The sequence below is a fragment of the Pseudomonas sp. SK genome (assembly GCF_012975065.1).
GTDB lineage: Bacteria > Pseudomonadota > Gammaproteobacteria > Pseudomonadales > Pseudomonadaceae > Aquipseudomonas > Aquipseudomonas anuradhapurensis.
This window is the reverse complement of record NZ_CP051857.1, coordinates 4,154,794-4,267,114: the sequence shown is the minus strand read 5'-3', so window position 1 is coordinate 4,267,114 and position 112,321 is coordinate 4,154,794. Positions and strand designations below refer to the sequence as shown.

Annotated in this window: 104 protein-coding genes and 5 tRNA genes (2 of these 109 running past the window's edge); 65 read left to right on the top strand and 44 right to left on the bottom strand. The window is 64.6% G+C overall.

The genetic code is table 11. The features are described from left to right. The 13 genes from tssK to HG549_RS19465 form a co-directional block, all read left to right on the top strand. Positions 1-1,273, top strand: the 3' portion of a protein-coding gene (gene tssK, locus HG549_RS19525) for a type VI secretion system baseplate subunit TssK (protein WP_170031672.1). It extends 62 nt beyond the left edge of the window; only the last 1,273 of its 1,335 coding nucleotides appear in the window; the start codon falls outside the window, past its left edge; it ends in the stop codon at positions 1,271-1,273. A gap of 6 nt (positions 1,274-1,279) precedes the next feature. Continuing rightward, on the top strand, positions 1,280-2,587 hold the full coding sequence (locus tag HG549_RS19520) for a DotU family type VI secretion system protein (protein WP_170031668.1): 1,308 nt from the start codon (positions 1,280-1,282) through the stop codon (positions 2,585-2,587). Continuing rightward, entirely contained in the window at positions 2,584-6,093 is a 3,510-nt protein-coding gene (gene tssM, locus HG549_RS19515) for a type VI secretion system membrane subunit TssM (RefSeq protein WP_170031665.1), read from the top strand. The genes HG549_RS19520 and tssM overlap by 4 nt, the downstream gene beginning before the upstream one ends. Beyond that, the gene (gene tagF, locus HG549_RS19510) at positions 6,090-6,746 is read left to right on the top strand and encodes a type VI secretion system-associated protein TagF (RefSeq protein ID WP_170031662.1); all 657 of its coding nucleotides are present in this window, start codon (positions 6,090-6,092) and stop codon (positions 6,744-6,746) included. Before tssM ends, tagF begins: the two co-directional genes overlap by 4 nt. Further along, positions 6,743-7,462, top strand: a complete 720-nt coding sequence (locus tag HG549_RS19505) for a PP2C family serine/threonine-protein phosphatase (protein ID WP_170031659.1) — start codon at positions 6,743-6,745, stop codon at positions 7,460-7,462. The genes tagF and HG549_RS19505 overlap by 4 nt, the downstream gene beginning before the upstream one ends. 8 nt (positions 7,463-7,470) lie before the next feature. Continuing rightward, positions 7,471-10,482 (top strand): serine/threonine-protein kinase, encoded by a 3,012-nt coding sequence (locus HG549_RS19500; RefSeq protein ID WP_170034261.1) that lies wholly within the window; start codon positions 7,471-7,473, stop codon positions 10,480-10,482. Further along, positions 10,482-11,186: an ATP-binding cassette domain-containing protein gene (locus HG549_RS19495; protein ID WP_170031656.1), complete on the top strand. Its 705-nt coding sequence runs from the start codon at positions 10,482-10,484 to the stop codon at positions 11,184-11,186. Before HG549_RS19500 ends, HG549_RS19495 begins: the two co-directional genes overlap by 1 nt. Then, positions 11,186-12,388 (top strand): ABC transporter permease, encoded by a 1,203-nt coding sequence (locus HG549_RS19490; protein ID WP_170031653.1) that lies wholly within the window; start codon positions 11,186-11,188, stop codon positions 12,386-12,388. Before HG549_RS19495 ends, HG549_RS19490 begins: the two co-directional genes overlap by 1 nt. After that, entirely contained in the window at positions 12,381-14,177 is a 1,797-nt protein-coding gene (locus HG549_RS19485) for an SUMF1/EgtB/PvdO family nonheme iron enzyme (protein ID WP_170031650.1), read from the top strand. Before HG549_RS19490 ends, HG549_RS19485 begins: the two co-directional genes overlap by 8 nt. A gap of 71 nt (positions 14,178-14,248) precedes the next feature. Continuing rightward, positions 14,249-15,154, top strand: coding sequence for a type VI secretion system-associated lipoprotein TagQ (gene tagQ, locus HG549_RS19480; protein WP_170031647.1), 906 nt, complete (start codon positions 14,249-14,251; stop codon positions 15,152-15,154). A gap of 125 nt (positions 15,155-15,279) precedes the next feature. After that, a complete protein-coding gene (locus tag HG549_RS19475; RefSeq protein ID WP_170034259.1) occupies positions 15,280-16,173 on the top strand; it encodes an NAD synthetase in 894 nt (297 codons plus the stop codon). Beyond that, positions 16,170-16,610: a hypothetical protein gene (locus HG549_RS19470; protein ID WP_170031644.1), complete on the top strand. Its 441-nt coding sequence runs from the start codon at positions 16,170-16,172 to the stop codon at positions 16,608-16,610. Before HG549_RS19475 ends, HG549_RS19470 begins: the two co-directional genes overlap by 4 nt. 31 nt (positions 16,611-16,641) lie before the next feature. After that, positions 16,642-17,103, top strand: a complete 462-nt coding sequence (locus tag HG549_RS19465; RefSeq protein ID WP_085600971.1) for a hypothetical protein — start codon at positions 16,642-16,644, stop codon at positions 17,101-17,103. Between the two features lie 745 nt (positions 17,104-17,848). Here the strand turns inward: HG549_RS19465 and HG549_RS19460 are convergent. The 3 genes from HG549_RS19460 to HG549_RS19455 form a co-directional block, all read right to left on the bottom strand. Further along, a complete protein-coding gene (locus tag HG549_RS19460; RefSeq protein WP_170031641.1) occupies positions 17,849-19,099 on the bottom strand; it encodes a ribonucleotide-diphosphate reductase subunit beta in 1,251 nt (416 codons plus the stop codon). 519 nt (positions 19,100-19,618) lie between these two features. Beyond that, a complete protein-coding gene (locus HG549_RS26085; protein WP_256665967.1) occupies positions 19,619-19,750 on the bottom strand; it encodes a hypothetical protein in 132 nt (43 codons plus the stop codon). 137 nt (positions 19,751-19,887) lie between these two features. After that, positions 19,888-22,767 carry a ribonucleoside-diphosphate reductase subunit alpha gene (locus HG549_RS19455; protein WP_170031639.1) on the bottom strand — a complete coding sequence of 960 codons (2,880 nt, stop codon included), beginning with the start codon at positions 22,765-22,767 and terminating at the stop codon, positions 19,888-19,890. 831 nt (positions 22,768-23,598) lie between these two features. Between HG549_RS19455 and HG549_RS19450 the strand changes: the two genes are divergently transcribed. Both HG549_RS19450 and HG549_RS19445 read left to right on the top strand, forming a co-directional pair. Next, positions 23,599-24,297, top strand: coding sequence for a response regulator transcription factor (locus HG549_RS19450; protein WP_170031636.1), 699 nt, complete (start codon positions 23,599-23,601; stop codon positions 24,295-24,297). Next, a complete protein-coding gene (locus HG549_RS19445; RefSeq protein ID WP_170031633.1) occupies positions 24,294-25,901 on the top strand; it encodes an ATP-binding protein in 1,608 nt (535 codons plus the stop codon). Before HG549_RS19450 ends, HG549_RS19445 begins: the two co-directional genes overlap by 4 nt. A gap of 3 nt (positions 25,902-25,904) precedes the next feature. Here the strand turns inward: HG549_RS19445 and HG549_RS19440 are convergent, their stop codons facing one another. Together HG549_RS19440 and HG549_RS19435 are read right to left on the bottom strand one after the other, a co-directional pair. After that, the gene (locus tag HG549_RS19440; RefSeq protein WP_170031630.1) at positions 25,905-26,606 is read right to left on the bottom strand and encodes a 4'-phosphopantetheinyl transferase; all 702 of its coding nucleotides are present in this window, start codon (positions 26,604-26,606) and stop codon (positions 25,905-25,907) included. Between the two features lie 66 nt (positions 26,607-26,672). Then, positions 26,673-27,464, bottom strand: coding sequence for a dienelactone hydrolase family protein (locus tag HG549_RS19435; protein ID WP_170031627.1), 792 nt, complete (start codon positions 27,462-27,464; stop codon positions 26,673-26,675). 130 nt (positions 27,465-27,594) lie between these two features. On the opposite strand from HG549_RS19435, the gene HG549_RS19430 reads away from it, so the two are divergent. From HG549_RS19430 to HG549_RS19415, 4 genes are all read left to right on the top strand, one after another. After that, positions 27,595-28,200: an outer membrane beta-barrel protein gene (locus HG549_RS19430; protein WP_170031625.1), complete on the top strand. Its 606-nt coding sequence runs from the start codon at positions 27,595-27,597 to the stop codon at positions 28,198-28,200. Positions 28,201-28,350: 150 nt separating this feature from the next. Beyond that, the gene (locus tag HG549_RS19425; protein ID WP_170031623.1) at positions 28,351-29,028 is read left to right on the top strand and encodes a response regulator; all 678 of its coding nucleotides are present in this window, start codon (positions 28,351-28,353) and stop codon (positions 29,026-29,028) included. Continuing rightward, a complete protein-coding gene (locus HG549_RS19420; protein ID WP_170031620.1) occupies positions 29,025-30,371 on the top strand; it encodes an ATP-binding protein in 1,347 nt (448 codons plus the stop codon). Before HG549_RS19425 ends, HG549_RS19420 begins: the two co-directional genes overlap by 4 nt. 549 nt (positions 30,372-30,920) lie before the next feature. Beyond that, entirely contained in the window at positions 30,921-32,243 is a 1,323-nt protein-coding gene (locus HG549_RS19415; protein WP_170031617.1) for a dicarboxylate/amino acid:cation symporter, read from the top strand. 202 nt (positions 32,244-32,445) lie between these two features. On the opposite strand, the gene tsaA is transcribed toward HG549_RS19415, so the two are convergent. From tsaA to rimO, 5 genes are all read right to left on the bottom strand, one after another. Next, positions 32,446-33,138 (bottom strand): tRNA (N6-threonylcarbamoyladenosine(37)-N6)-methyltransferase TrmO, encoded by a 693-nt coding sequence (gene tsaA, locus HG549_RS19410; protein ID WP_170031614.1) that lies wholly within the window; start codon positions 33,136-33,138, stop codon positions 32,446-32,448. A gap of 6 nt (positions 33,139-33,144) precedes the next feature. Next, on the bottom strand, positions 33,145-33,606 hold the full coding sequence (locus tag HG549_RS19405) for a DUF1456 family protein (RefSeq protein WP_170031611.1): 462 nt from the start codon (positions 33,604-33,606) through the stop codon (positions 33,145-33,147). Between the two features lie 48 nt (positions 33,607-33,654). Beyond that, positions 33,655-34,365, bottom strand: a complete 711-nt coding sequence (locus HG549_RS19400; protein WP_170031608.1) for an rRNA pseudouridine synthase — start codon at positions 34,363-34,365, stop codon at positions 33,655-33,657. 78 nt (positions 34,366-34,443) lie between these two features. After that, entirely contained in the window at positions 34,444-34,896 is a 453-nt protein-coding gene (locus HG549_RS19395; RefSeq protein ID WP_170031605.1) for a GNAT family N-acetyltransferase, read from the bottom strand. Positions 34,897-35,026: 130 nt separating this feature from the next. Beyond that, a complete protein-coding gene (gene rimO, locus HG549_RS19390; protein WP_170031602.1) occupies positions 35,027-36,358 on the bottom strand; it encodes a 30S ribosomal protein S12 methylthiotransferase RimO in 1,332 nt (443 codons plus the stop codon). Positions 36,359-36,592: 234 nt separating this feature from the next. Between rimO and HG549_RS19385 the strand changes: the two genes are divergently transcribed. Then, positions 36,593-38,503 carry a potassium transporter Kup gene (locus HG549_RS19385; protein WP_170031600.1) on the top strand — a complete coding sequence of 637 codons (1,911 nt, stop codon included), beginning with the start codon at positions 36,593-36,595 and terminating at the stop codon, positions 38,501-38,503. A gap of 445 nt (positions 38,504-38,948) precedes the next feature. Here HG549_RS19385 and HG549_RS19380 read toward each other — a convergent pair whose 3' ends face one another. The 5 genes from HG549_RS19380 to HG549_RS19360 form a co-directional block, all read right to left on the bottom strand. Further along, on the bottom strand, positions 38,949-40,241 hold the full coding sequence (locus tag HG549_RS19380) for a virulence factor family protein (protein WP_170031597.1): 1,293 nt from the start codon (positions 40,239-40,241) through the stop codon (positions 38,949-38,951). After that, entirely contained in the window at positions 40,241-42,883 is a 2,643-nt protein-coding gene (gene mprF, locus HG549_RS19375; RefSeq protein ID WP_170031594.1) for a bifunctional lysylphosphatidylglycerol flippase/synthetase MprF, read from the bottom strand. Before mprF ends, HG549_RS19380 begins: the two co-directional genes overlap by 1 nt. 261 nt (positions 42,884-43,144) lie before the next feature. Further along, a tRNA-Met gene (locus HG549_RS19370) sits at positions 43,145-43,221 on the bottom strand. A 124-nt stretch (positions 43,222-43,345) separates the two neighbouring features. Beyond that, positions 43,346-43,422: transfer RNA gene (locus HG549_RS19365), tRNA-Met, on the bottom strand. A gap of 136 nt (positions 43,423-43,558) precedes the next feature. Next, positions 43,559-43,635, bottom strand: a tRNA-Met gene (locus HG549_RS19360). Positions 43,636-43,855: 220 nt separating this feature from the next. Between HG549_RS19360 and dinB the strand changes: the two genes are divergently transcribed. Next, entirely contained in the window at positions 43,856-44,914 is a 1,059-nt protein-coding gene (gene dinB, locus HG549_RS19355) for a DNA polymerase IV (protein WP_170034257.1), read from the top strand. 160 nt (positions 44,915-45,074) lie between these two features. On the opposite strand, the gene HG549_RS19350 is transcribed toward dinB, so the two are convergent. The 3 genes from HG549_RS19350 to HG549_RS19340 form a co-directional block, all read right to left on the bottom strand. Then, positions 45,075-46,028 carry a hypothetical protein gene (locus HG549_RS19350; RefSeq protein WP_170031591.1) on the bottom strand — a complete coding sequence of 318 codons (954 nt, stop codon included), beginning with the start codon at positions 46,026-46,028 and terminating at the stop codon, positions 45,075-45,077. A gap of 20 nt (positions 46,029-46,048) precedes the next feature. Further along, positions 46,049-47,764: a proline--tRNA ligase gene (locus tag HG549_RS19345; protein ID WP_170031588.1), complete on the bottom strand. Its 1,716-nt coding sequence runs from the start codon at positions 47,762-47,764 to the stop codon at positions 46,049-46,051. 160 nt (positions 47,765-47,924) lie between these two features. Then, positions 47,925-49,208, bottom strand: coding sequence for an OprD family porin (locus tag HG549_RS19340; RefSeq protein WP_170031585.1), 1,284 nt, complete (start codon positions 49,206-49,208; stop codon positions 47,925-47,927). Between the two features lie 678 nt (positions 49,209-49,886). On the opposite strand from HG549_RS19340, the gene HG549_RS19335 reads away from it, so the two are divergent. Together HG549_RS19335 and HG549_RS19330 are read left to right on the top strand one after the other, a co-directional pair. Further along, complete coding sequence (locus HG549_RS19335; protein ID WP_170031582.1) at positions 49,887-50,306, top strand: HIT domain-containing protein; 420 nt, start codon at positions 49,887-49,889, stop codon at positions 50,304-50,306. Position 50,307: 1 nt separating this feature from the next. Further along, positions 50,308-50,514 carry a SlyX family protein gene (locus tag HG549_RS19330; RefSeq protein WP_170031579.1) on the top strand — a complete coding sequence of 69 codons (207 nt, stop codon included), beginning with the start codon at positions 50,308-50,310 and terminating at the stop codon, positions 50,512-50,514. Positions 50,515-50,589: 75 nt separating this feature from the next. On the opposite strand, the gene HG549_RS26145 is transcribed toward HG549_RS19330, so the two are convergent. Continuing rightward, the gene (locus HG549_RS26145; RefSeq protein WP_170031576.1) at positions 50,590-51,183 is read right to left on the bottom strand and encodes a cold-shock protein; all 594 of its coding nucleotides are present in this window, start codon (positions 51,181-51,183) and stop codon (positions 50,590-50,592) included. A 276-nt stretch (positions 51,184-51,459) separates the two neighbouring features. On the opposite strand from HG549_RS26145, the gene HG549_RS19320 reads away from it, so the two are divergent. From HG549_RS19320 to HG549_RS19235, 18 genes are all read left to right on the top strand, one after another. Then, positions 51,460-51,933: a Dps family protein gene (locus HG549_RS19320; protein ID WP_170031573.1), complete on the top strand. Its 474-nt coding sequence runs from the start codon at positions 51,460-51,462 to the stop codon at positions 51,931-51,933. Between the two features lie 236 nt (positions 51,934-52,169). Then, complete coding sequence (locus HG549_RS19315) at positions 52,170-52,499, top strand: ribbon-helix-helix domain-containing protein (RefSeq protein WP_170031570.1); 330 nt, start codon at positions 52,170-52,172, stop codon at positions 52,497-52,499. Between the two features lie 92 nt (positions 52,500-52,591). After that, positions 52,592-52,813 (top strand): FmdB family zinc ribbon protein, encoded by a 222-nt coding sequence (locus tag HG549_RS19310; protein WP_003254776.1) that lies wholly within the window; start codon positions 52,592-52,594, stop codon positions 52,811-52,813. 93 nt (positions 52,814-52,906) lie between these two features. Then, positions 52,907-54,682: an aspartate--tRNA ligase gene (gene aspS / locus HG549_RS19305; RefSeq protein ID WP_015271474.1), complete on the top strand. Its 1,776-nt coding sequence runs from the start codon at positions 52,907-52,909 to the stop codon at positions 54,680-54,682. A gap of 114 nt (positions 54,683-54,796) precedes the next feature. Continuing rightward, positions 54,797-55,543 (top strand): YebC/PmpR family DNA-binding transcriptional regulator, encoded by a 747-nt coding sequence (locus HG549_RS19300; RefSeq protein ID WP_170031567.1) that lies wholly within the window; start codon positions 54,797-54,799, stop codon positions 55,541-55,543. A gap of 138 nt (positions 55,544-55,681) precedes the next feature. Beyond that, positions 55,682-56,206 (top strand): crossover junction endodeoxyribonuclease RuvC, encoded by a 525-nt coding sequence (gene ruvC / locus HG549_RS19295; protein WP_004375291.1) that lies wholly within the window; start codon positions 55,682-55,684, stop codon positions 56,204-56,206. Between the two features lie 109 nt (positions 56,207-56,315). Further along, positions 56,316-56,933, top strand: a complete 618-nt coding sequence (ruvA, locus tag HG549_RS19290) for a Holliday junction branch migration protein RuvA (RefSeq protein WP_170031565.1) — start codon at positions 56,316-56,318, stop codon at positions 56,931-56,933. Next, complete coding sequence (gene ruvB, locus HG549_RS19285) at positions 56,930-57,976, top strand: Holliday junction branch migration DNA helicase RuvB (protein ID WP_170031562.1); 1,047 nt, start codon at positions 56,930-56,932, stop codon at positions 57,974-57,976. The genes ruvA and ruvB overlap by 4 nt, the downstream gene beginning before the upstream one ends. Positions 57,977-58,101: 125 nt before the next feature. Next, entirely contained in the window at positions 58,102-58,554 is a 453-nt protein-coding gene (gene ybgC, locus HG549_RS19280) for a tol-pal system-associated acyl-CoA thioesterase (protein WP_170031559.1), read from the top strand. A 2-nt stretch (positions 58,555-58,556) separates the two neighbouring features. Beyond that, the gene (gene tolQ / locus HG549_RS19275) at positions 58,557-59,252 is read left to right on the top strand and encodes a protein TolQ (RefSeq protein ID WP_170031555.1); all 696 of its coding nucleotides are present in this window, start codon (positions 58,557-58,559) and stop codon (positions 59,250-59,252) included. A 14-nt stretch (positions 59,253-59,266) separates the two neighbouring features. Then, positions 59,267-59,719: a protein TolR gene (gene tolR, locus HG549_RS19270; RefSeq protein WP_003254760.1), complete on the top strand. Its 453-nt coding sequence runs from the start codon at positions 59,267-59,269 to the stop codon at positions 59,717-59,719. Next, on the top strand, positions 59,719-60,828 hold the full coding sequence (gene tolA, locus HG549_RS19265) for a cell envelope integrity protein TolA (RefSeq protein WP_170031552.1): 1,110 nt from the start codon (positions 59,719-59,721) through the stop codon (positions 60,826-60,828). The genes tolR and tolA overlap by 1 nt, the downstream gene beginning before the upstream one ends. Before the next feature lie 26 nt (positions 60,829-60,854). Beyond that, complete coding sequence (gene tolB / locus HG549_RS19260; protein WP_189665511.1) at positions 60,855-62,126, top strand: Tol-Pal system beta propeller repeat protein TolB; 1,272 nt, start codon at positions 60,855-60,857, stop codon at positions 62,124-62,126. A gap of 53 nt (positions 62,127-62,179) precedes the next feature. Further along, positions 62,180-62,680 carry a peptidoglycan-associated lipoprotein Pal gene (pal, locus tag HG549_RS19255; protein WP_015271469.1) on the top strand — a complete coding sequence of 167 codons (501 nt, stop codon included), beginning with the start codon at positions 62,180-62,182 and terminating at the stop codon, positions 62,678-62,680. A gap of 6 nt (positions 62,681-62,686) precedes the next feature. Then, positions 62,687-63,493 (top strand): tol-pal system protein YbgF, encoded by an 807-nt coding sequence (gene ybgF, locus HG549_RS19250; protein WP_170031546.1) that lies wholly within the window; start codon positions 62,687-62,689, stop codon positions 63,491-63,493. 160 nt (positions 63,494-63,653) lie between these two features. Further along, a complete protein-coding gene (gene queE / locus HG549_RS19245; protein WP_170031543.1) occupies positions 63,654-64,301 on the top strand; it encodes a 7-carboxy-7-deazaguanine synthase QueE in 648 nt (215 codons plus the stop codon). A gap of 13 nt (positions 64,302-64,314) precedes the next feature. Next, complete coding sequence (gene queC, locus HG549_RS19240; protein WP_170031540.1) at positions 64,315-64,989, top strand: 7-cyano-7-deazaguanine synthase QueC; 675 nt, start codon at positions 64,315-64,317, stop codon at positions 64,987-64,989. 61 nt (positions 64,990-65,050) lie between these two features. After that, positions 65,051-65,126 (top strand) — tRNA-Lys (locus HG549_RS19235). A 231-nt stretch (positions 65,127-65,357) separates the two neighbouring features. Here HG549_RS19235 and HG549_RS19230 read toward each other — a convergent pair. The 3 genes from HG549_RS19230 to HG549_RS19220 all read right to left on the bottom strand — a co-directional run bounded on the left by HG549_RS19230 (position 65,358) and on the right by HG549_RS19220 (position 69,953). Further along, positions 65,358-66,317: a cation diffusion facilitator family transporter gene (locus HG549_RS19230; RefSeq protein WP_170031536.1), complete on the bottom strand. Its 960-nt coding sequence runs from the start codon at positions 66,315-66,317 to the stop codon at positions 65,358-65,360. Between the two features lie 153 nt (positions 66,318-66,470). After that, a complete protein-coding gene (locus tag HG549_RS19225) occupies positions 66,471-68,534 on the bottom strand; it encodes a methyl-accepting chemotaxis protein (RefSeq protein WP_170031533.1) in 2,064 nt (687 codons plus the stop codon). Between the two features lie 66 nt (positions 68,535-68,600). Continuing rightward, entirely contained in the window at positions 68,601-69,953 is a 1,353-nt protein-coding gene (locus HG549_RS19220) for an APC family permease (RefSeq protein WP_170031531.1), read from the bottom strand. Between the two features lie 445 nt (positions 69,954-70,398). Between HG549_RS19220 and HG549_RS19215 the strand changes: the two genes are divergently transcribed. Together HG549_RS19215 and nadA are read left to right on the top strand one after the other, a co-directional pair. Next, positions 70,399-71,907, top strand: a complete 1,509-nt coding sequence (locus tag HG549_RS19215) for a YdgA family protein (RefSeq protein WP_170031528.1) — start codon at positions 70,399-70,401, stop codon at positions 71,905-71,907. Between the two features lie 214 nt (positions 71,908-72,121). Continuing rightward, positions 72,122-73,180, top strand: coding sequence for a quinolinate synthase NadA (gene nadA / locus HG549_RS19210; protein ID WP_170031525.1), 1,059 nt, complete (start codon positions 72,122-72,124; stop codon positions 73,178-73,180). A gap of 108 nt (positions 73,181-73,288) precedes the next feature. Here nadA and HG549_RS19205 read toward each other — a convergent pair whose 3' ends face one another. Continuing rightward, entirely contained in the window at positions 73,289-74,725 is a 1,437-nt protein-coding gene (locus tag HG549_RS19205; RefSeq protein WP_170031522.1) for a M48 family metalloprotease, read from the bottom strand. Positions 74,726-74,847: 122 nt separating this feature from the next. On the opposite strand from HG549_RS19205, the gene HG549_RS19200 reads away from it, so the two are divergent. Continuing rightward, positions 74,848-75,087 (top strand): sulfurtransferase TusA family protein, encoded by a 240-nt coding sequence (locus tag HG549_RS19200; RefSeq protein WP_012273752.1) that lies wholly within the window; start codon positions 74,848-74,850, stop codon positions 75,085-75,087. A 19-nt stretch (positions 75,088-75,106) separates the two neighbouring features. After that, positions 75,107-76,177, top strand: a complete 1,071-nt coding sequence (locus tag HG549_RS19195) for an AI-2E family transporter (protein ID WP_170031519.1) — start codon at positions 75,107-75,109, stop codon at positions 76,175-76,177. Between the two features lie 116 nt (positions 76,178-76,293). Here the strand turns inward: HG549_RS19195 and HG549_RS19190 are convergent, their stop codons facing one another. Further along, positions 76,294-76,767 (bottom strand): peroxiredoxin, encoded by a 474-nt coding sequence (locus HG549_RS19190; protein WP_170031516.1) that lies wholly within the window; start codon positions 76,765-76,767, stop codon positions 76,294-76,296. 9 nt (positions 76,768-76,776) lie between these two features. After that, complete coding sequence (locus HG549_RS19185) at positions 76,777-77,337, bottom strand: glycine cleavage system protein R (protein WP_013973793.1); 561 nt, start codon at positions 77,335-77,337, stop codon at positions 76,777-76,779. Between the two features lie 259 nt (positions 77,338-77,596). Here HG549_RS19185 and dapA point away from each other — a divergent pair, with 259 nt between their 5' ends. From dapA to HG549_RS19160, 5 genes are all read left to right on the top strand, one after another. Continuing rightward, complete coding sequence (gene dapA / locus HG549_RS19180; RefSeq protein WP_170031514.1) at positions 77,597-78,484, top strand: 4-hydroxy-tetrahydrodipicolinate synthase; 888 nt, start codon at positions 77,597-77,599, stop codon at positions 78,482-78,484. A 15-nt stretch (positions 78,485-78,499) separates the two neighbouring features. After that, positions 78,500-79,621 carry an outer membrane protein assembly factor BamC gene (bamC, locus tag HG549_RS19175; protein WP_170031511.1) on the top strand — a complete coding sequence of 374 codons (1,122 nt, stop codon included), beginning with the start codon at positions 78,500-78,502 and terminating at the stop codon, positions 79,619-79,621. Beyond that, on the top strand, positions 79,622-80,380 hold the full coding sequence (locus tag HG549_RS19170) for an MBL fold metallo-hydrolase (protein WP_170031508.1): 759 nt from the start codon (positions 79,622-79,624) through the stop codon (positions 80,378-80,380). A gap of 30 nt (positions 80,381-80,410) precedes the next feature. Then, the gene (purC, locus tag HG549_RS19165) at positions 80,411-81,121 is read left to right on the top strand and encodes a phosphoribosylaminoimidazolesuccinocarboxamide synthase (protein ID WP_004375217.1); all 711 of its coding nucleotides are present in this window, start codon (positions 80,411-80,413) and stop codon (positions 81,119-81,121) included. 91 nt (positions 81,122-81,212) lie between these two features. Further along, a tRNA-Ser gene (locus HG549_RS19160) sits at positions 81,213-81,302 on the top strand. A 53-nt stretch (positions 81,303-81,355) separates the two neighbouring features. Here the strand turns inward: HG549_RS19160 and HG549_RS19155 are convergent. Further along, a complete protein-coding gene (locus HG549_RS19155; protein ID WP_170031505.1) occupies positions 81,356-81,628 on the bottom strand; it encodes a DUF3077 domain-containing protein in 273 nt (90 codons plus the stop codon). A gap of 138 nt (positions 81,629-81,766) precedes the next feature. Continuing rightward, positions 81,767-82,030, bottom strand: coding sequence for a hypothetical protein (locus HG549_RS19150; RefSeq protein ID WP_170031502.1), 264 nt, complete (start codon positions 82,028-82,030; stop codon positions 81,767-81,769). A gap of 457 nt (positions 82,031-82,487) precedes the next feature. On the opposite strand from HG549_RS19150, the gene HG549_RS19145 reads away from it, so the two are divergent. Further along, entirely contained in the window at positions 82,488-82,679 is a 192-nt protein-coding gene (locus HG549_RS19145; protein WP_046616491.1) for a YhfL family protein, read from the top strand. Positions 82,680-82,775: 96 nt separating this feature from the next. Here the strand turns inward: HG549_RS19145 and HG549_RS19140 are convergent, their stop codons facing one another. Then, a complete protein-coding gene (locus tag HG549_RS19140; RefSeq protein WP_170031499.1) occupies positions 82,776-83,015 on the bottom strand; it encodes a hypothetical protein in 240 nt (79 codons plus the stop codon). Here HG549_RS19140 and mqo point away from each other — a divergent pair. Continuing rightward, on the top strand, positions 83,008-84,645 hold the full coding sequence (gene mqo / locus HG549_RS19135; protein WP_170031496.1) for a malate dehydrogenase (quinone): 1,638 nt from the start codon (positions 83,008-83,010) through the stop codon (positions 84,643-84,645). The genes HG549_RS19140 and mqo overlap by 8 nt on opposite strands. 202 nt (positions 84,646-84,847) lie before the next feature. Here mqo and HG549_RS19130 read toward each other — a convergent pair whose 3' ends face one another. Beyond that, a complete protein-coding gene (locus HG549_RS19130) occupies positions 84,848-85,183 on the bottom strand; it encodes a helix-turn-helix transcriptional regulator (RefSeq protein ID WP_170031493.1) in 336 nt (111 codons plus the stop codon). Positions 85,184-85,233: 50 nt separating this feature from the next. On the opposite strand from HG549_RS19130, the gene xenA reads away from it, so the two are divergent. Further along, a complete protein-coding gene (xenA, locus tag HG549_RS19125; RefSeq protein WP_170031490.1) occupies positions 85,234-86,325 on the top strand; it encodes a xenobiotic reductase XenA in 1,092 nt (363 codons plus the stop codon). Positions 86,326-86,448: 123 nt separating this feature from the next. Here xenA and HG549_RS19120 read toward each other — a convergent pair whose 3' ends face one another. From HG549_RS19120 to HG549_RS19100, 5 genes are all read right to left on the bottom strand, one after another. Beyond that, on the bottom strand, positions 86,449-87,696 hold the full coding sequence (locus HG549_RS19120; protein ID WP_170031487.1) for an FAD-binding oxidoreductase: 1,248 nt from the start codon (positions 87,694-87,696) through the stop codon (positions 86,449-86,451). Between the two features lie 2 nt (positions 87,697-87,698). Then, on the bottom strand, positions 87,699-89,276 hold the full coding sequence (locus tag HG549_RS19115) for an aldehyde dehydrogenase (NADP(+)) (protein ID WP_170031484.1): 1,578 nt from the start codon (positions 89,274-89,276) through the stop codon (positions 87,699-87,701). 151 nt (positions 89,277-89,427) lie between these two features. After that, positions 89,428-90,375 carry a dihydrodipicolinate synthase family protein gene (locus HG549_RS19110; RefSeq protein WP_170031481.1) on the bottom strand — a complete coding sequence of 316 codons (948 nt, stop codon included), beginning with the start codon at positions 90,373-90,375 and terminating at the stop codon, positions 89,428-89,430. Between the two features lie 43 nt (positions 90,376-90,418). Further along, positions 90,419-91,345 (bottom strand): 4-hydroxyproline epimerase, encoded by a 927-nt coding sequence (locus HG549_RS19105; RefSeq protein ID WP_170031479.1) that lies wholly within the window; start codon positions 91,343-91,345, stop codon positions 90,419-90,421. 23 nt (positions 91,346-91,368) lie between these two features. Beyond that, positions 91,369-92,979: an APC family permease gene (locus HG549_RS19100; protein WP_170031476.1), complete on the bottom strand. Its 1,611-nt coding sequence runs from the start codon at positions 92,977-92,979 to the stop codon at positions 91,369-91,371. A 342-nt stretch (positions 92,980-93,321) separates the two neighbouring features. Here HG549_RS19100 and HG549_RS19095 point away from each other — a divergent pair, with 342 nt between their 5' ends. Next, positions 93,322-94,104 (top strand): AraC family transcriptional regulator, encoded by a 783-nt coding sequence (locus HG549_RS19095; protein ID WP_170031474.1) that lies wholly within the window; start codon positions 93,322-93,324, stop codon positions 94,102-94,104. Here the strand turns inward: HG549_RS19095 and HG549_RS19090 are convergent. Further along, positions 94,092-94,979, bottom strand: a complete 888-nt coding sequence (locus HG549_RS19090) for a LysR family transcriptional regulator (protein WP_170031471.1) — start codon at positions 94,977-94,979, stop codon at positions 94,092-94,094. The two genes, HG549_RS19095 and HG549_RS19090, sit on opposite strands and share 13 nt — an antisense overlap. A 140-nt stretch (positions 94,980-95,119) precedes the next feature. Here HG549_RS19090 and moaB point away from each other — a divergent pair, with 140 nt between their 5' ends. Next, positions 95,120-95,659: a molybdenum cofactor biosynthesis protein B gene (gene moaB / locus HG549_RS19085; protein WP_170031469.1), complete on the top strand. Its 540-nt coding sequence runs from the start codon at positions 95,120-95,122 to the stop codon at positions 95,657-95,659. A gap of 160 nt (positions 95,660-95,819) precedes the next feature. Here moaB and HG549_RS19080 read toward each other — a convergent pair whose 3' ends face one another. Together HG549_RS19080 and moaA are read right to left on the bottom strand one after the other, a co-directional pair. Further along, positions 95,820-96,719, bottom strand: a complete 900-nt coding sequence (locus HG549_RS19080; protein ID WP_170031466.1) for a bestrophin family protein — start codon at positions 96,717-96,719, stop codon at positions 95,820-95,822. Positions 96,720-96,739: 20 nt separating this feature from the next. Further along, positions 96,740-97,744 carry a GTP 3',8-cyclase MoaA gene (gene moaA / locus HG549_RS19075; protein WP_170031463.1) on the bottom strand — a complete coding sequence of 335 codons (1,005 nt, stop codon included), beginning with the start codon at positions 97,742-97,744 and terminating at the stop codon, positions 96,740-96,742. A gap of 215 nt (positions 97,745-97,959) precedes the next feature. Between moaA and HG549_RS19070 the strand changes: the two genes are divergently transcribed. Next, positions 97,960-100,290 carry an FdhF/YdeP family oxidoreductase gene (locus HG549_RS19070; protein WP_170031460.1) on the top strand — a complete coding sequence of 777 codons (2,331 nt, stop codon included), beginning with the start codon at positions 97,960-97,962 and terminating at the stop codon, positions 100,288-100,290. An 89-nt stretch (positions 100,291-100,379) separates the two neighbouring features. Here the strand turns inward: HG549_RS19070 and HG549_RS19065 are convergent, their stop codons facing one another. Next, positions 100,380-100,838: an Lrp/AsnC family transcriptional regulator gene (locus tag HG549_RS19065; RefSeq protein ID WP_170034253.1), complete on the bottom strand. Its 459-nt coding sequence runs from the start codon at positions 100,836-100,838 to the stop codon at positions 100,380-100,382. Positions 100,839-100,930: 92 nt separating this feature from the next. Here HG549_RS19065 and HG549_RS19060 point away from each other — a divergent pair, with 92 nt between their 5' ends. After that, positions 100,931-102,115 (top strand): PLP-dependent aspartate aminotransferase family protein, encoded by a 1,185-nt coding sequence (locus HG549_RS19060; protein WP_170034255.1) that lies wholly within the window; start codon positions 100,931-100,933, stop codon positions 102,113-102,115. A gap of 139 nt (positions 102,116-102,254) precedes the next feature. Here HG549_RS19060 and HG549_RS19055 read toward each other — a convergent pair whose 3' ends face one another. Further along, positions 102,255-102,491, bottom strand: coding sequence for a YdcH family protein (locus HG549_RS19055; protein ID WP_170031457.1), 237 nt, complete (start codon positions 102,489-102,491; stop codon positions 102,255-102,257). 115 nt (positions 102,492-102,606) lie between these two features. Between HG549_RS19055 and HG549_RS19050 the strand changes: the two genes are divergently transcribed. The 5 genes from HG549_RS19050 (at position 102,607) to HG549_RS19030 (ending at position 107,360) form a co-directional block, all read left to right on the top strand. Then, positions 102,607-102,972 (top strand): 5-carboxymethyl-2-hydroxymuconate Delta-isomerase, encoded by a 366-nt coding sequence (locus tag HG549_RS19050; protein ID WP_170031454.1) that lies wholly within the window; start codon positions 102,607-102,609, stop codon positions 102,970-102,972. 163 nt (positions 102,973-103,135) lie between these two features. Further along, positions 103,136-104,773: a phosphoethanolamine transferase gene (locus HG549_RS19045; RefSeq protein WP_170031451.1), complete on the top strand. Its 1,638-nt coding sequence runs from the start codon at positions 103,136-103,138 to the stop codon at positions 104,771-104,773. A 228-nt stretch (positions 104,774-105,001) separates the two neighbouring features. Continuing rightward, positions 105,002-106,135, top strand: a complete 1,134-nt coding sequence (gene rnd, locus HG549_RS19040) for a ribonuclease D (protein ID WP_170031448.1) — start codon at positions 105,002-105,004, stop codon at positions 106,133-106,135. Continuing rightward, complete coding sequence (locus HG549_RS19035) at positions 106,132-106,425, top strand: YcgL domain-containing protein (RefSeq protein WP_170031445.1); 294 nt, start codon at positions 106,132-106,134, stop codon at positions 106,423-106,425. The genes rnd and HG549_RS19035 overlap by 4 nt, the downstream gene beginning before the upstream one ends. Before the next feature lie 2 nt (positions 106,426-106,427). Continuing rightward, positions 106,428-107,360, top strand: a complete 933-nt coding sequence (locus tag HG549_RS19030; RefSeq protein WP_170031442.1) for a D-2-hydroxyacid dehydrogenase — start codon at positions 106,428-106,430, stop codon at positions 107,358-107,360. Between the two features lie 68 nt (positions 107,361-107,428). On the opposite strand, the gene HG549_RS19025 is transcribed toward HG549_RS19030, so the two are convergent. Continuing rightward, on the bottom strand, positions 107,429-108,022 hold the full coding sequence (locus HG549_RS19025) for a nitroreductase family protein (RefSeq protein WP_170031439.1): 594 nt from the start codon (positions 108,020-108,022) through the stop codon (positions 107,429-107,431). Between the two features lie 144 nt (positions 108,023-108,166). Here HG549_RS19025 and HG549_RS19020 point away from each other — a divergent pair, with 144 nt between their 5' ends. Both HG549_RS19020 and HG549_RS19015 read left to right on the top strand, forming a co-directional pair. Then, the gene (locus HG549_RS19020) at positions 108,167-108,616 is read left to right on the top strand and encodes a YcgN family cysteine cluster protein (RefSeq protein WP_170031436.1); all 450 of its coding nucleotides are present in this window, start codon (positions 108,167-108,169) and stop codon (positions 108,614-108,616) included. A gap of 39 nt (positions 108,617-108,655) precedes the next feature. Next, positions 108,656-109,861, top strand: a complete 1,206-nt coding sequence (locus HG549_RS19015; RefSeq protein WP_170031433.1) for a hypothetical protein — start codon at positions 108,656-108,658, stop codon at positions 109,859-109,861. Between the two features lie 131 nt (positions 109,862-109,992). Here the strand turns inward: HG549_RS19015 and HG549_RS19010 are convergent, their stop codons facing one another. The 3 genes from HG549_RS19010 to HG549_RS19000 all read right to left on the bottom strand — a co-directional run bounded on the left by HG549_RS19010 (position 109,993) and on the right by HG549_RS19000 (position 111,309). Beyond that, complete coding sequence (locus tag HG549_RS19010) at positions 109,993-110,334, bottom strand: DUF2892 domain-containing protein (protein ID WP_170031429.1); 342 nt, start codon at positions 110,332-110,334, stop codon at positions 109,993-109,995. Between the two features lie 62 nt (positions 110,335-110,396). After that, complete coding sequence (locus HG549_RS19005) at positions 110,397-110,867, bottom strand: RNA methyltransferase (protein WP_028693028.1); 471 nt, start codon at positions 110,865-110,867, stop codon at positions 110,397-110,399. A 70-nt stretch (positions 110,868-110,937) separates the two neighbouring features. Continuing rightward, on the bottom strand, positions 110,938-111,309 hold the full coding sequence (locus tag HG549_RS19000; RefSeq protein ID WP_003259546.1) for a YajD family HNH nuclease: 372 nt from the start codon (positions 111,307-111,309) through the stop codon (positions 110,938-110,940). 132 nt (positions 111,310-111,441) lie between these two features. On the opposite strand from HG549_RS19000, the gene HG549_RS18995 reads away from it, so the two are divergent. Then, positions 111,442-111,720 (top strand): hypothetical protein, encoded by a 279-nt coding sequence (locus tag HG549_RS18995; RefSeq protein WP_170031426.1) that lies wholly within the window; start codon positions 111,442-111,444, stop codon positions 111,718-111,720. A gap of 94 nt (positions 111,721-111,814) precedes the next feature. Here the strand turns inward: HG549_RS18995 and HG549_RS18990 are convergent, their stop codons facing one another. Next, positions 111,815-112,321: the 3' end of a S9 family peptidase gene (locus HG549_RS18990; protein ID WP_170031423.1), read on the bottom strand. Its footprint extends 1,536 nt past the window's final position; the window shows 507 of its 2,043 coding nt (coding positions 1,537-2,043); the start codon falls outside the window, past its right edge — the gene reads right to left on this strand; it ends in the stop codon at positions 111,815-111,817.

Genomic DNA, 112,321 nt, shown 5'->3' with positions numbered 1-112,321 from the left:
ACAGCATGATCGCTACCTCGAACACTTGGTCGATACCCGCAGCCGCCCGTTGAACGTAGCCGCCTGGGGCTTTTCCGAGCTGCTGCTCGACCAGGGCCTGCTGGCCCAGGGCAAGGTGGCGATTCTCAGCGCCCGCGGCTTGCTGCCCGACGGCACGCCGTTCGACATCCCCCGCGACGACCTGCCGCCGGCACCGCTGGATGTGCCCGACGAACTGCGCGACGGCGTGCTTTACCTGGGGCTGCCGCTCAAGCGGGCCGGGGCCCGCGACACCGTCGACGAAGGCGAGGCCGTGGCCGGCGCCCGCTACATCAGCCGGGTCAGCGAAGTGCGTGACGACAACGCGCCGTTCGAGAACCGTGCCCCGCTGGCCCTCGGCAGCCGCGCCCTGCGCCTGTTGCGCAGCGAGGACGGCCTGAGCGACTACGCCGCCCTCGGCATGCTGCGCATTCGCGAAAAACGCGCCGACCGCGCGCTGGTGGTGGATGACAGCTACATCCCGCCGGTACTCGACGTGGCGGCCAGCCAGCAGCTGTCCGGTTTCTGTGGCGAGTTGCTGGGCCTGTTGCACCAGCGTGGCGAAGCACTGGCTGGCAGGGTGGTCGCCTCGGCCAATGGCGGCGCGTCGGAGATTGCCGATTTCATGCTGCTGCAATTGGTCAACCGCGCCCAGCCGCTGGTCGAACACCTCAACCAGCTGAGCCCGCTGCACCCCGAGCGGCTGTACAGCGAGCTGGTGGCGCTGGCCGGCGAGTTCGCCACCTTCACCCGCGATGGCCGGCGCCCGCACAGCTTCCCGGTCTATCAGCACGACGACCTGGCGGCGACCTTCGCGCCGGTGATGGGCGCCTTGCGCGAAGCCTTGTCGACACTGATCGACAGCAAGGCGGTGGCTATTCCCATCGTCGAGAAGGCCTACGGCATCCACGTCGGCATGCTCGCCGACCGCAGCCTGCTCGATAGCGCCAGCTTCATCCTGGTGGTGCGCGCCGACGTCCCCAGCGAGACCCTGCGCAGCCGCTTCGGCCAACAGAGCAAGGTCGGTTCGGTGGAGCACATCCGCGACCTGGTCAACCTGCAGCTGCCGGGCATCGGCCTGCTGCCGTTGCCGGTGGCGCCACGGCAGATTCCGTTCCATGCCGGCTCCACCTACTTCGAGCTCGACCGGGGCAGCGAGCACTGGAAGCAGTTGCAGCACTCGGGTGGCTTTGCCTTCTACGTCGCCGGTGAGTTCCCCGGCCTGAGCCTGGCCTTCTGGGCCATTCGAGGATAACCCGCGATGCACCCGGACGATCCGCAGGCCAACGACCGTACCCAGTTCATGCCGCGCCCCGGTGGCCGCGCAGCGCCGCAGCCTGCCGCGGCAGCGCCGCAGCAGCCGCCATTGCAGGTGCCAGCCGAGCCCCTGGCGCCTGGCCAGGGCGTCGGCCTCAACCCGCTGGAGCAGGCGGCCGGGCCGTTGCTGGCCTTGCTTACCCGCCTGCGCAACACCATCGCGCACTCGGCGCCGGCCAGCCTGCGCGCGCAGTTGCTGGCCTACCTGCGCCAGTTCGAAACCCGCGCCGAAGCTGCCGGGGTGGTGCGCAACGAGGTGCTGCTGGCGCGCTATGCGCTGTGTACCGCGCTGGACGAGGCGGTGCTCAGCACGCCGTGGGGCAGTGCCAGCGACTGGAGCCGGCAGAGCTTGCTGATCACCGTGCACAACGAGGCCTGGGGCGGCGAGAAGGTGTTCCAGCTGATGGAGCACTGCCTGCAAAGCCCGCGCGAACGCCTCAACCTGCTGGAGCTGTTGTACCTGTGCACCAGCCTCGGCTTCGAAGGCCGCTACCGGGTCATGAACGATGGCCGTGCCCAGCTCGAAGCGCTGCGCGAGCGCACTGCGGCGGCGATCCGCAGCGCCCGAGGCGAGCGTGAGCGTGAACTCTCGCCACACTGGCGCGGGGTGGCGGTCAGCCGTGACCGCCTGGCCCAGTTCGTGCCGCCCTGGGTGGGCCTGGCGGTGGCCGTGGCGCTGCTGTTGCTGTTGTTGTTCGGCCTGCGCCTGAAGCTGGCCGCCGATGCCGAGCCGGTGTTCCGCGGTATCCACGCGCTGGGTGAAATCCCGGTGCAGGCCATGGACCGCCCGGTGCTGCAGCCCAAGCCGGTGGAGCGCCCGCGCCTGGCCGGGTTCCTCGCCGAGGACATCAAGGCCGGCCGGGTCGCCGTCGAAGACGCGGTCGACCGCTCGGTGGTGACCATTCGCGGCGACGAACTGTTCGCCAGCGCCAGCGCCAGCATCAAGGGCGATTTCCAGCCGCTGATGCTGCGCATTGCCGAGGCGCTGGCCAAGGTCAAGGGCAACGTCCGGGTCACCGGGCACAGCGACAACCAGCGCATCGCCACGCTGCGCTTCCCGTCCAACTGGGCGTTGTCGCAGGCGCGCGCCGAAGAGGTCAAGGCCATCCTCGCCGCGCGCACCGGGCAACCCGAGCGCTTCAGTGCCCAAGGGTTGAGCGACACCGAGCCGCTGGCGTCGAACGACACCGCGCAGGGCCGGGCGAAGAATCGCCGGGTTGAAATCACCGTTCTGGCGGAGGGCGTCGAGTGAAGGCGTTTTTCAGTTTTGTCATTCGCTGGGTAATCCCGCTGCTGGGCCTGATCGCCCTCAGCCTGATCATCTGGTTCGTCGGGCCGTTGCTGGAAATGCTGGCGCCGCCGACGCCACGCTGGTTGCTGATCATCCTGCTGTTCGCCCTGTGGGGCGGCTACCGCGCCTGGCGCATTGTGCAGGCACGCCGACAGGCGGCCAAGGTCATGCAGAGCCTGGCCGCAGAGACCGCCCCGGACCCTGCCAGTGTGGCCACCAGCGAAGAGCTGGCGGCGCTGCGCCAGCGCATGGACGAGGCCCTGGCCCTGCTGAAGAAAGCTCGCCTGGGCGGTGACGAACGGCGCAACCTGTACCAGCTGCCGTGGTACGTGATCATCGGCCCGCCCGGCTCGGGCAAGACCACCGCGCTGGTCAATTCGGGCCTGCACTTCCCGCTGGCCGCGCAACTGGGCGAGGGTGCCATCCGTGGTGTCGGCGGCACGCGCAACTGCGACTGGTGGTTCACCGACCAGGCCGTGCTGCTCGACACCGCCGGCCGCTACACCACCCAGGACAGCCACGCCCAGGTCGACAAGGCGGCCTGGCTGGGCTTTCTCGACCTGCTCAAGACCCAGCGCTCGCGCCGCCCGATCGACGGCGCGTTCATCGCCATCAGCCTGTCCGACCTGCTGCTGGGCAGCGATGCCGAGCGCGCCGCGCATGCCGCGGCGATCCGTGCGCGCATCCAGGAACTGTACAGCCAGCTGGGTGTGCGCTTCCCCGTGTACCTGATGCTGACCAAGCTCGACCTGGTGCCGGGCTTCATGGAGTTCTTCGACAACCTGGGCAAGGACGAGCGTGCCCAGGTGTGGGGCATGACGTTCCCGCTGGACACCCTCGAACAGGGCGGTGACGGCCCGTTGGCACAGTTCGACAACGAGTTCGGGTTGCTCGAACAGCGCCTCGGCGAGCGCCTGGTCGAACGCCTGCAACAGGAACGCGACCCGGCCCGGCGCGACCTGATCTACGGCTTCGTGCAGCAGTTCGCCGCCCTGCGTGGCAACCTCAAGCTGTTCCTCGACGGCATCTTCAAGCCCAACGCCTTCGAGGCGCGGGCGTTGCTGCGCGGTGTGTACTTCACCAGCGGCACCCAGGAAGGCAGCCCGATCGACCGGTTGATCGGCAGCATGGCCCAGAGCATGGGCCTGGACCGTGCGCACCTGGCACGCCAGAGCGGTAGCGGGCGCAGCTATTTCATCGAGCGGCTGTTCACCGCGGTGGCCTTCGCCGAGCGCGGCCTGGTTGGCAGCAACCCCAAGGTGGAGCAGCGGCGCCGCTGGATCGCCCGGGGCGCGCTGGCCCTGAGCGTGGCTCTGGTGCTGTTGGTCGGCACCTTGTGGACCCTCAGTTACCGCGCCAACCAGCAATACATCGCCGAGGTCGACAGCCGCCTGCAGCCGCTGGGCAAAAGCGTGCAAGGCCTGAGCCCCGCGCAGCGCAACGTGGTCGACGTGCTGCCGTTGCTCAACGCCGTGCGCCACCTGGCCGACGACCCACCCAGCTGGGCCGAGGGCCTGGGCCTGTACCAGGGCGACATGCTCGAAAGCGAATCGCAGAGCCTGTACCGCAAGCTGCTCATCGCCATCTTCGCCCCGCGCCTGGTCACCCGCATCGAGGAGCAGCTGTATGCCGGCGGGCCCTCCGATTACCTTTACGAAGGCCTCAAGGCCTACCTGATGCTGGCCGATGCCGAGCACTACGACCCGGACTTCATCAAGGCCTGGATCACCCTCGACTGGGAGCGCCAGTTGCCTCGCGACCTGGCGCCTGACCTGCGTCAGGCCCTGGAGCAGCACCTGGCGGCGCTGTTCGAGAAACGCCCGCCGAATGCACGCCTGGACCAGCGCCTGATCGACGATACCCGTCGCCAGTTGCAGCAACTGCCGGTAGCCCAGCGGGTGTACGACCGGGTCAAGCGCCAGAAGCTGCCCAGCGGGGTCGACGACTTCCGCGTCAGCGACGCTGCCGGGCGCGATGCCGCCCTGGTGTTTCGCTTCAAGAGCGGCAAGCCGCTGAGCGAGCCGCTGCCGGGGCTGTTCACCGTGCAGGGCTACCGCCAGGTATTCCTCGCCGCCAGCCTGGCGCAGAGCACCACCCTGGCCGAGGAACGCTGGGTACTGGGCCGCGCGCCGGGCGAGGCGGGCGATGCCCGACGCCTGGCCGACGATGTGCAGCAGCTCTACTACCAGGATTACATCCGTCATTGGGATGCCCTGCTCGACGACCTGGACTTCGTGCCGATCACCAGTGTCGGCCAGGCTGCTGACGTGTTGCGCGTGTTGTCCGGGCCGACCTCGCCGATGAAGCAGTTGCTGCAGGCGGCGGCCCGTGAAACCAACCTGGCGCAGCCGACCACCCTCGACAAGGCCCAGGACAAGGCCCAGCAGGCCGGTGTCGACCAGCTGCGCCAGCGCCTTGGCGGGCTGCTCGGCGACGCGCCGCTGCCGGTCGACAGCCCCGCTGCACGCACGCAGGACCCGGTGACCGCGCACTTCGCCGAGCTGGCCACGCTGGTCGGCAGCGGCGAAGGCCAGCCCGCCGCCATCGACGGCTTGCTCACCGACCTCAATGCGCTCTACGTGCAGGTCAGCGCCATGGTCGGGGCCAGCGGCGACGCCTTGCTCGGCGAGGCCAAGAACCAGGCCCAGGCCGCGGCGCAACGGGTGGCCCTGGGCGCGGCACGCCAGCCCAAGGTGGTGCAGAACCTGGTCAGCTCGGTACTTGGCTCGACCCACGGTATCGTCATGGGCGGGGTGCGCAACCAGCTCAATGCCGCCTGGGCCAGCGAAGTGCTGAATGTCTACCGCCAGTCGCTCAGTGGCCGCTACCCGCTGGTGGCCGGCAGTGCGCGTGACGCCACGCTGGAAGACTTCGGCCAGTTCTTCGGCGTCGGCGGGGTGATGGACAACTACTTCCGCAAGTACCTGCAACCCTACGTCAATACCTCCAGCACACCGTGGAGCTGGCAGCCGGGCGCGGCGCAGAAGCTGGGCATCGGCAGCAACGTGCTGTACACCTTCCAGCGCGCGGCGACCATCCGCGATGCCTTCTTCCGCAGCGGCAACGGCCTGCAGCCAAGCGTGCGGTTCGAACTCAAGCCGGTGGCGATGGACGCGAGCATCACCCAGTTCCTGCTCGACCTCGACGGCCAGCAAGTCAGTTACGACCACGGCCCGAGCCGCCCGGTGGCGCTGCAGTGGCCCAACCCCAACAGCATCGGCGTGGTCCGCCTGTCGATCGCGCCGCCCGCGGCCAGCGGCCGTTCGGGGCTGACGGTGGAAGGCCCATGGGCGTGGTTCCGCCTGCTCGACCAGTCCGACCTGGTGGCCGGCAGCTCGCCAGAGCGCTTCAACCTGCGCTTGCGCGTGGATGGCGCCAGCGTGTCCTACGAGCTGCGCGCCAGCAGTGCCTTCAACCCGTTCCGCAGCCGAGTGGTCAGCGGTTTCAGCCTGCCGGAGCATCTGTGAACGACGTCGGTTTCTACGGAAAACTGGCCTGCCGCGGCGACTTCGTCAGCCGCGGCTTGCCGCAGACCTTCATCCAGCCCTGGGACCAGTGGCTGGCCGCCGGTATCCAGGCCAGCCAGCAGGCGCTTGGCGAGGGCTGGCTACAGGCCTACCTGGTCAGCCCGTTGTGGCGCTTTGCCCTGGCACCCGGGGTGTGTGGCCCGGAGGCGGTGGTCGGCGTACTGATGCCGAGCATCGACCGGGTCGGGCGCTATTTTCCGCTGAGCGTGGCGCAGGTACTGGAACCCGGCGTGGCGCTCGCAGGCATCGTCGGCGGTGCCGATGACTGGTTCGAAGCGGTCGAGGCGGCGTTGCTGGGCACGCTTGACGCGGATGCGTCGTTCGAGCGTTTCGAGGCGGCCTTGCAGCCGTTCAGCCAGGCCAGGCCGCTGTTGCAGGGGCCCCGGGTGACCGTGGGCGGGTTGCAGCGGCTGGACGGCGTTACCCCGCAGGGCCGGGCACTGGCCCTGGCCGAATGCGCCTGCCAAGGCATGAGCCTGTGGTGGGGGCAGGGCAGCGAGCGAATCGCCCCTGGCCTGCTGCGTAGCCAGGGCCTGCCGCGCAGCGACCAGTTCGCCGCGTTCCTGCTCGGCAGCGAGGCGCAACCCGCATGAACCGTGTGCACTACAGCGCGGCCAGCTACAGCCATGTGGGCATGGTTCGCAAGATCAACGAAGACGCCTGCCTGGAGTTGACCTGGGATGGCCTGTGGGCCGTTGCCGATGGCATGGGCGGGCACGCCGCCGGTGACTACGTGAGCAGCCTGGCGGTGGACAGCCTGCGCCAGTTGCCGCTCATCGATGGGCTGGAGGATTTCGCCCAGGCCTTGCGCGACACCCTGGCCCGGGTCAACCGCGTGGTGCGTGAGGAAACCCTGCGCCGGGGCGTGGCGATGATGGGCAGCACGGTGGTGCTGCTGGCCGCACGCGGCGACCGGGCCGTGGGCTTGTGGGCCGGTGACAGCCGCCTGTATCGCCTGCGCGATGGCCGCATCGAACGCCTGTCGCATGACCACAGCTATGTCCAGGAATTGCAGGACAGCGGCCTGCTCAACGAGGCCGAAGCGCGGGTGCACCCGCGCGGCAACATCGTCACCCGCGCCATCGGCGTGGAGGACCAGCTCGAACTGCAGGCGGTGAACGTGCAGGTACAGCCCGGCGATACCTACCTGCTGTGCAGCGACGGCTTGAACAAGACTGCCGAAGACCACGAGATCGCCGACGTGCTCGGCCACGCCGACCCCTACCAGGTGGTCCGCAGCCTGGTGCACCTGGGGCTGACCCGTGGCGCCCCCGACAACATTACCGCCGTGGTGGTGAAGGCGAATTGAAGAGCACCCTGAACATGCAGATCCCCGGATTCGACATCGACAGCGAGATTGGCCAGGGCGCCATGGCCAGTGTCTACCTGGCGACCCAGCGCTCGCTGCAGCGCAAGGTGGCGCTGAAGGTGATGGCCGCGAGCCTTGCCGCCGACCCTACCTTCTGCGAGCGCTTCCTGCGCGAAGGGCGCACCCTGGCGCGGTTGGCGCATCCGCACATTGCCACCATCCACGACATCGGTAATGTCGGCGAGCTGTACTACATGGCCATGGAGTACCTGCCCAGCGGGACCCTCAAGGAGCGCATCGCTGCCGGGCTTACCCCTGAGCAGGGCTTGCTGTACGTGCGGCAGATCGCCCAGGCGCTGGGCTATGCCCACGCCCAGGGGCTGGTGCACCGCGACGTGAAACCGGCCAACATCCTGTTCCGTGCCGACGGCACGGCGGTGCTCTCCGACTTCGGCATCGCCAAGTCGCTGGATGACCGCACCCAGTTCACCCAGGCCGGCTTCGCCGTCGGCACCCCCAGCTACATGAGCCCGGAGCAGGCGCGGGGCATGGACATCGATGGCCGCGCCGACCTCTATGCGCTCGGGGTGGTGCTGTACGAGATCCTCGTCGGCGAGCTGCCCTACCGGGGCACCGATGCCTTGTCGACTGCGCTGGCCCACCTGACCGAGCCGTTGCCGGAACTGCCCATCGAGCATGGGCGCTATCAGGACATCCTGCGCGGGCTGCTGGCCAAGGACCCTGAGCAACGCTTCGCCGATGCCGCGGCGTTGCTGGCTGCACTCGACCGCCTGCCAGCCGACAGCGCGGACAGCACGGTGATCCGGCCATTGCCGGTCGCGCTGCCGGGCAAGGCCGAGCTGGGTGGGCTGACACCGGTGTCCATCGATATCCCGCAGGCCACGGCCAAGCCGGTCGCCGCACCTGCACCTGCACCTGCGCCAAAGCCGCAGCCGACCCGGCCCGCTGCGCCGCCGCAACCCGCCTCGGGCAAGCCGGCCAAGGCCATACTGGCCGTGGCCATTGCCGCAGCGCTGGGCCTGGGCGCGACCTTCTTCTGGTTGCGCTCTGGCAATGAGCAACCGGTTGCGCAACCACCGCTGGCGCAAACCGCGAGCGACCCGCTGGCGCCGACCGCGCCGCCACCAACTGCCAGCGAAGACGGCCGGCCGTTGTTGATGCCAGGCAAGAAGACCCTGTTCCAACGCGTGCTGAGCAAGCCCGAAGCGCAATTGCTGGCCCAGCCCGGCGACGGCGCGGGTGAGCCGCTGCCGGCGTTCTCGGTGCTGTACGTGTACCAGCGCAAGGACATCGACGGCCAGCTCTGGCTGGAAGTGGGTGCCTCCAGCAGCGGCCAGCGCGACGGCTGGTTGCCGGCGGCACAAACCAGCGACTGGAAGCAAAGCCTGGTGCTGAAATTCACCGAGCGTTCCGGCCGTTCGCCAGTGATGTTCATGCGCCAGGCCGAAGACCTGCAGCAACTGCTCGACGACACCGGCAAGGCCCGCGCCGACCTGCTCAAGGCGCAGAACCAGCCCGACCAGGTACCCCAGGTGCTGGCCCTGGAGCCGGCCGCCAGCGCGGTGCCACAGAACCAGTTCTACCTGATGCCGATCTTCGACTACCGGGAAAGCTTCGGCGCCGACGGCCAGCCGGTGCAGTTGCTCAATGTCGCTTCCATCGACCCTGGCGGCAGCGCCCGCAGCCAGGCGGCCACGGCCGCCGGCGCGGCGGTGGCGACGGACAACCGCTTCCGTACCGGCATCGTCCTGGTGGTTGACACTTCGGTATCGATGCAACCCTACATCGACCGCGTGCGCCAGGTGGTCAGCGAACTGCAGGCGCAACTGGCCGCACGCGGCGAACTGGACAACGTCAGCTTCGGCCTGGTGGGCTTTCGCAACAGCGTCAAGCGCACACCGGGCCTGGACTACCTGAGCAAGACCCTGGTCAGCCTGGAGGAGGGCCGCGACCCGGCGCGCTTCCTCAAGGCCGCGTCGCAGGTCAAGGCCACCAGTGTTTCCAGCCACTCGTTCAATGAGGATGCCTTTGCCGGGGTGATGCAGGCCGTGGAAGGCATGGACTGGTCGGGCTATGGCGGGCGCATCGTCCTGCTGGTCAGCGATGCTGGCGCGCTGCGCAAGAACGACCCGTACAGCAGCACCCAGATGAACGAGGCCGAAGTTCGCCAGGCCGCGCTGAGCAAGCAGATCAAGATCTACGCCCTGCACCTGCGCACCCCCGCCGGGGTGAACAACCATGGCTCGGCCGAAAGCCAGTACCGCGTGCTCACCGCCGACAGCAACCCGCAGATCGGCGACCTGTACGTGGGCGTGCCGGGCGGCGATGTGGGCGCGTTTGGCGAGCGCGTGCGCGAGATCGGCTCGACCTTCGCCGAGCTGGCGCACCAGGTGCGTGAACAACAGCCACAGCCAGTACCGCAGTTGGCCACGGGCGCGAGCCTGGCGGCCAAGTCGCAGGCGATCGGCTACGCCATGCACATGGACTTCCTCGGCCGGCACGCTGCCAGCCAGGCGCCGCAGCTGGTCAGCGCCTGGGCCGCCGACCGCGACCTGACCAACCCGGCACTGCCGAGCCTGCAGGTGTGCGTGATGCTGACCAAGTTGCAGCTCAATGACCTGCAGCAGTCGCTGAAGCTGATCGTCGACGCCGCACGCAAGACCCGCAGTTCGCCCGGTGATTTCTTCAACGAGATCGCCAGCGCCAGTGCCTACATGAGCCGCGATCCGGGGGCCTTGCGCAAAGGCGCCAACCTGGCCCAGGGCGGGGTGCTGGGCGAATACCTCGAAGGCCTGCCATACCGCAGCAAGTCGCTGAGCATGACCGAGGACCTGTGGTTGTCGCTGTCGGTGGCCGAACAAGAGGACTTCATCGACGAACTGGACTCGAAGATCCGCCTGTACGAAACCTTCCACAACGACATGGCCAACTGGGTGCGCTTCGGCAAGGCCGAGCCGGGCGACGCCCTGTACCGTGTACCACTGTCGACGCTGCCGTGATGATCAGCCTGCACGGGGTGCGCAAGACGCGCGGGCAGGGTGCCCAGCGCTACAGCCTGCAGATCGACCGGCTGCAGTTGGCGGCTGGGGCACGGGTGGCGCTGGTCGGCCCCAGCGGCTGTGGCAAGAGTACCTTGCTCGACCTGCTGGCGCTGGTGCTGGCGCCGGATGCCGCCGAGGGTTTCGTCTTTGCTGGCGCCGATGTGGCTGGCCTGTGGCGCCAGCGCCGTCTCGACCAGCTGGCGGCGCTGCGCAGCCGCCAGCTGGGCTATGTGCTGCAGGCCGGCGGCTTGCTCGGCTTCCTCGATGTGCGTGGCAATATCCGCCTGCCGCGGCAGCTGTTGGGGTTGGGCGAGGACGGCAGCGTCGAACGCCTGGCCGAGGCGCTGGATGTGCATGACCAGCTGGCCAAGAAGCCTGCCGCGTTGTCGCTGGGGCAACGCCAGCGGGTCAGCTGCGCCCGGGCCTTGGCGCATGCGCCGGCGTTGCTGCTGGCCGACGAGCCTACCGCGGCGCTGGACCCGGTGAACGCCGAGCGGGTCATGCAGTTGCTGCTGCGCGAGGCCCAGGCGCGCCAGGTAACCTGCGTGCTTGCCACCCATGACGAAGCGCTGGCGCGCCGGGCCGGGCTGGACGTGCTGCGCATGGCCTGCCGGCGCGATGCCGACGGCGGCGTCACCGCCAGCTTGGTGCAGGCCGTCTGATGCGCCCGTGGCTGATCGCCGGCCTGGCCTGGCAGGATTACCGCAACGATGCGCGGCTGTCGGCGTGCAGCGTGCTGGCGCTGGTTGCGGTGATCGCCCCCTTGCTGGTGCTGTTCGGGCTCAAGTTCGGCCTGGTCGGCAGCCTGACCGAGCGGCTGCAACGCGACCCGAGTGTGCGCGAAATCATTCCCCTGGGCGGTGGCCGTTTCCATGCCGATTTCATCCAGGCCCTGGCCCAGCGACCGGACGTTGCCTTCGCCATTGCGCGCACCCGGCAGATCGCTGCCACCGCCGAGCTGTTGCTGCCTGCCCAAGGGCGCGCGGTGACCGTCGAGATGCTGCCAACCGCTGCCGGTGACCCGTTGCTGCAACAGGTGCCGCCACCGCAGGGCCTGCAACAGGTGGTATTGAGTTTTACCGCTGCCGAAAAGCTCGGTGCCGCTGCCGGTGATGAGTTGCAGGCCAGCTTCAGCCGCCAGCAGGCCGGCCAGCTGCAGTGGCGCCAGACGCGCCTGCAGGTGGCCGCGGTGCTGCCGCTGGCGGCGTTCGAGCGCGATGGCCTGTTCGCTTCGCTGGCCCTGCTCGAAGCGGTCGAGGATTACCGCGACGGGCGCGCTGTGCCGGCGCTGGGCTGGCCGGGCGAGGCCGCAGGCAGCGATGCTGGGCGGATCTACCCGGCGTTTCGCCTGTATGCCCGGGGGCTGGCCGATGTCGAACCGCTACGCGCCTATTTTGCCGAACGCAAATGGCTGGTATCGACCCAGGCGGCGCAGATCGCCCAGGTGCAGGCCCTCAGCCGCAACCTCGACCTGGTGTTCTGGATCATCACCAGCCTGGCCGTGGCCGGCGCCGTGGCTGCCATCGCCGCTGGCGCAGTGGCGGCAGTCCAGCGCAAGCAGCGCGAGCTGGCGGTGCTGCGCCTGCTGGGGTTCGGTACGGCCGCGCTGCTGCTGTTCGTGGTGCTGCAGGCGCTGTACAGCGGCTTGCTGGCGGCGGCCGTTGCCGGCGGCCTGTACCTGCTGGCCGAGCAGGGCCTCAACCGGATCTTCACCCAGGTGCCCGGCGAGTACGCCAGCCACCTGTTGCCGATGCATTACTTCGTTGCGTTGTCTGCGGTGCTGCTGGCCAGCGCCGCCGCTGCTGCCGTGGGCGGCTGGCGGGTGACGCGCATCGATGCCAGCCAAGGAATCCGTGATGTCTGAACTTCGCCTCGGGGCTGCGGCCCTGCTTCTGACCACGCTGGGCCTGGCGGCCTGTTCGCCGGGCGCCGAGGAGCTGCCGGCCAAGCCGGCCAAGCCAGTCGACACCGCTGCGGCCAGCGCCCCGGCAGCGGCGGTGGATACCAGCAAGCTGGACAACCCCAAGCCCTTGCCCGGTGACGTCAGCCTGCCGCTGCCGTGCGGCGGCGAGCTGGTGCTGCGCAGCGTCTACGTACTGGCCCAGGGCAGCCTGGACGACCGCGAGATCAACCTTGGCTACCCGTTCAGCGAAGGCGAGGCCGGCTACCAGCAGTCGTTCATTTCCGGTTACCGGCGTGACTTCATCAATGGCCAGTTCAGCCTTCAGGACCTGTCGCCCGAGTGGCAGAAGGCGGTCGCCCCCAGCCTGCCCAAGCTCGACCAGGCCGGCCCGCTCAAGCCAATGATGTATTTCATTGGCAAGTACGAGGTCAGCGTCCGCCAGTATGCCCAGGTAATGGCCCAGGCCCAGTCGCTGGCCAGCGGCGAGGCGGCGCCGGCCTGCCAGCCCGAGACCTCGGCGGCCGGGCGCCTGCCCAAGGTCAAGCTGTCGCGCTTCGAGGCCGAACGCTTTGTCGCGGTCTACAGTGCCTGGCTGCTCAAGTATCACCGCGACCTGCTGCCGGTCAGTGGCCGGGGCAGCAAGGCCGAGGACGGCGGGATCGGTTTCGTGCGCCTGCCCACTGAAGTGGAGTGGGAGTTCGCTGCCCGTGGCGGTTCTGCGGTAAGCCGCCAGGAACTCGAAGGGCGGCTGTTCCCGCGCAAGGTCCAGGGCAGTGACAGCGACGGGCCGCTCAGCGACTGGGCGGTGTACAACCAGGTGGCTGGCGGCAGCGGCCAGGCGGCACGGCTGATGCCGATCGGCACCCGGCTGCCGAACCCGCTGGGGCTGTTCGATGTGATCGGCAATGCTGCGGAAATGGTCCAGGAGTCGTTCCAGCTGGTGCACGCTGGGCGCCTGCAGGGCGCCTATGGCGGCTTCGTGGTCAAGGGCGGCAACTACCTGGAAGGCGAGGGCACGCTGTTCACCGGCATGCGCCGCGAGTACCCGCTGTTTGGTGCTGACGGTACCGAGCAGCGCAACGAGACCACCGGCTTCCGGGTCGCCATCGGGGCCCTGTCGGCGCCCCGTTCGCGTTACCAGGAACTGTTCGAGCAGTGGCAGAAGCAAGGGCGCCTGGCCAGCCTGACCGACGACATCGATGCCGCCGAGGACCCGACCAAGCGCCTGGACAGCCTCATCGCCGCCACCACCGACCCGCGCCAGCAGGCCGAGCTGGGGCTGGTCAACGAAGAGCTCAAGCGCAGCGTGTCGCTGATCGGCCGCCAGCGCGAAGAGGCGGCCGGCAACCTGATCCAGTCCGCCGCCCTGGTGGCCGAGACCATCAACAACTACAACATCCGCCTGACCAACCTGCGCAACACCCAGGCCGAGGCCCAGGCGCGTGGCGACCAGACCAGCGTGCGCATGTATGCCGCGGCCATCAGCAACGGCCGCGCTGCGCTCGATGGCGCGGTGGCGATCTACATCGACAACCTGGCCAGCGGCACGCGCTACACCGATGCGGTGATCCAGGCGCAGTTCCAGCGGGTCAAGGAAGAACTCAATCGCAAGCCGGTCCTGGGCCAGAGCCTGGTGAGCCGCGCGACCCTGTTCGTTCGCCACGTTGGGGAGTACCGCCAGAACCGGCGGGCCGACCCGGCGACGATCCTCAAGGAGCTCCTGGCATCGGCCGCCGCGCGGCCTTCGTAGTGGCTTCTGCCTGACGCAAGCGCGGGGTGGCATGAGGCCCCCCGTTTTAACCACCCACGTGAGAGAGTGACATGTTCAAGACCATCTTCACGGCTTCCCATGCCCGTTCCGCCCTGCTGCTCGCCGCAGGTTTCAGCACTGTCCTGATGGCGGGCTGCTCCAGCTCACCCGTGTCCAAGGTGGGTGCCACGACCAAGGTCGAGTACTACCCGAGCTGCTACGAGCCCGTGCAGCACCTGCGTGCCACCGACGGCGACATGACCCGCTCGGTAGCGACCGGCGCCGTCATCGGTGCCCTCGGCGGTGCCCTGACCGGTGCCTTGGTCGACGGCGACAACCGCGGCCGCAACGCCGCCATCGGTGCGGCGGGCGGTGCCCTGGTGGGCGGCGCGGCCGGTTACTACACCGAGCGCCAGAAGCAGATCAGCGACGACAAGCAGCGCATTGCCTCGTACGCCACCGACATCGACAAGAGCGCTGCCGACCTGGACCGCACCACGGCCTATGCCAAGGCTTCGCAGAGCTGCTACCAGCGTGAATTCACCAGCCTGATCGAAGGCCGCAAGGCCAACCGCATCAACGACACCGAAGGGCGCAAGCGCCTGGCCGAGATCGTCTCCGGCCTGCAGGAGTCGAACAAGCTGCTGGCCACCGTCAACGGCCGCGTCGCGGAAAACCTCGACAACTACACCCAGGCCTACGAGCAGGACCTCAAGCAGGTGGGTGTGGCCCGTACTGACGTAGCGACCGTGGCTGAACCGCCGAAGACCACCACTGGCAAGAAGAAGACCCAGGCCGTCAAGGTGAACCAGAACGTGCCGCAAGAGGCGGTCGCCACCGAGAAGACCCTGCAGAAGGCCACGACCAAGAAAGCCGAGGCCCAGCAGGTGGCCAATGCTGGCGTCGACCAGGTCAACAAGATGTGCCGCAGCCCCGACATGGGTGACTGGGCGCCGGTGCCTTGCCCGAACGTGTAACCCACGCTCCGTTGCGCTTGCGCCGGTGCACGTGCCGCCCCAGGCAGGTCGCCTGACCTGCACGGGGCGTGCGTGGGCCGGCGCAGCGGCTTTTCGAACCAAGGAGAGTTGTCGTGACCGACCTGATGTCCGGCGTGCTCGGCGGCTACCAGCAGCAAATGGCCCGCCAGCGGCTGCTGTTGACCGTCGACCAGCAGAAGTTGTTCAGGGCCATTGATTCCGACCCGGGTATCGTTGGCGCGGGTGTTGTCTACATCGATGCCCAGTACAACGTGATCGTCCTGCGCGAATTCAAGCCGATCTGCAGCATCGCGCCCAAGCGCGTGATTTTGCAGGAGGCGCCACCTTACAAGTCACCTGAACAGTTCATGACCCAGCTGCAGACCGGTGCTCGTGAGCGCAAGGTGATGGCAGAGGCCGTGAACGCCAGTTTGAGCTGCCTGTCGGCCTACCTGGGTTGGGTCGTCATGTTCAGCGGCACCATTGCCGTACCTTTCACTGGCGGCGCCAGCATGGTGTTGACGGCGGTCGGTTATGCCGCCGCAGCGGCAGGGACCGGGCAGTGCATGATGGGCGGGTACAGGGTGTTCAACGAAGTGTTCGACCCTGGGCAGAACGACTGGCTCGACAGTAATGACACGGTGCAGACGGTAATGAGCATCCTCGACGGCGTAGCGCTGGCCGGTGTGGGCGCATCGAGCCTGAACACCGTGCGTTTCCTGCAGGCACGCAAAGCGGCGACCGGCAAGGGCTGGAGAGAGCTGTTCCAGAGCCTGTCGCGGCAGCAGCGCAAGGCCCTGGCCGAGGAACTTCTGCAGATCAAGCACCCGTCGCTCACCGCCAAGCAGCTGAAGCTGAAGCAGGCGGCGGGTACCGCGATCAAGCGTTTCACCCCCACCCAAATCCAGCACGCCACGCGTACCTTGATCAAGGACTCGATTGGCGGCTTGTCGGGTTTTGCCAGCAGTAGCTTCGTGCAGTCGGTTGCCGTGGGGCTTTACGAGGAAATTGACGAATGACCCATGGCCAGGAACTGCAAGCATTCCTTTCCCGTTATTTCGGCGTGTTCATTGCCGAGTTTTTCTTTTCCTGCATGGCGCTGGGCGGCACCGTCTCGCTGGTGTTCTCCACCTATATGCGCAGTTCAGACCCTGAACTCTCGGTGATGGTGCTGGCGGCAGCCGGTGTAGTGAGCGCCGCCTCGCATATCGCCATGGTGCGTGGCTTTGCCTGGGGCGTGCGCGGTGTGATCGGCATCCTCGTGGTTGCCTTGCTCGCCGCATTGCCCAGCTACGGTTATCGTCCGCACATGGGGGGGTATATTTCCGTCCTGGTGTTCGGTTTGCTGGCTCTGCTGATCATCAACAGCCAGCGTTACCGCGAGATGCGCGTGCGCCTGGTGGAGTATCGGGACATCCGTAAATTCAACCGTCGCGCGGCTAAAACCTCTAAATGACACCTTTCTCTGATGTAACGAGGGGATCGGGATGAATCTGCGCCGAAAGCGTACCTGGCTCGGTGGTTTGCTATTGCCCTTGCTCGTTGCCTGCAACGGGCACAAGGTCGAGCGCGTGGTGGTTTATGAGAACAACGTCCATCACTGGCGCATCGAGCACGTGGTGGAGCAGAACTGGCCGGTGGGGCCTCGCCAGTATTATCAGGTGTTTCTCAAGGACCGCCTGCTGATCCTGCCGGCCAATGTGTTCAACGACGAGCGCGACATTAGTGAGTTCGTTGCTGCGGGCGGTTTCGACATCAGCAACTGGCGCAACGACACGATCATCGTGGCTTTCGAGAACGTGCAAAAGCGCGAAGGTGGCAACGAGCATTTTGTCCGCTCGCTGATGATCACCCCGGAGTACAAGGAAGGAGAGGTGATACTGACCGACATGGCGACCCATATGCAGATCGTGGTGCAGCGGGTCGAGCCGGTTGGTGAAGGGAAGTAGCAGGGCGGTGGTGTTGTAGGCAGGCAAATGAACTAGCTGTGGGTGTCACCGGCATTTGTGGGCGCGGGCAAGCCCGCGAAGCAGGCGACGCGGTGCATGGCACCGGCTGTGCCGGTGTTCGCGGCCACGGCCGCTCCCACAGGTCCAAGCATGAGCCTGAGCCCGCGCAGTACCTGTGGGAGCGGGCAAGCCCGCGAAACAGACGACATGGTGCATGGCACCGGCTGCGCCGGTGTTCGCGGCCACGGCCGCTCCCACAGGTACAGCGTGAACTCAAAGCCAGCGCATTACCTGTGGGAGCGGGCAAGCCCGCGAAGCAGGCGACGCGGTGCATGGCACCGGCTGTGCCGGTGTTCGCGGCCACGGCCGCTCCCACAGGTACAGCGTGAACTCAAAGCCAGCGCAGTACCTGTGGGAGCGGGCAAGCCCGCGAAACAGGCGACGCGGGGCAGGGCACCGGCTGTGCCGGTGTTCGCGGCCACGGCCGCTCCACAGGTCCAAGCATGAGCCTGAGCCCGCGCATTACCTGTGGGAGCGGGCAAGCCCGCGAAACAGACGACGCGGTGGATGGCACCGGCTGCGCCGGTAATCGCGGCTGAAGCCGCTCCTACAGGTACGGCGTCAGCTTGAAGCGGCGCACCTCACTCATGTAGGAGCGGATTTATCCGCGAAGCAGGCGGCGCGGTGGATCCAGGCGAAAAAAAGGCTGCCAATCGGCAGCCTTCTCTATGCTTCGCCCGAACTATCAGTCCCAGCTCAACGCCCCACCAGTCTGATACTCGATCACACGGGTCTCGAAGAAGTTCTTCTCTTTCTTCAAGTCCATGATCTCGCTCATCCACGGGAACGGGTTGGTAGTCCCCGGGTACTCTTCCTTCAGGCCAATCTGGGTCAGGCGACGGTTGGCGATGAACTTGAGGTAGTCCTCCATCATCGCCGCGTTCATGCCCAGCACGCCGCGTGGCATGGTGTCACGGGCGTATTCGATCTCCAGCTGGGTCCCTTGCAGGATCATCTGGGTCGCTTCTTCCTTCATCGCCGCGTCCCACAGGTGCGGGTTCTCGATCTTGATCTGGTTGATCACGTCGATACCGAAGTTCAGGTGCATCGACTCGTCACGCAGGATGTACTGGAACTGCTCGGCGACGCCGGTCATCTTGTTGCGGCGGCCCATGGACAGGATCTGGGTGAAGCCGCAGTAGAAGAAGATGCCTTCCAGCACGCAGTAGTAGGCGATCAGGTTGCGCAGCAGCTCCTTGTCGGTTTCGACGGTGCCGGTGTTGAATTCCGGGTCGGAGATGGCGCGGGTGTACTTCAGGCCCCAGGCGGCTTTCTTCGCCACCGACGGGATCTCGTGGTACATGTTGAAGATCTCGCCTTCATCCATGCCCAGCGACTCGATGCAGTACTGGTAGGCGTGGGTGTGGATCGCCTCTTCGAAGGCCTGGCGCAGGATGTACTGGCGGCACTCCGGGTTGGTGATCAGGCGGTACACGGCCAGGGCCAGGTTGTTGGCCACCAGCGAGTCGGCGGTGGAGAAGAAGCCGAGGTTGCGCATGACGATGCGACGCTCGTCTTCGGTCAGGCCGTCCATGCTCTTCCACAGGGCGATGTCGGCGGTCATGTTGACCTCTTGCGGCATCCAGTGGTTGGCGCAGCCGTCCAGGTACTTCTGCCAGGCCCAGTCGTACTTGAACGGGACCAGCTGGTTGAGGTCGGCGCGGCAGTTGATCATGCGCTTTTCGTCAACGCGAACGCGGGCGCTAGAGCCTTCCAGCTCGGCCAGGCCTTCGGCGATGTCGAGGTCGTTCAGGGCAGCCTTGGCGCGCTTGACCGCGTCGGAGTCGTCGGCACTGGCGGCACGGGCTTCCAGGGCAGCGGCACCACCGGCGCTGTCGAGCTTGTCGAGGGTGGCAGCGGCAGCGGCCTGCGCAGGGGTATTGCCTTTGGCGGCGACTTCGCCGTCTTCCTTGTCGAATTCGTCCCAGCTCAGCATGGTTTGGCTCCTGCTTGAGGGTTGCCCGGGGGCAACCGGTTGGATGTTAAGAATGTGATGCCTGACGCAAGGCCGTTACGGCGAATGGACAGCTCGAGAGGCTGACTCTCGTTACATCGGGTGTGTTCTGGCTTGTACCTGGCCAGGCCTCTCGGAGGGGCCAGGGACAATTGATGGGTGCCCTTTTCAGAGGGGGCGCAGTATACCGGAATTCGCCTTCGATCGGGACGCGTGTCTGGCGGGCGAGGGTAACTTTTTCGACCGGTCTGGCGTGCATCCGTTCAGCAAGCGGGTGTCATTGGGTACGTGGAGGAAGTGTAGCGGCAAAATGTGAGTGGCACTATATGTTGTGCCTATTTATTTGCCTGGCACAGGATGTGGGGTTGGCGCGATCTTTGTAGGAGCGGCCTTGTGTCGCGACAAGGCCGCAAGGCGGCCCCGAAGTTCGTGCGGCGGAGCTGCCATCCCGGGGCGCTTCGCACCCCATCGCGACACAAGGTCGCTCCTGCATTGGCTGTGTTAACTGCGAGGGTTATGCAGCGTTTCGACAATGTGCGTCTTGGGATGCTTGCGGGCCTGTTCCACCGAAGTGAAGCGGCCGGTTTCGGCATTGCGGCCGATCTTGCGAGTTGCCACTTTTTTCCGCGCCATGGGTTACGTCCTTTTTGAGTGGTCCTGTTCTTTTACCGAACCGCGCGAACGCAGGGCAAAGGGCAAGGTTTCTTCGGGACGCGGATACAAAAATGCCGCGCGGGGCACCGGTAGGCACCCCGCGCGGCACTCAGGCCTTACTGGCAGGCTTCGCAGTCAGGCTCGTCGATCGCGCAGGCCTTCGGCACTGGCGCAGGGCCGGCTGCCTGGACCGGGGCGCTGTCGCCACCGCTGGAAACGGCGTTGAGCTTGCCGGTGTTGATGGTCGACTTTTCGGTGCTGGTCGCGGCCAGGGCACGGAGGTAGTAGGTGGTCTTCAGACCACGGTACCAGGCCATGCGGTAGGTCACGTCCAGCTTCTTGCCCGAAGCGCCGGCGATGTACAGGTTCAGCGACTGAGCCTGGTCGATCCACTTCTGGCGACGCGAGGCGGCATCGACGATCCACTTGGTCTCGACTTCGAACGCGGTGGCGTACAGGTCCTTCAGCTCTTGCGGGATACGCTCGATCTGCTGCACCGAACCGTCGTAGTACTTCAGGTCGTTGATCATCACCGAGTCCCACAGGCCACGGGCCTTCAGGTCGCGGACCAGGTACGGGTTGATCACGGTGAACTCGCCCGACAGGTTCGATTTCACGTACAGGTTCTGGTAGGTCGGCTCGATCGACTGCGACACGCCGGTAATGTTGGCGATGGTCGCGGTCGGCGCGATGGCCATGATGTTCGAGTTACGAATACCTTTCTTGACGCGCTCGCGTACCGGGCCCCAGTCCAGGGACTCTTCCAGGTTGACGTCGATGTACTTGGCACCACGGGCCTCGATCAGGATCTGTTGCGAATCCAGCGGCAGGATGCCCTTGGACCACAGCGAACCCTGGAAGGTCTCGTAGGCACCGCGCTCGTCGGCCAGGTCGCAGGACGCCTGGATCGCATAGTAGCTGACCGCTTCCATCGACTTGTCGGCGAACTCGACGGCAGCATCGGAACCGTACGGAATGTGCTGCAGGTACAGCGCATCCTGGAAGCCCATGATGCCCAGGCCGACCGGACGGTGCTTGAAGTTCGAGTTACGCGCTTGCGGCACCGAGTAGTAGTTGATGTCGATCACGTTGTCGAGCATGCGCACGGCGGTGTTCACGGTGCGTTGCAGCTTGGCGGTATCCAGCTTGCCGTCGACGATGTGGTTCGGCAGGTTGATCGAGCCCAGGTTGCAGACCGCGATCTCGTCCTTGTTGGTGTTCAGGGTGATCTCGGTGCACAGGTTCGAGCTGTGCACCACGCCCACGTGCTGCTGCGGCGAACGCAGGTTGCACGGGTCCTTGAAGGTCAGCCACGGGTGGCCGGTCTCGAACAGCATCGACAGCATCTTGCGCCACAGGTCTTTGGCCTGGACGGTCTTGAACACCTTGATCTTGTTGTACTCGGTCAGGGCTTCGTAGTACTCGTAGCGCTCTTCGAAGGCCTTGCCGGTCAGGTCGTGCAGGTCTGGCACTTCCGAAGGCGAGAACAGGGTCCACTTGCCGTCATCGAAGACCCGCTTCATGAACAGGTCAGGGATCCAGTTGGCGGTGTTCATGTCGTGGGTACGACGGCGGTCATCACCGGTGTTCTTGCGCAGCTCGATGAATTCTTCGATGTCCAGGTGCCAGGTTTCCAGGTAGGCACACACGGCGCCCTTGCGCTTGCCACCCTGGTTCACGGCAACGGCGGTGTCGTTGACCACTTTCAGGAACGGCACGACGCCCTGCGACTTGCCGTTGGTGCCCTTGATGTATGAGCCCAGTGCACGTACCGGGGTCCAGTCGTTGCCCAGGCCACCGGCGAATTTCGACAGCATGGCATTGTCGTGGATCGCGTGGTAGATGCCCGACAGGTCGTCCGGCACGGTGGTCAGGTAGCAGCTGGACAGCTGCGGGCGCAGGGTACCGGCGTTGAACAGGGTCGGGGTCGAGGCCATGTAGTCGAAGGACGACAACAGGTTGTAGAACTCGATCGCGCGGGCTTCCTTGTCTTTCTCTGCCAGCGCCAGGCCCATGGCCACACGCATGAAGAATACCTGCGGCAGCTCGAAGCGCACGCCATCCTTGTGGATGAAGTAGCGGTCGTACAGGGTCTGCAGGCCCAGGTAGGTGAATTGCTGGTCACGCTCGTGGTCGATGGCCTTGCCCAGGCGCTCCAGGTCGTAGCCCTTCAGGGCCGGGTCCAGCAGCTCGAACTCGACGCCTTTCTCGACGTAGGCCGGCAGGGCCTTGGCGTACAGCTCGGCCATTTCGTGGTGGGTGGCGCTCTCGGCGACGCCGAGGAAGCCCAGGCCTTCGGCGCGCAGGGTGTCCATCAGCAGGCGGGCGGTGACGAACGAGTAGTTCGGCTCGCGCTCGACCAGGGTACGGGCGGTCATCACCAGGGCGGTGTTGACGTCCTTGATGGCCACGCCGTCGTACAGGTTCTTCAGGGTGTCGCGCTGGATCAGGTCGCCATCGACCTCGGCCAGGCCTTCGCAGGCTTCGCTGATGATGGTGTTCAGGCGGGCCATGTCGAGCGGTGCCAGGCTGCCGTCGGCCAGGGTGATGCGAATGCTTGGGTGCGGCTCGACCACGGCTTCGGTGTTGACGCGGGTGGCACGCTCCTTGGCGCGCTGCTCGCGGTAGATCACGTAGTCACGGGCGACTTTCTGCTCGCCGGCGCGCATCAGGGCCAGTTCGACCTGGTCCTGGATTTCTTCGATGTGGATGGTGCCACCCGATGGCATGCGACGCTTGAACGTGGCGGTGACCTGCTCGGTCAGGCGTGCAACGGTGTCGTGGATGCGCGACGAAGCGGCGGCGGTACCGCCTTCAACTGCGAGGAACGCCTTGGTGATGGCCACGGTGATCTTGTCGTCGGTGTAGGGGACGACAGTGCCGTTACGCTTGATCACGCGCAGTTGGCCGGGGGCGGTGGCAGCCAGATCCTGTGTGGAATCGGCGGCCTGCGGCACCTTGGCCTGCGGGTTCTCGCGAGTCGTATCGGTTTGCATGGGTGGGTGTCTCCACAGTTTCTATATTGTTCAGGCGCCTTTTGGGCGCCCACCGTTCCGTCCACTTGCCCGATGGCCTGGCGGGGGCTGCGCAAAGGCATGCGCATCCGCCCGCACGGGCGTACCGACTTCGGGACAGACTCAGGAATAAGGGGCAATGGCTTGCCGCTCCCTGGCCGAAGTCAAAGGTTCTGGGCTGTGCCCAAAAACTGTTGCTGATGGATGCCAGGCCTGGCCTGCCACACCCATACCCGAACAAGGCCCTGGAAGGGCTTGCCTCGGTCGCCTCCGCAGGAGCGGTTTGGCTGCTGAAATCACTTGAAGCTCAGCCGAAAAATCGCTTGATTTTGCGGGTTGACTTTTGTGTGTGATTTTGCACGAACCCCAATATCTAGTGGTTCGCTGCGATCGGGATACAAGATAATGCGGTATCGGGGGCTTTGCAAGGCGATCGCCTGTGGATAACTTGTGCGTACTTTGTGAGTGAATGGTGGGTATTCGCTGTAGGCCTTGTGCCAAGTGGTTTGCAGTATTTTTCTGCGTTCTGGCGCCCCGGCGCATAATTTTTCGGGCGCGAACCGTATCACAAAAAACGGTTCAGTCGAGGGGCTGCCGGGCGGCTTGGCAGTGCCGGGGGCGGGACGTAGTATCCGAAGCAGATGTTGCCTTTTGGTTAAAGGGTCATGTTTCCTGCTTTGGCCTCTTCGCGGGCACGCCCGCTCCCACAGGTACTGTGCAAGCCTTGCAAGCGGCGCGGTCCTGGTGGGAGCGGGCGAGCCCGCGAAGGGGCCGGCACAGGCCACAGAAAAACAACAAGCAAAGGCACAAGCCATGGACCACCCCGCACCCCGCATCCTCATCGTCGAAGACGACCAGCGCCTGGCCGAGCTCACCGCCGAGTACCTGCAGGCCAACGGCTTCGAGGTCAGCGTCGAAGGCGATGGCGCGCGTGCCGCGCGGCGCATCGTCGACGGCCAGCCCGACCTGGTCATCCTCGACCTCATGCTGCCCGGCGAGGATGGCCTGAGCATCTGCCGGCGGGTGCGCAGCCAGTACGCCGGGCCGATCCTCATGCTCACCGCCCGCAGCGACGAGCTCGACCAGGTGCAGGGCCTGGACCTGGGGGCCGACGACTACGTGTGCAAACCGGTCCGCCCACGCCTGCTGCTCGCGCGCATCCAGGCCTTGCTGCGCCGCAGCGAGGCAGCGGACAGTAAAGCCCAGGCGCTGGCCTTCGGTGCCCTGCGCATCGACAACCGCCTGCGCGAGGCGCGCCTGGGCGAACAGCTGATCGAACTGACCGGCGCCGAATTCGACCTGCTCTGGTTGCTGGCCAGCAACGCCGGCCGGGTGCTGACCCGCGAGCAGATCTTCACCGCGTTGCGCGGCGTCGGCTACGACGGCCAGGACCGTTCCATCGACATCCGCATTTCGAAGATTCGCCCCAAGATCGGCGACGACCCGCTCCAGCCAAGGCTGATCAAGACCCTGCGCAGCAAGGGCTACCTGTTCGTCGGCGAGGCGTCATGAACAACTCGATCTTCCTGCGCATCTACGGCGGCATGCTGGCCGTGCTGGTGCTGGTGGCCCTGCTCGGGGCGCTGAGCCTGCACCTGGTCAACGAGGTGCGTGCCGCCCAGCATCGCGAGCGCCTGGCCCAGGGTACCTTCAGCCTGATGGCCGACAACCTGGCCCTGCAGAACGACACCGAGCGCAAGCGCTCGCTGCTGATGTGGGAGCGCCTGCTCGGGGTGCCGCTGACCTTGCAGCCAATCACCGCGCGGGCGCTGGATGGCGGCCAGCGGGCGCGTCTGGGCCGCGGCCTGGTGGTCGTCGAAAAGACCGGCCCGCACGCCGCCCAGGTATTGCGCAAGGTTGGCCAGGAGGATGTGCTGCTGGTCGCCGAGGTCCGGCAGGTCAGCGAGCAGCTGGCGCGGGCCACCCTGTACCTGCTGGCCGACGAGCTGGTGCGCTACCCGGTGACAGAACAGCAGCAGCGCCTGGAGCAGCTCAAGCGCGACAAGGGCTTTGGCTTTGGCGTGGCCCTGCAGCGCATCGAGCGGGTGAGCCTGGACGACGACCAGCGGCGCCGGGTCGAGGAGGGCGACACGGTCATGGCACTGGGCAAGGATGGCGACTCGATCCGCGTCTTCGCCGGCTTGGCCGGTTCGCCCTGGGTACTGGAAATCGGCCCGCTGTACCAGCTCAATCCTTATCCGCCGCAGCTGTTGATCCTGATCGCCTTCCTCGGCCTGTGCCTGATCGGCCTGGTGGTGTACCTGCTGGTGCGCCAGCTGGAGCGCCGCGTGTCGGGCCTGGAGGTGGCGGCCACGCGCATCGCCCAAGGCAGCCTGGACACCCGCGTGCCAGCCGACGATGCCGACTCGGTAGGGCGCCTGGCGGCAGCGTTCAACGGCATGGCCGAGCACCTGCAGCGCTCGCTGAGCATGCAGCGCGAGCTGGTGCGTGCGGTTTCCCACGAGCTGCGCACGCCAGTGGCACGCCTGCGCTTTGGCCTGGAGATGATCGAAAGCGCGACTACCGAGCAGGCCCGGGCCAAGCACCTGGCTGGCATGGACGGGGATATCCAGGACCTCGACAAGCTGGTCGACGAAATGCTCACCTATGCCCGCCTGGAGCAGGGGGCACCTGCACTGAAGTTCGAGCGGGTCGACCTGGAGGCCTTGTTCGAGCGGGTGATCGCAGAACTGGCGCCGCTGCGGGCCGGGATACGCGTATTGCGCGGTGAATGCCAGGGCGCCGATGCCGAAGGCGCCTGGGTCGAGGCCGAGCCGCGTTACCTGCACCGGGCCCTGCAGAACCTGGTGGGCAACGCCATGCGCCATGCCGAGGGCGAGGTGCGCCTGAGCTACCAGTTGGGGCAACAGCGCTGTCGCATCGATGTGGAAGACGACGGCCCGGGGATTCCCGAGGGCGTCTGGGACCGCATCTTCACGCCGTTCACCCGGCTCGATGACAGCCGTACCCGCGCCTCGGGCGGGCATGGCCTGGGCCTGTCGATCGTACGGCGCATCATCTACTGGCACGCCGGCCGGGCTACGGTGGGGCGCAGTGCCGCGCTGGGTGGTGCCTGCTTCAGCCTGAACTGGCCACGCCAGCAGCCACCGGCATGACGATCAGACGCTGACCAGGCTCAGCAGGTGGCCGTCCTGCAGGCAGAACTGGCCCTGCAGCTCGGCACCATGCCGCCACTGCGGCGACAGGTCGGTGAGCAGGCGCAGGCGGGCCAGGCCGTCGCTGGACCATTCCAGCACTTCGGCGTGCTCGAAATAGAAGCGTTGCTGGGTCAGCGGGTAGAGGGTCTTGAACAGGCTTTCCTTCAGCGAGAAGGTCAGGGTCACGGCAAGGCCGAGCTGGTTGCGGTCCAGGCGTTCGAGCTCGGCCGGGGTGAGGATTTCGCCCATCAGCCGTTCGCCGCGTTCATCGTCCAGCAGCGTTTCCTGATCCAGGCCCAGGCCCTGGCAACTGCCCTCGGCGGCGACCACGGCGGCGGCCCAGCCCTTGCCATGGGTGATCGAGCCGTGGATGCCGGCGGGCCAGATCGGCGAGCGGTCTTCGTGGGTGCCGGGCACGTAGTCCCGGCCGTCCAGGCGCTGCAGTGCAGCGCGGGCGCAGACCCGGCCGGCCAGGTACTCGGCCTGGCGCTTGGCTACCGAGCGCTGCAGGCTGGCGCTTGGCACCACCCCGGCACGCTGGAAGTCGTCGGGGGCCAGGCGGCTGGGGTCGAAGGCGCAACTGACCAGCACCGCGCCGGGCAATGGGCGGGGTAGGGGCCAGTGGTGCTGGAGAGGGGCGCAGCAGGCAGGGAGTGTATTCATGGGGCTATTGTGCCAGCCGAGGCGGCGGCGTGGGAGATGGGGCCGCAAAGCGGCCCCTCGCGTTGGTTACTTGAAGACCTTCTTGAAGAACGCCTGCATGTCCGCCCAGGAGCTTTCATCCGCTGCCTTGTTGTAGCCGATATCCGGCCCACCATGCTCGCCATGGCTCAAGCGGTCTGCGTCCGGGTTGGTAAACCCGTGCTTGGCCCCGTCGATGCTGACGAACTGGTAGTTGACCTTCGCCGCATCCATTTCGGCCTTGAACGCGGCTACCTGCTGCGGGGTCACCATGCTGTCCGCCGCACCGTGTTCGACCAGGATATCCGCCCGCACCTTACCGGGCCTGGCCGGGGTCTGCGTGGCCAGGGCGCCGTGGAAGCTCACCACGCCATCCAGCTTCTCACCGCGCCGCGCGGCATCCAGCACCACCTTGCCACCGAAGCAGTAGCCTACCGCCCCCAGTTGATGCTTGTTGGTATTGGGCTGCAGTTTCAGCAGTTCAAGCCCGGCGTCGAAGCGGCGCTCGGCAGCTTTCGGGTCCTTCAGCGCCTCGGCCATGAACGCCTGGGCATCGGCGGGGTGCTCGGTGTGCTTGCCATCGCCATACATGTCGATGGCCAGCGCGTTGTAGCCCAGCGCCGCCAGGTCGCGGGCACGGCGCTTGGCGTAGTCGTTGAGCCCCCACCATTCATGCACCACGACGATGCCGGGGCGTTTGCCTTCGACGGCGTCGTCATAGGCGTAGTAGCCAACCAGGCGATTGCCATCGGCGTCCTGGTAGGGGATTTCGCGGGTTTGTACCGCCGCTTGGGCGAGGGCGGCGCTGCACATCAGGGTCAGGGCCAGCAGGGCGCGCATGGTCACTACTCCTTGTTCTTGCAAACGGTTCGTTCAGCCGGTGTTCAGCCAGGGTTCAGTCGCGGTTCAGGGTGCCCTGCTTACTCTAGCTTCCAGACAGTAACAGCGCACCCAACTGGAGTATCCAGCCATGAAAACCTTCAATACCCTGCTCGCCGCCATGGCCGTCTGCGCCGCTGGCATCACCTCGGCCCAGGCCGCCGACGACAACTTCGCCAGCCTGACCTATGGCCAGACCAGCGACAAGGTTCGCAAGTCCGGCCTGCTGCAGCGCAACACCGACCACCTCAACGCCGACGGCATCATCGGCAAGGATGACACCTGGGGCGTGCGCCTGGGCAAGATCAATGACCAGGGCCGCTACTACATGACCTATGACAACGTCTCGGGCGACCACAGCGGCCTCAAGCTGCGCCAGGAGAACCTGCTGGGCAGCTATGACCTGTTCCTGCCGGTAGGCGACACCACCAAGCTGTTCGGCGGTGGCAGCCTGGGCGTCACCAAGCTGACCCAGGACTCGCCAGGTGCGAGCCGCGATACCGACTACGGCTATGCCTACGGCCTGCAGGCCGGCGTCATCCAGGACATCACCGACAAGGCTTCGGTCGAGCTGGGCTATCGTTACCTGCGCAGCAATGCCGCCACCGAAGTGGGCGCACATGGCGGGCCGAAGGACGGCACCCTGCGCCTGACCAGCAGCGCGCAGACCTACCTGGCGGCTTCCTACAAGTTCTGACGGGCGAGCCGGGTTATCCTGTACCGGCCCTTTCGCGGGCACGCCCGCTCCCACAGCGATTGCACAACCGCCGAGGCTTGTGCAGCACCTGTGGGAGCGGGCGTGCCCGCGAAAGGGCCGGTACAGGCAATACACATCAAGGAGCTGCACATGAAACTGCTGGTGGTCGAGGACGAAGCCCTGCTTCGCCATCACCTCTTTACCCGCCTGGGCGAAAGCGGCCATGTGGTCGAGGCCGTAGGCGATGCCGAGGAAGCGCTGTACCAGGCCGGGCAGTACCATTTCGACCTGGCCATCATCGACCTGGGCCTGCCCGGCATCAGCGGCCTGGAACTGATCTCCCGGCTGCGCAGCCAGGACCAGACCTTCCCCATCCTCATCCTCACCGCCCGTGGCAATTGGCAGGACAAGGTTGAAGGCCTGGCCGCCGGTGCCGACGATTACCTGGTCAAACCGTTCCAGTTCGAAGAACTCGAGGCCCGCCTGAACGCGCTGCTGCGCCGCTCCAGCGGCTTCACCCAGTCGACCATCGCCGCCGGCCCCCTGGTACTCGACCTCAACCGCAAGCAGGCCAGCCTCGACGCACAGCCCCTGGCACTGACCGCATACGAGTACCGTATCCTCGAATACCTCATGCGCCATCACCAGCAGGTGGTGGCCAAGGACCGCCTGATGGAGCAGCTGTACCCGGGTGACGAGGAACGCGACCCGAATGTCATCGAAGTGCTGGTTGGCCGCCTGCGCCGCAAGCTCGAGGGCGAGCGCGGCTTCAAGCCCATCGACACCGTGCGCGGCCTGGGCTACCTGTTCACCGAGCGCTGCCGATGATGCGTTCCCTGCGGGTACGCCTGATGCTGGCGGCTGCGGTGCTGGCGCTGCTGTTCATGCTGGCGCTGCTGCCAGCCTTGCAGAAGGCCTTCAGCCTGGCCCTGCAGGAGTCGATCGAACAACGCCTGGCCTCGGACGTGACCACGCTGATTTCTGCCGCGCGCATCGAGCATGGCCAATTGCAGATGCCCACGCTGCTGCCGGATGAGCGCTACAACCTGCCGTACACCGGGTTGCTCGGCTATATCTTCGATCGCGACGGCAACCTGGTCTGGCAGTCGCGGGCCACCGCCGCGCAGAACGTCAACTACCGCCCGCGTTACGATGGCCGCGGCAACGAGTTCGCGCGCATTCGCCAGGCCGATGGCGAGGAGTTCTTCGTCTACGACGTCGAGATCAAGCTGCTGGGTGGCCAGAGCGCGGCCTACAGCATCGTCGCCCTGCAGCCGGTGCGCGAATACCAGCACACCCTCGACGGCCTGCGTGAAAAGCTCTACCTCGGTTTTGGCGCGGCCTTGCTGGTGCTGCTGGCGCTGCTGTGGGCCGGGCTGACCTGGGGCCTGCGTTCGTTGCGCCGGCTCAGCCGCGAGCTGGACGAGGTGGAGGCAGGGGCACGCGATGGCCTGAGCGGTGAGCACCCGCGTGAACTGTTGCGCCTGACCGGCTCGTTGAACCGCCTGCTGCGCAGCGAGCGCGAGCAGCGCCAGCGCTACCGTGATTCGCTCGACGACCTGGCGCACAGCCTGAAGACGCCGTTGGCAGTGCTGCAAGGGGTGGGCGAAAGCCTGCAGCAGCGTAGCGGCGAGCGCGAGCAGGCACGGGTGCTGCAAAGCCAGATCGAGCGCATGAGCCAGCAGATCGACTACCAGCTGCAACGCGCCAGCCTGCGCAAGAGCGGCCTGGTTCGCCACAGCGTGGCGTTGCGGCCGGTGCTCGACAGCCTGTGCAGCACCTTGGCCAAGGTCTATCGGGACAAACGGGTCGACGTGACCCTGCAACTGCCCGATGCGGCGCAGGTGCCGATGGAGCAGGGGGCGTTGCTGGAGCTGCTGGGCAACCTGCTGGAGAACGCCTACCGCCTGAGCCTGGGCCAGGTGCGGGTGAGCCTGGCACAGGCGTCCGGGCAGTTGACCTTGTGCGTCGAGGACGATGGCCCCGGGGTGCCGGCCGATCAGCGTGAGCGCATCCTCGAACGCGGGGAGCGGCTGGATAGCCAGCACCCGGGGCAGGGCATCGGGTTGGCGGTGGTCAAGGACATCGTCGACAGTTATGACGCGGCGTTGAGCCTGGGCGACTCGCCACTGGGCGGCGCGGCATTCAGGATCACCTTCAACCTGGATTGAGCGCTCGCCGGTAGCGGCGCTTTCGCGAGTGAACCCGCGAAAGCGCCGCTACCGGCAAAACCCCAACGGGCGGATTCCCGCCATCTCCCCTGTACAAATCCCGCCAGCGGGCGGAAATCCGCCCCCCCCCCCCCCCCCCCCCCGGCTGGGGGGGGGGGGGGGCGGCCCCCCCCCCCCCCCCCACCCCCCCCCCGCCCCCCCCCGCGGGGCGGCGGCCCCCCCCCCCCCCCCCCCCCCCCCCCCCCGCTACCGGCAAAACCCCAACGGGCGGATTCCCGCCATCTCCCCCTGTACAAATCCCGCCAGCGGGCGGAAATCCGCCAGCCTTGCCCAGCCAGATCGCCCCGTCGTTGGGCGTTTATCCCCAGCAAATACGGCACCTGCACCCTTGCTGGGCATTTTGGCACCACCCTTGCTATTGATCCTCGCAGAGGCCTGCCCAGGCAGCTCGAACACAACGACAAATCCCTCCAGGTGCAGGAGGGTTAGCGATTCAGGTGCCGCATCGCCCTGGGAAGGGTGAACCGGCACACTTGAGGAAATTTAGCCATGACGACACGTCAGCCGCTGTACAAATCCCTGTATGTCCAGGTGTTGGTCGCCATCACCATCGGTATCCTGCTCGGCCACTATTACCCGGAAACCGGCGTTGCCCTCAAACCCTTGGGTGACGGCTTCGTCAAACTGATCAAGATGGTCATCGCCCCGATCATCTTCTGTACCGTGGTCAGCGGCATCGCCGGCATGCAGAGCATGAAGTCGGTCGGCAAGACGGGCGGCTACGCGCTGCTGTACTTTGAAATCGTCTCCACCATCGCCCTGATCATCGGCCTGGTAGTCGTCAACGTGGTCCAGCCGGGCGCTGGCATGCACATCGACGTCAACACCCTGAACGCCAGCAGCGTGGCTGCCTATGCCGCCGCCGGCGCGCAGCAGACTACCGTCGGCTTCCTGCTCAACGTCATCCCCAACACCGTGGTCGGCGCCTTCGCCAATGGCGACATCCTGCAGGTGCTGATGTTCTCCGTGCTGTTCGGCTTCGCCTTGCACCGCCTGGGCAGCTACGGCAAGCCGGTGCTGGACCTGATCGACCGCTTCGCCCATGTCATGTTCAACATCATCAACATGATCATGAAGCTGGCCCCGGTCGGTGCCTTCGGCGCCATGGCCTTCACAATCGGCCAGTACGGCGTTGGCTCGCTGGTGCAGCTGGGCTACCTGATGGCCTGCTTCTACATCACCTGCCTGCTGTTCGTGCTGGTGGTGCTGGGTGGCATCTGCCGCGCCCATGGTTTCAGCGTGCTCAAGCTGATCCGCTACATCCGTGAAGAACTGCTGATCGTGCTGGGTACTTCCTCTTCGGAATCGGCCCTGCCACGCATGCTGGCCAAGATGGAGCGCCTGGGTGCGAAGAAGTCGGTGGTTGGCCTGGTCATCCCGACCGGTTACTCGTTCAACCTGGACGGCACCTCGATCTACCTGACCATGGCTGCGGTGTTCATTGCCCAGGCCACCGACACCACCATGGACATCACTCACCAGATCACCCTGCTGCTGGTGCTGCTGGTGGCTTCCAAAGGTGCTGCCGGCGTCACCGGTTCGGGCTTCATCGTCCTGGCTGCGACCCTGTCCGCCGTCGGCCACCTGCCGGTTGCCGGCCTGGCGCTGATCCTCGGCATCGACCGCTTCATGTCCGAAGCCCGCGCCCTGACCAACCTGGTGGGCAACGCTGTGGCTACCGTGGTCGTGGCCAAGTGGGTCAAGGAAATGGACAACGACAAGCTGGCCTCGGAGCTGGCCTCCGGTGGTGCGCCGCTGGTCGATAACCGCCCGACCGACGACCTGGGTGTTGCTGAAGGCCCGGCTCGCTGATCGCGCTGCAGTAAAACCAAAAGGCGACCCTAGGGTCGCCTTTTTCATGCCTGCGCGGCCCCTGTGCAGGAGCGGCCTTGCGTCGCGAAGGGGTGCGTAGCGCCCCCAGGGTTTCAGCCTTCCAGCAAGATCGCCGGGGCTGCTGCGCAGCCCTTCGCGACGCAAGGCCGCTCCTACACAGGGGCTCCAGGCGGGTCCGAGATCAGGCGGGCACCACCTCCAGCACTCGGATCACCTCCGGCTGCGGGTAATGCCAGCGCACCTGCACATCCCAGAACTTCACCCCATACACCCGCTCTGCCGCGGGCACCTGGTAGGCCGGCCGTGGGTCCTGCGCCAGGCATTGCTCGATCAGCTCGACCACCGGCTCACCCAGGCGCAAGGCATGCTCGCGGGCCTGGGGCAGGGCATTGTCGCTCCACTGCACGCTGATCGCGGCAGGCGCTTCGCTGGCCATCTGGTTGCTGGCGCCGGCGATGCTGTCGGCGTAGGGCACATAAGGCTTGATGTCCAGCACCGGCGTGCCATCGAGCAGGTCGATCCCGGACAGCAGCAGGCGCCCGGGCTCCACGCCCTCGAGGCGCACCACCGATTGGCCGATGCCATTGGGCCTGTGGGTCGCGCGGGTGGCGAACACACCCATGCTCTTGTTGCCGCCCAGGCGCGGCGGGCGCACCTTCAGGCGTGGCTTGTCCTCCAGCGCCTGGTGGAACAGGAACAGCAGCCAGACATGGCTGACCTGCTCCAGGCCCGCGACCGCATCACCCTGGTCGAACGGCGGCAACAGCTCGAGCACGCCGCGTGCCGCGGGCGCCAGCTGTGGCTGGCGCGGGATGGCGAACTTCTCCTTGAAACAGGAGCGGACGAAACCGACCGGAGCAACCGTATGCTGCATGGCCGCTCAGCCACGTACGCGCAGGGTCAGGCCCTTGAGGAAGTTGCGCAGCAACTGGTCGCCACACGGGCGATAGTTGTCATGGCCGACCTTGCGGAACAGCGCGCTGAGCTCGGGTTTGCTGACCGGGAAGTTGACCGATTTGAGGATGGCATGCAGGTCATCTTCCTTGAGCTCGAAGGCTACCCGCAGCTTCTTCAGGATCAGGTTGTTGGTCACCGGCAGTTCGATCGGCTGCTGCGGGCGGCTGTCATCCTTGCCGCGACGGTGGATCACCAGGCCATCGAGAAAGTGCGCCATGACCCGCTCCGGGCAACGCACGAAGCCTTCCTCGTCTTCCTTCTTCAGGTAGGTGGCCAGCACCAGGGGATGCACGTCGAGGCCGGTTAGCCCGATGATCTCGGCCATCTTGGCGTCGTTCACCTTGAGCATGTAGCGCAGGCTGCGCAGGACGTCGTTGTGGTTCATTGCTGCAGAATCCTGTTCAGGTGCCGCGCTGTGGGCGCGGCGTATTGCTTAGAAACGTTCGGTAGCGGCCAGGTAGCGCCACTGGCCCAGCGGTAGCTTGCCCATCGACACACCGCCCAGGCGGATGCGGCGCATGCTGACCAGCTCCAGGCGCAGGTACGCGCACAGCTCGGCAATCTGTCCTGGCTGCGGGTTCTTCAGGGCCATGCGCAGGTGGGTCTCGTTCTGCCAGCTGGCCTTGGCCCTGGGCAGTTCGCGGTCATTGCGGCTGGCCCCGCGTGCCAGGCGTTCCAGCGCCTGGGGCGTGGTCTCGCCGCGCACTTCAACGATGAACTCCTGCTCCAGGCGGCGCAGGTCGGCGTCGATCTTGCGGGTTACCCGCCAGTCCTGGGTGAATACCTGCAGGCCGCTGGCGCCGGGTTCCAGCGGTGCCACGCAGGCCTGCCGGGCAAAGTGCCCGTGCAGGGCACGTACGCCTTCGCGGTGGGCCGCGCTGAGGTTGCTCATGCTCATCTCGGCGCGGGCGGCTTCGCTGCTTACTCCCGCCGGCTGGTTCAGCAGCAGGGTGACCGGCTCCAGCGTTTCGGCACGGGCGCCAGGCAGCAACTCGACGCGCTGCTGCGCGACCTTGAACTGCGGCTGTTCGACCACCAGGCCATCGACCGTGACCCAGCCGCCTTCGATATACAGCTCGGCCTCGCGGCGGGAACAGCCGAGCTGCTCGATGAGGCGTTTGGACAGGCGGACGGGTTCGGACATGACGGCGTTTTCGCAAAGGCAGGGGAAAGACTGCATTGTACCTGCCTGCGCGGCGCAGGGGCTGGGAATCTGTGTCATTTACGCCGTTTTGCGCAGGCGCATGTGCAACAACGGGTAGGGCTGGCCCAGGCCATCGGTTGCCGAACGGCCAATCACCTCGAAGCCTTCATGCAGGTAGAAGCCCAGGGCCTGTGGGTTCTGTTCGTTGACGTCCAGGCGTTCGGCATTCAGCTCGTCGATGGCATAGTGCAAGAGGCGCTTGCCAACCCCTTTGCCGCGGTAGTCCGGGGCGACGAACAGCATGTCCACGCGGCCGTTGGCGACCCCGGCGAAGCCACAGATGCGTTGGCGATCCTTGCAGCAGACCAGCATCACCGCATCCAGGTAGCGGCGCAGCACGTGTTCGCGCAGCAACTGGATGTAGCCCTCAGGCAGAAAGTCGTGGGTGGCGCGTACCGAGTCTTCCCACACCTGTACCAGTTCGTCGTAGTCCCTCAACCGCGGGGTTTGCAAGGTCATTGTCGAATGCATGGGCAGGATTCCTCGAGGGGCACCCTGACAACATAGCAGGCTAGCCGTCAGTCAGCGCTCACCCGCTGCCCTGATGCAAAAAGGCCCTGCTCCGGCAGCCGGAACAGGGCCTTTTCGTGCTACCGCGGGGTCAGATCGGTTCAGCCCAGAGGTCGTACTCGTCGGCATCCACCACCCGGCAACGCACCTTGTCGCCTGGCTTGAAGCCATGATCGCCGTCGATGAACACGCTGCCGTCGATTTCCGGGGCGTCGAAGAAGCTGCGGCCAACCGAGCCCTGTTCTTCGACTTCGTCGATCAGCACGTCGATCTCCTTGCCGATACGCAGTTGCAGGCGGGCAGCACTGATGGCCTGCTGGTGCGCCATGAAGCGGTCCCAACGGTCCTGCTTGACCTCGTCCGGTACTTCTTCCAGGCCCAGGTCGTTGGCCGGTGCGCCTTCCACCGGCGAGTACTGGAAGCAGCCCACACGGTCCAGCTGGGCTTCGCTCAGCCAGTCAAGCAGGTACTGGAAGTCTTCCTCGGTCTCGCCCGGGAAGCCGACGATGAAGGTGGAGCGGATCACCAGCTCCGGGCACTGTTCGCGCCAGTGCTTGATGCGTGCCAGGGTGCGGTCCTCGAAGGCCGGGCGCTTCATGGCCTTGAGCACTTTCGGGCTGGCATGCTGGAACGGGATGTCCAGGTACGGCAGGATCTTGCCGGCGGCCATCAGCGGGATCACGTCATCGACGTTCGGGTACGGGTAGACATAATGCAGGCGTACCCAGGCGCCCAGGCTGCTCAGGGCTTCGCACAGCTCGAGCATGCGGGTCTTGACCGGGCGGCCATTCCAGAAGTCGGTCTTGTACTTGACGTCGACGCCGTAGGCGCTGGTGTCCTGGGAAATTACCAGGATCTCCTTGACCCCGGCCTTGACCAGGCGCTCGGCCTCGCTCAGCACTTCACCGACCGGGCGGCTGACCAGTTTGCCGCGCATCGACGGGATGATGCAGAAGCTGCAGCTGTGGTTGCAGCCTTCGGAAATTTTCAGGTACGCATAGTGGCGCGGGGTCAGCTTGACGCCCTGCGGCGGCACCAGGTCGATCAGCGGGTTGTGGTCCTGGCGTGGCGGCACCACTTCGTGCACGGCGTTGACCACCTGCTCGTACTGCTGCGGGCCGGTGACCGACAGCACGCTCGGGTGCACCTCACGGATGCTGCCTTCCTCGACACCCATGCAGCCGGTGACGATGACCTTGCCGTTTTCCTTGATCGCTTCGCCGATCACTTCCAGCGACTCGGCCTTGGCGCTGTCGATGAAGCCGCAGGTGTTGACCACCACCACGTCGGCGTCCTCATAGGTGGGCACGACTTCATAGCCTTCCATGCGCAGCTGGGTCAGGATGCGCTCGGAATCGACCAGGGCTTTCGGGCAACCCAGGCTTACGAAACCTACCTTGGGGGTGGCGGGCGTGGTGGACATGACTAACCTCGGAATTGAATGCAGGTCGCCCGGCCGGAATCGGGGGCGATCTTGACGGGCGCTTTTGGCGCCTCTGATCAAAAAGTGCGCAATTCTAGCGAGCACTGCGTCGCTTGACCAGCAGAAATACGACGAACGCTGCGCTATGCTTCGCGCCATTGCGCCAGGTTGCAGGCCAGCCTGGGCAGGAATTGAGAATACCAAGGTCTACAAGGCCGTCTGCGGGAGTGGTCGATGGTTCAGGCAAGCAGTCACGCCGAGGGCGGGCACGAGGGGAAGCAGGGCGCGACACGGTCGCTGAGCCTGCTGGTGGCAGCGGTCGGGGTGGTTTATGGCGATATCGGTACCAGCCCGTTATATACCCTCAAGGAAGTCTTCACCGGCGGTTACGGGGTGCCGGTCAACCATGACGGCGTGCTGGGGATTCTGTCGCTGATCCTCTGGTCGCTGTTATGGGTGGTGTCGTTCAAGTACGTGATGTTCATCCTGCGTGCCGACAACCAGGGCGAAGGTGGCACCATGGCACTGACCGCATTGGCGCGGCGGGCCACGGCGGCGTACCCGCGGTTGCGCACGCTGATGGTGGTGTGCGGCTTGATTGGGGCTTCGCTGTTCTACGGCGACAGCATGATCACCCCGGCCGTGTCGGTACTCTCGGCGGTGGAAGGCATGGGCCTGGCGTTCGAGGGCATCGACCACTGGGTGGTGCCGATTTCGCTGGTGATACTGGTAGCGCTGTTCCTGGTGCAGAAGCACGGCACCGACAAGATCGGCAAGCTGTTCGGCCCGATCATGGTCACCTGGTTCGTGGCGTTGGGCTCGCTGGGGGTGTATGGCATCTCGCAGAGCCCGGAAGTGCTCAAGGCATTCAACCCGATCTGGGCGGTGAACTTCTTCGTGGTTCACCCCGGCATGGGCGTCGCCATTCTCGGGGCGGTGGTGCTGGCGCTGACCGGTGCCGAGGCGCTGTATGCCGACATGGGCCACTTTGGCCGCAAGCCGATCGCCCGGGCCTGGTTTGCCCTGGTGCTGCCGGGGCTGGTGCTCAACTACTTTGGCCAGGGCGCGTTGCTGCTGCAGGATGCGGAGGCCGCCCGTAACCCGTTCTACCTGCTGGCGCCGGGCTGGGCGCTGCTGCCGATGGTCGGCCTGGCGACCCTGGCCACGGTGATTGCTTCGCAGGCGGTGATCTCCGGGGCGTTTTCCCTGACCCGCCAGGCCATCCAGCTGGGCTATATCCCGCGGATGCAGATCCAGCACACCTCCAGTGACGAACAGGGGCAGATCTACATTGGCGCGATCAACTGGACGTTGATGGTCGGCGTGGTATTGCTGGTGGTTGGTTTCGAGTCGTCCGGCGCCCTGGCGGCGGCCTATGGCGTGGCGGTGACCGGTACCATGCTGATGACCACTATCCTGGTGTCGGCGGTGATGCTGCTGCTGTGGAAGTGGCCGCCGCTGCTGGCAGTGCCGATTCTGCTGGGGTTCCTGCTGGTCGACGGGTTGTTCTTTGCTGCCAACGTGCCGAAGATTGCCCAGGGCGGTGCCTTCCCGGTGCTGGCAGGGGGCGTGCTGTACCTGCTGATGAGTACCTGGAAGCGCGGCAAGCAGATCCTGATGGAGCGTATCGACGAAGGCGCGCTGCCGCTGCAACTGTTCATCAGCAGTATCCGCATCCAGCCGCCGCACCGGGTCGAAGGCACGGCGGTGTTCCTCACGGCGCGCTCCGATGCCGTGCCCCATGCGCTGTTGCACAACATGCTGCATAACCAGGTGCTGCACAGCCAGGTGGTGCTGTTGACGGTGGTCAGCGAGGACCGGCCGCGGGTGCCGGAGCAGGAGCGTTTTGAGGTGGAGGCCTATGGCGACGGGTTCTTCCGCGTGCTGTTGCACTTTGGCTTCATGGATGAACCGGATGTGCCGGCGGCGTTGCGCTTGTGCCACCTGGACGAGCTGGACTTCACCCCGATGCGTACCACCTACTTCCTCAGCCGCGAGACGGTGATCGCATCGCGGCTGGAGGGTATGTCGCGCTGGCGCGGCAACCTGTTCGCATTCCTGTTGAAGAACGCCAACGGCAACCTGCGTTTCTTCAACCTGCCGTTGAACCGGGTGATCGAGTTGGGGACCCAGGTCGAGATCTGATTTTCAGGGCAGGCGCGGGCGCTTACGGCGGTAACTGTAGGAGCGGATTTATCCGCGAACAGGCGGCGCGGTGGCTGGCACCGGCTGTGCCGGTGATCGCGGCTGAAGCCGCTCCTACGGGTACGGTGTTCAAACTGTAGGAGCGGATTTATCCGCGAACAGGCGGCGCGGTGGCTGGCACCGGCTGTGCCGGTGATCGCGGCTGAAGCCGCTCCTACGGGTACGGTGTTCAAACTGTAGGAGCGGATTTATCCGCGAAGCAGGCGGCGCGGTGGCTGGCACCGGCTGTGCCGGTGATCGCGGCTGAAGCCGCTCCTACGGGTACGGTGTTCAAACTGTAGGAGCGGATTTATCCGCGAACAGGCGGCGCGGTGGCTGGCACCGGCTATGCCGGTGATCGCGGCTTGTGGGAGCGGGCGTGCCCGCGAATGGGCCTCAGGGGCTATCAGTTCTGTGCAGCCACGTTCGACTTGCCCTGACGCGTCTCGATCTCGCCGATCAGGCGCTTGGCCAGTGCCGGGTAGTTCTCGTCGAAGTGGTGCCCACCCGGCAGCTTCAGACGCTCGCCTACCGCGGTCTTGTCGGTGCAGCCGCTCTCGTCGGTTTCCTCGACGCCGTACACGCACACCACCTTGGACGCCGGCAGCCTGGCCATTTCCGGCCCGGTCGGGGCTTCCTGGCCTTCCTTGCCGAGCCAGCCTTCAACTTCGATCTCGAAGCTGCCACTGCGGGCAAAGGCCAACAGCATCACCGCGTCGATACGCTGCTGGTCCTCGACCGGCAGGCGGTTGTAGATCGCCGGCAGCACGTCGGCACCGAACGAATAGCCGGTCAGCACGAAGCGCTTGGTGCCCCATTTCTGCCGGTAATGCTGCATCAGCTCGGACAGGTCGGCGGCGCTTTGTTCCGGGGTCTTGTGCTGCCAGTAGTAGCGCAGCGTGTCGATGCCTACCACCGGGTAGCCCAGCTTGGCCATTTCCCCGGCCACGTCACGGTCCAGGTCACGCCAGCCGCCATCACCCGAGAGGAACAGGGTGACCGTGTCGGTGGTCTGTCCGGCAGGTACCTCGACCACCGGGATGGCCAAGGCGTTGCCGTCGTGGCCGACCAGGGCCTGGGTCAGTTGCGCCTTGAGCACCTGGGGCAGGTGGATGTCGTAGTCGCTGATGCTGGTTTCAGCATTGGCCTGGTCACGCACGAAAGCGGCGCTGGCGTCATCCGGGTTGTCGTTCCAGGCGACATTCCAGTGGCCGTGGGCAGCCGATTTCGGCAGGGGCGCCTGGCAGCCGGGTTGTTCCAGGTTGAAGTCCACGGAAATCGCCCGCGCCTTGTCGTCGTTCTGGCTGGCCAGCCAGCGCCAGGCCTGGGCCGCGCCAGGGCCGATACCGGCAACCAGGGTCGGCTTCTGCGGCAACTGGGCCAGGGCCTGGTCCATGGCTTGCTGCTGCTTGCTGCAGTCATTGGGCGGCAGGATCACCTGCACCAGTTGCGCTTCGCCGGCCTTGGCCAAGTCCAGCAGCTGCTTGTCGGTCAGTGCCTGGTCCTGCGGCACACCGATGGCCACCCGGGCCTTGGGGTGCACGCCTGGCGTCACACGGGTAATCGGCGTGTCATTGATGCTCAGTTGCTCCAGGCGCGCCTCGGGGGCCGGGCGCGTCCACAGCCAGAACGCCAGCGCACCCCCCAGGGCGGCCAGCAGCAGGGGAATCAGCAAGTACAGCCAAAAGCGACGGGTCATCAACGTTTCACCAATCCAGTCAAGCCGCCTGCGATCAGGGCGGCGGTGTCGGCCAGTGCCACCAGCGGGTCAAGCCCGGCCGGCACGGCCATATAGCGGGGTTCCCAGTCCGGTTGGAATTTGTCCTTGAAGCGACGGAGCCCCTGGAAGTTGTACAGCTGCTCGCCGCGGCGGAACACCATCGAACCCAGGCGCTGGGTCAGCGGCGCGCCACGCCGCGGCTGCAGGCCGGAAAGCGGTACCATGCCGAGGCTGAAGCGGGCGTAGTCATGGCTTTTGTAGTGCAGGATCAGGCCGATCATCATGAATTCCATGGTCAGCTTCGGCGCCTCGGGGTGTGCGCGCATCAGGTCGAGGCTGGCCAGTTCCTTGCCGTGGGTTTCCAGCAGGTTGGCAAAGGCCACCGGGCGGCCCTGGAAGCGGATCAGGGCAATGCGGAAGTGCTGCAGGTACTCTGGGCTGAAGCGCCCCAGCGAGAAGCCTTTCTCGCGGACGTTCTTGCCGTCGAGCCAGGCATCGGAAATTTCCTTCAGCTCTGCCAGCGGGGCGTGGCCGGGTTCGTGGATTTCCAGGCTCAAACCGTCACGGCTGCCGCGGTTCCAGGTGTAGCGCAGGTCCTTCATCTCCTTGCCCTTGGCTTCCAGGTCGAAACGGCGCAGGTCGACCCGGGCTTCTTCGCCCAGCTTCAGCGCGGTCAGGCCGATGTCCATGTAGAACGGCAGGTTCTCGGCGCGCACCTGGTAGAACACCGGCCGGGCGTGGTGCAGGTCGCACAGGTCACGGAATTGCCAGATCATCTCGGCGCGTTCCTGGGCCGGGCCGATCGGGTCATACAGGGCCACCAGGCTGCGGCCACGGCGCGCGTACATGAGGAAGGCGTTGTCGCCCGGGTGGAACAGCAGCGCCTTGTCGCCGGTCAGCGCCAGGCCGCCATCGGGCTGGTCAGAGGCCAGCAGAATGCGGTTGGCGCGCTGCAGTTCCTGTTCATCGGGCAGGTGGATCACAGGCGGTGCGGTGCGCAGCAACCAGGTCAGGGCCACGGCCGCCAGCAGCAGTGCGCTACCCATGGCGGCGCGCAGGCCACGTGGCGCGTCGGCATCAAGGGTGAACTGCCACCACAGCTGATGGCTGTAGGGCACATCCTGGTAGGCGAACAGCAACAGCCATACCGATGCCCCGACCACGCAGGCGCTGGCCACCAGGAACACTGGCGAGAACGGCAGTTCCAGCAAGCGGCTGGGGCGATAGAAAGAACGGCGGAACAGGGCGAGCAGGGCGGCGGTGAAGGTCAGCAGGCTGGCTTCTTCCCAGTCGAACCCCTTGAGCAGCGACAGCAGCGCGCCGACCAGCAACAGTACCGTGGTCAGCAGCCAGGCGGCGGACAGGCGTCGACGCAGGCCTTGGGCCAGCAGCAGGCACAGCACGCCGATCAGGCTGGCGCCGAAGTGCGAGGCATCGATCAGGCGGTGCGGCACCAGGAAACCCATGTGCTCCAGGCGCGTGTCGATCTCGGGCGTGGCCCCGGAAAACAGCAGCACCACGCCGGAGAGGAATACCAGGATCGACAGAACTGGCGCCGCCAGCCCGGAAGCCGCCTTGATCGCCTGCTGCGCGAACAGCAGGCGCCGGGCTTCGTTGGCCAGCAGCAACACGCAGGCCAGCAGCAGGGGCAGCACGACGTAGATCAGCCGATACAGCAGCAAGGCCGCCGCCAGCGGGGCCGCGCCGAGCTGGTCGGCAAAGGCTGCCAGCAGGATCGCTTCGAATACCCCGGCGCCGCCCGGTACGTGGCTGAGCACACCTGCGGCCAGGGCCAGCAGGTACACCAGAACAAAGGCGCCGAACGGCGGGGCTTCGGGTAGCAGCAGATACAGCACGGTAGCAGCCGCAGCGACATCCAGCGCAGTGATCAGCAGTTGCATGGCGGCCAGGCGCGCGCCGGGCAGGCGCAGCGTGCGGCGGCCCAGCTGTACCAGCAGGTTGTCGGCCAAGGGCTGCTCGGCCAGGCGTCGGCGGTACAAGCCGACCACCATTACCCCGCACAGCAGCAGCACGGCGGCGGCAACAGCTGCCAGCAAGCCAGCTGGCAAGCCCAGGGCGGCCGAGGCTGCCGGCAGGTCGGTCAAGGTCGCCAGGGCCGCCAGCGGTGGCAGCGCGCAACCCAGTGACAGGCTGGCGAAGACGGTCATCCGTGCCACTTCGCCTGCGCCCACCCCTTGCCGTGCATACAGGCGGTAGCGCACCGAACCACCGGAAAGCATCGACAGGCCGATGGCGTTGCCGATGGCAAAGGCACTGAAGCCGCCCAGCACCAGGCTGCGCGCCGGCAAATGCACGCCGGCATAGCGGCTGGCCGACCATTCGTAACCCAGCAGGATGACGAAGCCGAGCACGGTGGCCAGCAACGCACCCAGCAATGCCTGGGCTGGCACGCTGAGCATGGCATCGTGCAGGGCATAGATGTCCAGCTCGCTCAGCAGGTGGCGGCAGGCGATCAAGGCCATGGCGAACAATACCAGGGTCACCATCAGGCCAATCGGCTGGCGATAGCGGCTCAGGCGTTCGAGCAAGGGCAGGCGCTGCGCGGCACCGGGCAGTGCCGAGGCGAGCGGTGCCGGCGTTTCGGGATTGTGCGAAGTCATGGATTGCCCCGGGCTGGCAGCGCGAGGAGAACGGAAGAGATGGCCAAGTGATAGTCCCTTAGAAAAACGTATCCAATGTTACTCCGGCCTCCGGCATTTTCAGCGGGCTGGCAGGGTTAAAGATAGTTCATCCTCGGTGCGTGCCCTCAAGCTTGCGGGTTGGCGGCAAGACGGGGAAAACGGCAGCGACGAAAAGCAGGGGAGGGAAAAGCAACAAACCCCGCGCTGCTGTTACACAGGCGGGGTTTGTTCTGACGAATATGGTTGCGGGAGCCGGATTTGAACCGACGACCTTCGGGTTATGAGCCCGACGAGCTACCAGGCTGCTCCATCCCGCGTCAGAGGGGCGCATTCTACAGCTTGAGCGGTCGCTGTCAAGGTTTTTGCGTTTCAGGCTAGCGATGCACATTTTCACGGGCAAAGAAAAAGGCCACTGTGTCTACAGTGGCCTTTTCTTGAATCTGGTTGCGGGAGCCGGATTTGAACCGACGACCTTCGGGTTATGAGCCCGACGAGCTACCAGGCTGCTCCATCCCGCGTCAGTGGGGCGGATTCTACAGTGTGTGGCGGGGGTGTCAAGCGCTAACGTTTGATTTCTCGAGCATTTTTGCTGGCAGAGGTTTTCTGCGCACAAAGAAAAAGGCCACTGCGTTAACAGTGGCCTTTTCTCGAATCTGGTTGCGGGAGCCGGATTTGAACCGACGACCTTCGGGTTATGAGCCCGACGAGCTACCAGGCTGCTCCATCCCGCGCCTGTGAGATCGAATTCTACGGATTTGCCTCCCATTGTCAAGCAAATGTTGCGGAAAAACCTTTTTTGTTCAAACCCTTAGCGTCTTCAGTCGCGTGCAGCTCAGGCACGACGGGGCTTTCAGGCCGATTATCGCGTGCCGACGCGGGTGAGCTGTTTCATAACAGTACGCATGCGATACTATCTGTATGAATTTACAGTGCTGACGGTCATCCATGTCCTTGCGCAAGATCATCCATGTCGACTGCGATTGCTTCTATGCCGCCATCGAAATGCGTGACGACCCGCGCCTGGCCGGACGGCCCATGGCCGTAGGGGGCTCCCCGGATCACCGTGGGGTGATTGCCACTTGCAACTATGAGGCGCGCGCCTATGGTGTGCGTTCGGCCATGTCCTCACGGCATGCCCTGAAACTGTGCCCCGACCTGTTGATCGTCAAGCCGCGCTTCGAGGCCTACCGTGAGGCCTCGCGGGAAATCCACACGATCTTCCGTGACTACACCGAGCTGATCGAACCGTTGTCGCTGGACGAGGCATACCTGGATGTGACGGACAGCCAGTGGTATTCGGGCAGTGCCACGCGCATCGCCGAGGATATTCGTCGCCGCGTCGCCCGCACCCTGCATATCACTGTCTCGGCTGGCGTGGCGCCGAACAAGTTCCTGGCCAAGATCGCCAGTGACTGGCGCAAGCCCAACGGGCTGTTCGTGATTACCCCGGGCGAAGTGGAAGCATTCGTCGCGGCCTTGCCGGTGGCCAGGTTGCACGGGGTGGGCAAGGTGACGGCAGACAAGCTGGCGCGGCTGGGGATCGACACCTGCCTGGAGCTGCGCGAATGGTCGCGGCTGGCGCTGGTGCGAGAGTTCGGCAGTTTTGGCGAGCGCTTGTGGGGGCTGGCGCGCGGTATCGATGAGCGTGCAGTGCACAATGACAGCCGCCGCCAGTCAGTCAGCGTGGAAAACACCTACGACACCGACCTGCCGGATTTGGCCAGTTGCCTGGCTCGGTTACCCGAACTGCTGGCCAGCCTGGACGAGCGCATCGCCCGCATGGACAGCAGTTACCGGCCGGAAAAACCCTTCGTCAAGGTCAAGTTCCATGACTTCAGCCAGACCACCCTGGAGCAGGCCGGGGCAGGTCGGGACCTGGAGAGTTATCGGCAATTGCTGGGGCAGGCGTTTGCCCGTGGTGGCAAGCCGGTACGCTTGCTGGGGGTGGGGGTGAGGTTGCGCGATTTGCGCGGGGCGCATGAGCAGCTGGAGCTGTTCCCGCCTCGATAAATGGCCCGCCAATTTAACGCGGCCCCTGTAGGAGCGGCCTTGTGTCGCGATGGGCTGCGAAGCAGCCCCATGATTTCAGCCTTGATGCATGAATTGCCGGGGCTGCTTCGCAGCCCATCGCGACACAAGGCCGCTCCTACAAGGGAATGCGTAATGCCGGTTATTGCGCGCCAGGGTCAGCGACCAGGCGGCCAGTGGCCTTGGTCAGCGACTGCAGAAACTCCTGCTGCAGCTCCGGATCGTTGCGGGTCAGCTCGATCAGGCTCTGCTCCATTTCACTGGCTTCTTCTTCCAGGCCCAGTTCGGACAGGCGCTTGACCCGGTGTACCCATTGGCCGACGTCGTCGTCCTCAAGGTCATCGAAGATCAATTCGTGGGCCTCGAGCAACTTGTTGCGCAGGGTGGCGCTGACCAGCAGGCTGGCATCGCCACGTACCGCGTTGTCCTCGTCGACCACCTGCAGGTGCAGGGTGCCGATGTGGTTGAGGTTCTGCTCGGAGAACGGGCTGTCGAGCAGGTTCAGGCGCAGCACGCCATTCCTGTCGGTGGTCAGCTCGTGGGTCATCCTGCCGGCCTTGACTTCGACCAGGCGTTCGCTCCACGGCACGCTGGTGGATTCCTCGCGCTTGCCCTTCTGCACTTCGCTGATCCCGGCCAGGTTCTGCTGGGCACGGCCGTTGGACGGCACGTTCATGAACGGGTTGAGCCCGTCCACACCATAGCTGAGCCAGTCGTGGGTGATGCTGTCCGGCAGATTGCCCAGGGCGAAGACGTTGACCACGTTGGCGCCGACGCCCGCCACCACGGCCACTGCCCCCAGCGGGATCTCGTAGATCTCCCGCCAGGGCTGGTAGGGCGTATAGCGGTCATAGCGGCGGGTGACTTCGAACTCGGTGACTTCGAAGCGCTGCTGCTCATGCACACGCACACGGCGTTGCGGAAGCTCCATCACCTTCGGCTCGCCGACATCGATCTGCAGGGTGTGCTCGAGCAGTTTGCGCTCGACGCGCTCCTCATGGTCGCTGCGCTGGGACATCTGGTTGGCGCAACCGCTGACGAGCAGGGCGCCGCACAGTGCGGCGCCCCCCAGGGTAAAGGTACTTCGCTTGTACATGATCACTCGTGCATTGGTTATCAGCGGCGAACGCGGGCCTGCAGGAAGGTCAGCACTTCGGCGAGCGGCAATGCCTGGGCGTCCTGCTCGGTGCGGTGCTTGTATTCCAGGTTGCCTTCGGCCAGGCCGCGATCGCTGACGACGATGCGGTGCGGGATGCCGATCAGCTCCATGTCGGCAAACTTGATGCCGGGGCTGGTCTTCTTGTCGCGGTCGTCCAGCAGCACTTCGTAACCGGCGGCGGTCAACTCGGCGTACAGCTTGTCGGTCGCCTCGCGGACCACGTCGGTTTCGTAGCGCAGCGGTACCAGGGCGATCTGGAACGGGGCCAGGGCGTCATTCCAGATGATGCCCTTGTCGTCGTGGTTCTGCTCGATGGCAGCGGCAACCACGCGGGACACGCCGATACCGTAGCAGCCCATGGCCAGGGTGACCGGCTTGCCGTTTTCGCCCAGTACCTGGCACTTCAGTGCCTCGCTGTACTTGGTGCCCAGCTGGAAGATGTGGCCCACTTCGATGCCGCGCTTGATCACCAGGGTGCCCTGGCCGTCCGGGCTCGGGTCGCCTTCGACCACGTTACGCAGGTCGGCAACCTGTGGCACCGGCAGGTCGCGCTCCCAGTTCACGCCGAAGTAGTGCTTGTCGTCGATGTTGGCACCGATGCCGAAGTCGCTCATCAGGGCAACCGAACGGTCGATGATGATTTCCAGCGGCAGGTTCAACGGGCCGAGCGAACCAGCGCCGGCACCGATGGCCTCGCGCAGTTCGGCGTCGCTGGCCATGACCAGCGGGTCGGCTACCTGTTCCAGCTTGGCGGCCTTGATTTCGTTGAGTTCGTGATCGCCACGCACAATCAACGCAACCAGCTTGCCCTGTTCTGCGCCATGCACGATCAGGGTCTTGACGGTTTTTTCGATCGGCAGGCCGAAGTTTTCCACCAGCTGGGCGATGGTCTTGGCGTTCGGCGTGTCGACCAGACGCAGCTCCTCGGTAGGCGCAGGGCGCACGGTTTCCCGTGGGATGGCCTCGGCCTTCTCGATGTTGGCGGCATAGTCGGAGCTGTCGCTGAAGATCACGTCGTCTTCGCCAGACTCGGCCAGCACGTGGAATTCGTGCGAGTAGCTGCCACCGATGGAACCGGTGTCGGCCTGCACTGGGCGGAAGTCCAGGCCCAGGCGGGTGAAGATGTTGGTGTACGCCTGGTGCATGCGGTCGTAGGTTTCCTGCAAGGAAGCCTGGTCGGCATGGAACGAGTAGGCGTCCTTCATGATGAATTCGCGGCCGCGCATCAGGCCGAAGCGCGGGCGGATCTCGTCACGGAACTTGGTCTGGATCTGGTACATGTTGAGCGGCAGCTGTTTATAGCTGGACAGCTCGTTGCGGGCCAGGTCGGTGATGACTTCTTCGTGGGTCGGGCCGACGCAGAAGTCGCGCTGGTGGCGGTCCTTCAGGCGCAGCAGCTCGGGGCCGTACTGTTCCCAGCGGCCGGATTCCTGCCACAGTTCGGCGGGCTGGATGCTGGGCATCAGCACTTCCAGGGCGCCGGCGGCGTTCATTTCCTCACGCACCACGGCCTCGACCTTGCGCATCACCCGCAAGCCCATCGGCAGCCAGGTGTACAGGCCGGAGGCCAGTTTGCGGATCATGCCGGCACGCAGCATGAGCTGATGGCTGATGACCACTGCGTCGGCAGGGGTTTCTTTCTGGGTGGCGAGCAAATATTGACTGGTGCGCATGGTGAGCCGTGTCGATTGCCTAAGACATTGAAATGACCCCGCATTGTACGGGGGCGAAACGAAGGCGTACAGGATGCCCCAGGGCGTAACGCTTGTCAGCCAAGAAAAAGCCCGGCGTGATCGCCGGGCTTTTTCAGGTGCGGGGCACTGCAAGCCAGGCTTACAGGATGCTCAGCGGGTATTCCACGATCAGGCGCAGTTCGTCGATCGACGAGGAACCGTAGTAGACGCCGTCGGAAGAGCGGTAGGTAGCCTGGCGCACGCGGAAGCTCAGGTCTTTCGCCGGGCCTTCCTGCAGCACGTACTTGACGTCGACGTCGCGTTCCCATTCCTTGCCGTTGCTGGTGCCGGCGACGTTGGCGTCGGTACCGCGTACGTAACGGGTCATGAAGGTCAGGCCCGGAATGCCGTACTCGGCAAAGTTCAGGTCGTAGCGAGCCTGCCAGGACTTCTCGTCTTCGGCGTTGAAGTCGGAACGGGCCACGGAGTTGGCCAGGAAGATGGTGCCGCCACCGTCGACGCCGTAGCCATAGTCGCCGTCGCCGCTGACTTTCTGGTAGGCCAGGGTGAAGGTGTGAGCGCCGATGTTGTAGGCGCCCGACAGGCTGAACGCGCGGTTGTCCAGTTTGTCGCCATCGAAGGCGCGGTAGTCGGCCGAGCCTTCGCTCTTGGTGTCATAGATGTTGAAGTCGAACACCAGGCCTTGCTTGTCGGAAATCGGCAGTGCCCAGTTGACGTTGGCGTAGTACTTGCGCCAGTAGTCTTCGACCTTCGAGTAGTACAGGCTGGTGCTGAGGGTGTCGGTGATGGCGTAGGTACCGCCGACTACGTTGGCTTCCTTCAGGCGCAGGCTGTCACGGTCGGTCTGCTCCTGGGCGGTCAGGCTGGTGAAGTGACCAGCGTGCAGGGTCAGGCCCTTGATCTCGTTGCTGGTGATCAGGGTGCCCTGGGCGATTTCTGGCAGCAGGCGGCTGTCGTCAGTGGCGAAGACCGGCAATGCGGTGAACTGGTCACCCACTTTCAGCACGGTGTCGGAGACGCGGAACTTGACCGCGCCGCCACCCTTGGAATACTCGTCTTCCGAACGGCCGTCGGAGCCGGTCGGGAACAGGCCGGTACCGGCGCGGCCCTTGCCGCTGTCCAGCTTCAGGCCGAGCATGCCGATGGCGTCGACACCCACACCCACGGTGCCTTGGGTGAAGCCGGACTCGAAGGTGCCGAGGAAGCCCAGGCCGGTTTCTTCGCGGCGGCTTTGGCGATCACCAGTGATTGGATCCCGATCGTTGTTACGGAAATCACGGCTGAAGTACAGCATGCGGGTCTTGACGCTCAGCTTGCTGTCTTCGATGAAACCTTTGGATTCGTCCTGGGACGAGGCCAAAGCCAACTGCGAGGTGCCTGCCGCAACGGCCAGGGCGATCATGCTCCACTTCATCACGCGCATCGTGATTTGCTCCTTTGGTTTTTTAGGAAGAGTACCGCTGCGGCCATCTGTTCTAGTTATATGGTGCAGCTCTTTCTTGTTATGTCGGCGAAAATGTATAGCACGCTGACTGTTGTTGGCGATATGGCTATATGCATCCTTTACGGAACTTTTTTGCCATGTCGCTTACAGGTGTTTCCATGTCGCAAATCACGCCCCGGTAAAGGGTCGTACAACGCCAGCGTTGTTTCCGTCGCCGCCTTGCATCTGTACATGCAGGCAGGCGCGGCAACTCCCTGGTAACCAATGCCGCTGTTGTCATTTGTCGCGTACAGCTGCCGTAGCAGATGTCGTGCCGACTTGGCGTGAAGGGAATGCAACAAGCGTGCTCAAAATACGCAACACTTCATGAAATTTTCACAAAATCTGCTACCGGGGGTCGGAAAGTGCCGTAAACACGGGGCGAAGCGGGTTGTGAGGCTATTGCAGTCGAGAATCATTAAAAATAAAAAAGCTGTCATGAAAGTCAATGTGTTACCGCAACTAGTTCAACCAGAGTCATTTATGGGGGCTGAGTGAGGTGTCGCAGGCCTCATTTTGGTGCGAAAAGTAGCGCTGTGTTACCGGGAACGTGCAAGGTATCCTTGCTGCCCTGTATTCCGCGTGTAGCGGGTGGGTTCTGCCTCAAGGAGATATGCCGTGTTCGTCCTCGATTCGCGTTTGCAGCAGGATTGCCTGGTGCTGGGAAATTTTCCGCTGTGTCAGTTGCTGCTGAGCAAGGATGCCAACTACCCCTGGTTCATCCTGGTGCCCCGGCGCGCTGGTATCAGTGAGGTGTTCGAACTGGATGCGGCGGACCAGCAACAGTTGTGGCAGGAGGCCAGCTGCCTGGCCGGGGCGCTGAAGGCCAGCTACAACTCCGACAAGATGAACGTTGCCGCCCTTGGCAATGTGGTCAGTCAACTGCATGTGCACGTAATCGTGCGTCACCACCACGACGCTGCCTGGCCTGCGCCGGTGTGGGGCAAGTGCCCGGCGGTGGCGTATGGCGACGAGCAGGTGCAAGCCATACGCCAGCGCCTGGGTGAATTGAAACTCGAAGGTTACCTAGAGGCCTGATATGTCGTTGGAAATGCGAGTGGTCGAGCTGGAAACCCGCCAGGCGTTCCAGGATGACACCATCCAGGCGCTGAATGACGTTGTGGTCGAGCAGGCGCGGGTGATCGAGCGCCTGCAATTGCAGATGACCGAGCTGATCAAGCGTTACGAAGAGATGGTCGGCCAGTACGGCAACGAAGGGGAAGAGGCGCCGCCGCCTCATTATTGAAGCCGATACGGCTGGATGAGCAGCAACCCTGCAAGGCCGGCGAGCCCGCCTTGCAGGGATAGCCGTTGCAGATGATCAGCGGCGGGTCACAGCGACCACGTCTTCGGCCTGCAGGCCCTTGTCGCGGTGCATCACCGAAAACTCCACGCGCTGGCCCTCGACCAGGATGCGGTGGCCTTCGCCGCGAATGGCGCGAAAGTGCACGAAGATATCATCGCCCGAATCGCGGGAAATGAAGCCGAAACCTTTCGACGTGTTGAACCACTTGACGGTACCGGTATCACGGTTGCCGGAATCCTGCGTGGCGGGCTGGCTGGCGCGTGCCTTGCGCGGGCTGCGGGCCAGGCCTGCGGCCAGGTGTGCGGCCACGGCCAGGGCGGCGCAGACCAGTGCGGCGAGGTTGCCCATTTCCGGGCGGGCCAGCAGGGTCAGGGTCTGCAGTACCACCGCCACCACCAGCAGCGCGCAAGCCAGGTGCTGCAACTGCTGGCGGGCGCCGCGGTAGTACAGCGGCAGCACCGGGGCCAGGATCAGGTTGAGCAGGCCGAGCAGGGCCAGGTAGACCGCATCGGGTTGTTGCAGGAAGGGAGTTGCATCGGTTTTCAGGCTGGGTATGAGCGATAGCAGCAAGGCTGCCACGCCCGTCACCAGATGGACGATCTTGAACATGGGTTGGCTCACAGTTGATAAGGCTGGTCACAGGAAGAGCCGGCGGCGCGGTGCGCATGAGGTATAGAGCGCGAACACGTGACAGGCCGGCCTATGCACCCGGCAATGACAGTCCGCACGGGTGGCACGCTGCCTATTTAACAGTAAAGCCGCAGGCTACTCAAACCACAGGCTGCGAGGCGCTGTGCTGCGCCATGTCGCATGCACCCTGCGTCAAGTGTTGCTAAAGTGGTCGGCACCCGCTTGAGTCTCAAGCCTTATGGAAAGGGGAACTTCATGGCAATCGATATCGGTATCAGTGAAGAAGATCGCAAGTCCATCGTCGATGGGCTGTCCCGCCTGTTGTCGGATACCTATGTGCTGTATCTGAAAACCCATAACTTCCATTGGAACGTCACCGGCCCGTCGTTCCGCACCCTGCACCTGATGTTCGAGGAGCAGTACAACGAGCTGGCGCTGGCGGTCGACTCGATCGCCGAGCGCATCCGCGCCCTGGGCTTCCCGGCGCCGGGGTCCTATGCCTTCTATGCGCGGCACTCCTCGATCAAGGAGGAGGAAGGGGTACCACCTGCAGACGAGATGATCCGCCAGCTGGTGCAGGGGCAGGAGGCTGTGGTGCGTACCGCGCGCAGCATCTTCCCGGTGGTGGACAAGGTCAGTGACGAGCCGACCGCCGACCTGCTGACCCAGCGCATGCAGGTGCATGAGAAGACGGCCTGGATGCTGCGGGTGCTGCTCGACGGCCAGTAATTGCCAGTCTGTCTGTAGGAGCGGCCTTGCGTCGCGATGGGCTGCGCAGCAGCCCCAAGGTTCAGCGTGAGTGCACCAATCGCCGGGGCTGCTGCGCAGCCCATCGCGACGCAAGGCCGCTCCTGCCTGGCGCACATCCGTCGTGGATTCTGATCAGGAACATTTTGCCGCTGCTCTAACCGCGCTCGTCAGCGCTTCATAGGCCACCTGCTACCTGTGACGAGGAGGAGTGGCGCATGATGCAAGCGAGCAAGCGTGTGGCTGGCCAGGGGCGTTGGCCCGGTAAACAGTGCATCGATCCGTTCAAGGCGGATTTCGACATGCAGCAGACCCAGCCGGTGTCGCGTTCGGTAAGGCTCAACGGTTTTTCCACTTGCCTGCGCCTGGAAGCCGTCTACTGGGGTATCCTCGAACGCATCGCTGCGGCCAACCGCTGTTCGGTCAGCGCCGTGCTGTCCTACGTCGACCGCGAAGTGCACCTGCGCCAGGGTGGGGTGCGCAACTTCAGCGGGTTGATCCGGGTGATCTGCGTCGCCTGGCTGCAGGACCCGCCAAGCGTGCGCTGATCGCCGGGCGGGCTGCGCAGTGCTTGCTAACCATATATAATCCCGCTTTTTGCTGCCCCGGCAGCCAGCGTTATGGTTGACGAGAGACACCCATGCCCCTTTATGACTATCAATGTGCATCCTGCGAGCACCGCATGGAAGTGCTGCAGAAGATCAGCGCCGCGCCGCTGACCGATTGCCCGGCCTGCCAGGCGCCGGCGCTGAAGAAGCTGCTGTCGGTGCCAGGCTTCCGCCTGAGCGGTAATGGTTGGTACGAAACCGACTTCAAGACCGGGGCGAAAAAGAATCTGGCAGGCGGCGACAAGGCCGACTGAGTTGAATGCTGTGACCGGGTCTTGCAGTATTAGCCCTCCGGGCGGCCAAGGCCTCCACCGAATACACGAATCACGAGAAGCGAAACCACCATCATGATGCGCAGCCATTATTGCGGCCAACTGAACGAGAGCCTGGACGGCCAGGAAGTCACCCTTTGCGGCTGGGTCCATCGTCGCCGCGACCACGGCGGGGTGATCTTCCTCGACATCCGTGACCGCGAAGGCATGGCCCAGGTCGTGTTCGACCCGGATCGCGCCGAAACCTTCGCCGCTGCCGACCGCGTGCGCAGCGAGTACGTCGTGCAGATCACCGGCAAGGTGCGCAAGCGCCCTGAGGGTGCGGTGAATGCCAACATGGCGTCCGGCGCCATCGAGATTCTCGGCTACCAGCTGAACGTGCTCAACGAAGCGGAAACCCCGCCGTTCCCGCTCAACGAATACTCCGACGTCGGCGAGGAAACCCGCCTGCGTTATCGCTTCATCGACCTGCGTCGCCCGGAAATGGCCGACAAGCTGCGCCTGCGTTCGCGCATCACCAGCAGCATCCGTCGCTTCCTCGACGAAAACGGCTTCCTCGATGTCGAGACGCCGATCCTGACCCGGGCCACCCCGGAAGGCGCGCGTGACTACCTGGTGCCAAGCCGTACCCACGCCGGCAGCTTCTTCGCCCTGCCGCAGTCGCCGCAGCTGTTCAAGCAGCTGCTGATGGTCGCCGGCTTCGACCGCTACTACCAGATCGCCAAGTGCTTCCGTGACGAAGACCTGCGGGCCGACCGCCAGCCGGAATTCACCCAGATCGACATCGAGACCAGCTTCCTCGATGAAAGCGAGATCATGGGCCTGACCGAAAGCATGATCCGCAAGCTGTTCAAGGAAGTGCTGGACCTGGAATTCGGCGAATTCCCGCACATGACCTTCGAAGAAGCCATGCGCCGCTACGGTTCCGACAAGCCGGACCTGCGTATCCCGCTGGAACTGGTCGACGTCGCCGACCAGCTGAAGGACGTGGACTTCAAGGTGTTCGCCGGCCCGGCCAACGATCCGAAGTGCCGTGTTACCGCCCTGCGCCTGCCAGGCGGTGCCAGCATGCCGCGCAGCAAGATCGACGAGTACACCAAGTTCGTCGGCATCTACGGTGCCAAGGGCCTGGCCTACATCAAGGTCAACGAGCGCGCCAAGGGCGTCGAAGGCCTGCAGTCGCCGATCGTCAAGAACATCCCCGAGGCCAACCTCAATACCATCCTCGACCGCGTTGGTGCGGTTGACGGCGACATCGTGTTCTTCGGTGCCGACAAGTTCAAGGTGGTCAGCGAAGCCCTGGGCGCGCTGCGTATCCGCCTGGGCCACGACTTCGAGCTGCTGACCTGCGAGTGGGCGCCGATGTGGGTGGTCGACTTCCCGATGTTCGAAGAGAACGAAGACGGCAGCTTCACTGCGCTGCACCACCCGTTCACCGCGCCGAAGTGCACCCCGGAAGAGCTCGAGGCCAACCCGGCCGCAGCCCTGTCGCGTGCCTACGACATGGTCCTGAACGGTACCGAGCTGGGTGGCGGTTCGATCCGTATCCACCGCAAGGAGATGCAACAGGCCGTGTTCCGCCTGCTGGGCATCGAAGCGGCAGAACAGGAAGAGAAGTTCGGCTTCCTGCTCGACGCCCTGAAGTTCGGCGCTCCGCCTCACGGTGGCCTGGCCTTCGGCCTGGACCGCCTGGTCATGCTGATGACCGGCGCCCAGTCGATCCGTGAAGTGATCGCCTTCCCGAAAACCCAGAGCGCCGCGTGCGTCATGACCCAGGCCCCTGGCATGGTCGACGCCAAGGCCCTGCGCGAGCTGCACATCCGACTGCGCGAACAGACCAAGGTCGAGTAAGCAGTCCTCGGGCGCATCCACAGGGATGCGCCTTTGCGTTTCGGCGCAGGCAATTTCCCGTCCCGCCCCGTACAGGGGCGGGGCTGTTTGTGATTCAAAGGATTCGGAGTCGTTATGGCTGGTCATTCCAAGTGGGCGAACATCAAGCACCGCAAAGAGCGCCAGGATGCCAAGAGAGGCAAGATCTTCACCAAGTGGATCCGCGAGCTGACGGTCGCCGCCAAGCAGGGCGGCCCTGACCCGGCCTCCAACCCGCGCCTGCGCCTGGCGCTGGACAAGGCGCTGGGCGCCAACATGAGCCGCGACATCATCGACCGCGCCGTGGCCCGTGGTGCTGGCACCAACGAAAGCGACAACGTCGAAGAGCTCAGCTACGAAGGCTACGGCCCGGGCGGCGTGGCGATCATGGTCGAGGCCATGACCGACAACCGTAACCGCACGGCCGCTGCCGTGCGCCATGCGTTTACCAAGTGTGGCGGCAACCTCGGCACCGACGGTTCGGTGGCGTATCTGTTCGAGCGCAAGGGGCAGATCAGCTTTGCCCCCGGCGTGGAAGAAGATGCGCTGATGGAAGCGGCGATGGAAGCCGATGCCGATGACGTGGTGGCCAATGATGACGGCTCGTTCGAGGTGTTCACCTCGTTCAACAGCTTCTATGCCGTGCGCAATGCCCTGGAAGAGGCGGGGTTCAAGGCCGCTGACGCGGAAATCGTCATGCAGCCCACCACCAGCGCCGAACTTGACCAGGACGGTGCCGAGAAGGTGCTCAAGCTGATCGATATGCTCGAAGACCTGGATGACGTGCAGAACGTCTATTCCAATGCGCAGATCTCCGACGAGATCATGGAAAAACTCGGCTAAGATCGTCGCTTGGCCTTTCGGGCCTATTCGCGGGCAAGCCCGCTCCCACAGGGAGCGCACCAGGTTCAGGCCTGGCGCGTCCCCGGTGGGAGCGGGCTTGCCCGCGAATAGGCCGGTACATTTGAACATGCAGGCGCTATGACTCTGATTCTTGGTATCGACCCCGGCTCGCGCATCACCGGTTATGGCGTGGTGCGCCAGACCGCCCGCGGTTGCGAGTACGTGGCGTCGGGCTGCATCCGCACCGGCAGCGGCGAGCTGCATGAGCGGTTGCAGATCGTTTTCCGCGGCGTGGGTGAAATCATTGCCCAGCACGGCCCGGTGACCATGGGCATCGAGCGGGTGTTCATGGCGCGCAATGCCGACTCGGCGCTCAAGCTCGGCCAGGCCCGTGGCGCGGCCATCGTCGCTGCCGCCGAAGCCGGCCTGGAAATCGCCGAGTACAGCGCTACCCAGGTCAAGCAGGCGGTAGCCGGTACCGGCGGGGCCAACAAGGAACAGGTGATGATGATGGTCATGCACCTGTTGAAACTGACGCAAAAGCCGCAGATCGACGCCTCCGACGCCCTGGCCATTGCCCTGTGCCATGCGCATACCCGCTCCAGCCTGGTGCCGCACGGCCTGGCCACGGCGCGGCGACGCGGCGGGCGCTTGCGTCTGTAGGCGCTTCATGCCCTGATACACATTTTGTGCGGGTGATACGTGCACCCGCCGCATTTGCTGATAGGGTTGAGCGGTCTTTGACCGGCTCCCCGAGAGGAAGGATCGGAACGTGATTGGACGTTTGCGCGGCACCCTGGCGGAGAAACAGCCGCCGCACCTGATTATCGACGTCAACGGCGTGGGTTACGAGCTGGAAGTGCCGATGACCACGCTGTACCGTCTGCCCAAGGTGGGCGAAAGCGTCACCGTGCACACCCACCTGGTGGTGCGCGAAGACGCCCACCTGCTCTACGGTTTTGCCGAAAAGCGCGAGCGCGAGCTGTTCCGTGAGCTCATCCGCCTCAATGGCGTGGGGCCGAAGCTGGCGCTGGCGCTGATGTCCGGCCTGGAAGTCGACGAGCTGGTGCGCTGTGTGCAGGCCCAGGACACGTCGGCGTTGGTGCGCGTGCCGGGGGTCGGCAAGAAGACCGCCGAACGCCTGCTGGTCGAACTCAAGGACCGCTTCAAGGCCTGGGAAACCTCGCCAGCCATGTTCACCCTGGTCTCCGATGGGCCGCTGCCGGTCAGCAGCAGCTCCACGGCCGAGGCTGATGCCGTCAGCGCCCTGGTTTCACTGGGCTACAAGCCGCAGGAAGCCAGCAAGGCGATCGCCGCGATCAAGGACAAGGCTGGCCTGAGCAGTGAAGAGCTGATCCGCCGCAGCCTGAAAGGGATGATTACCAAGTGATCGAAGCCGACCGCCTGATCGCCGCCAGTGGCCGCGACCGTGAAGAAGTCCAGGACCGTGCGATCCGCCCGCTGCGGCTGGACGAGTACATCGGCCAGCCGGTGGTGCGCGAGCAGATGGCGCTGTTCATCCAGGCCGCCCGTGGCCGCAGCGAGTCGCTTGACCATACCCTGATCTTCGGCCCGCCGGGTCTCGGCAAGACCACCCTGGCCAACATCATCGCCCAGGAAATGGGCGTGTCGGTCAAGAGCACCTCGGGGCCGATCCTCGAGCGCCCGGGCGACCTGGCAGCCATGCTGACCAACCTCGAGCCGCACGACGTGCTGTTCATCGACGAGATCCACCGGCTGTCACCAGTCGTCGAAGAAGTGCTGTACCCGGCAATGGAAGACTTCCAGCTGGACATCATGATCGGCGAAGGGCCGGCGGCCCGCTCGATCAAGCTCGACCTGCCACCGTTCACCCTGGTCGGGGCCACCACCCGTGCCGGCATGCTCACCAACCCGCTGCGCGACCGCTTCGGTATCGTCCAGCGCCTGGAGTTCTACAGCGACAGGGACCTGGCCACCATCGTCAGTCGTTCGGCCGGCATCCTCGGCCTGGCCATCGAGGACCAGGGCGCCTACGAGATCGCCCGCCGGGCCCGTGGCACGCCGCGTATTGCCAACCGCCTGCTGCGCCGCGTGCGCGACTACGCCGAGGTGCGCGGCAAGGGCCAGATCACCAAGGCCGTGGCCGACATGGCGCTCAACCTGCTGGACGTCGACGAGCGCGGTTTCGACCATTCCGACCGCCGCCTGCTGCTGACCATGATCGAGAAATTCGACGGTGGCCCGGTGGGGGTGGACAACCTGGCCGCCGCCATCAGCGAAGAGCGTCATACCATCGAGGATGTGCTCGAACCGTACCTGATCCAGCAAGGCTACATCATGCGTACCCCGCGTGGCCGTGTGGTCACCCGGCATGCCTACCTGCACTTTGGCCTGAATGTGCCCGGGCGCCTGGGGGAGGGTGGGGATTTTTCCGAAACGGGCGATGACTGACAGATCGAAAACGGCTTTTCGTGGTCCTAGCGCTGGCACGCCGAGGGTGCGCTGGCAATAAGACATTAATGAAGAAAAAACAGTTGCCACAGCGGATTGGCAAGCTGAGGAGTAAGCACTAGAGTATGCGCGCGCAAAATGGCCTGGAACCGTTCGCACACCGTTGTCGCGTCTATTACGAAGATACCGATGCCGGTGGCGTGGTGTATTACGTCAACTACCTGAAATTCATGGAACGTGCGCGCACCGAGCGGCTGCGGCACCTGGGCTTTTCCCAGGCGCAACTGGCCGGGGAAAACCTGTTGTTCGTGGTCCATTCCAGCGAAGCGCGTTACCACGCGCCGGCGCGCCTGGACGACGAGCTGCGGGTCACCGCGCATGTCACTGAACTCAATCGCGCCAGCCTGCGCTTCGTGCAGCAGGTCTGGCGGGAAAAGGATGAAACGCTGCTCTGCGAAGGGCAGTTCCTGGTGGCCGCCGTGCGCGCCGACACTTTCAAACCCCGAGCCATACCCCCGGAGCTGCGCGACGCCTTTGCGGCGGACGGCTCGGGTAATCAATCGAACGCAGGAGAATAAGCGTGGAAGCTAACGTCGTCGACCATACCTCCATGTGGAGTCTGGTCAGCAATGCCAGCGTGGTGGTACAGCTGGTAATGCTGACCCTGGTGGCCGCCTCGGTCACTTCATGGATCATGATCTTCCAGCGCAGCACCATGCTGCGCGCCGGTCGTCGTGCGCTGGATGCCTTCGAGGAGCGCTTCTGGTCGGGCATCGACCTGTCCAAGCTGTACCGTCAGGCAGGCAGCAACCCGGACCCGGATTCCGGTGTCGAGCAGGTGTTCCGTGCCGGCTTCAAGGAATTCTCGCGCCTGCGCCAGCAGCCGGGGGTTGACCCTGACGCGGTCATGGAAGGCGTCGCCCGTGCCATGCGCGTGGCCATTTCGCGCGAGGAAGAAAAACTCGAGCAGAGCCTGCCGTTCCTGGCCACCGTTGGTTCGACCAGCCCGTACATCGGCCTGTTCGGTACCGTGTGGGGCATCATGAACTCCTTCCGCGGCCTGGCCAGCGCCCAGCAGGCCACCCTGGCCACGGTTGCCCCGGGTATCGCCGAGGCGCTGGTCGCCACTGCCATCGGCCTGTTCGCGGCAATCCCGGCGGTCATCGCCTACAACCGCTTCTCGGCGCGCAGCGAAGTGCTGATCGGTCGTTACTACACCTTCGCCGACGAGTTCCAGGCGATCCTGCACCGTAAAGTGCACACCAGCGAAGAGTAATCAGGTAGAAGCCCATGGCCCGAGTTCGCCACAAACGCAAGCCCGTCGCCGAGATGAACGTGGTGCCCTACATCGACGTGATGCTGGTGCTGCTGGTCATCTTCATGGTGACGGCGCCCATGCTCAACCAGGGCGTGAAGGTCGACCTGCCCAAGGTTTCCAGCGAAGCCTTGCCGCAGGACAACAACGTCCAGATCCTCACCATCTCCATCAAGGCCGACAAGACCTATTACTGGAACCTCGGCAGCGAAGTCGATACCGACAAGCAGATGGACAAGGCCATGACCTTGCCAGCCATGACCGACGCAGTGACCAAGATCATTGCTGCCGGCCGTGACCAGGGCAAGCAGACCCAGGTGTTCATTCGTGGCGACAAGGCTGTCGACTATGGCGCGGTCATGGGTGCCATGGGCGGGTTGCAGAAGGCCGGTGTCGGTAACGTTGGCCTGATTACCGAGGCGCCCTGATGCAACAGCGAGAGCCATCCGCCTCGGAAAGCTACTTCTGGCCCAGTATCTGGGCCATCGGCCTGCATGTGCTGGTGTTCGCCCTGCTGTTCGTCAGTTTTGCCATGACGCCTGAGCTGCCGCCATCCAAGCCGATCGTTCAGGCTACCCTGTACCAGCTCAAGTCCAAGAGCCAGGCGACCACCCAGACCAATCAGAAGATTGCCGGGGAAGCGAAGAAAACCGCTTCGCGCCAGACCGAGGTCGAGCAGCTGGAACAGAAGAAGGTCGAGCAGGAGGCCGTGAAGGCCGCGGAACAAAAGAAAGCCGACGCCGCTCAAAAGGCCGAAGAGGCCCGCGAGGCTGCCGAAGCCAAGAAAGCCGAAGCCGCTGCCGAAGCCGCCAAGGCTGCCGAGGCCAAGAAAGCCGCCGAAGCCAAGAAGGCCGAGGAGGCGAAGAAGGCCGCCGAGAAGCAGCAGGCTGACATCGCCAAGAAGAAGGCCGAGGAAGAAGCCAAGAAAAAAGCCGAAGAAGAGGCCAAGAAAGAGGCCGCTGAAGAGGCGAAGAAGCAAGCCGCCGAGGACGCCAAGAAAAAGGCGGCCGAAGAGGCCAAGAAGAAAGCAGCCGAGGACGCCAAGAAGAAAGCGGCAGCCGAGGAAGCGAAGAAGAAGGCAGCTGAAGAGGCCAAGAAGAAGGCCGCTGCAGACGCCCAGAAGAAAAAGGCACAGGAAGCGGCCCGCAAGGCGGCGGAAGACAAGAAAGCCCAGGCCCTGGCCGAGCTGTTGTCCGACACCACCGAACGGCAGCAGGCGCTGGCCGACGAGCAGGGTGACCAGGTGGCCGGTGACTTCGACGACCTGATCCGCTTGCGCGCGGCCGAGGGCTGGGCACGTCCGCCTTCCGCGCGCAAGGGCATGACGGTGGTCCTGCAGATCAACATGTTGCCGGACGGTACCATCACCAACGTCAGCGTGGCCCGGTCCAGTGGTGACGGCCCGTATGACAGTTCGGCGGTGGCTGCGGTGAAGAACATCGGTCGCCTGACCGAAATGCAGGGTATGAAGCCGAGCGATTTCAACCAATATCGTTCGTTCAAGATGACATTTACACCTGAGGATCTAGCGTTGTGATTAAACGTCTGAGAGGGCTGCTGGTCATGCTGTGCTGCGTGGCAGGCATGGCCGTGGCAGAGGAAAAGAACATCCTGGTCACCAGCGGCAGCGACCGGGCCACGCCCATCGCGGTAGTGCCGTTCGGTCTGCAGGGCGGCAGCGTGCTGCCGGAAGACATGGCCGACATCATCGGTAACGACCTGCGCAACTCCGGCTACTACTCGCCGATTCCGCGGCAGAACATGATCAGCCAGCCGTCGCAGGCCAGCGAAGTGATCTTCCGTGACTGGAAAGCACTGGGCGCACAGTATGTGATGGTCGGCAGCATCGTGCCGTCGGGCGGTCGCCTGCAGGTGCAGTACGCGCTGTTCAACGTCGCCACCGAGCAGCAAGTGCTGACCGGCAGCGTGGCGGGCAGCGTCGACCAGCTGCGTGACATGGCCCACTACATTTCCGACCAGTCGTTCGAGAAGCTCACCGGCATCAAGGGTGCGTTCTCCACCCGCATGCTGTACGTGACGGCCGAGCGTTTCTCCACCAACAACACCCGCTACACCCTGCAGCGTTCGGACTACGACGGTGCACGTGCAGTGACCCTGCTGCAATCGCGTGAACCGATCCTGTCGCCACGCTTTGCGCCGGATGGCAAGCGTATCGCCTATGTCTCGTTCGAGCAGAAGCGCCCACGCATCTTCATCCAGCACATCGATACCGGCCGCCGCGAGCAGGTCACCAACTTCGAAGGCCTCAATGGCGCACCAGCCTGGTCGCCGGACGGTACCCGCCTGGCGTTCGTGCTGTCGAAGGACGGTAACCCGGACATCTACGTGATGAACGTGGCCTCGCGCCAGATCAGCCGTGTCACCGCAGGCCCGGGTATCAATACCGAGCCGTTCTGGGGCAAGGACGGCAACACCCTGTACTTCACCTCCGACCGTGGCGGCAAGCCGCAGATCTACAAGCAGTCGGTCGGTGGCGGTGGTGCCGAGCGCGTCACTTTCGTCGGTAACTACAACGCCAACCCGAAACTGTCGGCGGACGAAAAGACCCTGGTGATGATCCATCGCCAGCAGGGCTTCACCAACTTCAAGGTTGCGGCCCAGGATTTGCAGCGCGGAAGTGTAAAGATTCTCTCGGAGACAAGTCTTGATGAGTCTCCCACTGTTGCGCCAAACGGCACCATGCTAATCTACGCCACCCGCCAGCAGGGCCGGGGAGTCTTGATGCTCGTGTCGCTTAATGGACGCGTGAGGCTCCCACTTCCTACCGCTCAAGGCGAAGTCAGAGAACCGTCCTGGTCCCCTTACCTGAACTGATTGCGGCGTAATACTTTTGCTTAACACACTGGGGTTTCATTAGGAGTTTCACGATGGAAATGCTGAAGTTTGGTAAATTTGCTGCGCTGGCTCTGGCCATGGCCGTAGCTGTAGGTTGCTCCTCGAAGGGCGGTGACAACGCAGGCGAAGGCGCTGCTGTAGACCCGAACGCTGGCTACGGTGCCAACGCTGGTGCTGTTGACGGCTCCCTGAGCGAAGAAGCTGCTCTGCGCGCAATCACCACCTTCTACTTCGAATACGACAGCTCGGACCTGAAGCCAGAAGCCATGCGCGCTCTGGACGTTCACGCCAAGGACCTGAAAGCCAACGGCAACCGCGTTGTTCTGGAAGGCAACACCGACGAGCGCGGCACCCGCGAGTACAACATGGCTCTGGGTGAGCGTCGTGCCAAGGCCGTCCAGCGCTACCTGGTTCTGCAGGGCGTTTCCCCTGCTCAGCTGGAACTGGTCTCCTACGGTGAAGAGCGTCCGGTTGCCACTGGCAACGACGAGCAGTCCTGGGCTCAGAACCGTCGCGTAGAACTGCGTAAGTAAGTTCTCATGCGTATGGGCCGCCGTGTAGTAACCGTCCTCGCACTCAGCCTGCCGCTCGCGGCCTGGGCTGAGGTTCCTGTAGTTGATGACAACGGGGGCAGTTATCCGCCCGCGGGTTATGGCACGAGCGGCGCCTATGCCGGGTCAGGGGCTTCGGCCCCTGCCTCTGCACAGGGCCAGCTGTTCATGCAGCTGCAACAGATGCAGGATCAGCTTTCCCGCCAGCAAGGCATCATCGAAGAGCTGCAGAACGATGTGTCGCGCATGAAGCAGGAAAACCTGGAGCGTTACCAGGACCTGGACCGTCGCATCAACAGTGGCGCCGCGCCTGCCGCGACCCCTGACAATTCCTCCGGTGGTGGTGCCTCCAGTGCCGCCCCCGATGCAGCAGCAGGTGCTGCTGCGCAACAACCGGCCGCCAGTAGCGAGCCCGGTGATCCGGCGAAAGAGAAGCTCTACTACGATGCCGCTTTCGACCTGATCAAGCAGAAAGACTTCGACAAGGCCAGCCAGGCGTTCAACGCCTTCCTGCGCAAGTACCCCAACAGCCAGTATGCCGGCAATGCCCAGTACTGGCTGGGTGAGGTGAACCTGGCCAAGGGCGACCTGCCAGCTGCCAGCCAGGCCTTCGCCCAGGTCAGCCAGAAGTATCCGAAGCACAGCAAGGTACCGGATTCGCTGTACAAGCTGGCCGATGTCGAGCGCCGCATGGGCCATACCGACAAGGTCAAGGGTATCCTGCAGCAAGTCATCAGCCAGTATCCCGGCACCTCGGCCGCGCAACTGGCGCAACGTGACCTGCAGAAGCTCTGAGCCGTACCGTTTGAAAGAAACCCGCGCCTGTCGCGGGTTTTTTCGTTAGAATCACTGCCCTTTTTTCGTAAACACGCTGTTGCGGATAACGCTATGTCGAGTCCGCGACAGTGCCTGACGGAGGCGGACAGCCTGTTTAGCTGTCACGCCCGTGGCGAGCATGCAAGACACATTACGCATCACCGAAGTCTTTTACTCTTTGCAGGGTGAAACACGAACGGCTGGGTTGCCCACGGTATTCGTGCGCCTCACCGGTTGCCCCCTGCGCTGCCAGTACTGCGACAGTGCCTATGCCTTCAGTGGCGGCACCCTGCGCACCCTCGATTCGATCCTGGAGCAGGTCGCCAGCTTCAAGCCGCGCTACGTCTGCGTGACCGGTGGCGAGCCATTGGCCCAGCCCAACGCCTTGCCATTGCTGCAGCGCCTGTGTGACGCCGGTTACGAGGTTTCGCTGGAAACCAGCGGTGCGCTGGATATTGCCGGCACCGATACCCGGGTCAGCCGTGTGCTCGACCTGAAGACCCCCGGCTCCGAGGAGTCGCACCGTAACCGCTACGAGAACATCGAGCAGCTGACCGGCAACGACCAGGTCAAGTTCGTCATCTGTTCCCGCGAGGACTACGACTGGGCGGTTTCCAAACTCATCCAGTACAACCTCGCCGAGCGTGCCGGTGAGGTGCTGTTTTCGCCCAGCTACCACCAGCTGAAAGCCAGCGAGCTGGCCGACTGGATTGTCGCCGACAACCTGCCTGTGCGCTTTCAGCTGCAGCTGCACAAGCTGCTGTGGAACGACGAACCCGGACGTTGAGGAGCAACTACACATGAGCGAGAAACGCGCAGTAATCCTGTTGTCCGGTGGCCTGGACTCGGCCACCGTGGTCGCCATGGCCAAGGCCGAAGGCTATAGCTGCTATACCATGAGCTTCGACTATGGCCAGCGCCACCGCGCCGAGCTGAATGCGGCCGCCCGCGTTGCCCGCGACCTGGGCGTGGTCGAGCACAAGGTGATTGGCCTGAACCTGAACGGCATCGGCGGCTCGGCTTTGACCGACAGCAGCATCGACGTGCCGGAAGCTCCGGGTGAAGGCATCCCGGTCACCTATGTGCCGGCGCGCAACACCGTGTTCCTGTCGCTGGCCCTGGGTTGGGCAGAAGTGCTGGAAGCCCGCGATATCTTCATCGGCGTCAACGCGGTGGATTATTCCGGCTACCCGGACTGCCGCCCCGAGTTCGTCGAAGCCTTCGAGCGCATGGCCAACCTGGCGACCAAAGCCGGTGTCGAAGGGCAGGGCTTCCGTATCCAGGCGCCGCTGCAGAACATGAGCAAGGCGCAGATCGTGCAGGCCGGCTTGGCCCGTGGCGTGGACTACAGCCTGACCGTTTCCTGCTACCAGGCCGATGATGACGGCCGTGCTTGTGGCAAATGCGACAGCTGCCGCCTGCGTGCCGAAGGCTTCAAGGCCGCCGGTGTTGCCGACCCGACGCGATATTTTTAAAAAAAGTTGTGGTGGGGTGTTGATTTCCCGTTAGAAATCAGTATTATACGCGCCATCCAACGGGTCGTTAGCTCAGTTGGTAGAGCAGTTGGCTTTTAACCAATTGGTCGTAGGTTCGAATCCTACACGACCCACCATACGCAGTACGTCAAAGCCCGCAACCGGCAACGGTCGCGGGCTTTTTCGTTTTCCAATGCCTAGATGCGATCGATCGGCTTGCGCCCGCTTGTAGGAGCGGCCTTGTGTCGCGATCGGGCCGCAAAGCGGCCCCAGCAGATCATGCGCTGCTGCTGAAGCCCGCGGGCTGCGTTGCATCCCTATCAGGACACAAGGCCGCTCCTGCACCGGGCGAGTGACCGTCAGCTGCTTTACTCAGCCCACTCCGGGTCCCCGGTAAACACCACCGTCAGCCAACGGTCCGGCCCTTCGCCACCCACCGCATCACCGATCTCGTTGCGCCACGCATCCCATTCATCGATGGTTTTCGCCGCCATGCCCTTGGGCACGATGAAGTACAGCTCGATCTCCCGCGAACGCCCGACCTTGGCCACATAGGCGCGGTACGACTGCAACCCGTGGCGCGCGACGAAAGCCTTGGCAACTTCATCCACATGCAGCTTGAGGTCGCCCGGCGTCACCAGGAAAATCTCCGAAAGCGCCTGGCGCACCACCGACATCGGCAGCGGCACGATCACCAGGCACACCAGCGCCAGCACCGCCGGGTCGATGTACGGCGACAGCCACTCCCATGGCGTGCCTTGCACGGCGTAGCCAAAGCAGAAGGCGATCAGCAGGGCGGCGGTGATGCTGGCCGACATTACCCAACCCTTGACGTCCATGCGCACGAAATCCGAGCCCAGCCTGCGGTTGGCGCGGGCCTCGATGACGGCAATGGTCACGCAGGCGATGACGGTCAGCACCGCGTAGACCATGGCGATGCCGAACTCCAGGTGGCGCCCGCCTTGCAGCAGGCTGCTGACGGCGTTGATCAGTGCGTAGATGGCCACGCTGCTGAGCAGGATGCCGTTCAGCGCCAGCACCATCGGCTCCAGGTGCCAGAAGCCCATGGTGAAGCGCTCGCGCAGCTTGCGCGACATCTGCACGCTGGTGGTGTGCGAAGTGATCAGCCTGACCACCACCAGCGACAGCCCGCTCATGCTGGCGTCGGCCAGCGAGTACACGCCATCGAAGATGATGGAGAACGAGCCGGAGGCCAGGCCGAAGGCGATACCGATAAAGGCAATGAACAGGGTGACGGCGATCGAGGTACGTAGCAGGCCCTGCTCGCTGGTGATGTCGAAGAAGGTAGATCTGGTTGCGGTTTGCATAAGATGTGCTCGGTAAAAACATTGATTCTGTATCGCCTGTCAGGGCCTCTTCGCGGGCTCGCCCGCTCCCACAGGTCCGGTGCCGCCTTCGGAGTCGGTACAAAACCTGTGGGAGCGGGCAAGCCCGCGAAAAGGCGCATTGGCCCTGACAGGTTAGACGCGGAACTGCTCCATCAGCGCCTGCTGCTGGTTGGCCAGCCGGTTCAGGGCCTGGCTGATGCGCGCCGATTCGTCGGCCTGGCCCGCCAGCGATTCGGTCACATCGCGAATGCCAGCCACGTTGCGGTTCACTTCCTCGGCCACCGCACTCTGCTCTTCGGCGGCCGAGGCAATCTGCAGGTTCATGTCGCTGATCACCGCCACCGCCTCGCCGATGCGCTGCAGCGCCGGCAGCGCCTGTTCCATGCGCGAGGCGCTGTCCTGGGCCTGGCGCTGGCCTGCATGCATGGCATCGACGACATCCTGGGTGCCTTGCTGCAAGCCTTCGATGACCTGGCGAATTTCCTCCACCGAGGTCTGCGTACGCTGGGCCAGGCCGCGCACTTCATCGGCGACCACGGCGAAACCACGCCCGGCTTCGCCGGCACGGGCTGCCTCGATGGCGGCGTTGAGCGCCAGCAGGTTGGTTTGTTCGGCAATGCTGCGGATCACCTCCAGTACCGAACCGATCTGCCCGCTGCGGTGTTCCAGCGCACGCGCTTCGCCCATGGCGTTGTCCATGTCGGCGGTGAGGCGGTCGATACCCTGGCGCGTACTGTCGATCAGTTGCAGGCCTTCGCGGCTGGCCTGGTCGGCAGCGCGTGCAGCCTGGGCTGCCTGCGAAGCGTTATGGGCGACATCCAGGGCGGTGGCGCTCATTTCGTTGGCCGCAGTGGCCACCTGTTCGATTTCACGGTGCTGTTGCTGCATGCCGTTGCTGGTCTGGCTGGCGATACCTGCCGACTGGTCGGCGGTGTCGCGGGCTTGCTGCAGTGAGCCTTTGACCTGGGCGATCACCGGCTGCAGCTTGTCGAGGAAGCGGTTGAACCAACCGGTGAGCTGGCCCAGTTCGTCCTGCCGGGCGTAGTCCAGGCGGCGGGTGAGGTCGCCCTCACCGCTGGCGATGTCTTGCAGGCGCGCCGCCACCGCCAGGATCGGCCGGGACACGCCGCGGGCAGTCAACCCGACCAGCAACAAGCCGGCTAGCGCAGCGCCCAGGCCCACCAGCAGGCTGATCAGGTTGGCGCTCTGGTTGTGCTTGCCCAGGCGCTGGTTGAGGGCGACGGCGGGGGCCTGCAGCGCGCTTTCCGGCACGTCCAGCAACACTTGCCAGGGAGCAGCGCCGGGTATCGGTGTGAAAGGGTGGGCCACGCGCAGCAGGCCTTCGGTGACCGTCTTGTCCATCGGATTGCCGAGCGTGCTGGCGTCGCGGCTGTTGCCAGCCAGCAGGCCAGTGGCGCTGGCAATACTGACCTGGCCCTGGCCGTCGAACAGTTCGCTGCGGCCGTCCAGGCTCAGCTGCTGCAGGTTGGCCAGGCCGATGTCCAGGCCGACCACACCGACCACCTTGCCATGCTCCAGCAGCGGCAGAGCGATGCTGGTCATCAGCACCTGGCGGCCATTCACCTCGTCGAGGTAGGGCTCCAGCACGCAAGCGCTGGCGGTGTCCTGCGGGCAGGTCAGCCAGCGGTTCTTGGCCACGCCATTGCTGCCGATGCCGGCATCGCCAAGCATCGATTCCGGCATGGCTTCGAACTCGAGGGTGCCGGGGCGGGGCTGGGACCAGTACAGCGAGAAGCGCCCGCTGTCATTGCTGCCTGCGGCATCCTGGCCGACATACTGGCTGTCCGGGCCAAGGGCGTCGGGCTGGAACACCAGGTACAGGCCGATCACATCCGGGTTGGCGCCCAGGCTGGCCTGGGCCTGGCGCGTCAGTTCGGCGCGCAGGTCGCTGCCGCCGCGGGCCTTGAGCACCTGCACCAGGCGGGCGAAGCCATTGGCGTACTGATAGGCGTCCATGAAATAGCGCTGGATGCGCAGCGCCTGGTTTTCGGCGAGGGTTTGCAGGCGCAGGCGTGCGCTGCTGTCGAGCATCTCGCTGCTGGCCTGGTTGACCAGTGCCGCGCTGCGCCGGGCCTGGGCCAGCGAGTTGGTCACCAGCAGGGCGACGATAGCCAGCAGGCACAGGCCGGCGAGCAGGGTGATTTTCCACTGGATGGAGAGGCGACGCAGCGGCATCAGGGCTTTCCTTTTCGAGCAAATGCAACGCCCGCGATCAGGCGCGGGCGTTGGCGGCAGCATGGGTCATTCAGCGATGTAGTTGGGCGGGGCGTCCCGGAACGCCTTGGTCAGCCAGGCCAGGTACAACAGGCCGAGCAGCGCCCAGACCCCACCGAACAGCAGCGAGTTGGCATTCAGGTCGAGCCACAGCGAGACGATGATGCAGAAGCCGATGGTGGGCACCACCAGGTAGGTCAGCTGGTTGGCCAGGCCCTGGCGCTTGCCTTCGCGCAGGTAGCAATGGTTGATCACCGACAGGTTGACGAAGCTGAACGCGACCAGTGCGCCGAAGTTGATGATCGAGGTGGCGGTGACCAGGTCGAAGAAGATCGCCGACAGCGAGATCAGCCCGACCACGGCAATGTTCAGCACTGGCGTCTTGTAGCGCGAATGCAGGCGGGCGAACAGGCTGGCCGGGATCACGTTGTCGCGGCCCATCACGTACAGCAGGCGCGACACGCTGGTTTGCGAGGCCAGGCCCGAGGCGATGGTATTGATCACCGTACAGGCGATGAAAATCGACTGGAACAGCTTGCCGCCGACATACAGGGCGATTTCCGGCAGGGCCGCTTCATGGTCGTGGAAGCGTGCCATGGTCGGGAAGTAGGCCTGGATGAAGTACGACACGGTGATGAACACCACGCCACCGATCAGGGCGGTGAGGAAGATTGCCCGCGGGATGGTCTTGCCCGGGTCGCGGGTTTCTTCGGACAGGCAGGTGACGGCGTCGAAGCCGAGGAACGAGAAGCACAGGATGGTCGCACCGGCGGCCAGGGCGCTGAGCTGGGTCTGGTTGTCGGCGAACGGCAGCAGGCTCCAGGCGGTACCCAGCCCTTCACCCTCGCCCAGGCCGCGCACGCACAGGTAGATGAACACGGCGATGATCGCCACCTGCACCGCCACGAACAACAGGTTGAAGTGCGCCACCAGGTTCACGCTGCGCATGTTGATCAGGCTGATCAGGGTGACGAAAGCGGCCACCCACATCCATTCCGGTACTTCCGGGAACATGGCCGAAAGGTACAGCTTCGCCAGCAGCGCGTTGACCATCGGCAACAGCAGGTAGTCGAGCAGCGACGACCAGCCGACCAGGAAGCCCATGTGCGGGTTGATGGCGCGCTGGGTGTAGGTGTAGGCCGAGCCTGATTGCGGGAAGCGTTTGACCAGGGTGCCATAGCTCACGGCGGTGAACAGGATCCCGGCCAGCGCCAGGATGTAGGCGCTGGGTACGTGGCCGGCGGTAATCCCGGAGACGATACCGAAGGTGTCGAACACGGTCATCGGCGTCAGGTAGGCCAGGCCGATGATGATCACGTGCCAGAGGCGCAGGGTTTTGCGCAGTTGGCTGTTGCCGGAAACGCTGTAGTCAGGCTGCATGCTGGCATGGCTCCTGCGACGGGGCGTAAACGACGGGCACGGGGTATTGCGCATGCGGCAAGGGCGAGCGGGTGGGCTCCATGTTGTTCACCTTTTATGTCGGAGCGGCGGGAGGCGCGTGGGGAGCGCGCAAAGTGGTGAAAATAAAAAACGATGCGTAGGTTGGTGTCAAGTTAAACATGACAAGATGTTACTGATTTGAAATATGTGTCGATAAAAACAGGTTTTTGTTCGGTTTTTGCGCGTTTTTTTGCGATTTTGATCAATTTGTGTGTTCGTAAAAATTTACAAGTAGTGAGCCGCCTTGCGGCGAATGTCAGGCCTTTCCCAAAACGCAATTTCTCCAGCTGGCCCAGCGCCATGCCTGGGGTTGCAGTGGTACTCTTGGCGTCCTGCGGCCCAGGGCCGCATACGAACCCCTTACGGACAGCAATCGGTTCTATTCATGAAGAAATCAGTTGGCATCCTTTCCGGCCTGGCTATCGCCATTGCCGTCGCAATCCCCGCTGGCGCCTGGTACACCGGCAAGCAGCTTCCCACAGAACTCGACAACGCCCTGTCGCGCAGCAACGCCGAACTCGACAAGGCGCTGGTGAGCACCGGCGGCAGCATGAGCATCGAGCGGGTGTCGCTGGAGCAGCATTGGTTCAGCAGTACCGCCCAATACCGGCTCAAGGCCCGGGACATCCGCCTGGGTGATGGCGAGGTGCTGAACTTCGACGTAGGCGTGACCGACCAGATCGAGCACGGCCCGTTCCCCTGGTCACGGGTCAAGGCGTTCAAGCTGATGCCGGTGCTGGCATTCAGCAGCAGCACGCTGCAGAAGGACGACTCCACCGCGCCGTGGTTCGCGGCCGCCGGCGAGCAGGCTCCGGTCAGCGCGCAGACCAGCCTGGGTTACGGCGGCAATGTGACCAGCCTGATCCAGCTGGCGCCGGTCAAGCTTGATGAAGCGGACGGCAGCCGCCTCGACTTCTCGGGCATGCAGCTGCAGGTCAGTGGTGACCAGCAAGGCAAGGCCTCGACCTTCAGCGGCCAGGCCGACCGTTTGCTGATGAAGCTGGTAAGCGATGACCAGCCGCCAGCCACGGTCGAGCTCACGGGCCTGAAGCTTAATGGCCAGTTGTCGGCTACCGGGCACGAGGCCATCTATGTAGGCAACGTCGACCTGGCGCTGGCCGAAACCAAGGTCACCCTGGGGCCCAAGCAGCAGGTGCTGCTGGTCAAGGGCCTGCAGCAGAATGTCCGGCAAACCCTGGAAGGGGCGGACACTGTCGGTGGCCGCGTGGAGTACAAGGTCGAGGATATCCGCTGGGATGACCGGGCGGTGGGCAAGGCGCAGATGGCGGTAAGCGTCTCTTCGCTCAATGCGCCGGCGCTGCAGGCGTTGTCGGCGTGGTATCAGTCGCACCTGCCGGAGTTCGAGGCCGCTGCAGCCGCCGGCGAGCCGATGCCGGAAATCCAGATGGACGAGGCAGAAAAAGCCCGGTTCCAGGCCGACCTGCAGAAGCTGCTGGCCGCCAAGCCGCGGGTGGCGGTGGAGAACCTGTCGTTCAAGACTGCCAATGGCGAAAGCCGCTTCGACCTGTCGATGGGCTTTGCCGCACCGGCCAGCTTCGACCTGCCACCCGATCAGCTCGGCAAGCAGCTGATCACCGAGGTGAAGAGCAAGCTGTCGCTGTCCAAGCCGATGATTGGTGACCTGGCGACCTTGCAGGCGCTGCTGGACGGCCAGACCGACGCCCAGGCCATCGCCCTGCAATCGAGCCAGGCCGGGGAAATGGTCGGGGTGATGGCGCTGCAGAGCGGCATGGCCACGGTGCAGGGCACCGATGTGGTGAGCAGCCTGCACTATGCCGACGGCATGGTCGACTTCAACGGCCAGAAGATGACCGTGGAAGAGTTCGCCATGCTCATGGCCTCGCACCTGGGCGCCCTGTCGCCGCAGGGTTGATCGCTTCTCCTGTGCCGGCCCGGTCGCCGGCACAGGCAACACAAAAACCGCTTTAGAAATCGCTGGATTATCTGTAGCCTTCGGCCTCCGATAATAATCCGCGCCCGCAGAGGGCCGTGGCGGCCTGTGTGCCGTCCGGCACCCTTGGCCGATCTGCCAGGGCCGGGTGATACACTCGATTTGACGCGCGCACGCGCCTGCAGGTCCAGCGATCATGACCCAGATTTCCGAACGCCTGTTGGTTCAGGCCCACCTCGACGCCAAGCAGCCCAACCCGCTGACAGCCGAGCAGGAGGCCGAATACCGTGCGGCCATTGCTGCCGAGCTCAAGGCGCAGAACGCCGTGCTGGTCGCCCATTACTACTGCGACCCGGTCATCCAGGCGCTGGCCGAAGAAACCGGCGGCTGCGTATCCGACTCGCTGGAAATGGCCCGCTTCGGCAAGAACCACCCGGCGCAAACCGTAGTGGTTGCCGGTGTGCGTTTCATGGGCGAGACCGCCAAGATCCTCACCCCGGAAAAGCGCGTGCTGATGCCGACCCTGGAGGCTACCTGCTCGCTCGACCTGGGTTGCCCGGTGGAGGAGTTCTCGGCCTTCTGCGACCAGCACCCCGAGCGCACCGTGGTGGTCTACGCCAACACCTCTGCGGCGGTGAAAGCCCGTGCCGACTGGGTAGTGACTTCAAGCTGCGCGCTGGAGATCGTCGAAAGCCTGATGGACAACGGCGAAACCATCATCTGGGGCCCCGACCAGCACCTGGGCCGCTACATCCAGAAGCAGACCGGCGCCGACATGCTGCTGTGGGACGGTGCCTGCATCGTTCACGAAGAGTTCAAGTCGCGCCAGCTGGCCGACATGAAAGCGCTGTATCCGGACGCGGCGATCCTGGTGCACCCGGAATCGCCCGAGGCGGTGATCGAGCTGGCCGATGCGGTCGGCTCCACCAGCCAGCTGATCAAGGCTGCCCAGACCCTGCCGAACAAGACCTTCATCGTCGCCACCGACCGTGGCATCTTCTACAAGATGCAGCAGTTGTGCCCGGACAAGGAGTTCGTCGAAGCCCCGACCGCCGGTAACGGCGCGGCGTGCCGCAGCTGCGCGCACTGCCCGTGGATGGCGATGAATACCCTGGAACGGGTGCTGGATTGCCTGCGCAAGGGTACCAACGAGATCTTCGTCGACCCGGCACTGGTGCCGAAGGCGATCAAGCCGCTGAACCGCATGCTGGACTTTACCCAGGCGGCACGCCTGAAGTTGTCCGGTAACGCCTGACGCCAGACCGCGTCGCTTTCTTCGCGGGCACGCCCGCTCCCACAGGTACTGCACCGCTTGTAAGGGCGGTGCAGTACCTGTGGGAGCGGGCGTGCCCGCGAATGGCCCTCAGCGCCCCATCATCTCCCGAACCATGCGCTGCTGTTCCATGATTTCGCGCTGGCGCTGGTCAATCTGCGCTGCCAGCGGGAAGTTCCCACCAGCCCGGCGCTTGGCGTAATCCAGCTGCTGGATCGCCTGGTCAAAATCCCCCACCAGCGTGAAGTATTCGGCCCGCGCCCGGTGCAAGCCGATGGTATTGCCCGACAAGCCACGCACTTCGGCCATGTCGTACCACACGTCCGGGTCATCCGGGCGGCTCTTCACCAGCTCGTTCAAGACCTTTTCAGCCTCGGCAGGCTTGTTCTGCTTCACCAGCAGGTCGGCACGTACCTGCTTCAACGGGTAGTTGCCCGGGTACAGCCCCTGCATGCGCTCGGCCCGCTGCTGTGCGTCGGCCAGGCGATTGTTGGTGATGTCCAGGTCGATTTGCGCCAGGTTGTAGGTGATGTCGTTAGGCGCTTTGGCCAGCAACGGCTTGAGGTTTTCCCGCGCTTCGTTGAGCTGGCCGCCTTTGATCTGCGCCAGGGCCAGGCCGTAACGTGCTGCGTCCAGCTTCGGGTCTTCATCCAGCTGGGCGCGGAAGCGCTTGGCCGCCAGCCCTGGGGTGCCTTCGTAGGTCAGTGCCACCCGCGCGCGGATCAGCTGGTAGCGCATGCTGTCCTCGACGCCGCCCTTGGGCGCCTGCTCGGCACGGTTGCGGGTGTCGGCGATACGCGATTCGGTCACCGGGTGGGTCAGCAAAAACTCCGGCGGCTTGGCGTCATAGCGGTATTGCCGCGCCAGGCGTTCGAACATGGTTGGCATGTTGCGCGGGTCGTAGCCGGCCTTTTCCAGGTTCTGGATGCCGATGCGGTCGGCTTCCTGTTCGTTCTGCCGCGAGAAGCGCCGCTGTTCCTGGATCGCCGCCGCCTGGGTGCCGGCGATCACGCCGATACCGGCATCGCCACCGCCGCCGGCTGCCAGCACGATACCGGCCAGCAGTGCCGCCATCATCGGCAGCTGCATGCGCTGCTGGGCCTCGACGCCGCGAGCGAAGTGGCGTTGCGACAAGTGCGCCAGTTCGTGGGCCAGTACCGAGGCGTACTCGCCTTCGGTCTGGGCGTTGAGGAACAGCCCGCCGTTGACCCCGACGATGCCGCCCGGGGCCGCGAAGGCGTTCAGTTCGCGGCTGTCGATGAGGATGAATTCCAGGCGCCGGTCCTGCAACTGGCTGGTTTCGGCCAGGCGGTACACGCTGGTTTCAACATAGTCCTTGAGCTGTGGATCGTTCAGCTGGTTGACCTGGCCACGCAACAGGCTCAGCCAGGCGCGGCCAAGCTGGTGTTCCTGTTGGGGCGAGACGATTGCGGAACTGGCGTCGCCCAGTGATGGCAGGTCGTCTGCATGGCCAGGGAGGGCCAACAGGCAGGCCAGCGTCAGCAGGGTAGGGCGCAGTAGATTCATGCATGAAACTCGCGTCGGTCAAAGATACCTACTGTAGCGGGCTCACACGTTGGCGACCAGTGGCGCTATCCTAGCCGACCCAACCAGGCCGCAGCCTGGCAACGCCTTTGGAGAGCCCCGCAATGAGTGACACCCTGACCTGTGACGCCGAGCTGGACGCCAGCGGGCTGAATTGCCCGTTGCCGCTGCTCAAGGCCAAGATGGAGCTCAACCGCCTGGCCAGCGGCGCGGTGCTCAAGGTGATCGCCACCGACGCCGGTTCGCAACGCGACTTCCGCACTTTCGCCCAGCTGGCCGGTCATACCCTGCTGCAGGAGACGGCCGAGGCTGGCACCTACACTTACTGGCTGCGCAAGGCCTGAGTCTTTCCAAGGATCGTCAATGTTCAAAGTGCTTCGCGACTGGATGCAGCGCTACTTCTCGGATGAGGAAGCGGTGGTGCTGGCGGTCTTGTTGTTCCTGGCTTTTACCGCAGTACTTACCCTGGGTGGCATGCTCGCACCGGTACTGGCAGGCATGGTGCTGGCGTTCCTCATGCAGGGGTTGGTCAATGCCCTGGAGCGCCTGCGGGTGCCGACCCGGTTGGCGGTGCTGCTGGTGTTCGCCCTGTTCATGGGCGCGCTGGCCGTGTTCATGCTGGTGCTGGTGCCGCTGCTGTGGCATCAGCTGATCACCCTGTTCAACGAGCTGCCAGGCATGCTCGGCAAATGGCAGTCGCTGCTGTTGCTGTTGCCCGAACGCTACCCGCACCTGGTGTCGGACGAGCAGGTGCTGCATGCCATCGAGTCGGTGCGCGGGGAAATCGGCAAGTTCGGCCAATGGGCACTGACCTTCTCGCTGTCCAGCCTGCCGCTGCTGGTCAACGCCATGATCTACCTGGTGCTGGTGCCGATCCTGGTGTTCTTCTTCCTCAAGGACCGCGAACTGATCGGCCGTTGGGTCAGTGGCTACCTGCCACGCCAGCGCACCCTGCTGAACCGCGTGGGCAGCGAGATGAACCGGCAGATCGCCAACTATATCCGCGGCAAGGGCATCGAGATCCTGATCTGCGGCATTGCCACCTACATCGCCTTTATCAGCCTCGGGCTCAACTATGCCGCGCTGCTGGCCCTGCTGGTGGGGCTGTCGGTGGTGGTGCCGTACGTGGGTGCAGTGGTGGTGACCGTGCCGGTGACCCTGATTGCGTTGTTCCAGTGGGGCTGGGGAGACCAGTTCATCTACCTGATGACGGTGTACGCGATCATCCAGGCGCTGGACGGCAACGTGCTGGTACCGCTGCTGTTCTCCGAGGCGGTGAGCCTGCACCCGGTGGCGATCATTTGCGCGGTGCTGCTGTTTGGCGGGTTGTGGGGGTTCTGGGGGATCTTCTTCGCGATCCCGCTGGCGACCTTGATCAAGGCCGTGCTGGATGCCTGGCCGCGGCAGGAGCCTAGTGTTTCGCCGATGCTTTGATGCAATTGGGGCCGCTTTGCGGCCCTTCGCGGGCACGCCCGCTCCCACAGGTTCCGGCTCGATTTCGCTGGGAGCGGGCGTGCCCGCGAAGGGCTGCAAAGCAGCCCACAGCAATCTCAAGCCTTGTTCAGGGCCTGGGCAGCAGCCAATACGGCATCCACATGCCCCGGCACCTTCACCCCACGCCATTCCTGGCGCAGCACACCATGCTTGTCGATCAGGAAGGTGCTGCGGTCAACGCCCAGGTATTCCTTGCCATACAGCTTCTTCAGCTTGATCACGTCGAACAGCTGGCAGAGGGCCTCGTCCTTGTCGCTGATCAGCTCGAACGGGAAGCCTTGCTTGGCCTTGAAGTTCTCGTGCGACTTGATGCCGTCGCGCGACACGCCGAACACCACGGTATTGGCCGCGGCAAAGGCGTCATGCTGGTCGCGGAAACCCTGGCCTTCGGTGGTGCAGCCTGGCGTGCTGTCCTTCGGGTAGAAGTACACCACCACCTGGCGGCCCTTGAGTTGGCCCAGGCTCACGGTTTGCCCGCTGGTAGCCTGGGCCTGGAAATCGGCGACCGGTTGGTCGAGTGCTACGGCCATGGTGGCTCCTTACATGGGGTTCTGTGGGCGCCAGGGCTCGATCAGCGCGTCCAGGTTCAGCGCATCGGCAAAGTCCAGGAACTGGTCACGCAGCCAGCTGATCTGGGTGCCGGCCGGCAGGATCACGGTGAACTGGGCATTGAGCATGCTGCTGCCGGTTTGCGGCGCCAGGTAGGTGTCGCAGGTCATGGCTTCCAGTTCGACGCGGTGGTCGAGGAAGAACTGGCACAGCTCGTTGATGATGTCCGGGCGGTAGGCGGCGCTGACATAGGCCACGTAGGGCAGGGCCTGCGGGCGCACTTCCTGGTCGGCGCTGCGCACCACGTCCAGGGTCAGGCCGTGCTTCTTGCCCAGGCCCGGCAGCATGGCTTCGAGGCGTGCCAGGGCATCCCAGCTGCCGCCCACCTGCAATACCAGGGCGCTGGTCTCGCCGTGGCGGCTCAGGCGCGAGGTGACCACCGCGCAGCGGTTCTCGAACGCAGCGCGGCTGAGGACGTTGGCCAGTTCCATGGGGTTCGGGCCCAGGGCACTGATGACAAGGAATTGTTCGCGGACGGTGGGGGTGGACATGCAGCATTCCTAAAGCGATGAGCGGTCGGCACAGGACGGGCGAAAGCCTCCTGTCGGCAGGGCCCGGGGCTCGCATGCGAGGTCGTGGACGCTGGCGGGGAGCAAGGTCGACGGCCCGGCGGGCCGCGCTGCACCGATCAAAGCATCAAGGGTAGCGAAATAAGGCGCCGAGGGGAATGCTCCGCCCGCCTGCTTCGCTTGTGCAAGGTCGATGCCCCCAGTACCATTACCGCTCTCTTTTTCCGGCAGGAGCAGTTACATGATTGCGGGCAGTATGGTGGCGTTGGTCACTCCCATGGATGCACAAGGGCGTCTTGACTGGGACAGCCTCGACAAACTTGTAGACTTCCACCTGGAAAACGGCACCCACGCGATCGTCGCTGTCGGCACCACTGGCGAGTCGGCCACGCTGGATGTCGAAGAGCACATCCTGGTCATCAAGCACGTGGTCGAGCGCGTCAAGCGCAGCAGCCGCCGCGTGCCGGTCATTGCCGGCACCGGTGCCAACTCCACTGCCGAAGCCGTGCACCTGACCCAGAACGCCAAGAGCGCCGGTGCCGATGCCTGCCTGCTGGTCGTGCCGTACTACAACAAGCCGACCCAGGAAGGCCTGTACCAGCACTTCAAGCACATTGCCGAAGCCGTCGACATCCCGCAGATCCTCTACAACGTACCCGGCCGCACCTCCTGCGACATGCAGGCCGAGACCGTGATCCGCCTGTCGAAGGTCAAGAACATCATCGGCATCAAGGAAGCCACCGGCGACCTGGCCCGCGCCAAGGCCATCCTCGATGGCGTCGACAGCGACTTCATCGTCCTGTCCGGTGACGACCCGACCGCCGTCGAGCTGATCCTGATGGGCGGCAAGGGCAACATTTCCGTCACCGCCAACGTCGCCCCGCGCGAAATGGCCGACCTGTGCGAGGCCGCCCTTGCGGGCAATGCCGAGAAGGCCCGCGCAATCAACGAAAAACTCATGCCGCTGCACAAAGACCTGTTCTGCGAGTCCAACCCGATCCCGGTGAAATGGGCACTCGTCGAAATGGGCCTGATGCAAAAAGGCATTCGCCTGCCGCTGACCTGGCTGAGCGAAGGCTGCCACGAAAAAGTCCGTACTGCCTTGCGCCAGTCCGGCGTACTGGTTTAAGAGGAAGTACACCGCATGAAGCGACTGGCTGGTCTTTCCGCCCTTGCCCTGATTATTTCCAGCACCAGTGGGTGTGGCTGGCTGTGGGGCGAGGATGGCTATTTCCGCGACCGCGGCAGCGATTACCTGCAAGCGCACCCGACCGCGCCGATGCAGCTGCCGCCGGACGCCAGCAACATCAAGCGCCTTGACCCGCTGCTGCCGATTCCGCGTAACGTCGCCGACGACAACGCCACGGGCGAGTTCGAGGTGCCGCGCCCGCAACCGTTGACCGGCGGCGCCGCCCAGGTCACCGACTACAGCCTGCAACGCAGCGGCAGCAGCCGTTGGGTGCTGGCCCAGCACTCGCCGGCCGAAGTGTGGCCGGTGGCGCGCCAGTTCTTCGAGGACAATGGCTTCCGCATCGCCGAAGAGCGCCCGCAGACTGGTGAATTCAACACCACCTGGCAGCGTTTCGACGAACTGTCGGCCGCCCTCGGCCAGCGCCTGGCCAGCACCGCCAGCAGCAGTGACAGCGAAGTGCGCGTGCGGGTGCGCATGGAGCCTGGCGTGCAGCGCAACACCTCCGAAGTGTACGTGGTCAGCGTCGAGCGCCCGGCCGGCAGCACCGCCGAGCCGGACTTCCCGTCCAGCTCCAGCAATACCGCCGCTGATGCCCTGCTGGTCGACGAAATGCTCGCCAGCATGAACCGCAGCGCCGAGAAGGGCGGTTCGGTATCGCTGCTGGCCGCGCGCGACTTCGACGCCCCCAGCCGCGTCAGCCTGAGCGAAGATGGCAGTGGCAACCCGGTGCTGTACCTGGGTGCCGACCTGGACCGTGCCTGGTCCAGCGTGGGCCGTGCCCTGGAGCAGGGCGGCCAGTGGCGCGTCGAGGACATCAACCGCAGCCTGGGCCTGTACTACATCAACCTGTCGGAAAAGCCCGAAGACAAGCAGAACGAGCCTGGCTTCTTCGGCCGCATGTTCGGCAGCGAACCGACCAAGGAAGAGCGTGAAGCCCGTGCCGAGCGTTATCAGGTACGCCTGAGCAAGGTGGGTGACAGCGTGCAGGTCACGGTCGAGAAAAACATCAACACCGTGGCCCCGGCCGATGTCGCCCGCCGCGTGCTCAGCGCCATTCAGGACCACCTGGGCTAAGTGCGCTTCGCGGTACTCGGAAGCGGCAGCCAGGGAAACGGCACGCTGATCGCCAGTGGTGACACGTTCATCCTGGTCGATTGCGGCTTTTCCCTGCGCGAGACCGAGCGGCGCCTGGCGCTGCTCGGCGTGTTGCCGGCCCAGCTCAGTGCGGTACTGGTCACCCACGAACATGCCGACCACGTGCATGGGGTCGGCTTGCTGTCGCGGCGCTACAATGTACCGGTCTACCTCAGCCAAGGGACCTTGCGCGGCTTGCGCAAACCGGTGGAGGTGGCCGGTTTTCTCGCCTGTGGCGACAGCCTGCGTATCGGCAGCCTGGAGGTGAGCGCGGCACGGGTCGAGCACGATGCCTACGAACCACTGCAATACGTGGTCGGCGACGGCCAGCGGCGCTTCGGCATGCTGACCGACCTGGGCTCGTACGACGCCCGCCTGCTGGAGCGTTACCAGGGCCTGGATGCACTGCTGATCGAGGCCAACCACTGCCGCGACCTGTTGGCGCGTGGCCACTACCCGGCCTTCCTCAAGCGGCGGGTGGGTGGCCTGCAAGGGCATTTGAACAATCACCAGGCCGCGCGCCTGGTGCACGAGTTGGGCTGGAGCAACCTGCAACACCTGGTGCTGGCCCACCTCAGCAGCAAGAACAACCTGCCACACTTGGCTCGCCAGTGCTTCGTCGACACCCTCGGGTGCGACCCGGACTGGCTCCAGGTGGCGAATCAGGAACACGGGCTCGACTGGCGTGAAATCGCCTAGCCCAACACCTCAAGCAAGCGGAGCCCAATCATGGAAAAACGCGACGAACTCTACCGCGGCAAGGCCAAATCGGTTTACAAGACCGACGACGCCGACCGCTTGATCCTGCTGTTCCGTAACGATACGTCGGCGTTCGACGGCAAGCGCATCGAACAGCTCGACCGCAAAGGCATGGTGAACAACAAGTTCAACGCCTTCATCATGCAGAAACTCGAAGAAGCCGGCGTGCCGACCCAGTTCGACAAGCTGCTGGGCGACAACGAGTGCCTGGTGAAGAAGCTGGACATGATCCCGGTCGAGTGCGTGGTGCGCAACTACGCCGCTGGCAGCCTGGTCAAGCGCCTGGGCGTGGAGGAGGGCATCAAGCTGGAGCCGTCCACCTTCGAACTGTTCCTGAAGAACGACGAGAAGGGCGACCCCTTCATCAACGAATCCCACGTTGTCGCGTTCGGCTGGGGCACCGCCGAGCAACTGGCGGAAATGAAAAAGCTGTCGCTGAAGGTCAACGAAGTATTGAGCAAGCTGTTCGATGACGCCGGCCTGCTGCTGGTCGACTTCAAGCTGGAGTTCGGTGTATTCCACGGCCAGATCGTGCTGGGCGACGAGTTCAGCCCGGACGGCTGCCGCCTGTGGGACAAAGAGACCCGCAAGAAGATGGACAAGGACCGCTTCCGCCAGGGCCTGGGCGACGTGATCGAAGCCTACGAAGAAGTTGCCAAGCGCCTGGGCGTGCCGCTGTAAGCGCTACGTTCACGCAAGCGTCTGATACCACGCGATTTTTTTGAAAAAAAGATTTGCCTTTCAAAAGAACGCTGGTATGATGCGCGGCATTGGAGAGATGCCGGAGTGGTCGAACGGGACGGATTCGAAATCCGTTGTACTGGCAACAGTACCTAGGGTTCAAATCCCTATCTCTCCGCCATACAAGATGAAGCCCCTGGAAACGCAAGTTTCCAGGGGCTTTTTCGTTGTGGCTTATTTTTTCATCATCCCCAATTCGGCATCGTCCAGCAGCGCCTTCGCCATCGCACTAAGGTAGTGCGATGCCCAGATCAGTTTCTGGTCGCCGTCCATTAGACCGGTGATGATCAGGTCGCGGACATACCCCATCAGTTCGGAGGCCTGTTCGCGGGCGTCCTGGCAGGGGATGCCGGGTGCGATGCGGAACAGTGCGTGGGTGTTGTTTTCGCCTTGGTAGAAGCAGGTCTTGCCGACTGTAGTGGGTTGTTTCGTGTCGTCGGTGGGCATTGGTGAATCTCCCTGGGATTTTGGGGGGCTGTACCGGCCTCTTCGCGGGTGAACCCGCTCCCACAGCTACCGCGCAGGACTTGAGGGCAATGATTACCCCTGTGGGAGCGGGTTTACCCGCGAAGAGGCCAGACCTGCTTAATGCAAGGTTCGTGACTCAGCCGGCAAATGGGCCTGCATCTGCAACTGCATCAATGCCGCCTCGACCAGGCCCTGTACCGCCTCCATTTCATGGATAACGGCCTGCATCACAATCGAGCTTGGAGCAGCGGGTTTGAGTTGCACGGATTGGCGAGCGACGGACAGGGCGCAGAGTACGTACTCTGAGGACTGGACCAGGGTGTCTTGCAACACCTGGGTTGAATCGAGGGAGTGAGGTGGATCGGGGACTATCTTGCGCATGAGAGCTCCTGGGTAAGTGGAGCCGCCTGGCAACGCTGTCAAACGAATGGAGGCAGCTATACATAGGTTGACAGACCGGTTACCCAAGAGACCCGGCGCACACGAATGTGCCCCATGTACAGCTGCCATAAAGCGCCGCAACGGAAACTTGAGTAGTCGGCCTGTCAAAGCCGGTCGTTGATTTGCAACGACAAGCCGAGACTAGAGCGCGACTTAATCCGTCGCAACCGTTTGAGCGTTTTGGCAGTATGTTTGGGAAATTGCCTACATGGAAGGGGATTATTCTGAGTTTCGGTTGTAGGCCGGGGGCCGCTTTGCGGCCCATCGCGACACAAGGCCACTCCTACAACAGCAACTAGCCAGCGCACATTGCGACTTGGATCCAAGGCTCGGGTTCTGTATCATCCCCGCGCCATCAGAATGATGGCCGAAGATGATTTCATATAAAGGATTTAGTATGAAAAAGCTGTTCAAGGCTACCGTAGCCGTTGCTGTCGTTTCGGGTGTTGCCCTGCTGTCGGGTTGCACTGGCCAAGTTTACAACCAGCCGAAAAACTGCAGCTACGACTACCTGTTCCACCCTTCGGTTTCCATCTCCAAGATCATCGGTGGCTGCGGCCCGATCGATAAACTGCCTCAGCAGCAGTAATCTTGGCGGTACCCTGATCGCGACGCTTGCGGCGTGATCCAAGGCCCCCGGTCATGTACATGGCCGGGGGTTTTTGTTTGCCGGCGCGGCAATCCGTCACTGGGGCAACCCGCCGCCTTGACGCGCCGGGCGGCAATTTGTTTGTGCTGGCAATTCGGTTACAATCCGGAAAAACGATTCAGCGCTGTCGGTCAATTCGACAAAAGGCCGGGTCGTTTTCTGGTTCTCTGGCTGCTGAATAATGAACACAACAAGCCTGCGCTGAAGAACACGCGTTACCTGGGCCAGCCACAGGCCCGCCCTCCGTTCTCCTGACTGGAATTGATCAATGTTCAAGAAAGCTGGCAAGACCTTGCTGGGCCTGGCTGTCGCTGCAAGCTGCATGCAAGCGTACGCCGCAGAAACCAAGAAAGTAGACGTGCTGCTGGTCGGCGGCGGCATCATGAGCTCCACCCTGGCCGTGTGGCTGCACGAGCTGGAGCCAAGCTGGTCGATGGAAATGGTCGAGCGCCTGGACGGCGTGGCCGAAGAAAGCTCCAACGGCTGGAACAACGCCGGTACCGGCCACTCCGCGCTGGCCGAGCTGAACTACACCCCGGAAGACAAAGACGGCAACGTCAACATCAGCAAGGCCATCGAAATCAACGAGGCCTTCCAGATCTCCCGCCAGTTCTGGGCCTGGCAGGTGCGCCAGGGCGTGCTGAAGAACCCGCACTCGTTCATCAACACCACGCCGCACATGAGCTTCGTGTGGGGCGATGACAACATCAAGTTCCTCAAGAAGCGTTACGACGCGCTGCAGGCCAGCCCGCTGTTCCGCCCGATGCAGTACTCCGAGGACCACGCGCAGATCGCCAAGTGGGTCCCGCTGATGATGGAAGGCCGCGACCCGAACCAGAAGCTGGCCGTGACCTGGACGCCGATCGGTACCGACGTCAACTTCGGCGAGATCACCCGCCAGTTCGTCGGCCACCTGAAAACCCAGGACAACTTCGACCTGAAGCTGTCCAGCGAAGTGCAGGACATCACCCGCAACAAGGACGGCTCCTGGCACGTCGAGTACAAGAACCTGAAGGACGGTACCGAGTCGGCCACCGACGCCAAGTTCCTGTTCATCGGTGCCGGCGGCGGCGCACTGAAGCTGCTGCAGAAGTCGGGCATTCCTGAAGCCAAGGAATACGCAGGCTTCCCGGTGGGTGGCTCGTTCCTGGTGACCGAGAACCCGACCATCGCCATGCAGCACATGGCCAAGGCCTACGGCATCGCCTCGACCGGCGCGCCACCCATGTCGGTACCGCACCTGGACACCCGTGTGCTGGACGGCAAGCGGGTGATCCTGTTTGGCCCATTCGCCACCTTCTCGACCAAGTTCCTGAAGAACGGCTCGTACCTGGACCTGCTGAGCAGCACCACCACCCACAACGTGTGGCCAATGACCAAGGTCGGTATCGACCAGTACCCGCTGGTCGAGTACCTCGCTGGCCAGCTGATGCTGTCTGACGATGACCGCTTCGAAGCCCTGCGTACCTACTTCCCGAACGCCAAGAAGGAAGACTGGAAACTGTGGCAGGCCGGCCAGCGCGTGCAGATCATCAAGCGTGATGCCGAGAAGGGCGGCGTGCTGAAGCTGGGCACCGAAGTGGTTGCCTCCGAAGACCGCACTATTGCTGGCCTGCTGGGTGCATCGCCAGGTGCCTCGACCGCTGCGCCGATCATGCTGAACGTGCTGGAAACCGTGTTCAAGGAGAAGGTCGCTACCCCAGAGTGGCAGGCCAAGATCAAGCAGATCGTGCCAAGCTACGGCACCAAGCTGAACGACTCGGCAGCGGCCACCCAGAAAGAGTGGAACTACACCGCTGAAGTGCTGCAGCTGGAGAAACCACCGGTGATCGACGCCAGCGTCGGTACCACGGTTGCACCGAGCCAGCCGGCGGAAAGCAAGCCTGAGAACGACATGGCGCTGTAAGCGGCCATCGTTGTGCAAGAAGCCACGGGGGAAACCTCGTGGCTTTTTTGTTGCCTGTTCGGGACCTTCGCGGGTAAACCCGCTCGCAAAGCTGACGCTATTCCTGAACTGCGCCCCTGAGGTTGGATTTTTTGTCCAACAAATGGGGCGCACCTCATCCTGTAGGAGCGGATTTATCCGCGAAAGGCCGGCACAGGAAAAATCAGTTCTGCCGCAGGATGCAGTCCAGCAACCCGGGGAAGCGCTCTGCCAGCATCTCGCTGCGCAGCGAATTCATGTGCGTGGTGCCGACATTGCGGGTATGCACCAGCCCCGCGTCACGCAACACGCGAAAGTGGTGGGACATGCTCGACTTCGGCCGGCCGCCGTCCAGCTCGCCGCAGCTGGCTTCGGCCACGCCCGCCAGGTGGCGCACGATGCCAAGGCGCACCGGGTCGCTCAGGGCATAGAGCAGGCGTTCGAGGGTCAGGTCTTCGGAATTGGGATGTTGATAGGCTCGCATGAGCGTCATGATAACGGGGCTATCATTAATTGCCATAGTTCGATTATGATCGAACAATCGTAATCACATAGCCCGGGAGCTTGCCCATGTCCGCTCTGTTCGAACCCTACACCCTCAAGGACGTCACCCTGCGCAACCGCATCGCCATTCCGCCCATGTGCCAGTACATGGCCGAGGACGGCATGATCAACGATTGGCACCATGTGCACCTGGCCGGCCTGGCCCGCGGCGGTGCCGGCCTGCTGGTGGTCGAAGCCACTGCGGTGGCGCCGGAAGGGCGCATCACCCCCGGTTGCGCCGGGATCTGGAGCGATGCCCACGCCCAGGCCTTCGTGCCGGTGGTGCAGGCGATCAAGGCCGCCGGTGCCGTGCCGGGTATCCAGATTGCCCACGCCGGGCGCAAGGCCAGCGCCAACCGCCCGTGGGAAGGAGACGACCACATTGCCGCCGACGACGCGCGCGGCTGGGAAACCATCGCCCCGTCTGCCATTGCCTTCGGCGCGCACCTGCCGAAAGTGCCGCGGGAGATGACCCTGGCCGACATCGCCCGGGTCAAGCAGGACTTCGTCGATGCCGCGCGGCGTGCACGTGATGCCGGTTTCGAGTGGATCGAGCTGCACTTTGCCCATGGTTACCTGGGCCAGAGCTTCTTCTCCGAACATTCCAACAAGCGCACCGACGCCTACGGTGGCAGCTTCGACAACCGCAGCCGCTTCCTTCTGGAAACCCTGGCGGCAGTGCGCGAAGTGTGGCCGGAGAACCTGCCGCTGACCGCGCGCTTTGGGGTGCTGGAATACGATGGCCGCGATGAGCAGACCCTGGAAGAATCGATCGAGCTGGCGCGCCGCTTCAAGGCTGGTGGCCTTGATTTGCTGAGCGTGAGTGTCGGCTTCACCATCCCCGAGACCAATATCCCGTGGGGCCCGGCGTTCATGGGGCCGATTGCCGAGCGCGTGCGCCGTGAGGCGAAGCTGCCGGTAACGTCGGCGTGGGGCTTCGGTACGCCGCAACTGGCGGAAGCGGCGCTGCAGGCCAACCAGCTGGACCTGGTGTCGGTAGGCCGGGCGCATCTGGCGGACCCGCACTGGGCTTATTTCGCTGCCAAGGAGCTGGGGGTGGAGAAAGCTTCCTGGACCTTGCCGGCACCTTATGCACACTGGCTTGAGCGTTATCGCTGAGGCATGAAGGGGCTGCTTTGCAGCCCATTCGCGGGTAAACCCGCTCCCACAGGATCTCCACTGCCCTCAAGGCCTGTGCGATCCCTGTGGGAGCGGGTTCACCCGCGAAGAGGCCAGCACAGGCTAAAACCGATCCAACCGGTAAGCCACCATCTCCGGTCCACCGGCCATCTCAGCCAACCTCCCCACCCATTCCGCCGTCAGCGCCGCCTGGGTCAGCCCCAGGTGCTGATGCCCGAACGCCAGCAGCACCCGCCCATCGCACACCCGGTCGATCACCGGCAACGAATCTGGCAGCGAAGGCCGAAACCCCATCCACGGCGTCGCCCCTTCGGCATTCAGTTCCTGCTGGAACAAGCCCTTGCTCAAGCGGTGCAACTGCCAGGCCCGCTGCATGCTCGGCGGTGCCTCCAGCCCGGCGAACTCGACCGTGCCCGCCAGGCGCAAGCCCTCGGCCATGGGCGTCATGATGAACTTGCGCTCCAGTGAGGTGACCGCAAACGGCAGGCGCTGCTGCTCGCCCGGCAGCATCAGGTGGTAGCCGCGCTCGGTATCCAGCGGTACGCGCTTGCCGGTCAGCGCGTCGGTCAGCCGCGCAGAATGCGCGCCACAGCTGATCAACACCTGGCGCGCAGTGAGTGCGCCCTGGTCGCTGGCCAGGTTGACCCCGCCGCTGTGCAACTGGCCACCCTCGACTTGCGCCTGGACAAAACGCACGCCGCTGGCCTTGGCCGCTTCGAACAGCTCGCACACCACCCGGTAAGGGTCGATGAAGTGCCCGGTACGCGGAAAGAACAACCCGCCCAGCAGCGATGAGCTGAGCTGTGGCGCCGCTGCGCGCACGCTTTGCGCCGACCACAAGTCGACCGGCACCGCCTGCTGTTGCATGCGGGCGCGCAGGGCCTCCAGTGCCGCGCGCGATTCGGGCCGCTCGAACACCAGCAGCGAGCCATCTTCGCGGAACAGCGCGCTGCGCCCGATCGAGCCCAGCAGCCGCTGCCAGGCGGCCAGGCTGCCTTCGTTCAACTGGCGGATACCGGCCACGCTGCGCTGGAACGGCGCCGGGCGCAGGTTGAGCAGCAGCCGGGTGAACCAGGGCATGGCCCTGGGCAGGTACTTCCAGTCCAGGCGCAGCGGGCCCATCGGGTCCAGCAGCATGCGTGGCAGGCGCTTGAGGATCGACAGGTCGGCAATCGGGAACACCTGCTCGGTAGCCAGGTGCCCGGCATTGCCGTAGGACGCGCCGTGGCCGGGTGCCTGGCGGTCGATCAGCATGACCCGGCGCCCCTGGCGGGCCAGTTGCAAGGCGCAGGCGACACCGACAATGCCGGCGCCGACCACGGCGATATCGCTTTCACGGTTATCGAGCATGCTCAGCTTTCCCGTTTACCGTCGAGCAGGCGCCGCAAGTGCAGCGGGTTACCCTGCTTCAGCGCCTGCGGCAACAGGGCATCGGGGAAGTCCTGGTAGCACACCGGGCGCAGGAAGCGCAGGATCGCCGCCGTGCCCACCGAGGTGCTGCGGGCATCGGAGGTGGCCGGGAACGGCCCGCCGTGGACCATCGCGTCGCACACCTCGACGCCGGTCGGCCAGCCATTGACCAGCAGGCGCCCGGCCTTGCGCTCGAGGGTTGGCAACAGTTTGCGGGCAGTGTCGATGTCGCCATCGTCCAGGTGCAGGGTGGCGGTCAGCTGGCCTTCCAGATGCTCGGCTACCTGGCGGACCTGCTCGTCGCTGGCGCAGGCCACCACCAACGATGCGGCGCCGAACACTTCGGCCTGCAACGCCGGGTCGGCGAGGAACGCTTCGGCCTGGGTGACGAACAGCTGCGCCTGGCACTGGTTGGGGCCTTGCCCGGCCTGGCCAGTGGCGGCGACGCGGGCATTGGCGTTGGCGGCCAGGGCTGCGACGCCGGCCTGGTAGGCAGCGAAGATGCCAGGGGTGAGCATGGTTTGCGCAGCGGCCTTGGCTACCTGCTCGCTGGCGGCGGTGATGAAGCGCTGCAACGCCGGCCCCTGGCGGGCAATCACCAGGCCCGGGTTGGTGCAGAACTGGCCGGCGCCCTGGGTCAGCGAGGCGACGAAGCCTTGCGCCAGCGTTTCGGCGCGCGCCTGCAAGGCGGCGTCGAACAGGAACACCGGGTTGATCGAACTCATTTCGGCATACACCGGGATCGGTTCCGGGCGCGCTTGCGCGGCCTGGCACAGCGCAATGCCACCGCTGCGCGAGCCGGTAAAGCCAACCGCCTTGATCCGCGGGTCGCTGACCAGGGCGATGCCCACTTCCCGACCGGAGCCGTACAACAGGGAAAACACCCCGGCTGGCAGGCCGCACTGCTGTACCGCGCGGGCTACCGCCTGGCCGACCAGCTCGCTGGTGCCCGGGTGCGCGCCATGGGCCTTGACCACCACCGGGCAGCCAGCGGCCAGGGCCGAGGCGGTATCGCCGCCGGCTACCGAGAAGGCCAGCGGGAAATTGCTGGCGCCGAACACCGCCACCGGCCCCAGTGCCACCTGGCGCTGGCGCAGGTCGGCACGGGGCAGGGGCTGGCGCTCGGGCAGGGCGTTGTCGACCCGTACGTCCAGCCATTCACCGGCCCGTACCACGCGGGCGAAAGTGCGCAGCTGGGTGCAGGTGCGGCCACGCTCGCCCTGGATCCGCGCCTTGGGCAGGCCGGTTTCGGCCACGGCGCGGTCGATCAGCGCATCGCCCAGCGCTTCGATCTGCGTGGCGATGCTTTCGAGGAACTGCGCCCGTTGTTCGAGCGAGGTTTCGCGGTAGGCATCGAACGCGGCCCAGGCCAGTTCGCAGGCCTGGGCCACGTGTTCGCCGCTGCCGCCGAGGTAGGCCGGCTCCAGCGCCTGGCCGCTGGCCGGGTCGATGGCACGGATGGCTGCGCGGCTGCCGGTTACCGGCGTCTGGCCGATCAGCAGGTTACCTGTGAGGGTCATGGAGCCTCCTTGGAAATCACATGCAATTGCAAGGGTGTACTAGGTACCCTGTGGGAGCGGGCGAGCCCGCGAACACCGGCAGAGCCGGTGCCAGGCACCGAGTCGCCTGCTTCGCGGGCACGCCCGCTCCCACAGAGAAAACCGTGGCTGCTTAGGCCACGTTCTGCTCGGCCGACCAGCTGGCGTACCAGGTGCGGAACAGCGCGTACTGCTGTTCGGCATAGTTGCGCTGGGCGTCGGTCAGGGCGTCGGTCTCGTTGAAGTGCAGGCTGTATTCGCGGTCGCCGTTCAGCACCATCAGGTGCTTGTAATACAGCACCAGGTCGCAGCCTTCGTCGAACGACGACAGTACCGCCAGCGCCGCTTCCAGCTCGCGTGCCAGGCGCCGGGCCTTGGCATCGCCCTTGGCCGCTTGCTTGCTCAGGCTCACCAGGTGCAGCACTTCGCGTGGCAGGGCGTTGCCGATGCCGGTGATGGCACCGGTGGCGTTGCAGTTGACGAAGCCATGCACCACCTGGGTATCGACGCCGACCATCAAGGTGACGTCGTCATCCTTGGAGGTGATGTGCTCGGCGGCGTAGCGCAGGTCGGCGCCACCGCCGAACTCCTTGAAGCCGATCAGGTTGGGGAATTCGCGGCGCAATTCGAAGAACAGGTCGGCGCGGGTGGCGAAGCCGTAGTACGGGCTGTTGTAGATCACCGCCGGCAGCTTCGGCGCGGCAGCGAGGATCGCCGAGAAGTGGTGCTTCTGGGCAATCAGCGAGGCCCCGCGGCTGAGCACGCGCGGGATGACCATCAGGCCAGCAGCGCCCACCTTGGCCGCGTGGGCGGCGTGGGATACGGCTTCGCGGGTGTTCACCGCGCCGGTGCCGACGATGGTCGGGATGCCGGCGGCGACCAGGCGGGCCACGCCTTCCTGGCGCTCGGCTTCGGTCAGCAGCGGCCAATCGCCCATCGAGCCGCAGTACACCACCGCGCTCATGCCGAGGTCGATCAGTTCGCGGCCCTTGCGCACCAGGGCATCGAAGTCTGGCTTGCGCTCGGCGGTGCACGGGGTCATCAGGGCGGGCATGGTGCCGGTGAAGATATTGCTGGTCATGGTGTTGCTCCTGGCGGTATTCAGTCTGGGAAAAAACCGGGGCTCAGATGCCCCAGGCGAACGGGTCTTGTTCGTCGATCAGCAGGGTGCTGTCGGCGGTCATGTAGGCGCGGCCGGTGATGAACGGGCGGATGCGTTCGCCGTCGCGCTGGTAGCGGCCGTGGAACTGGCTGCCGGTAATACTGGCCTGCACCCAGGTCTGGCCTTCAGCGAGCTTGCCGTCGGCGGCCAGGCAGGCCAGCTTGGCGCTGGTGCCGGTGCCGCACGGCGAGCGGTCGTAGGCCTTGCCGGGGCACATCACGAAGTTGCGGCTGTCGGCAGTGGCGTCGTCGGCAAACAGCTCGACATGGTCGATCGGCGCCCCGTGCTCGCCGGTGATGCCCTGGGCTTCGAGGGCCTTGAGCATGGCCCAGGTGTAGTCGGTCAGTGCCTCGCGGTTGTCCAGTTCGATGCGCTGGCCGTGTTCGGAAACCAGGAAGAACCAGTTGCCACCCCAGGCGATGTCGCCGTGCACCACGCCATGCCCGGGCACGTCCACCGCCACGTGCTGGCGATAGCGGTAGGAGGGCACGTTGCCGACGGTGACGGCGCCGTCCTCATGCAGGGTTGCAATGACCTGGCCGACCGGGGTGTCGATCTTGTGTTCGCCCGGGGCAATCAGGCCCAGGTGCTGCAGCGAGGCGACCAGGCCGATGGTGCCGTGGCCGCACATGTTCAGGTAGCCGGCGTTGTTGAAGAAAATCACCCCGCAGGTGGCGTCGGCCGAAGTCGGTGGGCAGTACAGCGCGCCGACCAGCACATCGTTGCCGCGCGGTTCCAGCAGGCAGGCGCGGCGCCATTGGTCGTGCAGCTCGCGCAATTCGTCGCGTTGCTCGGCCATGCTGCGCCCGTGCAGTGTCGGGAAGCCTTTCATCACCAGGCGGGTCGGTTCGCCGCCGGTATGCGAGTCGATGACGTGGATGTGTTTCATGGGCTTGTCCATTGGCTAGAGATTCAGGAAGCGACAGCGGGACGGCTGCTGTAGGTTTCAACACCAGCTTCGCTTTCATCCTCGCCCTCCAGGCGTACCTGGTGGGCCGGCACACCGGTGGCTGCGCCCCAGTAGTAGATGCCCAGGGCGCAGGCGGCCACGGCCACGGTGTCGAACGGGTGGCCGAGTACCCCCAGGCCGCCGAAGCTGCCCAGCCAGGACAGCAGGATGGTCACTGCATAGAAGCCGATCAGCCACGCCGACGAGCGCACCTGTTGGGCCAGCGACAGGTGCTGGGTCGGCACGAAGCGGCCACACAGCAGATACAGCACGAACATCACGATCTGCAGCGCCAGCAGCCACGACACGGTGTTCCAGCCGGACCAGTACACGATCAGCGCGGCGATGATGAACGACAGTGGGCCGAGCACGCCCATGCCCTTGACCCGGAACGGGCGCGGCATGTCAGGGGCATTGCGGCGCAGGGCGGCGACGGTGACCGGGGCCACGGCGTAGCTCAGTACCAGGGCCGCGGAAACCACGTTGATCAGCGCTTCCCAGGACGGGAACGGCAGGGTCCAGAACACCGACAGGGCAAAGGTCAGCCACAACGCCGGGCGCGGGATGCCCGACTCGGCATCGATACGGGTGAAGTACTTGAAGAAGGTGCCGGTCTGCGCCCAGCCATAGACCACGCGTGGGGTGGCGTTCATGTAGATGTTGCCGCAGCCGCTGGGCGAGATCACCGCGTCGGCCACCACCAGGTAGGCCAGCCAGCCGACACCCAGGGCCAGGGCGATGTCACGGTAGGGCAGGGCCAGTTCCTTGCTCACGCTGGCCCAGCCGTTGGCCAGCATTTCGGTTGGCACGCTGCCGAGGAAGGCCAGTTGCAGCAGGGCATAGATGGCGGTGGACAGCAGCACCGAGAGGATCAGCGCGATCGGGATGGTGCGCTGTGGGTTCTTCACCTCGCTGGCGACCGAAATGATGGGCGTCAGGCCCAGGTAGGCGAAGATGATGCCACCGGCCGAGACCGCCATTTCCACCCCGGACAGGCCGAACGGCGCAAAGCCCTGGACCTCGAAGTTTTCCGGCTTGAAGAAGGTGAACAGCACGCCGATCACCAGCAGCGGCACGATGAACTTGAACACGCTGACCAGGTTGTTGGCCTTGGCGAAGGTTTTCACGCTGCGGTAGTTGAGGAAGAAGAACAGCCCCAGCAGGGCGAACTGCACCAGCCAGCCGAGCACGGTCGGGTCGCTGGAGCCGGCCTTGGTCAGCCCGGGGAACCAGGCGGCGGCGTACTGGCGCGAGGCGACCACTTCGATGGCGATCAGGCTGGAGAAGGCGATCAGGGTGATGAAGCCCATCAGGTAGCCCAGCAGCGGGCCATGCGAGTACACCGGGTAGCGCACCACGCCACCGGCGCGGGGCAGGGCGGCGCCCAGTTCGCAATAGACGATGCCCAGCAAGAGCACGGCGAAGCCGCCGAGGAACCAGGACAGGATACCGGCCGGGCCGGCGATGGCCGAAACGTGGCTGGCGGCGAACAGCCAGCCGGAGCCGAAGATGGCACCTAGGCCGATGAAGGTGAGGTCCAGCAATGACAACTGTTTCTTGAATTTGCCTGACATGGGGGCGCCTTTTTGTTGGTTATTGGATAGGCAGTTCTGATGTCACGTGATGCGGCTTGCGTGGGGCATAGAGTGGACCGATCAAGGCGACGGTTCTTGATGGTTTTCTGCAGGGTGGATGACGAAATCGGCACAGTTGGAAAAAGCAGTGGCTTGGGAAAAGGCGGCTGGATAGGCTGTAAGCCATAAGGGCAAGGGCTTGAGAACTGCAGTGGCGGTGCCGGCCCTTTCGCGGGTGAACCCGCTCCCACAGGGACCCCACCGCCTTCAAGATCTGTGAAGCCCCTTGTGGGAGCGGGTTTACCCGCGAAGAGGCCGGCACAGCAAACCGAGACAGCGCAGATGACCGACACCTCCCTGGCAACCCTGTACCAGTCCCTCGACCAGCACCGCCCCGCCAGCCTCGAGGCCCTGCTCGCCGGTGTGGCGTTGCTGCTACCGATCCTCGATGCCATCCCCAACGCCGCGATCTTCATCAAGGACCCGGCAGCCCGCTACGTGCTGGCCAACGACACCCTGGTCCGGCGTTGCGGCCTCAAGCGCTTGCAACCGCTGCTGGGCAAGACCAGCGCGGAAGTGTTCCCGGCCCAGCTGGGCCCCGGCTACACCGAGCAGGATCGGCGCGTGCTCAAGGAGGGCCTGGTGCTGGAGGACCAGCTGGAACTGCACCTGTACGGCAGCCGCGAGCCCGGCTGGTGCCTGACCCACAAGCGCCCGCTGTACAACCTGGCAGGGGAGATCATCGGCCTGGTCGGCATCTCGGTCGACTTGCAGTCAGCCGCCGACACCCACCCGGCCTACCAGCGCCTGGCGGCGGTGGACGAGCACATCCGCCAGCATTTCCACCATCCGATCAGCATGCGCGAGCTGACCCGGATAGTTGGTATTTCCGTGGCCCAGCTGGAGCGCTACTGCAAGCGGGTATTCCACCTCACGCCACGGCAGATGATTCACAAGGCGCGCCTCGAACATGCCCATCGCCTGCTGCACTCGGACCTGCCGATCACCGAAGTGGCCATGCGCTGCGGCTATACCGACCACAGCGCCTTCAGCCGCCAGTTCAAGCAGTTGACCGGCTTTACGCCGCGGCAGTATCGGCAGGCGACCAGCAATCAGCCGCGCTGAAACAGCGCCCGCGCCTCGGCAAAGCACTGCTCGGCAATCGCCGAACGTGGCTCGCTGCGGCGCAGCAGCAGGCCTACCGGGCTGTGGATGGCGGCGTCGGCCACCGGCAGGATGCGCAGGTGCTCGCTGAGGTCTTCCAGGCCGCAGTCCAGCGGCATGATCGCGCAGCACATGCCGGTGTTGATGGCCTGGATCAGCTGGAAGCTGGAGTCGCTTTCCAGCACCGCATTCGGCTCCAGGCCGCGGCTGCGGAAACTCAGGTCCAGCGACTGGCGGTAGTGCATGCCCTTGCTCAACAGGCCCAGCGGAATGCCACCGAGCTCGTCCCAGCGCAGGGTGTCGCTGGCGAACTGGAAGTGCCGGGTATCGTGCAACAGGCCCATGGTGGTGGTGCCCAGTTCGATCACTTCGAAGAAGCTGGTGTTGACCTGGTCCAGGTAGCAGATGCCCAGGTCGAGCTGGTTGCGGCTGAGCCCGTCGATGACCTGCTCCGAACTCAGCGAGCTGAGCTGGAAGTGCAGCTCGGGGTATTTCTCACGCAGCGGCAACAGCAGGTGCATGGGGTTGAAGCTGGCCAGCGGCACCGTGCCCAGGCGCAGGCTGCCGACCACCTGGCCACGACAGCTGGCGGCCTCGGCCTGCAGGCCGTCATGGGCGGCGAGCAAGGTGCGGGCCCAGGCCAGGATGCGCTCGCCGGCTTCGGTAAAGCCTTCGAAACGCTGGCCGCGCTTGACCAGCACCAGGTCCAGTTCGTCCTCCAGGTTGCGCAGGCGCATGGACAGCGTTGGCTGGGTAATATGGCACAGCGCCGCGGCCTGGCCGAAGTGGCGGGTCTGGTCGAGGGCGATGAGGAACTTGAGCTGCTTGATGTCCATGAAAGTGCCTGGTATCGGGTTGTGCAGACCTTAACCCACGTCTGCGATAGATGTCATTGATCAGCCGGTACGCCATATCGATTGGACGCCCCCGGGCCATGCCTCTAGCGTGGCTGCAATGCCACTGAAGGAGCTTCGCCGTGCGCGTCCAAGCCGACGCGGTCTTCGTACCGCTCAACATCGCCGTGCTGACTGTCAGCGACACCCGAACCTTTGACAACGACACCTCCGGCGAGCTGCTGGCCAGCCGTTCGGTGGAGGTCGGCCACCGTCTGGTGGCACGGGCGCTGCTCAAGGACGACCTGTACAAGATCCGCGCCCAGGTCGCTACCTGGATTGCCGACGACCAGGTGCAGGTGGTGCTGGTCACCGGTGGTACCGGTTTTACCGGGCGCGACAGCACGCCGGAGGCGGTCGAGTGCCTGCTGGACAAGCGCATCGACGGGTTTGGCGAGTTGTTCCGGGCCTTGTCGATCCTGGATATCGGCACCTCGACCGTGCAGAGCCGCGCGTTCGCGGGGTTGGCCAACCGCACCCTGGTGTGTTGCCTGCCAGGCTCCACCGGGGCCTGCCGGACGGCCTGGGAAGGGATCCTGGCGGAACAGCTGGATGCGCGGCACCGGCCGTGCAACTTCGTCAAGCACCTGCTGCCGATCGAGGCCTGCGCCAGCCGGGGCTGATTCACTCACGGCTGGCTGACGCGTGTAGGAGCGGCCTTGTGTCGCGAAAGGGCTGCGCAGCAGCCCCAGTACCTGCGCATTGATGCAAAGATTGCCGGGGCTGCTGCGCAGCCCTTTCGCGACGCAAGGCCGTTCCGACATCGGCCCTGCGATGGCAGTTTCAGCTCAACACATACCCCACCGGCAACAACGCCGGCGGCAGCTGTCGTTCGCCCAATCCGGCCAGTACATCGCGCTCCACGGTGCGCACCATGGCATCGGTCGGCAAGTCGTTTTCATCGCGCCCGAACGGGTCTTCCAGCTCGTTGCCAATCGCATCCAGCCCGAAAAAGGTGTACCCCACGATGGTGGTGAACAGCGGCGCCAGCCAGCCCAGTGGCTCGGCCAGGGCAAACGGCAGCAGCAGGCAGAAGATATAGATGGTGCGGTGCAGCAGCAGCGTGTAGGGGAACGGCAACGGCGTGCCCTTGATCCGCTCGCAGGTGGCCTGCACCTCGGTCAGGCCCACCAGGCGCTGCTCCAGCAGGCTGTAGCGCCAGTCACTGATGTGCTGTTGTTCCGCCAGCCGCGAGCAGTGCCCGCCCACTTCGCGCAGGATGGCGTCGCACACATTGTGGCTACCGAGCGTTTCGGGCCGGGCCAGCCAGGGCCGGGCGGCAGCCAGCTCGTCCTCGTTGCGCAGGTGCGCATTCAGCGCATGGGCAAAGCCGCACAGGTTGCGCAGCAGCTCGGCGCGCAGGGCCGGGTCGGCGATGACCTGGCTCTCGCGCACGAACGAGCGGGTTTCGATGATCAGCTTGCCCCAGGCCTTGCGCCCTTCCCACCAACGGTCGTAGCAGGCGTTGTTGCGAAAACTCATGAAAATCGACAGCGACAGGCCGAGCAAGGTGAACGGGGTGGCGCTGACCGGGTAGAAAAACGCCGGGAAATGCCGCTCGACCAGCACGATCAGCGCCGCCAGCAGGGTGATCATCAGGCAGCGCAGGGCAATGCGCTTGACGATCGAGCCCTTGAGGGTGAACAGCACACGCAGCACATCAGGAGTGGGGTGGACGATCATGGCAATCCAGAGACGGCGGCCTAGCCGCCGGTCATGTTCATGAAGCGCAGGATCTGCACGTCGCCACCGACTTCGAAGTGATGGCGGTAGGGTTTGAGCCGCAGCGAATCGCGAATGGCCTGTTCCAGGCGTTCGGCATTGCCGGGGTGGGCGCGCAGCACCTGCTTGAGGTCCACCGAATGTTCGTTGCCCAGGCACAGCAGCAGGCGGCCCTCGACGGTGAGGCGCACGCGGTTGCAGGTGGCGCAGAAGTTGTGGCTGTGCGGCGAAATGAAACCGATGCGGGTATTGCCGGCTTCGGCCAGGCGCCAGTAGCGCGCCGGGCCTTGCGACGACTCGGTCGATTCGACCAGGGTGAAGTGCTCGGCCAGGTGTGCGCGCACCTCGTCGCTGGAGCAGAACGACTCGCCGCGTTCATGCTCGTCGATCACGCCCAGTGGCATCTCCTCGATGAAAGTGATGTCCAGCTCGCGGTCGATGGCAAAGCGCACCAGGTCGACCAGTTCGTGGTCGTTGCGGCCCTTGAGCACCACGCAGTTGAGCTTGGTGCGCTGGAAACCGGCGTGGCGCGCAGCGTCGATGCCGGCGATCACCTGGTGCAGGTCACCGGTACGGGTCAGCTGCCTGAAGCGCTCGGCATCCAGGCTGTCGAGGCTGATGTTCAGGCGCGTCACGCCGGCGTCGAACAGCGGCTGGGCCAGGCGCCCGAGTTGCGAGCCATTGCTGGTCAGGCACAACTCGCGCAAACCGGGCAGGGCGGCGATGCGCCCGCACAGGTCGACGATGCCCTGGCGCACCAGCGGTTCGCCACCGGTCAGGCGGATCTTGCGGGTGCCGAGGGCGACGAAGCGCTCGGCCACCGCGAACAGCTCTTCGAGGCTGAGGATTTGCTGGCGTGGCAGAAACTGCATGTCTTCGGCCATGCAGTACACACAGCGGAAGTCGCAGCGATCGGTGACCGACATCCGCAGGTAGTCGATTTTCCGGTTGAAGCCGTCGATCAGGGCCCGGCTGTTCTGTTCCACGTTCGCGCTCGAATGGGTTGGGACTGCACTCCAAGCTATAACCTGGGGGCAAGGCCGTCAAATTGCTTTGCCCGACCATTTGATCGACCGCTTCTATCATCACCCCCCGGCGCATGATCGAAAGCGCTTATCACGCCGTAAGATCTTTCGATTGGACGGCTCTACCCCGCGCTCCATAGGCTGAAAAAAAGCATCGAAGCGTGAGGATTCAGCGCATGAGCCAGGACCGACATATCCGCGACTACAAGGGCGCCGCCGCCGGCTGGGGGGCGCTCAAGAGCGTGACCAAAAGCTGGCTGGGCAGTGACAATGCCTTCAAGAACCTGCGCGCCATGCTCAAGACCAACCAGAACGGCGGCTTCGACTGCCCCGGTTGTGCCTGGGGCGAGTCGCCGGAAAACGACATGGTCAAGTTCTGCGAAAACGGCGCCAAGGCGGTCAACTGGGAGGCCACCGGCCGCTCGGTGGACCCGGCGTTCTTCGCCAGGTACAGCGTCAGCGCGCTGGCCGCGCAGAGCGACTACTGGCTGGAATACCAAGGCCGGCTGACCCACCCGATGCGCTACGACGCGGCCACCGACCACTACGTTGAAACCAGCTGGGAAGAGGCGTTCGCCCTGGTCGCCCGGCACCTGCAGGCGCTCGACTCGCCTGACCAGGCCGAGTTCTATACCTCGGGCCGGGCCAGCAACGAAGCGGCGTTCCTCTACCAGTTGTTCGTCCGCGCCTACGGCACCAACAACTTCCCCGACTGTTCGAACATGTGCCACGAAGCCAGTGGCGTGGGCATGGCGGAAACCCTCGGCGTGGGCAAGGGCACGGTGGTGTTCCACGACCTGGAACTGGCCGATGCGATCTTCGTCATCGGCCAGAACCCCGGTACCAACCACCCGCGCATGCTCGAACCGTTGCGTGAAGCGGTCAAGCGTGGGGCCCAGGTGGTCTGCTTCAACCCGCTGAAAGAGCGCGGCCTGGAGCGCTTCCAGCACCCGCAACACCCGTTCGAGATGCTCAGCAATGGCTCCGAACCGACCAATACCGCCTACTTCCGCCCGGCCCTGGGCGGCGACATGGCGGTGTTGCGCGGCATGGCCAAGTACTTGCTGCAATGGGAGCGCGAAGCCCAGGCCAACGGCGAACCGGCGGTGTTCGACCATGCCTTCATTGCCGAGCACACCAGTGGCATCGACGCCTACCTGGACACCCTGGACGCCACGCCATGGGCGCACATCGTCGAGCAGTCGGGGCTGACCCAGGCCGAGATCGAGCTGGCTGCGCGCATGTACCGCAAGGCCGAGCGGGTAATCATGTGCTGGGCCATGGGGGTCACCCAGCACCGCCACTCGGTGGCGACGGTACAGGAAATCGTCAACCTGCAACTGCTGCGCGGCAACGTTGGCAAGCCCGGTGCCGGCCTGTCGCCGGTGCGTGGCCACAGCAACGTGCAGGGCGACCGCACCATGGGCATCGACGAAAAACCCAGGCCGGCGCTGCTCGACGCCCTGGAAAAGCGCTTCCGGTTCCGCGTGCCGCGCGCCCATGGGCACAACGCGGTGCTGGCGATCAAGGCCATGGAGGAAGGGCGGGCCAAGGTGTTCATCGGCCTGGGCGGCAACTTTGCCCAGGCCACGCCGGACACGCCGCGCACCCATGCGGCGCTGCGCAACTGCGCGCTGACCGTGCAGATCTCCACCAAGCTCAACCGCTCGCACCTGGTCACTGGCCGCGATGCCCTGATCCTGCCGTGCCTGGGCCGTACCGAAATCGACCTGCAGGCCAGCGGGCCGCAAGGCGTTACCGTGGAGGACACGTTCAGCATGGTGCACCTTTCCCACGGCCAGCTGCGCCCGCGATCGCCACACCTGCGTTCGGAGCCGTGGATCATCGCCGGCATGGCCCAGGCGACCCTGGGCAAGCGGCCGATCGACTGGGAATACGCGGTTGCCGATTACGGTCGCATCCGCAGCATGATCGCCGATGTGATCCCTGGCTTCAGCGATTTCAACCAGCGTCTGCAGCACCCGGGCGGCTTCCACCTGGGCAACCATGCCGCCGAGCGTAAATGGCGCACGGCCACCGGCAAGGCGCGCTTCAGCCCGCAGTGGTTGCCGGAGCAACTGGTGAATGCCAAGGTGCTGGCGCGCGGTGACAAGCCCGACCTGATCCTGCAGACGCTGCGCTCGCACGACCAGTACAACACCACCCTGTATGGCCTGGACGACCGTTATCGCGGGGTGTTCGGCCTGCGTGAAGTGGTATTCGTCAACGAGGTCGACATCCGCCGGATGGGCTTCGAGCCGGGCGAGCATGTGGACTTGGTGTCGCTGTGGGAGGATGGTGTGGAGCGGCGGGTGTCGGGCTTCCGCCTGGTGGCCTACGACGTGCCGCAAGGGCAGGCGGCGGCCTATTACCCGGAAACCAACCCGCTGGTGCCGCTGGACAGCTATGGCGAGGGCACCTATACGCCAACCTCGAAGTTCGTCGCGATCAAGGTCGAGAAGGCCCAGGCCGGGAACCGGATTGCAGCGCTCAACACTGCAAGCTGAATGGCTCGTTTGCACGCGCCTGCAGGACGGTGCGATCCCTGTAAAGGCGGCCTTGCGTCGCGAAAGGGCTGCACAGCAGCCCCATCCAGTTAGCGAGATACCGGGTACGCCGTGGTGTACTTCATCTGTTCCATGGCAAAACTGGAGGTGATGTTGGAAAGCCCCTCGGTGCGGGTGATGAGCTTTTTATAGAAGCGGTCGTACGCTGCAATATCACCCACCACCACCCGCAGCATGTAGTCCCAGTCCCCCGACATGCGATAGCACTCCATCACTTCCTCGAACCCGGTCACGGTTGCGGCAAACTGCTCCAGCCAGGCGCTGTCGTGGCGCTGGGTCTTGAGCTGGACGAACACCGTCAGCCCGAGCCCCAGCCGTTGCGGGTCGAGCAAGGCCACGCGGCCAACAATGTAGCCTTCTTCTTCCAGGCGCTTGACCCGTTTCCAGCAGGGGGTGGTGGACAGGTTGACGGCCTCGGCCAGGTCCTTGAGCGAGATCGCCGCGTCGCGTTGTAGCAGGGTGAGAATGTGCTGGTCGAAGCTGTCCATGTCGCGTGCGGGCCGTGCAGGGAAATATTTCACAGATTACCCCAAGGCCAGACGATTTGGGTTGTGCGATAGTGGCAACTTTCACTCTGCCAATGGGCCTGACCATGTCCGACAAGCCGCGTAACTTCGCCACCCGTACCATTCATGCTGGCGAGCAGTTCAGCGTTGCCGAGAATGCCATTTTCCCGGCGATCGTCACCGCCAGCTCGTTCACCAAACGCAGCCTGGATGACAAGCCGGAATATTCCTACAGCCGGGTGGGCAACCCCACCCGGCATGCCTACGAAACCTGTGTCGCCGCCCTTGAAGAAGGTGTAGGCGCGGTGGCCTGTGCCTCGGGTGTTAACGCCACTGCCACGGTGCTGGAGTTGCTGCCCAAGGATGCCCATGTGGTGGTGATGAACGGCGTGTACGGCGGCACCTTCCGTATCCTCGAAGACTACCGTAGCCGCAGCTCGGGCCTGACCACCACCTACGTCGACCTCAACGACCTCGAGGCGGTGGCCGCTGCCATCCGCCCGGAAACCCAGCTGATCTGGATCGAATCACCGACCAACCCGTTGCTGCACCTGGTCGACATCAAGGCCGTGTGCGACCTGGCCAAGGCGCGAGGCATCCTTACCTGCATCGACAACACCTTCTGTTCGCCGTGGAACCAGCGCCCTATCACCCTCGGCGTGGACCTGGTCATGCATTCGGCCAGCAAGTACATCGGCGGCCATTCCGACCTGACCGGTGGCGTGGTGGTAGCCGCGAATGAGGCGCTGCTGGCGCGCCTGCGCCGGATCAGCATGGCGATTGGCGGCGTGCAGGGGCCGTTCGACTGCTACCTGGCCCTGCGCGGGCTGAAGACGCTGGATGTGCGCATGGAGCGCCAGTGTGCCAACGCTCTGCAGGTGGCGCGCTTCCTCGAAAGCCACGCGCAGGTCGAGCAGGTGTACTACCCGGGGCTGGAAAGCCACCCGCAGCATGAACTGTGCAAGCGGCAGATGCGCAGTGGCGGGGCGGTGGTGGCGATGAAGGTCAAGGGCGACCGTGCCGCACTCAACCGCCTGGTGGAGGCGCTGCAGATCTTCGTGCTGGCCGACTCGCTGGGCGGGGTGGAAAGCATGATCAACCACTCCTGGAGCATGTCGCACTGCTCGCTGAGCCCGGAGCAGAAGGGCGTGATGGGCATCAGCGAGAACCTGCTGCGGTTGTCGGTGGGCATCGAGGATTACCGCGACCTGGTCGAGGACCTGGATGGTGCGTTGAACGCGCTGGTTGCTGGCGTGTGATGAACAGGCTGTAGGAGCGGCCTTGTGTCGCGATGGGCTGCGCAGCAGCCCCAAAACTTATGCCTTCGCGGTAAATTTGGGGCTGCTGCGCAGCCCATCGCGACACAAGGCCGCTCCTACACGGGCCCGTGGAGGCCGGTCAGGATTTGGGCGGATGAATGATTCGTTCGATCTTGTCCTTGATCAGCAGCCGCTCCTTGCGCAAGCGGTTGACGGCCTCGTCGTTGGTACCGTTGCCTTCGGCGGCCAGCACCTCCTTGTCCTTGGCGTTGTATTCCTTGTGCAGCGAATGCAGCGTCTGGTCCTTGTCCATGAGCGCCTGGAATGCATCGGCGGTAACGTGCAGGTCAGCGAGCAGATCATGCGGAACTGGCATTTCTTCACCTCTGTCGGGGTTGGCGAATGGTCCTGACCTTTGAGGATAGTCGGCTTTGCGCAGGTAGGGGACTGGGGTAGGCTGTCGCATCTCCCCGTGACCCGGAACCTGCGCCATGCCTCACCTCAACCTGGAATACAGCGACAACCTGCGCGAGCTCAACGTCGATGTGCTGTTGCTGCGCCTGAACCACGCCCTGGTCGGCAGTGGCCAGTTCGCCGACGAGGCGGACATCAAGAGCCGTGCCGAAGCCTTCCGGCACTTCCGGGTAGGTACCTCGCCGGGCGAGCGGGCTTTTGTCCATGTACGCCTGGCCATCCTCAGCGGGCGTTCGCCGGAAGTGAAGGCGTTGTTGTCCAGCAGCCTGCTCGAGGTACTGCGCGAAGCCATCCCCGGGCGGCCAGGGGTGGATATCCAGCTGTGCGTGGAAGTGCTGGACATCGATCGGGAACCTTACGCCAAGCTGCGCCTGCCAGGCTGAACCGCGGTTTCATGAACTTCTTTTAATGTTCAAGGCGCCGGCTAACGGATTTGTTGGCGTCTTTTTCACAAAAAATTGATGGTGCGCTTTCTAGAGTTCGGCCAAGTTTCCGCGGTGCCGCCCAGGCCCTCGGGCTGGTCCTTACCCTTGAATGCGAACACTGATGCCGAACTTCAAATCCCTGCGGACTGAATGGGTCACGCTGCTGGCCAGCCTTTACCTGCTGATCGGCTTCAATGTCTTCCTCTGGCAACATCTTGAACAGGTCGTCCCCCCCGGTCTGCCGGGCCTATGGCTGATCCTGGCGTTTGCCGTGATGATGCTGTTCGCATTCAACCTGATTCTGACCCTGTTGGCCTTCCGCTTCATATTGAAGCCGATACTCATTGTGTTGTTCCTGAGTGGCGCCGGTGTTGCCTACTTCATGAACCAGTATGGCGTACTTATTGATGCGGGCATGTTCCGCAATATTGCCGAAACCAATGTGGCGGAAGTGCGTGACTTGCTCTCGCTGAAATTTGCCTTGTATATCCTCGGCCTGGGAATACTGCCGTCGATCCTGGTATGGAAAGCGCCGATCGCCTACCGCGCCTGGCACCGCGAGCTGTTCGGCAAGCTGGTGGTCGGCGGTGCCTGTGTCGTGGCCCTGGGTTCGGTGGCGCTGGTCAACTACCAGGGCCTGGCGTCGCTGTTTCGCAATCATCACGAACTGCGCCTGATGCTGACCCCCAGCAACATCGTCGGGGCGTCCTTCGGTTATGTCAGCGAGCGTGTCGGTAGTGCTGCGCAGCCATTCCAGCACTATGGCGAAGATGCCAGGCGCGATGCCGCCTGGCAAAAACATGAGCGCAAGTCGCTGACGGTGCTGGTAGTGGGCGAAAGTGCGCGGGCCGACCATTTCGGGGTGCTGGGCTATGACCGCGACACCACGCCGAACCTTGCCCGCGAGCAGGGCCTGCTGGCGTTCTCCGATGTACACTCCTGCGGCACGGAAACCGCCGTTTCGGTGCCGTGCATGTTCTCCGGCATGCCGCGCAAGGACTACGATGCCCGCGTGGCGAAGAACCGCGAAGGCTTGCTGGACATCCTCCAGCGTGCCGGCCTGGCCGTGCAATGGCGCGACAACCAGTCGGGCTGCAAGGGCACCTGCGATCGCGTGCAATTCATCGACGTCAGCAACCTCAAGGACGCGCAACTGTGCGCGGACGGTGAGTGCCATGACCAGATCCTGCTGCAGGGCCTGGGCGAGCTGATCGACAACCTCGACAAGGACACCGTGCTGGTGCTGCACCAGATGGGCAGCCATGGCCCGGAATACTTCAAACGCTACCCGGCTGCCGACCAGCGCTTTGCCCCGGTGTGCCAGAGCAATGCCCTGGACCAGTGCAGCCAGCAGGAAATCATCAACGGCTACGACAACACCCTGGCCTATACCGACAAGGTGCTGGCCGCGCTGATCGACACCCTGCGCAGCAAGCAGGACAAGGTCGACACGGCGATGATCTACCTGTCCGACCATGGCGAGTCGCTGGGTGAATACAACCTGTTCCTGCACGGCACGCCCTACGCCATCGCCCCCGAGCAGCAGAAGCACGTGCCATTGCTGACCTGGTTCTCCGACAGCTACAAGGACGACTTCGGCATCGATACCGACTGCCTGGCCAAGCTCAGCGACGCCCCGCTGTCGCAGGACAACCTGTTCCACTCGATGCTCGGCCTGTTGCAGGTGCACACCGAGGTCTACCAGCAGTCGCTGGATGTGTTCGCCAGCTGTCGGCCGTGGCTGGCGGCGAAGCAGTGATCGGGGAGGTGGCTGCGGCCCTGTGGGAGCGGGCGTGCCCGCGAACACGGGCGAAGCCCGTGCCATCCACCGTGGTGCCTGCTTCGCGGGCTTGCCCGCTCCCACAGTGATCGCGCGATCTTCTGAGTATGCACAACAGCACCACTGATCGATATCAAGGATGGCCCGGGTTTCACCAGCAGTGCCCGCGCCGTATATACTGCGCGCCAATGTTAGTGGGAGAGCCTCGTGGCCATCGAAATACACTGGATCCGTGACGACCAGAGCCTGGCCGAACACTGCCGGAACTGGCACGAACTGCCCTTCGTCGCCGTCGATACCGAATTCATGCGGGTCGACACCTTCTACCCCAAGGCCGGGCTGATCCAGATCGGCGACGGCCAGCGTGCGTTCCTGATCGACCCGCTGCTGATCGGTAACTGGCAACCCTTGGCCGAGCTGCTCGAAGACAGCAGCGTGGTCAAGGTGCTGCATGCCTGCAGCGAAGACCTCGAAGTGCTGCTGCGCCTGACCGGCAAGCTGCCACAACCGCTGTTCGACACGCAGTTGGCAGCCGGCTACCTGAACCTGGGCTTCTCCATGGGCTATTCGCGCCTGGTGCAGGAAGTGCTGGGCATCGAGCTGCCCAAGGGCGAAACCCGCTCCGACTGGCTGCAGCGCCCGCTCTCCGAGACCCAGGTCAGCTACGCTGCCGAGGATGCCGTGCACCTGGCCGAGCTGTTCAGCGTGTTGCGCCCACGGCTGTCCGACGACAAGTACGCCTGGGTGCTGGAAGACGGTGCCGAGCTGGTCGCCCAGCTGCGCCGCGAAGTCGAACCCGAAAGCCTGTACCGCGACGTCAAGCTGGCCTGGAAGCTGGCCCCCCAGCAACTGGCGGTGCTGCGTGAACTGTGCGCCTGGCGTGAGCGCGAAGCGCGCAACCGCGATGTGCCGCGCAACCGCATCCTCAAGGAGCACTCGCTGTGGCCGATGGCCAAGAGCCAGCCGAACAACCTGTCGGCGCTGGCCAAGATCGACGAGATGCACCCGCGCACCATTCGCCAGGATGGTGAGTTCCTCATCCAGCTGATCAAGCGTGCCGCCAGCCTGCCGCCCGAGCAGTGGCCGCCGGCCTTGCCCGAGCCGCTGCCGATCGAGGCCGCCGGCATCCTCAAGCGGTTGCGCGCCATCGGCCAGGCCGAAGGCGAGCGGCTGGGCATCGCCCCTGAGCTGATGCTGCGCAAGAAAGCCCTGGAAGCGCTGCTCAAGAGCGGCTACCCCAATGGCCCTTATCAACTGCCCGATTCGCTGCGCGGCTGGCGCCGTGAGCGCATGGGCCAGGCCCTGCTGGATAGCCTGGCAGGCGCCGGAGAGACCCGATGAAACGCATTTGCTCGATCTACAAGAGCCCACGCAAGAACGAAATGTACCTGTACGTGCTCAAGGCCGATGGCCTGCAGCGCGTGCCCGAAGGCCTGCTGCCATTTTTCGGCACCCCGATGCACGCCTTCGACCTGGTGCTGACCCCCGAGCGCAAACTGGCCCGCGAAGACATCGCCAAGGTGCTGGAAAACCTCGACAACCAGGGCTACCACCTGCAAATGCCGCCCCCCGAAGACGACTACATCGAGCACCTGCCCGAAGAGTTGCTGCGCCGTAACGACCCGGCCTGATCATGCGTGTACTGATTGCTGAGCATGATCATGCTCGTTACGCCGAGATCCTGCGTGCCGCCGCGCCTGACCTGGAAGTGCTGACCAGCGGCGACTCCGCCGAACTGGCCCGCCAGGCACCGCAGTGCCCGGTGTGGCTGGGCCAGCCCGACCTGCTGGCCAGCCTGTTGCGCCAGGGCCACAAGCCGGCCTGGATGCAATCCACCTGGGCCGGCATCACTCCGCTGCTGGCCGAGGGCCTGCCGCGCGACTATCGCCTGACCCGCGCCGTGGGCATCTTTGGCCAGGTGATGGCCGAGTACATGCTCACCTACATGCTTGGCCACGAGCGCGAGGTGCTGTCGCGCCTGGTCAGCCAGGTCGAACGGCGTTGGGACGACCGCCCGGGGCGGACCCTGGAAGGGCGCAAGGTGCTGATCGTCGGCACCGGCGACATTGGCCAGCGGGTGGCCGAGTTCCTGCAGCCGTTTGGCGTGATCCTGTACGGTGTCGCCAGCAGCGCGCGGGAACAGGCGCCGTTTGTCGAAGTGGCCGCGTTGGCCGACCTGCCGCGCCTGGTTGGCCAGGTCGACTATGTGCTCAACCTGCTGCCGGACACCCCGGCCACCCACGACCTGTATGACGCGGCGCTGTTCAAGTGCTTCCAGCCCAGCGCGCTGTTCATCAATGCCGGGCGTGGGGCGGCGGTGGTCGACGCCGACCTGGTCGCAGCGTTGAAGGACGGCCACCTGGCCGGGGCAGTGATCGATGTCTGCCGCCAGGAGCCACTGCCCAGGCAGCACCCGTTCTGGACCGCCTGGGGCCTGTTGCTGACCGGGCACAGCTCGGCGCCCACCTCGCCGTCGGCGATGGTGCGGTTGTTTGTCGAGAATCTGCGGGCGTATGCGGCGGGGCAGGGGTTGCGCGGCGAAGTGGACTTTGCCCGTGGCTACTGATTGGTAATGCCTGTACGGCCTCTTCGCGAGCAAGCCCGTGAAGAGGCCGGTGCAGCAAAAAGCAGGCCTTACAGGCTGAAATCACCCTCGGCCGCCAGCTCGCTCAGCGGCTTGCGCGGGCTTGGCACTTCGCGCGCCTGCAGGGCCTCGTCCAGGCTGGCCTTGTCGCCCAGCTTGCCGATCGCCACCATGGCGTGCAGCACATAGCCTTCCGGCACTTTCAGCTCTTGGCGAGCCAGGGCTTGGTCGAAGCCGGCCATGCCATGGGTGTGCCAGCCGCTGATGCTGGCTTGCAGGGCCAGGTGACCCCAGGCCGAACCGGTGTCGAAGGTATGCCACAGCGCTGGTTTTTCTTCCGTGGCACCGGGGGCGGCGAAGGTGGTCTTGGACATGATCAGCACCAGTGCCGAGGCGCGCTGCGCCCAATTGCGGTTGGCCGGCACCAGCAGGCTCAGGTAGCGCTCCCAGTGCGGTGTGTCACGGCGGGCATAGAGGAAGCGCCAGGGCTGCGAGTTGTTCGCCGACGGCGCCCAGCGTGCGGCTTCGAGGAAGCTCAGCAGGGTTTCTTCGCTGATCGGCTCGGCGGTGAAGGCACGTGGCGACCAGCGGTTGATGAATTGTTCGTTGATGGCGTAATCGGCAATGCGAGGGTTGGCGCTCATGGCGGTTCCTGCAAACGGACGGGAAACCCGCACGCTACTGCCTTGCGTCGCCACTGACAAGCGGTCTGGCTTTGCCGCGGGCCAGGCTCTAGACTGGCGCCGCCGCGCGCCGCGGCGCCAAGATGAATGCAGGATATCCGTGTCATGATCGCTGAAAACGCACCGTTCTGGCGGCGCAAGACCCTTGAGCAACTCAGCCCGCAGGAATGGGAGTCGTTGTGTGACGGCTGCGGCCTGTGCTGCCTGCAGAAGCTCGAGGACGAGGACGACAACAGCGTCTATTACACCCGCATCGCCTGCAAGCTGCTGGACCTGAACAGCTGCCAGTGCAGCGATTACCCCAACCGTTTCGCCCAGGTGCCAGATTGCATTCAGCTCACCCCGGGCAAGGCCGACCAGTTCAAGTGGCTGCCGAGCACCTGCGGCTACCGCCTGGTCAGCGAAGGCAAGGACCTGCCGGCCTGGCATCACCTGGTTTGTGGTGACCGCCAGCAGGTGCATGAACAGCGCATTTCCCAGGCTGGGCGTATGCTCAGCGAGCACGAGGTGCACGAAGACGACTGGGAAGACCACCTGATTTTCCGCGCCAGCTGACCGGCGCTGCCCGCTGTGCGGGATACAAGGAGTTTCGCTATGCGTTGCCAGCTGTTGTTGCTGTTGGGCCTTGTCGCCTGCTCGCCAGCCTGGGCGAAGAAGGTCGACCTGGACTACCAGGTGCGCCTGCTGCCGGCCACCGGCCAGGCGGAAGTCCGCCTTACCTTGGCCGACGGCAGTGCCGTGCGCAGCCTCGATTTCGACCTGGGCAAGGCCGGGGCCTACAGCGGTTTCCAGGCTGACGGCAAGTGGCAGGCGCAGGGCCAGCGTGGCGTGTGGCAGCCGGCTGCCGGCAAGACCAGCCTCAGCTACCGTGTGCAGCTGGAGCAGAAGCGCGGCGGTGCCTATTCGTCGCGCATCAACCCACATTGGGCGCTGTTCCTCGGCGACCAGTTGGTACCGCCGGCGCACCTCGACCAGCAGGATGGTACCGAACTGGTGGCGCGCCTGGCGTTCGACCTGCCCGAGGGCTGGAACAGCGTCGAAACCGCCTGGCCACGCATCGGCAAGGACAAGTTCCGCATCGACAACGTATCGCGCCTGTTCGACCGCCCGACCGGCTGGATGCTTGCCGGCGACCTGGGCAGCCGCCGCGCGCGCCTGGGCGATACCGAGGTGACGGTGGCCGCGCCGGTGGGGCAGGGCATGCGGCGCATGGACAGCCTGACCTTGCTCACCTTCGTCTGGCCGCAATTGCAGGCGCTGTTCCCGCGTAACCCGCCAAAACTGCTGCTGGTCGGCGCCCGTGATGGCATGTGGCGCGGCGCCGCCGCGGCACACGGGTCGTTGTACCTGCACAGCGGCCGGCCGATGGTGAGCGAGAACGGCAGCAGCCCTCTACTGCGCGAAGTGGTGCAACTGTTTGCGCAGATCCATGGGCGCGACGGCAGCGACTGGCTGGTGGAAAGCCTGACCGACTACTACGCCAGCGAGCTGCTGCGCCGCTCGGGCGGGATAAGCGATGACCGCTACCAGGCCTGGCAGGCGCGTCTGAGCAAGCAGGGCGCCAAGGTCACCCGGCTCAAAGGCGAGCATGCCAGCCCGGCGCAGGTGGCGCGCGGGGTAATGCTGTTGCAGGCGCTGGACACGGAAATTCGCATCCACACCCAGGCCAGGCGCTCGCTCGACGATGTGGTGCGCGGGCTGATGCGCCTGCCCGGCGTCAGCACCGAAGACTTCGTGCAGATCAGCGAGAACGTGCTGGGGCGGCAGTCGGAGGTGTTGCAGAGCAAGGCGTTGCGCTAGGCCTCTGCATTGCCTGTACCGGCCCTTTCGCGGGCACGCCCGCTCCCACAGGGCCGCGCAGGGCTCAGGGGCAATCCAGTAGCTGTGGGAGCGGGCGCGCCTGCGAAAGGGCCAACACAGGCAGTGCAGGATCAACTGCCAGCCAACGGGTCCTTCCCGGTCACCGTCACCCCGCGCGTCGCCGCCTCGGCACTGGCCTTCAAGGCCTGCAGTTCGGAGGCACTGCGCTCGATGTCCGAGCGCAAGCGGTGATATTCCTGCCGGTGGCGCTGCCACCAGGCCTTGGTCGCGCAGTGCCCGGTGAACCCGCGGGCCAGCGCCAGGCCGCCCACGGCAACCTGCAACAGGCCGACCAGGCCGCCGTGGCGCAGCCCCTTGCTGACCATCAAGGCGCCGCCCGCCAGCGAACTGGCGCGCTCAAGCCCATGAACGTTGTTGTCCTGCGATGTTGCAGCCGAATGGATATCCAGCATGGCGAGGCCTCCGTGTGACGTGTAAGCAGCTGACCTGCCGGCTGCCGCCATCGTTCAGTCGGCTATTTGAACTTGGGCCCCGAACGGGTATTCAGGCCCTTGGCCATGCGGTCATACAGCACCACGTTCACTGTCGCCGCCAGGTTCATGCAACCTTCGGTCGGAATGTAGATGGTCTCTTCACACCAGCCCCGCACATCCTCGCTCAACGAGCCATCCTCGGGCCCGAAGATGTAGATGGCCCGGTCCGGGTGGGTGTATTCCGGCAATGGCCGCGCACCTTCCACCAGCTCCACCGCCACCGGCGTGCAGCCCAGCGGGATGATGCGTTGCAGGTCGTCGATGCCGATCAGTGGGATGTCGTAGTGCACGCGCTTGGTATCGGTGACGAAGTCACGGGCGCGTTCGTAGCGTTTGCCGGTATAGAACACCGAGTTGACACCGTAGCAACCCGCGGCGCGCATGACCGAGCCGACGTTTTCCGCCGACTTGGGGTTGAACAGGCCGATGCAGCTGTATCGTTTGTTTGCCACGTACCGGGGCCCTTCGCAAAAAACCGCGATTATACGGGCTGCCCGGTAGCAGCGGGGGGCCAATCGATGGTCAGTCCTTCTTCAGCATGCCTGCCAGCCCGGCGAACGGGTTGTGGGTGGCCTTGGCGATGCTCGGCGTGCTGGTGGAGCCTTCGCTGAAGTACTGCTGGTCGGTGTAGCGCGAATGCTCGTTGTCGTGGCAATACAGGCACAGCAGCTCCCAGTTGGAGCCGTCCTGCGGGTTGTTGTCGTGGTTGTGGTCGCGGTGGTGCACGGTCAGCTCGCTCAGGCGCTTGCCGGAGAACTCGCGGGCGCAGCGGCCGCACACGTGCGGGTACATTTTCAGGGCCTTGTCGCGGTAGCCCATTTCCTTGTCGCGCTTGGCATCGGCCAGGATGCGGTCCAGGCGCGCAGTAGCGGCGGCGGAAGAGGTGGAGCTCATGGTGTTTCCTTCGTTCTGGTCAGGCAAATGACGGTTATGCCCCTGAGTCTAGCGCGCTTGCACGGCTGGCGGACAGGCGAAAACCGGAATATCGGCGTAGCCTGTAGGAAGGTTCCCGACAGGAGGTTGCTGATGTTTCGCGCGATCCTCGCCGTGCTGGTACTGGCTGGCCTGCCCGTGGCCGAAGCTGCCAGCACACCGCCCCGGTTGACCACGCCAGTGCCCGGTGCACCGGGTACGCCAACGCCCACGCCCTACCCGCAGATCACCCCGAGTACGCCGCCCAAGGCCTACGACAGCCAGCCCGGGGCACCGTTGTTGCCGCCCATGCCGGTGCCCGGGCCGCCGAAAGACCAGCCTTTGCCGGGGTTGCGGCAGGAGCCGCAGAAGCCGGTGGTACCGGATGATTGACTTGGGGGGCGGGCCTGGGGCGCAGCTCAGGATTGCGATCGGTTGTAGGAGCGGCCTTGTGTCGCGAAAGGGGCGCAAAGCGCCCCCAGCCAGCTCAAGCTACACCCAGCTGGCCAAACACGAACGCATATTCCAGGGCCACGTCCTTCAGCCCCTGGTAGCGCCCGCTCATCCCGCCGTGCCCGGCGCCCATCTCGGTCTTGAGCAGCAGCAGGTTGCTGTCGGTCTTGCGCGTGCGTAGCCGCGCCACCCACTTGGCCGCTTCCCAGTACTGCACGCGGCTGTCGTTGTAACCGGCCACCACCAGCATCGCCGGGTAGGCCTGCGCCTTCACGTTTTCATACGGCGCGTAGGCCTTGATCCGCTCGTACACCTCTGGTTCTTCAGGGTTGCCCCATTCGTCGTACTCGGTCACGGTCAACGGCAGCTCAGGGTCGAGCATGGTGTTGAGCACGTCGACGAACGGCACTTCGGCAACCGCGCAACGGAACAGTTCGGGGCGCAGGTTGAGCACCGCGCCCATCAGCAGGCCACCGGCACTGCCGCCGCTGATGGCCAGGCGATCGGCGGCGGTCACGCCCACGGCGATCAGGTGCTCGGC

What these genes read in the sequence shown, in the direction of transcription:
- HG549_RS19205 (WP_170031522.1), bottom strand. Translation starts at nt 74,725, where the DNA reads ATGAATCTACTGCGCCCTACCCTGCTGACGCTGGCCTGCCTGTTGGCC.
- HG549_RS19465 (WP_085600971.1), top strand. Translation starts at nt 16,642, where the DNA reads ATGAATCTGCGCCGAAAGCGTACCTGGCTCGGTGGTTTGCTATTGCCC.
- tolA (WP_170031552.1), top strand. Translation starts at nt 59,719, where the DNA reads ATGCAACAGCGAGAGCCATCCGCCTCGGAAAGCTACTTCTGGCCCAGT.
- ybgC (WP_170031559.1), top strand. Translation starts at nt 58,102, where the DNA reads ATGCGCGCGCAAAATGGCCTGGAACCGTTCGCACACCGTTGTCGCGTC.
- HG549_RS19090 (WP_170031471.1), bottom strand. Translation starts at nt 94,979, where the DNA reads ATGGACATCAAGCAGCTCAAGTTCCTCATCGCCCTCGACCAGACCCGC.
- HG549_RS19495 (WP_170031656.1), top strand. Translation starts at nt 10,482, where the DNA reads ATGATCAGCCTGCACGGGGTGCGCAAGACGCGCGGGCAGGGTGCCCAG.
- HG549_RS19460 (WP_170031641.1), bottom strand. Translation starts at nt 19,099, where the DNA reads ATGCTGAGCTGGGACGAATTCGACAAGGAAGACGGCGAAGTCGCCGCC.
- tolR (WP_003254760.1), top strand. Translation starts at nt 59,267, where the DNA reads ATGGCCCGAGTTCGCCACAAACGCAAGCCCGTCGCCGAGATGAACGTG.
- HG549_RS19420 (WP_170031620.1), top strand. Translation starts at nt 29,025, where the DNA reads ATGATGCGTTCCCTGCGGGTACGCCTGATGCTGGCGGCTGCGGTGCTG.
- HG549_RS19060 (WP_170034255.1), top strand. Translation starts at nt 100,931, where the DNA reads ATGGGCCTGACCATGTCCGACAAGCCGCGTAACTTCGCCACCCGTACC.
- xenA (WP_170031490.1), top strand. Translation starts at nt 85,234, where the DNA reads ATGTCCGCTCTGTTCGAACCCTACACCCTCAAGGACGTCACCCTGCGC.
- HG549_RS19010 (WP_170031429.1), bottom strand. Translation starts at nt 110,334, where the DNA reads ATGCTGGATATCCATTCGGCTGCAACATCGCAGGACAACAACGTTCAT.
- queC (WP_170031540.1), top strand. Translation starts at nt 64,315, where the DNA reads ATGAGCGAGAAACGCGCAGTAATCCTGTTGTCCGGTGGCCTGGACTCG.
- HG549_RS19345 (WP_170031588.1), bottom strand. Translation starts at nt 47,764, where the DNA reads ATGCGCACCAGTCAATATTTGCTCGCCACCCAGAAAGAAACCCCTGCC.
- HG549_RS19015 (WP_170031433.1), top strand. Translation starts at nt 108,656, where the DNA reads ATGCGTTGCCAGCTGTTGTTGCTGTTGGGCCTTGTCGCCTGCTCGCCA.
- dapA (WP_170031514.1), top strand. Translation starts at nt 77,597, where the DNA reads ATGATTGCGGGCAGTATGGTGGCGTTGGTCACTCCCATGGATGCACAA.
- HG549_RS19095 (WP_170031474.1), top strand. Translation starts at nt 93,322, where the DNA reads ATGACCGACACCTCCCTGGCAACCCTGTACCAGTCCCTCGACCAGCAC.
- HG549_RS19035 (WP_170031445.1), top strand. Translation starts at nt 106,132, where the DNA reads ATGAAACGCATTTGCTCGATCTACAAGAGCCCACGCAAGAACGAAATG.
- HG549_RS19215 (WP_170031528.1), top strand. Translation starts at nt 70,399, where the DNA reads ATGAAGAAATCAGTTGGCATCCTTTCCGGCCTGGCTATCGCCATTGCC.
- HG549_RS19070 (WP_170031460.1), top strand. Translation starts at nt 97,960, where the DNA reads ATGAGCCAGGACCGACATATCCGCGACTACAAGGGCGCCGCCGCCGGC.
- HG549_RS19050 (WP_170031454.1), top strand. Translation starts at nt 102,607, where the DNA reads ATGCCTCACCTCAACCTGGAATACAGCGACAACCTGCGCGAGCTCAAC.
- HG549_RS19150 (WP_170031502.1), bottom strand. Translation starts at nt 82,030, where the DNA reads ATGCGCAAGATAGTCCCCGATCCACCTCACTCCCTCGATTCAACCCAG.
- HG549_RS19385 (WP_170031600.1), top strand. Translation starts at nt 36,593, where the DNA reads ATGGTTCAGGCAAGCAGTCACGCCGAGGGCGGGCACGAGGGGAAGCAG.
- HG549_RS19485 (WP_170031650.1), top strand. Translation starts at nt 12,381, where the DNA reads ATGTCTGAACTTCGCCTCGGGGCTGCGGCCCTGCTTCTGACCACGCTG.
- HG549_RS19505 (WP_170031659.1), top strand. Translation starts at nt 6,743, where the DNA reads ATGAACCGTGTGCACTACAGCGCGGCCAGCTACAGCCATGTGGGCATG.
- rimO (WP_170031602.1), bottom strand. Translation starts at nt 36,358, where the DNA reads ATGTCCACCACGCCCGCCACCCCCAAGGTAGGTTTCGTAAGCCTGGGT.
- HG549_RS19220 (WP_170031531.1), bottom strand. Translation starts at nt 69,953, where the DNA reads ATGCAGCCTGACTACAGCGTTTCCGGCAACAGCCAACTGCGCAAAACC.
- tagQ (WP_170031647.1), top strand. Translation starts at nt 14,249, where the DNA reads ATGTTCAAGACCATCTTCACGGCTTCCCATGCCCGTTCCGCCCTGCTG.
- mprF (WP_170031594.1), bottom strand. Translation starts at nt 42,883, where the DNA reads ATGACTTCGCACAATCCCGAAACGCCGGCACCGCTCGCCTCGGCACTG.
- HG549_RS19115 (WP_170031484.1), bottom strand. Translation starts at nt 89,276, where the DNA reads ATGACCCTCACAGGTAACCTGCTGATCGGCCAGACGCCGGTAACCGGC.
- nadA (WP_170031525.1), top strand. Translation starts at nt 72,122, where the DNA reads ATGACCCAGATTTCCGAACGCCTGTTGGTTCAGGCCCACCTCGACGCC.
- HG549_RS18995 (WP_170031426.1), top strand. Translation starts at nt 111,442, where the DNA reads ATGTTTCGCGCGATCCTCGCCGTGCTGGTACTGGCTGGCCTGCCCGTG.
- HG549_RS19470 (WP_170031644.1), top strand. Translation starts at nt 16,170, where the DNA reads ATGACCCATGGCCAGGAACTGCAAGCATTCCTTTCCCGTTATTTCGGC.
- HG549_RS19000 (WP_003259546.1), bottom strand. Translation starts at nt 111,309, where the DNA reads ATGAGCTCCACCTCTTCCGCCGCCGCTACTGCGCGCCTGGACCGCATC.
- HG549_RS19490 (WP_170031653.1), top strand. Translation starts at nt 11,186, where the DNA reads ATGCGCCCGTGGCTGATCGCCGGCCTGGCCTGGCAGGATTACCGCAAC.
- HG549_RS19310 (WP_003254776.1), top strand. Translation starts at nt 52,592, where the DNA reads ATGCCCCTTTATGACTATCAATGTGCATCCTGCGAGCACCGCATGGAA.
- HG549_RS19400 (WP_170031608.1), bottom strand. Translation starts at nt 34,365, where the DNA reads ATGTCCGAACCCGTCCGCCTGTCCAAACGCCTCATCGAGCAGCTCGGC.
- HG549_RS19520 (WP_170031668.1), top strand. Translation starts at nt 1,280, where the DNA reads ATGCACCCGGACGATCCGCAGGCCAACGACCGTACCCAGTTCATGCCG.
- HG549_RS19445 (WP_170031633.1), top strand. Translation starts at nt 24,294, where the DNA reads ATGAACAACTCGATCTTCCTGCGCATCTACGGCGGCATGCTGGCCGTG.
- ruvC (WP_004375291.1), top strand. Translation starts at nt 55,682, where the DNA reads ATGACTCTGATTCTTGGTATCGACCCCGGCTCGCGCATCACCGGTTAT.
- HG549_RS26085 (WP_256665967.1), bottom strand. Translation starts at nt 19,750, where the DNA reads ATGGCGCGGAAAAAAGTGGCAACTCGCAAGATCGGCCGCAATGCCGAA.
- HG549_RS19025 (WP_170031439.1), bottom strand. Translation starts at nt 108,022, where the DNA reads ATGAGCGCCAACCCTCGCATTGCCGATTACGCCATCAACGAACAATTC.
- HG549_RS19455 (WP_170031639.1), bottom strand. Translation starts at nt 22,767, where the DNA reads ATGCAAACCGATACGACTCGCGAGAACCCGCAGGCCAAGGTGCCGCAG.
- HG549_RS19315 (WP_170031570.1), top strand. Translation starts at nt 52,170, where the DNA reads ATGATGCAAGCGAGCAAGCGTGTGGCTGGCCAGGGGCGTTGGCCCGGT.
- HG549_RS19440 (WP_170031630.1), bottom strand. Translation starts at nt 26,606, where the DNA reads ATGAATACACTCCCTGCCTGCTGCGCCCCTCTCCAGCACCACTGGCCC.
- mqo (WP_170031496.1), top strand. Translation starts at nt 83,008, where the DNA reads ATGTTCAAGAAAGCTGGCAAGACCTTGCTGGGCCTGGCTGTCGCTGCA.
- HG549_RS19145 (WP_046616491.1), top strand. Translation starts at nt 82,488, where the DNA reads ATGAAAAAGCTGTTCAAGGCTACCGTAGCCGTTGCTGTCGTTTCGGGT.
- HG549_RS19045 (WP_170031451.1), top strand. Translation starts at nt 103,136, where the DNA reads ATGCCGAACTTCAAATCCCTGCGGACTGAATGGGTCACGCTGCTGGCC.
- HG549_RS19430 (WP_170031625.1), top strand. Translation starts at nt 27,595, where the DNA reads ATGAAAACCTTCAATACCCTGCTCGCCGCCATGGCCGTCTGCGCCGCT.
- HG549_RS19475 (WP_170034259.1), top strand. Translation starts at nt 15,280, where the DNA reads ATGTCCGGCGTGCTCGGCGGCTACCAGCAGCAAATGGCCCGCCAGCGG.
- HG549_RS19225 (WP_170031533.1), bottom strand. Translation starts at nt 68,534, where the DNA reads ATGCCGCTGCGTCGCCTCTCCATCCAGTGGAAAATCACCCTGCTCGCC.
- HG549_RS19435 (WP_170031627.1), bottom strand. Translation starts at nt 27,464, where the DNA reads ATGCGCGCCCTGCTGGCCCTGACCCTGATGTGCAGCGCCGCCCTCGCC.
- HG549_RS19100 (WP_170031476.1), bottom strand. Translation starts at nt 92,979, where the DNA reads ATGTCAGGCAAATTCAAGAAACAGTTGTCATTGCTGGACCTCACCTTC.
- tsaA (WP_170031614.1), bottom strand. Translation starts at nt 33,138, where the DNA reads ATGCAGCATACGGTTGCTCCGGTCGGTTTCGTCCGCTCCTGTTTCAAG.
- HG549_RS19130 (WP_170031493.1), bottom strand. Translation starts at nt 85,183, where the DNA reads ATGGCAATTAATGATAGCCCCGTTATCATGACGCTCATGCGAGCCTAT.
- HG549_RS19200 (WP_012273752.1), top strand. Translation starts at nt 74,848, where the DNA reads ATGAGTGACACCCTGACCTGTGACGCCGAGCTGGACGCCAGCGGGCTG.
- HG549_RS19330 (WP_170031579.1), top strand. Translation starts at nt 50,308, where the DNA reads ATGTCGTTGGAAATGCGAGTGGTCGAGCTGGAAACCCGCCAGGCGTTC.
- HG549_RS19155 (WP_170031505.1), bottom strand. Translation starts at nt 81,628, where the DNA reads ATGCCCACCGACGACACGAAACAACCCACTACAGTCGGCAAGACCTGC.
- HG549_RS19380 (WP_170031597.1), bottom strand. Translation starts at nt 40,241, where the DNA reads ATGACCCGTCGCTTTTGGCTGTACTTGCTGATTCCCCTGCTGCTGGCC.
- HG549_RS19055 (WP_170031457.1), bottom strand. Translation starts at nt 102,491, where the DNA reads ATGCCAGTTCCGCATGATCTGCTCGCTGACCTGCACGTTACCGCCGAT.
- purC (WP_004375217.1), top strand. Translation starts at nt 80,411, where the DNA reads ATGGAAAAACGCGACGAACTCTACCGCGGCAAGGCCAAATCGGTTTAC.
- HG549_RS19105 (WP_170031479.1), bottom strand. Translation starts at nt 91,345, where the DNA reads ATGAAACACATCCACGTCATCGACTCGCATACCGGCGGCGAACCGACC.
- pal (WP_015271469.1), top strand. Translation starts at nt 62,180, where the DNA reads ATGGAAATGCTGAAGTTTGGTAAATTTGCTGCGCTGGCTCTGGCCATG.
- HG549_RS19340 (WP_170031585.1), bottom strand. Translation starts at nt 49,208, where the DNA reads ATGCGCGTGATGAAGTGGAGCATGATCGCCCTGGCCGTTGCGGCAGGC.
- aspS (WP_015271474.1), top strand. Translation starts at nt 52,907, where the DNA reads ATGATGCGCAGCCATTATTGCGGCCAACTGAACGAGAGCCTGGACGGC.
- HG549_RS19030 (WP_170031442.1), top strand. Translation starts at nt 106,428, where the DNA reads ATGCGTGTACTGATTGCTGAGCATGATCATGCTCGTTACGCCGAGATC.
- ybgF (WP_170031546.1), top strand. Translation starts at nt 62,687, where the DNA reads ATGCGTATGGGCCGCCGTGTAGTAACCGTCCTCGCACTCAGCCTGCCG.
- queE (WP_170031543.1), top strand. Translation starts at nt 63,654, where the DNA reads ATGCAAGACACATTACGCATCACCGAAGTCTTTTACTCTTTGCAGGGT.
- HG549_RS19185 (WP_013973793.1), bottom strand. Translation starts at nt 77,337, where the DNA reads ATGTCCACCCCCACCGTCCGCGAACAATTCCTTGTCATCAGTGCCCTG.
- HG549_RS19415 (WP_170031617.1), top strand. Translation starts at nt 30,921, where the DNA reads ATGACGACACGTCAGCCGCTGTACAAATCCCTGTATGTCCAGGTGTTG.
- HG549_RS19190 (WP_170031516.1), bottom strand. Translation starts at nt 76,767, where the DNA reads ATGGCCGTAGCACTCGACCAACCGGTCGCCGATTTCCAGGCCCAGGCT.
- HG549_RS19110 (WP_170031481.1), bottom strand. Translation starts at nt 90,375, where the DNA reads ATGACCAGCAATATCTTCACCGGCACCATGCCCGCCCTGATGACCCCG.
- HG549_RS26145 (WP_170031576.1), bottom strand. Translation starts at nt 51,183, where the DNA reads ATGTTCAAGATCGTCCATCTGGTGACGGGCGTGGCAGCCTTGCTGCTA.
- HG549_RS19320 (WP_170031573.1), top strand. Translation starts at nt 51,460, where the DNA reads ATGGCAATCGATATCGGTATCAGTGAAGAAGATCGCAAGTCCATCGTC.
- HG549_RS19405 (WP_170031611.1), bottom strand. Translation starts at nt 33,606, where the DNA reads ATGAACCACAACGACGTCCTGCGCAGCCTGCGCTACATGCTCAAGGTG.
- HG549_RS19450 (WP_170031636.1), top strand. Translation starts at nt 23,599, where the DNA reads ATGGACCACCCCGCACCCCGCATCCTCATCGTCGAAGACGACCAGCGC.
- tolB (WP_189665511.1), top strand. Translation starts at nt 60,855, where the DNA reads ATGCTGTGCTGCGTGGCAGGCATGGCCGTGGCAGAGGAAAAGAACATC.
- HG549_RS19425 (WP_170031623.1), top strand. Translation starts at nt 28,351, where the DNA reads ATGAAACTGCTGGTGGTCGAGGACGAAGCCCTGCTTCGCCATCACCTC.
- bamC (WP_170031511.1), top strand. Translation starts at nt 78,500, where the DNA reads ATGAAGCGACTGGCTGGTCTTTCCGCCCTTGCCCTGATTATTTCCAGC.
- HG549_RS19350 (WP_170031591.1), bottom strand. Translation starts at nt 46,028, where the DNA reads ATGTACAAGCGAAGTACCTTTACCCTGGGGGGCGCCGCACTGTGCGGC.
- HG549_RS19120 (WP_170031487.1), bottom strand. Translation starts at nt 87,696, where the DNA reads ATGCTCGATAACCGTGAAAGCGATATCGCCGTGGTCGGCGCCGGCATT.
- HG549_RS19395 (WP_170031605.1), bottom strand. Translation starts at nt 34,896, where the DNA reads ATGCATTCGACAATGACCTTGCAAACCCCGCGGTTGAGGGACTACGAC.
- HG549_RS19020 (WP_170031436.1), top strand. Translation starts at nt 108,167, where the DNA reads ATGATCGCTGAAAACGCACCGTTCTGGCGGCGCAAGACCCTTGAGCAA.
- HG549_RS19195 (WP_170031519.1), top strand. Translation starts at nt 75,107, where the DNA reads ATGTTCAAAGTGCTTCGCGACTGGATGCAGCGCTACTTCTCGGATGAG.
- HG549_RS19230 (WP_170031536.1), bottom strand. Translation starts at nt 66,317, where the DNA reads ATGCAAACCGCAACCAGATCTACCTTCTTCGACATCACCAGCGAGCAG.
- HG549_RS19065 (WP_170034253.1), bottom strand. Translation starts at nt 100,838, where the DNA reads ATGGACAGCTTCGACCAGCACATTCTCACCCTGCTACAACGCGACGCG.
- HG549_RS19080 (WP_170031466.1), bottom strand. Translation starts at nt 96,719, where the DNA reads ATGATCGTCCACCCCACTCCTGATGTGCTGCGTGTGCTGTTCACCCTC.
- HG549_RS19300 (WP_170031567.1), top strand. Translation starts at nt 54,797, where the DNA reads ATGGCTGGTCATTCCAAGTGGGCGAACATCAAGCACCGCAAAGAGCGC.